Here is a 113,698-nt window from a genome sequence, read left to right as displayed (position 1 = left end):
GGGGATCACCGAGTACGTTCCGCAGCTCAAGCACGACCAGCAGGTGCTCATCGTGGTGCTGGACGCACTCGGCCTGAGAAAAGACCCTCCCACCTGACACCCCCATGCCCGCGCCCCGCGCCCGCGCCCCCGCCGATCTTGCAGTTCCGGTTGCCGGGATGCGCGGAATGCCCCCTACGTCGGTGCAGCAACTGCAAGATCGCGGCCCTTCCCGGTCGATCATGCAGTTGTGGTGCCGGGTTTGGCTCGGTGAGACGTGCTTTGGCGCCCACCACAACTCCATGATCGACCGGGTGGGGGGAGGTGGGGGACGGCGGGATACTGGCCGCAAAAAAATCGGCGGTCGCCGGGAGGCCGTCCCGCTACGGTGTGCCGATGCCCGCCACCGTGCACGTACGCGAACTCACCGCCGACGACCTCGACGCCGCCTGGGAGCTGGGCCGGTTCGCGTTCGGCTCCGACCCGCAGCACCAGGCGCCCACGTCCGCGACGGCACCGGGCCGGACCCGTTACGGCGCGTTCGACGACGCCGGCCGCCTGGTCGGTAAGGCCGTCGACCTGCACCACGACCAGTGGTGGTCCGGGCGGGCGGTGCCGGCCGCCGACGTGGCCGGGGTGGCCGTCGCCCCCGAGGCCCGGGGTCGGGGTGTGGGTCGCGCCCTGCTCACCGGGCTGCTGCGTGGTGCCCACAACCGTGGGGCGGCGATCAGCGCGCTCTACCCGACCGTCGCCGCCCCGTACCGGGCCTGCGGGTGGGAGGCTGCCGGGGTGCTGCGTACCGTCGACCTGGCCACCGCCGCGCTGCCCCGGCACCGGCCCGCGTCGCACCTCACCGTCCGGGCCGGCACGCCCGCCGACCTGCCAGCCGTCGACGCCCTGTACGAGCGGGTCACCCGGCACCGCAACGGCATGCTGACCCGCCGGGGTGAACTGTTCGACGCCGCCGACCGCGGCCTGCCCGGCGACGGGGTCACCCTCGTCGAGGCCGACGGTGAGCTGGTCGGCTACGCCACCTGGCAGCGGGGTCGGGGCTACGGGGCCGACTCGGTGCTCACCGTCGACGAGGCCCTAGCGGTCACCGCCGAGGCCGCCCGGGAACTCGTCGGGGTGCTCGGCAGTTGGGCCAGCGTCGCGCCGACAGTGCGACTGTGCCCACTCGACGGTGACGCGGTCAGCGTCCAGCTGCCGTTGGAGTCGGCCCGCGAGCACGAGCGGGACCTGTGGATGCACCGGCCGGTGGACGTGGCCCGGGCGGTAGGCGCACGGGGCTGGCCCGCCCACGCCCGGGGCGCCGTCGACTTCCACCTCACCGACCCGCTCGCCGACTGGAACACCGGCACCTGGCGGTTGGCGGTCGCCGACGGTGCCGCCGAGCTGACCCGCGTCGACGGCGAGGCGGGTCTGCGGCTGGACGTCCGGGGTTTCGCGTTGCTGTACGCCGGGGCCGCCCACGCCCGGTCGGTCGCGCAGGCCGGCCTGTTGCGCTGTGCTGGTGACGCCGACCCGGCCGCCCTGGACCTGCTGGGCGTCGGAGGTCCGGCGCAACTGCTCGACTACTTCTGACCCGACCGGGCCCGCACCCCGTCGGTATCGCACCCGGCGGGCTCATGTCCGTCAGGTCGGGGTCGCGGCCAGTTCGGCGTTGGCGCGCTGGGTGACCACTGTGAGCGCGCGGGCGGCGGCGCTGGCCTCGTCGGTGGGGATGTCCGCGTAGAGGCGGGCACTGATGTCCGCGACAGCGTCGGCGATCCGGGCCTGCACGGCGTGGCCGGCGTCGGTGAGCAGCAGCCGCGGTGTGTCGGCGTCGTGGTCGACCTGGGCGAGGTTCGCGTCGACGAGGGTGGTGAGCACCCGCTGCACCTCCCGCTCGTCAACCTTGAGGGTGCTGGTGATGCGCTGCGTCAGTTGTGCCGGTTCGGTCGGGCCATTGGCGAGAACGTTGAGGGCGAGCACCTGGTTGAACTCGACGCCGAGGGGAGCGACGGCTCGTTCGAGCAGGGCCCGGGTGGCGTAGTGGGCCTGGCCGATGACCTGACCGTTGAGGGTGGGGACTGTGGACATGACGCCTCCTTCGATACGTTGGCTTAACCAACGTTGGCCGGACCAACGTAACATCCGATCGTGGGTCGCGCCAACGATTCCTGGTAGGCTGCAACTCATGGACAACGCGGCCCCGCAGTCACCCGCCGGGCTCAGCACCACCGGGACCTGGCTGCTCAACCAGACCGCCAGCCATGCCACCCGCCTGCTCAGCGAGGGCTTCGCCGCGCACGACCTACGCGGCTACCACTACCGACTGCTCGCCAGCCTGGCCGAGGACGGGCCAGCGAGCCAGGCCGACCTCGGCCGTCGCTGCGGCATCGACCGCAGCGATGTGGTGGCCGCCATCAACGACCTGGCCGGCCGAGGGCTCGTGGTGCGTGCCCCCGACCCGGCCGATCGCCGCCGCAACGTCATCAGCGTCACCGACGCCGGCGCCGACGAGGCCCGCCGCATGGGCGCGACCCTGGATCGCGTCCAGGACGACCTGCTCGCCCCGCTGTCCACCACCGAACGCGAGCAGCTGACGCGCCTGCTCACCCGGCTGCTGCGCCACCACAGCCAGCGCTGACCCGCCTCAGCGGGCCTCGCGCAGCTCCGCCAGCCGGGCCTCGATCTCGGCCAACTCGGCGCGCAGCTTCTCGGCCTGCTGCTCCGCCTCGGCCCGCTCGGTGCCGAGGATCTGCTCCACCGCCTCCTGCACCCCCGGCACGTCGACCAGGGCCACCATCTTCAACGCCTCCGCCGGCTTCACCACGTACGGCTTCGCCAGGGCCTTGCTGCCCTGCTGCGCCGCGACGGTCCACTCACCGTCGGCGTACGCCAGGGTGACGGTGAGACCCGCGGGGCCCTTCGGCTTGACGGCCTTGACCGCCCGCCGCGCCGGCGGCTTCTCCGTCTGCTCCACCTTCGGCTCCTCCTGTCGCTGCGCGGGCACCCGCGGCGTGTCCAACACGAACTCCGGCGCGGCCACCGCGGGCGGCTCCGGCTCGGGCTCCGGCTTCGGCTCCACCACCCGACGCGTGACGCCCTTGGGTGCCACCGCCAGGTCGGCGGGGGAGAACGGCAACTCGTCGCGACCGAAACGCACCACCACGAACTCGTCGGACACCTCGGGGTCGGTCAGCTCGATCACCTGACCGACCTGACCGGCGATCTGCCCCGCCGCCGCGGTGAACACCACCCGCGGTTTGCGCCCGGCCGCCAACGCCTCCCGGATGCTCTGCACCTCGCTAGTGGACAAACCCTGGCCGGCATCCATCACAACCCTCTTCCGTACACCTGTTTGATTGCTGTCTTGATACCAGCCGGCTGCGACACCCGGCGCACGGGGCTCACACCCCGCTCAGCCTCCCAGCGCCCGCAGCGCCCGGTCCGCGTGGTCGTTCATGCTGACCTCACTGTGGATCACCTCGATGACCCGCCGGTCGGCGCCGATCACGAACGTCATGCGCTTCATGCTCAACGGCCCCAACGGCACCCGCCGCTTGACCCCGAACTGCTGCGCCACCGCGCCGTCGGCGTCCGACAGCAGCGGATAGTCGAAGCCGTGCAGCTTCGAGAACTCCGCCTGCTTCGCCACCGGGTCGCGGCTGATGCCCACCCTCGACGCGCCCAGCGCCGTGAACTCCGCAGCGAGGTCGCGGAAGTGGCAGCTCTCCGCCGTGCACCCCCGGGTCATCGCCGCCGGGTAGAAGAACAGCACCACCGGCCCGCCCGCCAGGAACTCCGACAGCCGCCGCGGCGTGCCCGTCTCATCCGGCAGCTCGAAATCCTGCACCTCGTCGCCGACACCCACACCCGCCACCGCGCACCTCCGTCGTCTGATCGACCGCGCGGTGAGCGTAAGCGATCACTCCCAGAGCGCCGCCACCTCGTCGGCCACCACGTCGGCCTGGGCCCGCCCGGCCCGCGCCGCGCCCGCCCGCCGCGCCGGGTCCAGCACGTTGCGGCCGATCGCCGTACGCGCCGCCGCGTCCGGGGTCAGCACCACGACCCGCGACCCGGCCGCCCGCAACGCGTCCACCTGCGCCGACAGCCGTGGCATCGGCCCGAACGCCGCCGACGTCGGCGCGAGCACCAGCACCCTGCGCGCATCCGCCGCCAGGTCCGCGTTCACGCTCGAGCGCATCCCACCGTCGACGAAACGGCGCCCGCCGATCGTCACCGGCGGCCACACCCCGGGCACCGCGCAACTCGCGCCCACCGCGTCCACCAGGGACACCCCGCTGTCACTGTCGAACACCACGAACTCACCGGACGACGCGTCCACCGCCGTGATCAGCAGCCGCCGCTGCGGCCACTCCCGCTCCGGCAGACGGGCCTCGATGACCGCGCGCCGCGACGCCTCCGACTGGGTACGCGCCGCCACCGCCATCGCCCCGATCCGCGCCCGCGAGCGCACCGCGTCGCGGGTCCGACCACCGGCCCAGATCAGCCGCGCCAGCGTCGCGAAGCCCAACCGTGCCGCCAGCTCACTCGACGGCGGCGCCAACTGCTCGGCGTAGAAACGCTCCACGGGCGACCCGGAGCACACCTGCGCGCCGACCAACGAACCCGCCGACGTGCCCACCACCAGGTCAGCCTCGGTGACCGGCACGCCCCGCTCGACCAACCCGGCCAGCAGCCCCAACTCCCAGGCCACCCCGGTCACCCCGCCGCCGCCGAGCACCAACGCCCGCTGCATGTGACGCTCCTCTCGACGACCGACCCGCGCCGGTCACGGTAGCGTCGGCACGACCATCGCGCAGCCGTCAGACCCGCCGGGAGGCACCGTGGCACCCGTCACCGTCATCACCGGCGGCGGCCGGGGCATCGGCGCGGCCACCGCCCGCCGGCTCGCCGGCGCCGGTCACCACATCGCCCTGTGCTACCGCCGCGACGAGGCCGCCGCCACCGCCGTCCTGGCCGACCTGCGGGCCGCCGGCGCGCAGGCCATCGCGGTACGCGCCGACACCACCGACCCCGAGCAGGTGCACGCCCTGTTCGACGCGGCCGCCCAGCTCGGCCCGCTCACCGGCCTGGTCAACAACGCCGGCGTCACCAGCCTGATTGGGCCCTTCACCGAGCTGCGCGTCGACGACCTGCGCCGGGTCGTCGACGTCAACCTCGTCGGCTACGTCCTCTGCGCCCAGCAGGCCGCCCGGCGGCTCACCGACGGCGGGGCGATCGTCAACGTCTCCTCGGCGGCCGCGACCCTCGGCAGCCCGGGGGAGTACGTGCACTACGCCGCCGTGAAGGCCGCCACCGACACCCTCACCGTCGGCCTGGCCAAGGAACTCGCCCTGAAGGGCATCCGGGTCAACGCGGTGGCCCCCGGCATCGTGCGCACCGACATCCACGCCGACTCCGGGGTGCCCGACCGCGCCGAGTCCGCCGTCGGTCGCATTCCGCTGGGCCGCGCCGGCGAACCCGACGAGATCGCCGCCGCGATCGCCTGGCTGCTCGGCCCGGACGCCTCGTACGCCACCGGGACCGTGCTGCGCGTCTCCGGCGGCCTCTGACCACCCGTCTCCGGCGGCCTCCGTCGGGCGTTCACGCCGGTCGGAGACCGCCGGATCCGGTTCAGTGGGTGAACAGCTTCGCCGCGGTCACCACGGTCTGCGCCACCCCATAGCCGAGCAGCGCCGCCACCACCAACCAGGAGATCCACAACCGGGCCTGCTGCCCGGGTCGGCTGTCCTCACTCATCGCGTACCGCTCCTCTGCGCCGTCGTGTCCTCGTCCACGTCCCGATCCTGATGTGCGTCCTGCTCCGCCGCCGGTTCGTGATAGCCCTGTGGCACCGGCCGTACCAGCAGGTTCGCCAGGAAGCCCACGGCCAGCACCCCCACCATCGTGAACAGCGCCGGGCGGTACGCCGCGGCCGTCAGCGAGCCCGGCTCACCCTGCGCGTCGAGGAACCCGTTGACGATCAGCGGACCGGCGATCCCGGCCGCCGACCAGGCGGTCAGCAACCGACCGTGGATCGCGCCAACCTGGAAGGTGCCGAACAGGTCCCGCAGGTACGCCGGCACTGTCGCGAACCCACCGCCGTAGAACGACAGGATCACGCAGGCCAGCAGCACGAACAGGGCCGTCGAGGTCTGCCCGACGAGCGCCAGCAGCGCGTACAGCACCATGCCGACACCGAGGTACACCAGGTAGATCGGTTTGCGGCCGATGACGTCCGAGGTGGACGACCACACGAACCGGCCGGCCATGTTGAACAGCGACAGCAGACCCACGAACCCGCCGGCCGCCGCGACGGTCACCGCCGAGGTGCCGTTGTCGCGGAAGAAGTCCTGGATCATCGGGCTGGCCTGTTCCAGGATGCCGATGCCGGCGGTCACGTTGCAGAACAGGACGACCCACAGCAGCCAGAAGGAGCGGGTCTTCACCGCGTTCGCCGCCGACACGTTCGCCGTGGTGACCAGCGGCTTCGCCGCCACGCTGGACGGGTCGAAGCCGGCCGGCCGCCAATCCTGCGCCGGCACCCGGACGTTCGCCACCCCGAACATCATGATCACGAAGTAGCCCAGGCCGAGCGTCACGAACAGCCACACCAGGGCGCTGCCCGACGCGGTCGACCCCGCGTTGGCCGGGTCGTAGCCGGCGTCGTAGAACGACAGCAGTTGCCGCGACAGGGGAGAGGCGACCATCGCCCCACCACCGAACCCCATGATCGCCAGCCCGGTGGCCAGGCCCGGCCGGTCCGGGAACCACTTGATCAGGGTGGAGACGGGGGAGATGTAGCCGATGCCCAGCCCGATGCCGCCGAGCAGCCCGTAGCCCAGGTACAGCAGCCACAGCTGCTTCGTGGCGATGCCCAGCGAGCCCACCAGGAAACCGGCCGCCCAGAAGCAGGCCGAGACGAACATGGCCTTGCGCGGCCCGTTCGCCTCCACCCAGGTCCCGGCGACGGCGGCGGACAATCCGAGCATCACGATCGCGATGCTGAAGATCACCCCGATCGCCGTCTGGCTGGTGTCGAAGTGGGCGATCAGCGAGTTCTTGTAGACGCTGGTCGCGTAGACCTGACCGATGCAGAGGTGGATGGCCAACGCCGCCGGGGGGATGAGCCACCGGCTGTAGCCGGGTGGCGCGACGGTGTGCCGACGATCGAGTGCGGAAAGCATGCGCTGCTTCCTCTCCGATGAGGACGAGAAACGTCGCCCCCAACGTGCCCACACCACTCGTGAGCGGCAAACCTCACCGTCGCCGGACGGTCGTTCCGCTGAGCTGAGCGGTCAGTCAGCGCCCGCCCGGCCTGGGCCGCGACTACCGCAGCTCCGGGAGGTGCCAGCCGCCGGCCAGCGCGTCGGCGTCCGCCGGACCCCAGCTGCCCTTCTCGTACGACTGCACCGCCGCCGGCAGATCCAGGATCGGCTCGACGATGCGCCACTCCTGCTCGATCGTCTCGGCACGCGCGAAGCGCAGGTGCTGCCCGTCCATCGCGTCGTCGAGCAGCCGCTCGTACGCCTCCTGCCGACGACCGAGAGCCGAACCGAAGTCGACGGACAGGTCCACCGGACGGCTCGCCACCTCGGCACCGGGGCTCTTCGCCTGGATCGACATGGTGATGCCGTCACCGCGCCCGAGGCGGAACCGCAACAGGTTCGCGGCCCTCGCCGTGCCCCGCTCGGCCGGGATCAGCGAGCGCTGGGGCTGCTTGAACTCGACCACGACCTCGGTCGCCGTGCCCGGGAGGGACTTACCGGTGCGCAGGTAGAAGGGCACGCCCGCCCAGCGGGGGGAGTCGACGGTCAACCGGGTCGCCACGAACGTCTCCGTGTTCGAGTCGGGTGCCACGCCCGGCTCGTCGAGGTAGCCGGCGTACTGCCCCCGGACGGTGGACTCCGGCGACAGCGGCGCGACCTGCCGCAGCACCGCGGCCTCCGCCTCCCGGAACGCGGTGGTGTCATCGCTGGCGGGCGCCTCCATCGCGATGAGGGCGACGACCTGGAGGATGTGGTTCTGCAGCACGTCCCGGGTCGCGCCCACCGTGTCGTAGAACCCGGCCCGGCCCTGGGTGCCGAAACCCTCGGCGAGGGTCACCTGGATGTTGTCGATGTGCTCGTTGTTCCACAGCGGCTCGAACAGCCGGTTGGCGAACCGGAAGGCGTAGAGGCCCTCGACGGCTTCCTTGCCGAGGTAGTGGTCGATGCGGAACACCCGCTCCGGGGCGAAGGCCGCGCCGAGCGTGCGGTCCAGCTCGCGGGAGGACTCCAGGTCACGCCCGAACGGCTTCTCCACGATCACCCGACCCCGGTCGGCCAGACCCACGGCCGCCAGGCCCTCGACGACGGAGCCGAACACCGCCGGAGGGATCGCCAGGTAGAACACCGGCCGCTCGGCGTCGCGCAGCCGCTCAGCCAGCCGCTGGTACGTCGTCGGGTCCGCGTAGTTGCCGGAGATCATGGAAAGGTTGTCCGCCAGCCGATCGAAGATCTCGTCGTCGGTCTCGTCATGGGCCTCGGTGACCGACTTGCGGGCCATGGTGACCAGTTGCTGATCATCCCAGGGGGAGCGGGCCACGCCGATCACCGGAACGTCGAGGCGGTCGCGCCGGGTCAGCTCGTACAGCGCCGGGAACAGCTTCTTCGAGACGAGGTCTCCCGTGACGCCGAACAGCACTACCGCGTCTGAGCGCATGTGCATGGCACTTCCATTCGATCATCCGAACCTGATCTTCCGAACGGACAACCCCACGACCCGCTCCAGGAATTCCCAGCGTGCGACGTACGTGAGGTCGGCGACAGCACCGGCTCGACGAGCCCTTATGTTAAGGAAGGTTTACAGTACAGGCGGAACGCCGGTAGCCTGCGATTCTCATCTCTCATCGACGAATGTCGATCATGACGAGGCCTGGAGGTACCGTGCGTCGCCGACACACCACCACACGGCTGCTGGCCATAGCCGCACTCGCGCTACCACTCACCCTGCCCGCCACCCCCGCGCCCGCCGCGGCGGCCCCCACACCAGCCCGACACCTCAGCGACGTCATCCCCGCACCTGTCGAAACCCGCCCCGACGCGCACAACGCGTTCCGGATCAGCCCCCTGACCGTCATCCGCACCACCCCCGGCTCAGCCGCCGCCCGGCGCATCGGCCACCAACTCGCCACCACACTGCGCCCCGCCACCGGCCACCCCCTGCCCGTCCTGCCCGTCCGCTCCACCCCGCTACCCGAGATCGCCCTGCTCATCGGAGACGCCGACACCCGCATCGGCCAGCAGGGCTACCAACTCGACGTCACCCGCCGCGGCGTGACGATCCGCGCCAACACCCCCGCCGGACTCTTCGCCGGCACCCAGACCCTGCGCCAACTGCTCCCCGCCGACATCGAGGCACCCGACCGGCAGCGGATCACCTGGACGGTCCCCGGCGGACGAATCATCGACTACCCACGCTTCGCCTACCGCGGCGCGATGCTCGACCTCGCCCGGCACTTCCACACCGTCGACGACATCACCGCCTACGTGGACCTGCTCAGCCAGTACAAAATCAACTACCTGCACCTGCACCTCACCGACGACCAGGGCTGGCGCATCCAGATCGACTCCTGGCCCCGCCTCACCACCGTCGGCGGCGGACCCGGCACCGGAGTCGACGGCGTCGGCCCCGGATACCTCACCAAAGCCGACTACCAGGCCGTCGTCGCGTACGCCGCCGCACGACACATCACGATCATCCCCGAGATCGACATGCCCGGGCACACCAACGCCGCCCAGTCGACATACCCCGAACTCAACTGCGACGGCGTCGCACCGCCCCCGCGCACCGACATCGCGGTCGGCTACAGCTCCCTCTGCATCAACGACGAACTCACCTACCGCTTCGTCGAGGACGTCATCCGCGAACTCGCCGCCATCACTCCCGGACCATTCCTGCACATCGGCGGCGACGAAGCCCACGCCACCACCGACGAGGACTACCGCACCTTCATGAACCGGGTCCTGCCCCTGGTCGCCAAGTACGGCAAGCGCGCCTCCGGATGGAACGAGATCACCCAGGCCGACCCGTCCACCGACGTCGTCGCCCAGTTCTGGGGCACCGGCACCACCAACGCCAGCCTCGCCGCGGCCGCCGCCCGCGGCAACAAGGTAATCATGTCGCCGGCGAACAAGACCTACCTGGACATGAAGTACGACGCCAACACCCGCCTCGGCCTGCGCTGGGCCGGCCTGATCGAGGTGTCCGACGCGTACGGCTGGGACCCCGCCACCCGGGTCACCGGCGTCGGCGAGAACGCCATCCTCGGCGTCGAGGCCCCGCTGTGGTCCGAGACGCTCCGCACCCTGGACGACATCGAATACATGGCCTTCCCCCGCCTACCCGCGATCGCCGAACTCGGCTGGTCCACCACCGCCAGCCACGACTGGGAATCGTTCCGGACCCGACTGGGGGAGCAGGCACCCCGCTGGCGACTGCAACAGGTCGACTTCTACCCGTCCCCGCAGGTGCCCTGGATCTGAGCCGCACCCGTTGACAGTGGGCACCGGCCGGCGCGGCCGGTGCCCACACGACGATCAGCGACCGCAGACGGTGTCCAACGCCTTCAGCGGCGGGTCGAGATCCGGCGCCTCGACCTCGGTGGCCTTCGGGCTGGCCAGGTGCTTCTCGACCCCTGCGGCCAAGGTCTCCAACGCGGTGCGAACCTGCGGATCGGCAGCGGTCGGCGCCGCCGTCCGCAGGTCCTGCAACAGCGCCGTGTAGTGGCCACGGACCTTCGCGCCCGCCTCCTTGGCGCTGACCGGCTTGTCGATGGCGGCGATCGCATCGTCGGCCATCGCCACGTAGTGCTTCTTGACAAAATCGAGACTGGCGTCGCAGACCTGCTTGCTGTTCGCCGCCACGTCGACGGTCGGGCTGGGCGCCACGGTCGGCGTCGGCGCGGCGCTCCCCGCGCTCTCCTTATCGGCAGGCTGGCAGCCCACAACGAGACCCACGGTCGCGACCAGACCAACGACAATACGGACAGGCTTACTCGTCAAGGTGTTCCCCCGTGGTGATGTGCGGCCCCGCCGTTCGCGGTGAACACGCGGCGGCCAGAACGCACCACTGTAGACATCGCCCGCCGGCGACGCACACCGCTTTCACGTCCGGTATCCCTGCTCAACCTCGCCGGGCATGAGACGTTGGAGCGCACGCCCATCTCCAGCGAGGACTCCTCCATGCACCTGGCCTACGACCAGTCAGCAGACACCGGACCAGCGGTGGTGTGCCTACCCATGTTCAGCATGAGCCGCACCGCCACGGCCACCGCCTACAGCCCCGCCCTGGCAGGCGCGGGCCTACGAGAGATCTACCTGGACCTGCCCGGCCACGGAGACACCCCCGCACACTGCCCACCCACCTCCCAGGCGGTGCGGGACACCGTCTGCGCGTGGCTCGACCACCACCTCGACACGCCAGCCCTGCTCGCCGGCGGCTCCTACGGCGCGTACCTGGCCGCCGGCATCGCACGCCAACGACCCGACCTCGTCCGCGGCCTGCTCCTCATCTGTCCCGGCGTCACCATCGCCCGCGACAGCCGGGACCTGCCCGACGAACCACCACTCGAAGCGCCCACCGGCTGGCTCGACGCCGCTCCCACCGCCCTGCACGCCCACCTCGACGCCGCCCTGGGCCACCGCACCCCAACCGTCGTCGCGACGGTGCTCGACGCACTGAACTCCGGCGGCCCCGGCGACGCGACATTCCAACAGGAGTTGCAGAGCGGCCCCGGCTACGCGCTACCCGACGAGACCGCCGAGGTCACCTTCGACGGCCCGGTCAGCGTCATCACCGGCCGACAGGACCATATCGTCGGGTACGCCGACCAATTCCGCGCCATGCGCCACTATCCCCGCGGCACCTACACCGTGATCGACGCGGCCGGGCACTACCTGCCGTACGAACAACCCACCCTGCTGCGATCGCTCACCCAGGACTGGCTGCGCCGCACGCACGCCTGACAGCCCGAACTGGGGGAGCGGGCCTTGTCCACGCCCATTCACATCGATTAATGTTCTCTGCGGTGCCAATCAATACGGGGAGCGGCACCAACCAACACGGGGAGAACTGAATGACGCGTACAAACGCGCGCCGCAGGTCCATCTCTGCGGCGGCACTGCTGGCTCTCGCGCTGGCGGCCTCCGGTCTGACCTCCATCCCGGCGAACGCCGCCGCACCGACCTCCACCGCGACACTGGGCATGGCCCTGGTCGGCTTCGACGCCGAGGTCGCCAACGCCCACGGGCACCGGATCGTGACCCTGCCCGACGGATCCCAGGCCTCGGTGCCCGCCGACAAGGCAGAGGCAGCCACCAAAGGCAGCTACGTGCCCCAACAGGGCGTTCTCAAGAAGGGCAGCTCCTTCTCGACCAACAGCTACGGCCAGGCAACGGGTGACTGCGGCACCTCCTGGGTCGGCCTCGACCCGAGAGGCGGCGGTCGTGCCGTACTGACCACCGGCATGACTCTCGTGCACGACTCCGGCGGCCCGTGGGACATTCACTGGCACGTCGAAATCGCCGACAACGGCGGTTACTCCACCCAGAACTACGACGAGTACGACGGCTACTACTCGGGCCTCGGCCTCGGCTGGGCCGCCAAGGCCCGCACCCTGAACCTGACCCGCGGCTGGGCGAACGCCACCGTCACCTGGGGCAGCTTCACGATCACCGCGAACGGCTGGCTCTGCTACTCGTACTCGCCCACCACCTCCACCACCATCACCTGAGCGGAAGAGACCCTGGTTGCTGGCCGGGCCACACCCAGCCCGGCCAGCACCTTCGCCCAACCTCGCCCGCTACCAACCGCACTGGCACCATGATGAACGGCAGCAGGGGACAGCCCGTACCGACGAGGAGGCCGGGATGAGACGCGACCCGTCGCCCGACCCGGACGAACGCTTCGTGCAACAGACCGAACGCGTCCGCCGGGAACTGCTGGACAGCGCGACACCGGTCGTTGCCCTCACCGGCCCCGACCGCCCGGCCACAGAATGCTTCGCCGGCACCGAAACCTTCAACAGCACGATCACCGTCGTCCGGATCGTGCACGGCGACCCCACCGCCGGACCGTGGGCGACCGTCGACACCGCCCGCTGGGCCGACCTCCCGGTCAACGCCGGACCGTTACGCACGCACCTCGAACACCACATGCGACTCGCCGGAGACCGGTTCTCCGACGTCGAATGGACCGAGAGCGACACGACTGTCCTGGTCGACGAGCAGCCCGTTCCCGGCCGCACGGTACGAGCCGGCCACCGGTGGTGGGCGACCCGCTGCGAACGCGATGGTGTCGAGATCACCGTGACGGCCCGCGACTGGCACCCGGCCACCGTCCACCTCGGCGCGGTCACCGACCTCACGCCACTGCTCGACGCACTGGGCAGCAGACGTCTGGCGGAGACACCGCCCACGGCACCGGTCGCCCTGCCGCCCGGCCTGGCCCGCGAACCACACCGGGCGCTCATCGACGCCGCACTGCGCACCCGTCGGGACCACAACGCCTGGATGGCCGACGGGGGAGCACCACCGCAGCTGCCCCCGTACTGGTCGACACTCTGGCAGGCCGCCGTACGCCGACAAAGGCAACTCGCCGATCAGGACGAACCCGACGCCGACCGTGCGGTCAGCGACATCGTCGCCCATGTCACCAGCCTCGCCGACGTCACCACCTGGTTCCAGGAGCACGCGACGCTGCGTGCCCGCGCCATCAACGAGATCCTGCTGTACGGCACCCGGGTGGGTGAAGGTGTGTCCAGCCAGCCGGCTCAACACGCCTGGCGCGAACGGCAACACCTCATGCCCCGACAGGGCGCGCCCATCAACGAGCGCGAGGCGGTCGACCAGCGCTGGCGTGACGCCTGGGCCAGGTGGGCCGACACCGCCGCCGAGGAGTTCTGATCGGCCGCCCACCGGCCAGCCGCGCAGATAATCCCGATTCGATAATGTACATTATGTAAAGTAGCGCGTTCCGGGGGTCCCCTGATCGGGGTCAGTCGCGGGCCAGGCCGGGTGGGCACGCGTCGTCGTCCGGCCCGACGAGACGCGCGTTCACCAGCGGGTTGCGCCGCAGGCCCGCGAGCACGGCCGCGCTGGCGCCGATGTCGGTCCAGGTGTCGTCCCACAGGGCCGAGACCAGCCAGGAGCGATCCGCCGGGAAGAACAGATCCGGCAGCGCCCCGTCGCCGCGCATGTGCCCGGTCCGCCAGCTGAGGGCCTGTTCCGGCCCGGCCTCGACGAGCACGTACGACCAGTCCCAGTAGAGGGACACCCTCGGGACGTGCGGGAAGACCACGTCGTGGGCGCCGGTGTCGAGGAAGCCCAGCCACCAGGGTTGCGCGGGCGTGCACGCCGCCAGTTCGTCGATCACCGCGTGTTCGTGCGCGTGGAGACCGACCCCGGCAGGTGGGTGGAACGTGCCGTACGCCTCGAACACCGGCGGAATCGCGGTGGTGACCGAGAAACCCTGCGTGGTGCGCCCAGCGAGCCAGGCGACGTCGGTGGCCGTGCCGATCCGCCAGCTCCGCCCATCCTTGTCGACCTGGACGGGGCCGGTCCGGGTTGTGGTGTCACTGGCGTCGCGGGGTGCGGTGACGGCGGTGGGCGTCGCCCATGGAGACCACCCGGGCCGGTCGGTCGCCCGCCACCGGTGCCCCTCGGGACAGACCCAGGCCATGGGATCGTCCGGATCTCGGTACACGGTGGGTGTGCCGGGTTGACCACATTCGGGGCAGGTGGCACCGGGCGACGTCATGTCGCGCACGATACGTGTTCCTCGATCAGGGCCACCCGTGTCCGCACCGGTCCGGCTGGCACATCGACCAGCTGGTGCCCGTGTTCCTCGTACACCTCCTGGTGCAGGCGGGCGAAGGTCAGCGCGTCGGCGTAGCTGATTCGGCGCGCCGCGGTGTGGCGGATGAAGCCCAGCGGGCTGATCAGGAACACCGGGCGTTGGTACGTGCGCTCACGCATGATGCGGTCCACCTCGGCGGTCAGCGCCGGGCCGATCGGTCTGCCCAGGTGGCGGGCCAGTGCCAGGGTGTACAGCGGCGACCGGTCGTAGAACTGGACCGGCTGACGCGCGTCGGCTCCGACCTGCCGGTGGTGTTGCAGCGCGACGACGGCGTCGACGAAGTCGCTGTCGTGCCACGGCTCGGCGTACCCCTGTGCCTGCCTCTCGGCGATGAGGTCGGTGGCGGCTTCTCGGACGGTGACGTGTCCCCTGTGGTGCAGCGCCTCGATCGTGGTTGTCTTGCCGGCGCCGGGCGCTCCCGTGAGGACGTACCGCCGTGGTTCTGGCATCTTCTCCCCCTCTCTCGGCCCCCTTCCGGGAAACCCGAAAATGCTGCATAATATCCCTTATGCATGACAAACAGGACGAATCGCTCGCAGTGCTGATCGAGGAGTTCCTGACCGCGCGGGCCACCCGCAAGCCCTCCCCGCACACCCTGGCCGCGTACCGCAGGGATCTGCACGCGGTGGCCACCCTGGTCGCGGAGGCTGCCACCCCTCCCCTCCCCCTCGACGCGCTGTTGATCACCGACCTCTCCCCCCGGGTGATGCGGGCGGCCTTCGCCCGGTTCGCCGCTCCCCGGGCGCCCGCGTCGGTGCATCGAGCCTGGTCCACCTGGAACAGTTTCTTCACGTTCCTGGTCGCTGACGGGTTCGTGGCGGGCAACCCGATGCCGGCGGTCGGGCGTCCTCGGGCGCTACTCCCCCAGCCGAAGCCGTTGCGCGGCGCGGACACCCCCGAGGTGTTGCTCGCGTCCGTCGCGCGCGACGACGGTCGGCAACGCGACCCGTGGCCGGAGCGGGACGTGGCGGTGTTGGCGGTGGCGCTCTGTGCGGGGCTGCGCCTGTCGGAGCTGTTGGCGTTGCGCGTCGACTCGCTCGGCGGTCGGCCCGGTGAGCGGCGGGTCGAGGTGGCGGGCAAGGGTGGGCGGCCTCGGGTGGTGCCGATCGAGGCGGATCTGGACCGGGTGCTGCTGGACTACCTGGACAGTCGGGCGCGGCGCTTCGGTTCGCGGTCGGTACGCCCCGACTCGGCGTTCCTGGTGGATCGGCGTGGTGAGCCGTTGCGCCGTGGTGGCCTTCAGTATCTCGTCGAGTCGTGTTACCGGCGGGCCGGCATCGGTGACCGGGTGCCGCGTGGTGCGCGGCTGCACGCGCTGCGGCACACCTTCGCGACCCGGTTGGCGGAGGACGGTGCGAGCGCGGCGGAGATCATGCGGTTGTTGGGGCACGCGTCGTTGGCGTCGTCGCAGACGTACATCGAGGTGACCGCCGGGCAGCAGCGTGACGCGGTCCGCGCCAACCGGACCAACCGCGCGCTGGCGGGTCTGGTGCCGCCCGGGTGAGGGTGGTCAGTGTGCGCGGTGGCCGGTGCCGTCGGCGGTGACCGGCAGTGGGCCGAGGACGGCGTCGATGATGTGGATGCGGGCGTTGGTGGCCTGGTAGTCGGCGCAGACCGCGTCGGCGCGGTCGCCGAGGCGGGCGGTGGGCCCGGTGTGGGTGACGGTGACGGTGACGCCGTCGAGGGTGGTGGCGGTGCCGGCGTCGACGAGGTCGGCGATCGGGTGGGTTCCGCTGATGAGGTGGGCTTTCAGCAGGGTGCGGAGCTGGTCGGTGTGGTGGGTCATGAGGTCGTCCCAGTTGTCCTCGGAGAAGGTGGCGGCGAAGGCGTCGTCGGAGGGCGCCAGGACGGTGACGCCGGTGGGCAGGTCGGTGAGGACGCCGCTGGTGCGCAGGGCCGCTTCGAACGTGGTGAGGGTGGGGATCCAGCGCAGCGCCTGGTCGACGGGTTGACCGGCGAGGAAGCTCGGGTTGCCCGGCTCGGTGCCGGTGGGCAGGGCGGCGCAGAGTGGACCGGTGACCTGCGGTCCGGCGGTCGCTGCCACGGTATCCGTGCGGGGAGCCGCGGAGGTGCCGGTGCAGGCGGCGAGCAGCAGGGTCGGTAGGAGCAGGCCGAGTGCCAGTCGGGCGTTGTCCGGGCCGCGGAGCCGTCGGGGGTGGCGTGGTGGGGTGGCGGGTTGCGACACGGCGGCCTCCACGGGTGCGGGGTGGGTGGTGAGGTGCCGGCGGCGGGGCGTTGGCCCGCGCCGCCGGCACGACGGTTGGCTAGTCGTCGGTCACAGTGCGGCGCACTGGGTGGTGCGGGGGCCGTGGACGGTGTTGGCGATGCCGAGGTTGTGCGGGGTGGGGTTGTTGCCGGTGCAGCTGAGAGGGCCGCGGATGGTGGTGCCGGCGAGCACCGGTGCGTCGGTGCCGGTGGTGTTGCTGGAGAGGTCGGTGGGGCCGGCGATGGTGGCGTCGATGATGGAGATCGTGTCGGTGGTGTTGGCGATGCGGACCGGGCCGTTGATGGTGCTGTCGGCGAGGAGGACGCCGGCGGCGCCGGTGGCGGTGAGGGGGCCGCTGATGGTCGTTGCGGTCGTGACGAGCGCCGCGCCGGCCCGGACGGTGACCGGGCCGTTGATGGTGGCGTCGTCGGCGCAGGTGAAGCCGGTGACGACCAGGGGTCCGTTGCGGCGGCCGGTGAGGGTGGGGTGGATGCGTTCGCCGTCGGTCAGCTTCTCCACGCCCTTGGGGTCGAGGAGCAGCGGGATGAGGCCGCGTTCGGGTTGGTTGAGGGGGACGTAGTGGTCGTCGCCGATGGTGATGACCTTCCAGCCGTGGGCGGCGATGCGCTGGGCGACGGTGGTGCCGACGCCGCCGGGTCCGTCGGTGCGGGCGCCGTTGTACTGCGCGTCGGTGAGTTTGTAGGCGCAGGGCGGGGTGTCGAGGATCAGGTCGGCGGGGGGCGCGTCGAGTGGTGGTGGGCTGTCGCCGGGGTGTGGTGCCGGGTGGGCGGGGATGGGGCGGGAGCCGCGGAAGACGAGTCGGCCGGTGTTGGCGGCCTGGGTTTCGATGGCCTCGGCGCGGGAGTTGAGGATGTCGGCGCGGTCGGCGCGGTGGTAGTCGAGGAACTGGTGGAACGTCCACAGGGCGGAGTAGGTCTTGCGGCGCCGGTTGTTGGCGGTGTTGCCCTCGTCGGGGCGGGTCTGGCCGCCGGAGCTGCGCAGTTCCAGCAGGGAGTTGGTGACGTTTTTGAGCCCGAGGGTGTTGCGCAGGATGGTTTCCTCGCTGAGGCCGACGTTGCCGCCGCCTTCGCAGCCGTAGGGGCAGGCCCACCAGCCGGCTTCGGCGCCCTTGGCGTACATGTGGCCTTCGATCATGTCCTGGGACTGGTCGAAGATGGGTTGGGCGACGTTCTGGTGCCGTGGGGGCAGCATCGGTAGGTCGCCGGCGCGGGAGTTGCCGAACTCGTGGCCGTCGTAGCCGGCGACGGGTCGGTAGTCGCGGACCATTGTGATGTACGCGGTGGTCTCGGGTTGGCGGATCAGGGAGTAGTCGCGGTTGAGGTCCTGGCCGGTGGAGTTGCCGCGGGTGTTGTTGGCGCGGCCGTCTCCGTTGATGGTGGGGACGATCAGGACGGTGGTGTGGCTGAGCAGGTCGGTGATGCGGGGGTCGGTGCTGAAGGCGAGTTGGCGGGCCATGATGAGGCAGGCTTCGCGGTCGCCGGGTTCGTTGCCGTGCACGTTGCAGTTGATGGCCACGGGTGCGGTGGCGGCGACGGCCGCGGGGGTGGCCGGTGGGGTGGGGTGGCCGATGACGAGCATGTTGATGGGTCGGTTCTGCACGGTGCGGCCGAGTTCGACGACGCGGACGCGGTCGCTGAGGGCGTCGATGGCGGCGGTGTAGGCGTACTCGTCGGTGTCGCTGGTGTATTGCGCGGCGTGGGTGGTTTCCCAGCCGGTGCGCAGGCCTTCGCCGGGGGTGTCGGGGTTGCCCCAGGGTGCGGTGGTGGTGGCGGTGACCGGGTCGGAGTAGGGCTGTTCGGTGGTGCCGGTGCGGGCGCGTACGCGCCATTGGAAGGTGTCGCCGGGGTTGTAGCCGGCGTCGGCGAAGGTGGGTGCCTGTTGGTTGATCTGGCGGTTGGGTCGCCAGATGCCGACGATGGTGGGTGCGCCGGTGGGGGTGCCGTTGGCGTCGACGGGGGTGCGTTCGATCTGGTAGTCGGTGGCGCCGTCGACGGGTTGCCAGGCGAGGGTGGTGTATCCGTCGGCCTGGTGGGCGGTGAGGGCGGTGACCTGGTCGGGTGGTGCGGCGGTGGCGGGGGTGGGTGCGGCGGTGGTGAGGGTGATGGCGATGAGGGTGGACACGGCGATGAGGGTGGGTCGCTGGCGTCTCATGTGGCCTCCGACGAGTTGATCGTGGCGCGTATCGACCAGCATGATCGTCGGAGTTCGTCGATGCAATGATCTTGAGGGAATCTTGCGGCTCGGCGGTCCGCTCCCCCGCCCGTGTCAGGCGTCGATGGTGGTGGGTTCGCCCGGTGGGAGCCAGTGGATGCTGTCGCGCACCGGAGGCGGTGCGGCGGTGAACACCCGTTCGATGGCCTCGCGGGGTTCCTGGAAGTGCTGCCAGCCCTCGTAGTGCACCGGGATCACGGTGTGGGGCCGAAGCTCGGCGCACAGTTTCGCGGCTCGCCGGGCCGTCATCGAGTAGCGCAACGGCCCGGTGACGGGGAATCGCACCCCACCTAGGTGCAGCAGCACCGTGCCGACCTGGATGCGGGTGGCGACTCGGCGTACCCGGCGGGTCAGCACGGTGTCGCCGGTGACCCAGAGCGCGCCGTGTTGTTGCCCGGCCCAGCGCAGGGCGAAGCCGATGACGGTGCCGACGATCGGGCCGCTCAGCGGCGGGCCGTGCCGGCACGGCGTGGCGGTCACCTCGATCGTGGGTCGCCGGGGGTGCGTGAGCCGGGTGCTCTGCCCGGCGCGCAGGCCCCGGGTGTGGGGGCCGAGCCGGCGTGCCCCGGGCACGGTGGTGAGGACCGCGCCCGCACCGCTGAGGAGCGCCCGGCCGTCGTCGTCGAGGTTGTCGCCGTGGTGGTCGTGGCTGAGCAGGACCGCGTGGACCGGCCCGAGGTCGGCGGCGGGGATCGTCGGGCCGGTGAGCTTGCGCGACGAGGTGCCCCAGCCGAACGTGTAGCGCCGCCCGGGTGGGTCGAACGTGGGGTCGGTGAGCAGCCGCCACCCGCCGACCTCGATCAGCGTGGTGGGGCCGCCGATATGGGTGATCCGCACCTGGTGTGCGGTGCTCACCGGGCGTGCCGCAGGGCCCAGTCGAGGGCGACGTCGGCGATGCGCTGCCAGCCCTGCTGGGCGGGCAGCAGGTGCGCGTACCCCTCGAAGAGCTCGACCTCGGTGATGGTGTCGCCCCGGTAGAGCGCGGCGTTCGCGCGTTGCACGCTGGGCGGCATGATGTGGTCTTCCGAGCCGGAGATGAACAGCAGCGGCGCGCGCTGCTCGTTGTGGTAGTCGACGGCGATGTCCTGGGGGCCGGGCAGCAGGTTGGCCAGGACGCTGTCCCAGAGGATGCCGCCGGCGGCGGGGATGGCGTAGCGCTCGTACAGGGCGCGGGCTTCCTGCTCGTCGAAGGTGTTGGTGAACGCGTAGTTCCACTGCTCGAAGGTGAACCCGACGGCGCGGTGCCGGTTGGCGGGGTTGCGCAGCACCGGGAAGGTGGAGCGCAGTTGCGAGAAGGGGATGTTGCGGACCCCTTCGGTGGGTGCCGAGTTGAGCACGACCGCTGAGGCGCCGTACCCCCGGTCGAGCAGCACCTGGGTGAACGCCCCGCCGGCGGAGTGGCCCATCAGGATCGGCGGCGTGGGCAGTGCGGCGACCACCTCGGACAGGTGCGCGATGACCTGCGGCGCGGTCAGTGTCTCCAGGGGGCTGGGGTCGGCGTTGATCGCCTCGACCTCGCCTTCCAGACCGGGGTAGGTGGGGGTGAGTACCCGCAAGCCCTTGTCCTGGTAGTGGGTGACCCAGTTTTCCCAGCTGCGGGGGGTCACCCAGAATCCGTGGATGAGCACGATCGTGTCCGGCGTGTCGCTCATGGTCAGCTCCGTGATCGTCGGGGGTGGCGATGGCGCAACGGCGGTGGTGTCGGTGAGCCCACCCTAGACATTGGTGAGCCGCGATGTGGCCGGTTGGGCGATGATGCTCAGCCGAGGTCGATCATCAGGGGGCGGTGGTCGGAGATGGTGGACGCCGGCGTGGTGACGGCGCGTACCGGTGGGAGGGCGGAGAGGGCGTGCCGGTCGGCGAGGATGTGGTCGAGTTGGACCCGGGGCTGCCCGGAGGGGTAGGTGGGGCGGCGGCCCAGGGGGTGCCAGCCGGAGATGAGCCGGGCCGCGCCGGCGGGCAGGTTGAGGTCGCCGAGCAGGACGCGGGGCCCGGGTAGGGCGCGCAGGGCGCGGACGGTCTGGCGTAGTTGGCGGGCGTTCCAGCCGGGCACGAACGACAGGTGGGTCGCGGCGACGGTGAGGGGGCCGTGCGGGGTGTCCAGGACGGCGGCGAGGACCACGCGGGGTTCGTCGTGCAACAGGATGAGACCGCCGCGGGGGCCGGGCACGTAGACCGGTGAGCGTACGGGCGCCGGCTTGAGTCGGGTGACCTGCCAGCTGCGGACGGGGTGTCGGCTGATCAGCCCGATGCCGTAGCAGGGTTCGCCGTGGCCGTCGTCGTCGTGGCGCAGCGGGCGGAACTGTTCGCCGGGGGTGCCGACGACGGCGGCGGCGAAGCGGTGGTGGGGGGCGTCGAGGGCGCGGGCGGCGATGGCGGTGAGGTCGAGGTTGCCGCTGCGGCGTTGGTCGCGGTCGACCTCCTGCAGGGCGAGCACGTCGGCGTCGAGGGCGCCGATGGCGGCGGCGAGCCGGTCGGAGTCGACGAGCCCGTCGGTGAGGGACCGTCCGTGCAGCAGGTTGAAGGTGGCCAGGCGCACTCCTGCACCTTACGTGCCCGTGGCATGGTTGCCGGGTGGTGAAGGTGTTGCTGTGCTCGGTGCTGGTATTCGTGGCGGTCGGGGCGTTGGGGGTGTGGTTGCGGCGTACGCGGGGTCGGTGACCCGGTGAGGCTGGCCACTCGGGTGCCGCTGCGGCGCGTCGGGTGGGCAGAATTGCCGCCCGTGGACGCCGTGACTCTGAGTACCCTGCTGGCCGCCGCCGCGATGGCCGGGTGGGTCGATGCCGTGGTCGGTGGTGGCGGGTTGTTGCTGCTGCCGGCCTTGCTGGTGGCCGCCCCGGGGTTGCCGGTGGCCACCGCGCTGGGCACGAACAAGCTGGCCGCGATCTTCGGTACGGCCACGGCGGCGGCGACGTACGCCCGCCGGACGAAGGTGGACTGGCGGGTGGCGGGCCCGGCGGCGGGGTTCGCGGTGCTCAGCGCGGGTGTCGGCGCGGCGCTGGCCGGGTCGGTGCCGGCGTCGGCGTACCGGCCGGTGGTGCTGGTGGTGCTGGTGTCGGTGGCGGTGTTCGTGCTGCTGCGTCCCCGGATGGGGGTGGTGGCGGCGCCGGCGAAGCGCACCCCGCTGCGGGTGGCGGCGGTGATCGCGGTGGCCGGGGTGGGCATCGCCCTGTACGACGGGTTGATCGGCCCGGGCACCGGCACGTTCCTGGTGTTGGCGTTCACCGCTCTGGTCGGCGCGGACTTCGTGCACGGCTCGGCGATGGCGAAGGTCGTCAACGCCGGCACGAACCTGGGCGCGCTGGTGGTGTTCGGGGTGACCGGGCACGTGTGGTGGCTGCTGGGCGCCGGCATGGCGGTGTGCAACATCGCCGGTGCGGTGCTGGGGGCGCGGATGGCGTTGCGCCGCGGCTCGGGGTTCGTGCGGGTGGTGCTGCTGGTGGTGGTCGTGGCGCTGGTCGCGAAGCTGGGCCATGACCAGTGGGTGGCCCGCTGATGCCGGTGCGGGCCGAGCACGACCGGATGGTGCTGGCGCGGTTGCTGGGGCGTGACCCGGTGCTGCACGCCTACCAGTTGGGTGATCTGGACGATTTCTTCTGGCCGTACACGTCGTGGTTCCGCCGCGATGACCAGGTCGCGTTGCTGTACCACGGGAGCGACCTGCCGACGTTGTTGGCGTTCGCCGCGCCGGCGGACACCGCGGCGTTGTCGGTGTTGCTGGCGCAGGTGGCGCCGGTGCTGCCGGCCCGGCTGTACGCGCACCTGTCCCCCGGTCTGGCCGACGCGTTTTCCGGGTCGTTCCGGTTGGCCTCCGGCGGTCGGCACCACCGGATGGCGTTGACCGACCCGGCGCGGCTGGGCACTGTCGCCCCGGCGGGCGTGGTGCTCGGCACGGCGGACCTGCCGCAGGTGCGTGCCTTGTACGCGCAGGCGTACCCGGGCAACTGGTTCGACGAGCGGATGATGCAGACCGGGCAGTACCTGGGGATACGCGACGGGGGTGCGGTGGTCGCGGTGGCCGGGGTGCACGTGTTCTCGCCGGCGTACCGGGTGGCGGCGCTGGGAAACGTCACGACGCATCCGCGCTGGCGGGGGCGAGGGCTGGGCGCGTCGGTGGTGGCGGCGTTGTGCGCGCGTCTGCGGGAGAGCGTGGAGCACGTGACGCTGAACGTGAAGGCGGACAACGTGGCAGCGGTGCGTCTGTACGAGCGGGTGGGTTTCACCCGGGTCGCCGACTACGACGAGTGGACGTTGACGGCGCTAGGGCCTGTTTCATAAGAACTGGCCGGCCTGCGGCAGGCCCGGACGACGACCGGCGGCGTTGCGGTTTCGTCCGGATACAACACCGGTATCCGAACAAAACCGCGCCTTGCCGGATCGCCGCCCGGACCCCGCCTCGGCTCGACCGCCCTTATGAAACAGGCCCTAGCCGCGGCGGCTGGGTGAGTCGAAGCGCCCGGCGCGGATCTCGCGCAGGGCGCGGCGGCGGGTGTCGCCGCGCAGGGTGTCGACGTAGAGCTTCCCGCCCAGGTGGTCGGTCTCGTGTTGCAGGGCGCGGGCCAGGAACCCGCTGCCGGCGATGGTCAACGGCTCGCCGTGCTGGTCGACGCCGTGGGCGGTGGCGTGCAGGGCCCGCACGGTCGGGAAGTACAGCCCGGGGATGGACAGGCAGCCCTCCTCGTCGTCCTGGAGCTCGTCGGACAACTCCAGGGTGGGGTTGATGAGGTGGCCGCGGTGCCCGTCGGCGTCGTAGACGAACACCTGGGCGCTGACGCCGATCTGCGGTGCGGCGACGCCGGCGCGGCCGGGGGCGCCGAGCAGGGTGTCCATCAGGTCGGTGACCAGGGCGCGCAACTCCGCGTCGAAGGTGGTGACCGGTTCGCATCCGGTGCGCAGAACAGGGTCGCCGATGATCCGGATGGGCCGCATGGTCATGGGAGACAGCGTATCGCCGTGGGGTGCCGGGGTCAGCGCCCGGCCAGGGTGGCGCGGATCGGGGTGGTCTTCGCGGCGGCCTCGGCGACCTCGGCGCGTGCGTCGCTGTCCCAGGTGATGCCGCCGCCGGCCCAGGTGTGCAGTCGCTGGCCGTCGGCGGCGGCGGTGCGGATGGTCAGGCCGAGGTCGACGTGGCCCGGGGTCACCCAGCCCAGCGCGCCCATGCTGGCGCCCCGCCCGACGGGTTCGAGGGCGCTGATCTGGGTCAGGGCGGCGAGTTTCGGGGCGCCGGTGACGGAGCCGCCGGGGCAGGTGGCGCGCAGCAGGTCGGCGAGGCCGAGGCCGTCGGCGGCGGCGGCGCGCACTGTCGACTCGGCCTGCCACAGGTCGCACCAGCGGCGGACGGCGAACAGGTCGTCGACGGTGACGGTGCCGGTGCGGGCGATGCGGGCGAGGTCGTTGCGTTCCAGGTCGACGATCATGATGTGTTCGGCGCGTTCCTTCGCGCTGGCGAGCAGTTCGGCGCGGCCGGCGGCGGTGGCCGGGCGGGTGCCCTTGATCGGTCGGGTGATCACCTGCCCGTCGGTGACCTCGACGAGGGTTTCCGGGGAGGCGCAGCCGATGGCCCAGCCGTCGCCGGTGAGCACGCCGCCGTAGCGGGCGCCGGGGAGCGCGCCGAGGCGGCTCAGGGCGGGCAACGGGTCGCCGGTGTAGGGGGCGGCGGCGTGGCCCACGAGGTTGCTCTGGTAGACGTCCCCGCGGCCGATGGCGGCGCGGACCGCGTCGACGGCGGCGGCGTGCTGGTCGGGGGTCCAGCTCTCGACCCACTCGCCGAGCCACCACTGTCGCGGCGGGCCGGGCCGGGTGACCCGGGTGGTGTCGTGCTGGTAGACGACGACGGCGAGGTCGGGCAGGGTCGGCGCGGGCTCCGGTGCCCCGGTGGGGGCGCCGGCCAGCAGCGCCCCGGCGGCGGCGGACAGGTACAGCGCCGCGCCGCAGACCCCGGTGCCGTGCGGCCCGGTGGCGGGTCGGGTCAGGTCGTGCAGGGGCAGGCCGTGCGCGGCGAGGAACTCCTCGGCGAGGGCCGCGGGGTCGCCGCCGTCGCCGCGGGACCAGTGCAGGCGGGCGCGTTCGGTGAGCGCGCCCCGGCACGCGGCCGGCGCCGCGGGTACATCGACCAACCACTGTGGGAGCGTTTCCACGCCGTACGGTCCAACCTTCCTCATCCGTTCAGTGGATTTCCCGGGCACCAGGCGGGGACCTGCTCGATGCTGGACACTTTCGCTTGGTACTGTGCGTCACTGGTCATGTGAACCATGACACAGTGCCCCCACAGTCCGGAGAACCCGATGTGCCAGCACCAACCGACCTGCCCCTCCGCTGAAGCCACCGACCGGGAAGCCGCGCGGGTCCTCGCCTGCTTCCGTGAGCAGGGCTGGAGCCTGCTCTGCAACGGTGTCATCGTCTTCGAGGACACCGGCGAGCTGCTCCCCGACGGCAGCAGCATCGCACCGCACCGCGGCCCCGCCCGCCACGCCCTCGTGGCCTGACCGACCACTCAGCGTCACCGTTTAGCCGCCGTCGACCCAGGCTAGTCCCCCGGTAGGGGACGTCCCCGCCCAGGTCGCAGCGGCTGCCGGGGCAGGCCGTACCGCCCGCCCCGGCGCGCCGTCGTCAGTCCTCGACCGGCTGCGGCGTTGTCAGTCCTCGAACGCCTCCGGCGACGGGCACGAGCAGACCAGGTTCCGGTCGCCGTACGCGCCGTCGATGCGCCGCACCGGCGGCCAGTACTTCCCGGCCCGGTCCACCCCGGCCGGGTACGCGCCCACCGACCGCGGGTACGCGTGCGACCACTCGTCACCGCTGACCATCGCCGCGGTGTGCGGCGCGTTCGCCAGGGGGTTGTCCCCCGCCGGCCACACCCCGGAACCCACCTGCTCGATCTCCGCGCGGATCGCGATCATCGCGTCGCAGAACCGGTCCAGCTCGGCCAGGTCCTCGCTCTCGGTCGGCTCCACCATCAGCGTCCCCGCCACCGGGAACGACATCGTGGGCGCGTGGAAGCCGTAGTCGATCAGCCGCTTCGCCACGTCGTCGACGCTCACACCGGTCGCCTTCGTCAACGGCCGCAGGTCGAGGATGCACTCGTGCGCCACCAGGCCCTTGTTGCCGGCGTACAGCACCGGGAAGTGCCCGCGCAGCCGCGCCGCCACGTAGTTCGCCGCGAGGACCGCCACACCGGTGGCCCGGGTCAGCCCCTCGGCGCCCATCATCCGCAGGTACGCCCACGGGATCGGCAGGATGCCCGCCGACCCGTACTTCGCCGCCGAGATCGCCGGCGTGGCGTCGGCGTGCGCGCCCAGCGGGTCACCGGGCAGGAACGGCGCCAGGTGCGCGCGGACCGCCACAGGGCCCACCCCGGGGCCACCGCCGCCGTGCGGGATGCAGAACGTCTTGTGCAGGTTGAGGTGCGACACGTCAGCGCCGAACTTGCCGGGCTTGGCGAACCCGACCAGGGCGTTGAGGTTCGCCCCGTCGACGTACACCTGCCCGCCGGCGTCGTGGACCTTCGCGCACAGCGACGCGATGCCCGTCTCGTACACGCCGTGCGTCGACGGGTACGTCACCATGATCGCGGCGAGCGCGTCGCGGTGCTTGTCGATCTTCGCGTCCAGGTCGACGAGGTCGACGTTGCCGTCGTCGTCGCAGGCCACCACCACGACCCGCATGCCGGCCATCACCGCCGACGCCGCGTTCGTGCCGTGCGCCGACGACGGGATCAGGCACACGTCGCGGTGCGTCTCGCCCCGCGACGCGTGGTACGAACGGATTGCCAGCAACCCGGCCAGTTCCCCCTGCGAACCGGCGTTGGGTTGCACGCTCACCGCGTCGTAGCCGGTCACCTCGGCCAGCCACGACTCCAGCTGACCGATCATCTCCCGGTACCCGGCGGTCTGCGCGTCCGGCGCGAACGGGTGGATGTTCGCGAACTCCGCCCAGCTGACCGGCTCCATCTCGGTGGTCGCGTTCAGCTTCATCGTGCACGACCCGAGCGGGATCATGCCCCGGTCCAGGGCGTAGTCGAAGTCCGACAGCCGCCGCAGGTAACGCAGCATCGCCGTCTCCGAGTGGTGGCTGCGGAACACCGGGTGGGTGAGGAAGTCGCTGCCGCGCGTCAGGTCGACCGGCAGGGCCGCGTCCACGGCCCCGTCGAACGCGGGCACCCCGAACGCCGCCCACACCTCCCGCAGGTGCGCGTCGGTCGTCGTCTCGTCGCAGGACACCCCCACCCGGTCGGCGTCGACCAGCCGCAGGTTCACCCCCCGCTGCGCGGCCGCCGCGACGACCTGCGCCGCCGCGCCCGGCACTGTCGCGGTGACGGTGTCGAAGAACGCGACGTCCGCGACGTCCACGCCACCGGCGCGCAACCCGGCCGCGAGCCGCGCCGCCATGCCATGGGTACGCGTCGCGATGTCCCGCAGCCCGTCCGGGCCGTGGTAGACGGCGTACATGCCGGCCATCACCGCGAGCAGCACCTGCGCGGTGCAGATGTTGCTGGTCGCCTTCTCCCGCCGGATGTGCTGCTCACGGGTCTGCAACGCCAACCGGTAGGCCGGGTTGCCGTCCGCGTCGCGGGACACCCCGACGAGACGCCCGGGCAGCATCCGCTCCAGGCCCGAGCGCACCGCCAGGTAACCGGCGTGCGGCCCACCGAAGCCCATGGGTACGCCGAAACGCTGGGTGGTACCGGCGGCGATGTCCGCGCCGATCTCCCCCGGTGCGCGCAGCAGCGTCAACGCCAGCAGGTCCGCCGCGACGGTCACCAGGGCGCCGACGGTGTGCGCCGCCTCGACCAGGCCCGCGTGGTCGCGCACCGCCCCGGACGCCCCCGGGTACTGCAGGTGCAGACCGAAGAACTCCGCCGGCAACTCGTCACGCTCGACGTCGAGGACCCGCACGTCGATGCCGAGCGGCTCGGCCCGGCTGGTGATCACCGCGATGGTCTGCGGCAACGCGTCGGCGTCGACGACGTACACGGCGCTCTTGCTCTTGGAGGCCCGCCGCGCGAGGGTCATCGCCTCCGCCGCCGCGGTGCCCTCGTCGAGCATCGAGGCGTTCGCGGTGGTCAGGCCGGTCAGGTCGGTGACCATGGTCTGGAAGTTCAGCAGCGCCTCCAGGCGGCCCTGACTGATCTCCGGCTGGTACGGCGTGTACGCCGTGTACCAGGCCGGGTCCTCCAGCACGTTGCGGCGGATCACCGCCGGGGTGTGCGTGCCGTGGTACCCCAACCCGATCATGGAGACGGCGACGGTGTTGCGGGACGCGAGGGCCCGCAGCTCGGCGATCGTCTCGGCCTCGGTGGCCGGGTCGGGCAGGTCGAGGGTGCCGTGCCAGCGGATCACCTCGGGGATCGCGGCGTCCATCAGCTCGTCGATCGAGTCGTGACCGACGACCTCCAGCATCCGACGCTCATCGTCGGGGCCGGGACCGATGTGACGGGTGGCGAACTGCTCTACGGTCATCAGGGGCACTCCCGGGGCGAGGTCGACGTGTCGGCCTCCCCCTCTGTCGCACCCACAGGGGCACTCCACAGTGCCTACCCACGAGGTCCTTTTGCCTGAGAGGTTCCGGGGAGGATTTGCCCCTTCGGCGCCGCCCTGCGTGCTGTCGGGCGGTCTCTCCCACGTGGGTGTTACCGGCGCGCTCAACGCTACCAGCGTTGGTGTTTCCGGCGGATGTCCTCCCCCCGGGGCCCCAGGGCCCTGCCGTCACACCTTGAGCGGGGCTCCAGCGGCGACCCGGGCGGCCAACTGCGGCAACACCGCGCCCAACGGGGCGTCGACGCACACGGTGGCGTGGCCGTCACCCCGGGTCGGCCCCTGGTTGACGATCGCGACCGGGATGCCCTGTTTCGCGGCCCGAATCACGAACCGGCGCCCCGACATGACCGTCAACGACGACCCGAGCACCAGCAACGACCGGGCCTGCCCCACGGCGGCGAAACACCGCGACACCCGCTGCGGCGGCACCGTCTCGCCGAAGAACACCACGTCCGGTTTCAACATGCCGGTGCCGCAGATCCCGCAGTCCACCGGCCGGAACGCCGCCACCTGCTCATCGGGGAGATCAACATCACCGTCCGGGTTCACCGCGGCGACGCGGGCCACGAAATCCGGATTGGCCTCACGCAGCCGCCGGTCAAGCTCCTCCCGGGAGGTCAGGTTGCCGCAGTCCAGGCAGGTCACCTCGTCCAGGCGGCCGTGCAACTCGATAACCGACGGGCTGCCGGCCGCCCCGTGCAGACCGTCGACGTTCTGAGTGATCACCGTGTCGACCAGACCAGCGTGTTGCAGCGCCGCCACCGCCCGGTGCCCGCCGTTGGGCGCCGCGCCCGCGATCAACCGCCACCCCAGGTGGCTACGCGCCCAGTAACGCCGCCGGGCCAGGGGGTCCCGGGTGAACGCCTGGAACGTCATCGGCGTGTGCCGTCGCGCCACCCCGCTGGGCCCCCGGTAGTCCGGAATTCCCGACTCGGTGGACAGGCCGGCGCCGCTGAGCACCACCACCCCACCACCGGCCACCAGCGAGGTCAACGCGTCGAAACTCTCCATCACCTCTCCATGCTGCCTCAACCCGTCCGCCGACGCCGAGCCCCGCGCCGGGTGGGCGACCCCACCCGACGCGGCCCGACGTCGACGACCCTCTACGCCGCGACGACGTCGGCGACGACGCAGGCGACGTTGTCCGGCGCCCCCTCGGCCCGCGCCAGGTCGATCAACGCCCGCACCGTGTCCCCGGGATCGTCCGTCGCGGTCAACGCCGACAGCAGGTCGCCCCGGGCGACGACAGCGGACAACCCGTCGGAGCACAACAGGTACCGGTCACCGGGCAACGCCGTGCGCAGCGCCAGATCCGCCTCGACCTGCCGACCGCCGCCGAGGGCGCGCACCAGCACCGCCCGCTGGGGATGCGCCGCGGCCTGGTCCCGGTCGAGCCGGCCCTGATCGACCTGGGCCTGCACCCAGGTGTGATCCTGCGTGAGCAGCGACAGCTCACCACCGCGCAACAGGTAGGCGCGGGTGTCACCGACGTGCACCAGCCCCAGCCGGGAACCGCTGAACAGCAACGCGGTCAACGTGGTGACCGGCTGGTCGACGTCGGTGGCCAACCCGTGCACGGCACCGTCGGCGTCGCTCACCGCGCCGGCCAGCATCGTCAGCAGGTCGGCGGCCGGCACGCCGCTCAGTGCCAACGGCTTCAGGGCGTCGACGGCGGCGGCGCTGGCCGCCGCGCCGCCGGGCCCCCGCATACCGTCGGCCACTGCCAGCAACCGCTCGCTGGCGTACGCGGTGTCCTCGTTGCTGTCACGCACCAGCCCGGTGTCAGCACCGGCGGCGCAGCGGACGACAACGACGGAATTCGGGTCAGACATGGTGGTGCCCCCTTCAGAGAGGTGATCCACGAGGAGGGTGGCGAGCCGGGCGCGCGCCGCGGTGTCCGCGCTGACCTGCCGCCAGTACGCGCTGATCGCCTCGGCCGCCGCCGCGGGCTCCAGGCCACACACGACCCGGACCGTCGCCAGCGGCATACCGAGCCGACGCAACTGGGCCACCAGCCGGGCCACCGGCAGCTGAGCCGGGTCGTAGAGCCGGTAACCGGACTCCGGATCGACAGCGGCCGGCACCAACAGCCCACCCCGGTCGTACAGGCGCAACGCCTTCGGCGTCAGCCTCGCCGCCCGGGCGAACGCCCCGATGGTCATCAGCCCCACGTCGACATCCTCCTCGCGCCGGTCACGGCGACCGGCACCCACCAGGCTCAGGGTTACCCGAAGGTCAAGGTCAAGCCGGCGCCGCCGCCGGCACCCGCGGCGCCGGTAGGTTGGGCGCATGCGCGTCGTCATCGCCGGAGGCCACGGCAAGATCGCCCTGCTGCTGCAACGTCACCTCGTCGGGCGCGGCGACACCGCCGTCGGCCTCATCCGCAACCCCGAGCAGACAGCGACGCTGCGCGCCGCCGGCGCCACCCCCGTCGTCTGCGACCTGGAACACACCGAGGTCGCGCAGCTCGCCGACCACCTGCACGGCGCCAACGCGGTGGTCTTCGCCGCGGGCGCCGGCCCCGGCAGCGGCGCCGCCCGCAAGGACAGCGTCGACCGGGCCGCCGCCGCGCTCCTCGCCGACGCCGCCACCCGCGCCGACGTCCACCGCTACCTGCTCGTCTCCTCCATGGGCGTGGACGACCCACCCGCCCCCGGCGGCGACGACGTGTGGGCGGCGTACCTGCGCGCCAAACGCGCCGCCGAGGACGACCTGCGCGGCCGCGACCTGGCCTGGACGGTGCTACGACCCGGCCGGCTCACCGACGACCCACCCACCGGGCGGGTCACCCTCACCCCACACGCCGGTCGGGGCGCGATCAGCCGCACCGACGTCGCCCACGTCCTCGTCGCCCTGCTCGACGAACCGCGCACCACCGGCGCGACACTGGAACTCGTCGACGGGCCCACCCCGATCGCCGAGGCCGTCCGCGCCGCCGCCAGCTGACCGACCGTCGCGCCGAGGAGAGCCATGGACCCGCAACCACTGGACTACCACTTCACCGCGCCCATCGAGAAGGACGGCGCGTTCGCCACGTACGTGACAGTGCCCGACTCCGCGAACCTGCTCGGCACCCGACGCGCCGTCAAGGTCACCGGCACCATCGACGGGCACCCGTTCAACGCCACCCTCATGCCCTCCGGCGCCGGCCCCCACTGGCTGCCCATCCGCGCCGCCCTGTGCAAGGCCATCGGCAAGAGCGCCGCCGGCACCGAGGTCACCTTCCACCTCGACCAACGGCTCAGCTGAGCCGAGTGGGGTCCGCTGACGTGCGCGGACCCCACTCGGCGACGACTCAACGCTGCTGGTGGCGCGGCAACGCCGACTGCCCCACCACACCACCCACGAACGGCGCCCCCGGCGTCTCCGCCGCGATCCGATCCATCGTGCGCGCCAACTGCTCACTGCCGTCGTCGAGATGCCGCGCCGCCGCCTGCATGTGCGACACCATCATCTCCCCGAAGATCCGCAACGCCTCCCGGGTCGCCACCGTGTCGTCGAAGCTCGGCCCCGCCGCGCTGCGGTACTCCGCCACCGCCCGCTCCGCCTCCTGCTTCGCCTCCGCCTCCGCCGCCTGCAGGTAACTCTCGTACTGCACCCGGGCGTACTCGGCGACCCGACGCGCATAGTCATGCGCCTGCGCGATGATCTGCTCGGCCTCCCGCTGCGCCGCCGACAGCAGATTCACCTCCCGCGCCGCCGGAACCTTCGCCGCCGCACCCGTACTCGGAATCACCCCGTGCCGGTGCAACTCCACCCGGTCGGTCAGCCGCTCATTCTCCGCCCGCAACGTCGCGATCTGCGTCGCCAACAGGTCCAACTCGTCAGCGACCTGCATCCGGAACCGGTCCACGTCGGCGTTGTCGTACCCACGCCGGGCGAACGACGCCGCACCGAACTCCCACCGCCGAACCCGATCGGCGGTCATCCGCACCTGCACACCGCCGGAAACCTGCACCCCGTCATACCGACTGATCGGTGTCGCGCTCACCTGTGCAGACCTCCGTTCGCGACTGCGGGGCTCGCAAGCTCACTCCTCGCGCTCACCTGTGCCCACCTCCCGAAGCGTCACCCGCAACCGACTGCTGCACCGCCGTCCGCCACGCCGCGCCGTACCACTGCGCACCCAGGCCCTCGTGGTGCACCTGACCCTCGTGGTAACCCGCCTGCACCAACGTCCGCACCGCGTGCGACACCATCTCGTCCGACCCACACACGAACACGTGCCGGGAACGCCAGTCACCGTCGGCCAACGCCCGGTCCACCGCCTGCACGAACTCACCCGGCCGGTGCACGTCGGCACCCACCACGTACGTCACCGTCAACCACGGATACGACGACGCCAACTTGTCGATCGCGTCGCTGTCGTAGAACTCGCTACGGGAACGGGCCCCCACGTAGAGGTCCACCCGCCGGCGGGAACCCTCCGCGGCCACCTGCTCCACCAACGCCTTCACCGGCGCCCAACCGGTGCCCGCGACCAACAGCAACAGGTCACTGGAGCCCGCCGACCGCAACCCCAACCGGTCCCCCACCGGCGCCGCCAGGTGGATCCGATCCCCCACCGCCGACCCGTACACCAGCCGCGACGACACCGCGCCACCCGGCGCGGCCCGCACATGCAACTCCAACGTGCCGTCCGCCCGCGGCGCGTTCGCCGGCGAGTAGTACCGCCACGACCGCACCGACGGGTGCGACACCCCGATCGACTGACCCGGAGTGAACGGCAACAGGTACTGCGGACGCACCGTCAACACCGCCACGTCGAACGCCCGCCGCTCGTGCGCCACGATCTCCGCCACCCACCACGGCGGATTGACCGCCTCAGCGGCCTGCGCGGCCTCGATCATCACCTGGGCGACCAACCCGTACGCGGCCGTCCAGTCCGCGGCCAACTCGTCGGTCCACTGCTCGGCGAGGAAATGCTGCAACGTCGCCACCAGCGCCTCACCGACCGCCGGGTAGTGCTCCGCGCGGACCGCGAACTTGCGGTGATCCGCGCCGAGGTCCTGCAGGAAACCCACCAGCCGATCCACCTGGTCCACGTTGGACACGATGTGACCCAACGCGGTCACGAGGCGGTCCCGCTGACCGGCCATGTTCGTGGGGAACATCTGCCGTGTCTCGGGATGAGCGAGGAACAACGTCGAGTAGAAGTAGAGCGGCACCTGGTCACCGTGACCGGCGACCACCGACCAGCTCTGCTTGAGGCGAGCCGCGTCCACGCTCAGACGCCCGACCTGTTCCCGGCAGCCACCACCTGGCCCTGCACCTGCCCCAGCACAGTCTGCACGTCAGCGAGGATGTCCGCCGGCACCCCCAACTCGGTCAGCGTCACCGTCAGGTGCTCGCCCACCTTCGCGTAGTGCTCCACAGTGATGTTCAACGGCTGGTGCGCCTCGGCCAACCCGCGACCCGTGTACTCGTTCGGGCCACCCAGCACGACGGTCAACATCAACGCCAGATGCCGCCGCTGAGCCGCCATGTCCACGTCAGCGAAGTAGCCCGCCAACTCCGGGTCCGCGAGCACCTTGTCGTAGAACAGCTCAACCGCCGCCTTGACCGAACTGGCACCGCCAATGCGGTCGTAGTGCGAGGCGGGAGCAGTCTCTTCCGTAACCGTCACGGTCGTTCCTTCCGGGGTGAAAAGGTCCAGAACCGTGAGGGACCATAGCGTGTCAACCGCCTCCGGTCAGCGCCCCCTTATCGGATTCCCGACAACACGGCACCACGCTACGTCACCACTACCGACGGGTATCTCCACAATCGGCCACCGAAACGACACCCACAGTATCCACAGTGGACCGCATCCGCCGAAGGACCCCGTAAACCGTCACCGACGGTCGCGAGACAACAACAGAAAAAAATCCGAAAGTTCGAACGGTCAGCCGGCGCGCCGCCGCGCTCGCCGCGCCGCCAACTCGTCACCCACCGGATCCGAACCCGACGCCACCGCCGGCTCCACCGGGCCGCTCGTCGCCGGCTCCGCCGGCAGATGCGACAACGACCCCTGGATCTCCTTGAAAGCCCCACCGATCGCGATGCCGAAGACCCCCTGGCCACCCTGCAACAGGTCGACCACCTCCTCCGGAGACCGGCACTCGTACACCGTCGTCCCATCAGAGATCAGCGTGATCCCCGCCAGATCCTCCACACCACGCGACCGCAACGCCTCGATCGCCTTACGGATGTTCTGCAGGGACACCCCCGCATCCAACAACCGCTTCACGACCTTCAACACCACCAGGTCCCGGAACGAATACAACCGCTGCGTCCCCGAACCCGAGGCATCACGAACGCTCGGCACCACCAGCGTCGTCCGCGCCCAGTAATCCAACTGCCGGTAACTGATACCCACCGCGTGGCAGGCCGTCACACCCCGGTAGCCAACCGAACCATCACCCTCAGCCGCCACACCTGGCGACGAGGCACCCGACTCGTCGAACTCTGCACCCGGATCGGAATCCCGCGGCTCGTGCATCCGGACAACCTCCCCGTCAGTGTGGCGACGCATCGTTTCCGGGACGCGCACCCCTCGACATGGAAACCCTATCGCCACCGTCAGGGGTTACCACGGAGGAACCGACGCGACACGCCGCGCAGCCACCAGGAAAGATCACCAACCGAGCCCGGGCACACCTCAGCCCGCGAAATCCTCCGGACGCACCTGCTCCAGGAACTCGCGGAACTTCTCCACCTCGTCCTCCTGCTCGTCAGGGATAACGATCCCCGCCTCGCTGAGGACCTGCTCCGCACAACGAATCGGCGCACCAACCCGCAACGCCAACGCGATCGAATCGCTCGGCCGCGCCGACACCCGCACCCCATCGCCGATCAACAGATCCGCGTAGAAGACGTTCTCCTTCAGCTCGGTGATCTCCACCGCCTGCAAGGGCGCCTTCAACGCCGCCAACACATCCCGCAGAAGATCATGGGTCAACGGCCGGGCCGGCTTGACCCCCTGCTGCTCATAAGCGATAGCCGTCGCCTCGACCGCGCCGATCCAGATCGGCAGATAGCGGTCCCCCTCGACCTCCCTGAGCAGGACGATCGGCTGGTTGCTGGGCAGCTCCACCCGAACTCCGACCACGCTCAGCTCGCGCACCGCCGCCTCCGTGTCGTTGTCACCTACGCCGCACCGCGCCCTTCCCTGCACGGTACACGGACCGCAACACGGCCGTCCCATGCGCTACAGCACCACGCCCGCGCCGAAAAGGGGTTACCCCGGCAAGCCTACGGCACGCTTCCCGGAAGAGATCTTTCCGCTCAGCCACCACCCACCGGGCACCCTCACCGACCCAACGTCGACCGCAAACCCACCCGCACCAACGCCGCGTGCAACTGCTCCGACAACGCCACCAACTCACGCGCCGTCTCCGCCGCCCGCGCCCGCGCCGCCGGATCACTCTGCCGCGCCAACGGCGCCACCAACTGCGCGAACAAACCGACCTCCCGGTCCGCCGCCGTCCGATAACCCCGCAGGTGCCGCGGCTCCAACCCGTACGCCGCCAACCCCGCCACCGCCGACGCGATGATCAGAGCATCCGCGTCATACCACCCCGGCGGATCCGACACGAGCACACCGAGCCGCTCCAACTCCACCAACGTCGACTCGTCGATCCCACTGCGCGCGACCAGATCCGCCCGGCCGAGCCGCACCTGCGACGACTCGGCCGGCTCCGCCACCTCACGACCCGGCACCGCACCATCAGGACCAACCGCCACCAACGCCGGCCGCGACCGCCCCGGCTGCTCACCGGACGAATCCCACTGGGCCAACTGCTCCCGGATCACCCGCAACGGCAGGTACTTGTCCCGCTGCGCGGTCAGCACGAACCGCAACCGCGCCACATCGTCCCAGCTGTACTTCCGGTAACCCGCCGCCGTCCGCTGCGGCTCGACCAAACCCTCGGCCTCAAGAAACCGCAACTTCGAAATCGTGGTGTCCGGAAAATCCACCCGCAACTGCCCAAGCACCTCACCGATGCTCATCAGCGGCTCAGACCGAGCCGCCCCGGGTGACATGGAGGCCGCAGGCTCGTTCACCCCCGGCCGGCCTCCTCCTCCGGGCGCGGACCGGCGATGAACACCACCCGGAACTTACCGATCTGGACCTCGTCACCATTGCTCAACGTGGCCGCCTCAACCCGCTCACGATTGACGTACGTGCCATTCAGGCTGCCCACGTCCCGCACCGTGAACGTCCCACCATCACGGTGGAACTCCGCATGCCGACGCGACACCGTCACGTCGTCCAGGAAGATGTCACTGTCCGGGTGCCGGCCACTGGTCGTCACATCGTGGTCCAACAGGAACCGGGCACCCGCATTCGGGCCTCGACGAACCACCAGCAGCGCCATACCCGGCGGCAACGAACCGGACATCCGGCTCGGCACCACATCGGTATCCGGCCCCTCCAGCACTTCGTCGAGCGAACCGAGATTGAGCGTCGAAGTGACGTCGAGTGGGGGGAACTCGTCGTCTGGCCGCGTCATGGGACCACCTCACGGATCTGTTCGGTCGGCGTCGGGTAATGGCGGGTCTGGCCGCCGGGCACTTGAACACCCGGCGGCTGGCTCCCCGTGCCCGGGAAGGCAATTCCGCAACGCTCAACTATTGGGTTCTCGGTCGACTGGGCGAGCCTAGCCAGCGCCGAAATGCAGGGCAACCGGACGCGCGCAGACATCCCACGCACCGGATCAAGCACACTCAGCCTTCGGTGATCTTCTGATACGCGGCCGCCGTCAGCAACCCATCCGTGGCAGTCGGATCATTCGGCGTGATCTCCACCAACCAACCCTCACCGTACGGATCAGTGTTGATCAGCTCAGGCGTGTCAGCCAACGCGTCGTTACGCGCCGCCACCGTACCGGCCACCGGCGCGTAGATCTCCGACACACTCTTGGTCGACTCGATCTCACCCAACGAGTCACCGGCCGCGACCACCGCACCCGCCTCGGGCAACTGCACGTACACGATGTCACCGAGCGCGTCCTGCGCGAAGTGGGTGATGCCGACCCGGACCGAAGCCGTGCCGTCACCCGCCACCCACTCATGCTCGGCGGTGTATCGCAGATCCTCGGGAATCACCAGACGCGTCCTTCATCCATCGGTGCCCCGGACCACCCGGGTCCGGCGCGGCCGCGCCGGTCAGGAGACCGGACGGGCGTGTTCCAACTTGATCGGCACGTGCAGCGCCGAAACCTCGGCAACCTCACGCTCCCCAAACGTCACGTTACCGCCGCCACCCCGGACCGACGCCACCACCCCACCAGGAATGTTCAACGCCGTACGCATCGTCGCCGGATCACCGATCACCGTGATCGTGTACGGCCCCGTCAACCGGCGCCCCTCGACCACCAACGACCCGTTGTCCCCATCTAGGAAGTACGTCGATGCGATGATCCGCACGGTCGCCCGATCCCCACCGGAGATCTGCATCGCCTCCGCGCCCGCACCACGCAGCTCCTGCACCGCGTCCAACACCCGGTTCGCCGAGATCGGCTTGACCCCGGCGTCGAACTGCACCGTCAACCCCGACCCCACCGCCGGCAACGTCCCCGCCAGGATGCCCAACTCGTCCGCCCGCCGCGTCGCCTCATCCAACGCCGCCTGCCGACCCTGCTCACCCGACTGCAACTGCCGCTGACTGTCCTCCAGGGCCCGGATGTCCTGCTGCAGGCGGTTCTCCCGCGCATCCAGATCCGACAGGATCCGGACCAGGTCCTCCTGCCGCGTCGCCCCCAACGTCGGGTCCGTCGACGTCGTCTTCAACTGCACGACCAACGTGAACCCCAGCAACGCCAACAACGCCACGATCATCACCCCGGCCGTACTCCACCGGGACCGACCAGCCACCGCCGGCGCCGTCGACTCCCCCACCGGCTCGGCCAACCCGTCGGAACTCGCCACCGGCTCCCCCGAGCGCGACATCGTGCTCAGGTCCACCGTCGCACCGTCGTCGACCGGCTCCACACCCGGCTCCGCCGCAGGCTCATCATCCGACGGCCCCGGCTGCGCGGGCGACTCCGGCGCCAACGGACTCAACTCGTCCGGGTCCGGCGCATCCGGCCGCGGATCCGGCTCACCCGCCGGCCCACCCGGCCGCACCGGACCCGCCGGCTGCGGCCACCCGGTGCCCGTGTCGGTCTGCTCGTCACTCATCGCAACCCAACCTACGCCCGGAACAGGTGCCGACGGATCGCCGCCACGTTGCCGAAGATACGCACACCCAGCACAACGACCACACCGGTGGACAACTGCCCGCCCACCCCCAACTGGTCACCCAGATACACGATCAGACCAGCGACAAGCACGTTCGAAATGAAGGACACCACGAACTGCTTGTCGTCGAAGATGCGGTCCAACCGGGCCCGCACCCCACCGAACACCGCGTCCAACGCGGCCACCACCGCGATCGGCAGGTACGGCTGCAACGCCGCCGGCACCGTGGGATCAAGCCACACGCCCAGCACCACACCGGCGAGCAACGCCAGCACCGCGATCATCGGCCACCTCCGGAGGGGCTAACAGTCGTCGCCGGACCGGACGACCCGGGACTGCCGGACCGGACACCCGACGCGGAAGGGCTCGGACTGACCGACGGCTTGGCGTAGCGTAGCTGCGGCTCCGGCGCGGCCGGCAACGTGAGGTCATCGGACTCCCGCACACCGAACGACAACCCGGTCTTCTGCGCGACCTCCCGCATCAGCGCCGCGTTACGGCTGTCCTCGAACTTGCGCCGCATCGAACCCGGCCCGATCGCCGACACCTCGTACGGCCCGGTCACCGGCCGGAAATCCACCAGCATCGCCTCACCCGCCGACCGGATCGTCGACGTCGCCGTCAACCGCTGCCCGTTGATGGCGATCGCCTCCGCGCCGGCACTCCACAACGCGTTCGCCACCCCCTGCAGGTCGCTGTAGAGCACCCGCGGCGGCCCAGCGCCGGCACCGGTCACCGCGTCCGCGTTGTCCGGCGCGTCCGCCAACCGCACCACCACACCGTCACCACGCACCCGCCCCAACCCGGTGCTCGCCTCCAGGTTGCGCAACCGGGCGGCAGCCGAGCCGCTCAACGCCGCGTCCCGCTGCCGACTGACCTCCTCGCGCAGCTGGTCCGCCCGGGTGGACAACCGATCGGTCTGGTTCTCCCGCTCCTTGATCTGCGCCACCAGCCCCGAGCGGGCCTGACTGCGACCCGGCTCGTCCGCCATCGTCTGCCGGTACGCGACAGCGAACAGGAAACCGAGCATCACCACCACGACCAGGCTCACCGACCGCGCCGGCAGGGCCCGCCACCCGCGCGCCGGGGCGGACCCCTCCGAGCGCCGACGCGCGGCAGCCGCGTCCGCGTACCCCGGATCCAGCGGGTTGCGAAACAGTTCAGTGAGGAAGTCCGGCGCGTACACCCGGTCCTGGCCGGGTTTCCCCAGCCGCGGCCCGCTCACGCCGCCGCCCCCGGGCCACGCGCCGCGCGCACCAGCCGGGACGCCTGCACGACGTACATCCCGCCGGCCACCCAGTAGAGCACCAGTCCCCACCACGCCAACGCCCAACCGATGGCGCTCGCCGCCGTCGCCACGTCGGTCGCCGCGGTGGCCAACAGCAGCACCGGGAACGCCGCGAGCAGCAGGAACGTGGCGGTCTTGCCCACGTAGTGCACCGGCGGCGGCCCGTACCCGTAGCGACGCAGCACCGCCAGCGAGGCGAGCAGGAGCACCTCACGGGCCAGCAGCGCCGCGGTGAACTGCCACGGCACCACCTCACGCGCGGTGAAGGCGACCAGGGTGGCGAGGATGTAGAGCCGGTCGGCGAGCGGGTCGAGCAGCTCGCCCAGGCGGCTCACCTGACGCAGGCGGCGGGCGATCCAACCGTCGACCCAGTCGGTGGTGCCACCGATGGCCAGTACGACGACCGCCGCCACGTCGGCCCGCTCCACCAGGAACAGGTAGAGGAAGAGCGGCACGCCCAGCAGCCGCCCGAAGCTGATCAGGTTGGGCAGGGTGAGCACCTGGTTGCCGGGAGCCTCGTCACCGGTGTCCCGCGGTTGCTCTGCCCGAGCCTGCCGACGCGACACCGATCCTCCTCCACGGCACGCGGGCCCCCGGCCGACGCCGGGCGCGGCTGAGGGTCGTACGCGCTGTCGGGCCGACCAGCGCCGGCTCTCCCCTGCGGCCCCGGGCGGGGCCCCTTCCCCTGATGCGGCCCGCGATCTCGACGATCGCGGGCCGGGTAGGTGCGCTGCCACTATATCGGGCTTCCTCTCGCTGGCCGGGTGCCGCCGCCGGGCTGTCGGTGCGGCTGTGCCGCACTGTGGCGTGGATCACCACGCGTAGAGCATCCTAGGATACTAGTGGAAGGGGGAGGCGACGCTCAGGCCGTCTGCGCGGCGGGATCGGTCTGCTGCTGCTCCGGCACCGCGGTCGCCGCGCGAGCGAACCCGACCAGCGCCAGCAACAGCTCGTGCTGCGTCCGCGCCGGCATCCGGTCCAGCACCGCCTGCACCGCGCGCTGCCGCCGCTCGGCCAACTCCCCCAACAGGGTCAGCGCCGCAGCGGTCGGCACCAACCGCACCTCCCGCCGGTCGCGGGGGTCGGCCACCCGGCGCAACAGCCCGGTCGCCTCCAACCGGTCGCACAGCCGGCTCGCCGACGAGGGCACCACGTCCAGCAGCTCCGCCAACCCGTTGACGTTGGTCTCCGGCCGACCGCTGATCAGCGTGAGCACCCTCAGCTGGGTGGGCGGCACCTGGTGCCGCGCCGCAGCCGACTCCAGCACGGCGATCAGCGTCGAGGCGGCCGCGTCGATCGCCGCGGCGAGATCCGCAGGTCGCTCCACCTGATGTCCCCTGCCGTCGTCGCGCTGGTGCCCGCCCGGCAACGCGGCGGCGAATCTCACCTCGTGCCCCGGTCGGGTGGACCGTGCCAGTCCAGACAGACCACGACGGCGTCGTCGCGCAGATCGGAATCCGCGTGGTAGGCGTGCAGTTCGCGCATCACCGTACCAACCGCCTCAGCGGGCGGCTGCAGCCGCGTGGCGCGCAACGACCGCGCCATCATCCGCTGCCCGTACGGCTCCTGACCCGGCGGCTCGGCGGCCCACACCCCGTCGCTGACCACGAAGAGCCGGTCACCGGGGGCGAGTTGCACCTCCTGAAGCTCGTAGCGGGTCTCGGCGAACATGCCCAGCGGCAGCTGCTGATCCAGCTTCATCGGCTCGACAGTGGACCCGCGCATCCGCAACAGATGGGGGGAGCCCGCGTCGACCGCCCGCACCCGGCCGAGGCGGGTGTCCACCTCGAGCAGCAGGGTGGCCACGTACCGGGCGCCCCGGTGTTGGTAGAAGACCGTGTCCGAGGCCAGCTCGGCCTGTTCCACAAGGCCGCCGCCGGAGCGACGCGCGTTGCGCATCGCGTTGACCGTGACGGCGGTCAACAGGGACGCGGCCAGCCCGTTGCCCTCGCCGTTGAGCACCGTCACCGTGAGACGGTCGCCATCGAGCGACCAGTCGAAGTGGTCGCCGCCCACCGTGTACGCCGGTTCGAGCTGACCGGCCAGATCGAACGCGTGGTGTGACACACCGCGGCCGGGCAGCAGGTCCCACTGCATCTCGGCAGCCATCGTCAGTCGCTCCCGGCGGCGCGCCCGGCGGTAACGGTCGGTCTCCCGGTCCGCCGCGCGCATCGCCACCGCCAGGGAGCCGGCGATGTCAGTGGCCCGACCGGTGACCGCCGCGTTCGGCACTGTCGGAAGCTCGATCAGCAGCACGCCGAGCCGCTCTCCCCACACCGTCAACGGCAGGTAGAGCCGGCACGGGCCCTCGCCGTCGCGTACCGGTTGCTGGCTGCTGAAGCAGCGCTGCGCGACGGTGTGGCAGGCCAGGAAGCCGCCCGACGGCAGGTCCGGGTCCAGTACCGGCCAGAGGCCGCTGATCCGGTAGTCGGCGACGAAGACGTCGGTGCGCAGCGCACCCATCGCCGACCGGATCGCCCGGTCCGCGGCCTCCGCCAACTGGTCGGGCGGGGCCTCGCGCAACGCGCGCGACACCACGTCCGGCGCGTCTACCATCGTCGTCCTCCCCAGAAGCTTGCTATAGGGCAAGCATCATACGGACGCCCCCGGACGGACGATCGGCGCGGTCAGTCCGCCGCGCGGGTCGCCAGCACACCATGGAACGCGTCGGGCACCCGCGCCGGCGGGCCGTCCGGCCGCCACTCGGCGACCGGCACGATCCCGTCCGCCGTCGGCGCCCATCGACCCAACAGCGGCGCGAACGCCGCCGGTGGGCGCATCCGGAACTGCGGGCCCATCATGGCCAGCGCCTGCGGATGACCGGCCAGCTCCTCGGTGTCGAAATCCACGGCGAGCAGGCTGCCCGGCGCGGCGGCGGCGTACAACTCGTCCAGGGTGCGGGTCAGCGTGGCGTCGTCGAGGAACGCGGCCAACCCCAGGAAGACCACTCCGACCGGCCGCCGACCCCACCCCGGCACGAAACGGTGCAGCTGCGCCGGATCGACAGTGCCGATGTCGGTCGCGTCACCGAAGCCGTAGCCCGCCCGGTCGCTGCCGGCGAGGATGCTCTGTCCCAGTCGGATGGTGACCGGGTCGACGTCGGTGTAGAGCACCGTCGCGTCCGGGGCGACCTCGTGCACGTTGCCCATCGTCGGCACCCCGGCGCCGAACACCAGGAACCCGTCCACGGCCTCGGCGGCCATGGCCCGCACCGCCCGGCCCAGGAACGCCCGCAACTCCCGGAACACCGGGGCGCACGGCCCGTACGCCTGCTCGAACGCGTTCGCGGCGGCCACGTCCACGGGAAAGTGGTGCTGCCCGCCGAGCCAGAAGTCGATCATGCGAGCGGTACTCGGCTGGTCCGGTTCACCCATCGGCGGCGCTCCCTCCCCGGTCGTCGCCAGCGTACCGACCGGGGAGCGCTCAGCGGTATCGCGGCGCGAGGGCGTCCGGGCCCGCGATACTGGCCGCGGGCGGAGGTGGGCGGTGAACTCGGCAAACAACGCGGCAGTGGTGGTCGGCGTCGACGGCTCGGAGTCGGCGCTGCGCGCCGTACGCCTCGCCGCCACCGAGGCGGCACGCCGCAACCGACCGCTGCGGGTCGTGCACGGCTTCATCTGGCCGCTGCTGCACGTACCGGTCTCCCCCGCCCCGGACGCGCCGCCCGGCGGTGGACTGCGCCACCGGGCCGAGGAACTGGTCGAGGCCGCGGTGAACGAGGCCGAGGCGACAGTGCCCGGCCTGTCGGCCTCCGGCGAGATCATCGACGGTGAGGCCGCCGCGGTGCTGGTGGGCGAGTCCCCCAGCGCCGCGCTCATCGTGCTCGGCGACCGCGGGCTGGGTGGGTTCTCCGCGCTGGTGGTCGGCTCCGTCGCGGTGCAGGTCGCCGCGTACGCCGACTGTCCGGTGCTCGTCGCGCGCGGCACGGAACGACCCGACGAGCCGGTGCTGGTCGCGGTGGACGGCTCGGACGCCTCCCGGCGGGCGGCGGACTTCGCCGCCGAGACCGCCGTGTCGCGTGGTGTGCCACTGGTGGCGGTGCACGCCTACCGACACCCGGGCAGCAGCGGGCCGGGCGACATGCAGCCCCTGGTGTACGACGAGGCGAAGCTGCGCGGCGAGCAGGAGCGGATGCTCGCCGGGTGGCTGACCGGGCTCACCGACGACCACCGGGGTCTGCGGTTGACCTGCCGGGCGGTCCACGGTCGACCCGGCAGTGTGCTCGCCGAGGCGTCCCGCTCCGCCCAACTGGCTGTCGTCGGTGGGCGCGGGCGCGGCGAGGTGACCGGGTTGCTGCTGGGGTCGGTGAGTCAGTCGATGCTGCACCACGCGCAGTGCCCGGTCGTCGTGGTCCGCGCGCCCCAGTAGCCCACCGTGGTTGGTCCGCCGCCAGACGGGTAGACGGCCGCGGTACGCCCAGCGGACGGTGGGCAGCACCAGGTGCCCAGACCGACGAAGGAGGCACAGATGCCAGGACCACGGCCGGGCAGTAACGCGTACGACAAGCAGCGGGCGCGGTTGCGCAACGCGATCGACGACTCCGGACGACGGGTGCCGGACGGTAAGGCGAACCAGGTGGCGAACCGGATCCTCCAGGAGGATCGCGGCCAACGCGGCGTGGTGCGCGGTGACCGGACGTACGGCCCGAAGAGCGAGCGCGAACCGGGCGACCCGAAGTGAGGACTGTCGACGTGGCCGACGGCGCGATCGCGGGCGCCGTCGGCAGCACCGCGCTGAACGTGGTCAGTTACCTCGACATGGCGCTACGGGGACGGCCGGAGAGCGACGTCCCCCAGGAGACCGTCGACCGGCTGGCCGGGATCGCGCATGTGGACCTGGGGAACGGGGCCCGGGCGGCCAACCGCCGCTCGGGCCTCGGCCCGCTGATCGGTTACGGGCTGGGCGTCGCCGCCGGCGTCGGGTTCGCGCTCTACGCCGGTGGCCGGCGTCAGCCGTTGCCGATGGCCACCGGGCTGCTCGGCGCGGGCGTCATGACCATGACCGACGGGTCGATCACCGTGCTCGGGATCAGCGACCCGCGTACCTGGCGGCGCTCCGACTGGATCTCCGACATCATCCCGCACCTCGCGTACGGGCTGGCGGCCGCCGCAACCTGGAACAGGTTGCGGCGGCCGCCAGGTCGCGGTCGCTGATCAGCGGGTGTCGCTGTCGTCCTCGGCCACCGGCTCGCCGGCCGGGCCGTACGGCGACACCTGCCCCTTGGGCACCGGTCGGCCGGCGTCCCCGCGCGACGATCCACTGTTGAGCGGGTGCCCGGTCGGCTGGGGCCCCTTGCTGTCCTGGCTGGTGGCGCCCTTGGCGTTGCGGCGGAACTCTTCCTGCTGCGGGTTGACCACTGGTGTCTCCCTTCCGGGTACGGGGGCAGCATCGACCGCCTCCACACCTCGGCATACCCGCCCGCCCCGGTGGCATTCCGACAGTGGTCGCCGGTGCGACGGCTAGCCGGTCCCCAACTGGGTAACGCGTCGGGGTGGGTGACGATCGAAGTGTGGTGCGGGTCCTGCTCGACCGGCGTGGCCGCACGTACGCCGAGGAGGCCGGCATCCGGCTCGCCGACCGGCCGGGGCCGCTGTACCAGCTGCTGGTGCTGACCACGCTGCTGAGCACCCGGATCCGGGCGTGCGTGGCGGTGGACGCCGCGCGGGAGTTGTTCGCCGCCGGCTACCGCACCCCGCAGGCGATGGAGGCGGCCGGTTGGCAGCAGCGCGTCGATGCGCTGGGTCGCGGCCACTACCGCCGCTACGACGAGCGCACCGCCACCATGCTCGGCACCGGCGCCCGGCAGTGCCTGGACCGCTGGCACGGTGACCTGCGGCGCCTGCACCGGGCGGCCCAGGGCGATCCCGCCGGGCTGCAGCGGCGGCTCACCGAGTTCCCCGGCATCGGCCCCACCGGTGCGGACATCTACCTGCGCGAGGCGCAGACGGTCTGGTCGGACGTGCGCCCGTACGCCGACCGGCGGGCCCTGGCCGGGGCGAAGCGGCTGGGTCTGCCGGGTTCCCCGGACCGGCTCGCCGGTCTGGTCGACGAACCGGACTTCGGCCGGCTCGCCTCAGCGCTGGTACGGGTGGCGTTGGGTGAGGAGTCCGCCGGTGAGGTCACCCGGGTCGCCGCCCGCTGAGGCGCTTCACTTGACCGTCTTGTCCCCCGGGCGGGTCAGGTGCCACACCAGCAACGCGGCGAGCAACGCCAGGACCACCACCCCGCCGGAGATGCCACGGCCCTCCTCGGGGCTGCGGCCGGCGCTGCCGAAGTAGATCACCGCGAGGCCGGCCAGCACCGTGACGAACGTACGCAACCCTCGGTCCTTCACGTCTGGCACCGTAGGCTGGCCCCGATCGCCGCCTCGCCGATTTGGGGCTTTTATCATTCTTCTGGGTGACTGGTCAGCGCTCGGCGACGAACCCGCAGAGCCGCACCCGGCGCACCGCCCGGTCGGCGACCTCCACCACCTGCAGGGTCAGCCCGGGCAGTCGCACCGTCTCACCCGGGGAGTCCGGCAGGTGCCGCAGCCGGGCCAGCACCAGACCAGCCACCGTCGTGTAGTCCCGGGACAACGGGAAGCTCAACCGCACCCCCAGGTCGGGCAGGTCGTGCAGCGGAAAGTCACCGGGCACCAGCAGGGACCCGTCCGGTTCCCGGACGACCCCGCGCACGTCACGGTCGGTCTCGTCGTACAACTCGCCGACCACCTCGGCCAGCAGATCCTCCATGGTGACCATGCCGTCGATGCCCCCGTGCTCGTCGACCACCAGAGCCAGTTGCTGGTGCTCCTGCCGCAGCTGACGCATCGCGTCGGCCACCGGCAGGGTCACCGGCAGCAGCAACGGCGCGCGGACCCGCTCGCCCACCGGGGCGGTGCCGGCGCGCACCAGGTCGCGGATGTGCACCACCCCGAGCACCTCGTCCAGCCCTCCGGGGCCGGTGACGGGAGCACGGGACCGCCCGGCGGCGGCGAGCCGCCGGACCCCCTCGTCGGCGGCCAGGCCGGCCGGCAGGGTGGTCACCTCCCGCCGGGCCACCAGGATCTCCCGCAACGTCCGGCCGGCGATGTCGAACGCGCCGGTCAGGATCTCCCGCTGCTGCGTCGACAGGCCACGCTGGCTGGCCAGCATCTCCCGCAACTCCTCCTCGGTCATCTCCTCCCGGTTGGCCCGCGGGTCACCACCGGCGAGCCGCACGACCGCGTCGGTGGCCCGGCTGAGCAGCCATACCGCCGGCCGCGACACCCGGGCCAGCAGATCCAACGGCCTCGAGCTGAGCAGCGCCCACCGCTCAGCCCGCTGCATGGCCAGCCGCTTCGGGGCCAACTCTCCGAGCACCAGCGTGACGAACGTGAGCAGCACCGTCACCAGCAGCACGGCGGCGGGACGCGCCGCCCCGCCGAGGAAACCCAGCGGACCGACCAGCGGGCCGGCCAACGACACCGCGGCCGCCGCCGAGGCGAGGAACCCCGCCAGGGTGATGCCGAGCTGAATGGTGGCCAGGTAGCGGTTCGGGTCGCGGGACAGCTGCACCAACCGGTCGCCGGCGCGGCTGCGCCGGCCCAGCCGCCGCAACTGCCCCTCGCGCAGGGTCACCAGCGCCATCTCACTGCCGGAGAGCGCCGCGTTGACCAGCACCAGCACGGCCACCAACGCCAACTGCCCGAGCTGACCGCCCATCGCGTACCCCCCGTCCGCCGCCTGAGGTCACTCAACCCCAGCGGGGCGCACCGCGGGCCCGGTTTGCGACCGCGTCCCCGCTCAGTCGACCTCCAGGTCGTCCAGCGAGATGGCGTGGGTCATCAGCCACCGGGCCAGCGCCGACATCCCGAACAGCCACAGCGGCACCGACTCGGTGGGGCCGTTGGTGGCGTAGATGGCGAAGCGCAGATCCGGTGCCCGGTACGCCTCGATCCGCCACCGGTGCTGCCGGTCCCGCCAGACCGCCGAAGGGTCCATGGCGTCACCGTAGGTGACCGTCGCCGACCTCGGGGCCGGTTGGCCCGGCACCACCGGCTCAGCCCGGCACCACGGTCGTTCCGAGCATGCCCCGAGCGACCGATACCAGCAGGGCGATCCCGAACCCGGCGAGCACCAGCCAGCCGACGCCACGCCACCCGGAGGCACGGTCGAGGACCGGCGGCGACGGCGGCCTCCACAACTCCCGGTAGGTCCAGGCCAGGACACCCACCCCGAACGGGATCAGCCCGACCCAGAACCAGAACCACCGGCTGCCCGCCAGCGGCGGCGCGCCACCGATCAACCGGCCCAGCCACAACACGGTCAGCACGCCGGCGAGCAGACCGGCGGTGCCCGCGATCCGGTGCGCGAGGTCGCCGCCGGCATGCCACGGACCGGCCACGGCGGCGAGCCGCGCGTCCTGCCCGGCGTTCGCCGACAGGTCCGGCTCGCCCGGGTACGACGCCGAGGCGGGTGGGCCGACGAAGGCGTACCGGATCTGGCCGTTCGGCACCGTCCAGGCGAGCATCCCGCCGTTGGTCGCATGCTGCGGCCGAGGTCGGCTCCCCCAGTACGCGCCGTCGTCGGCCCAGCCCTGCGCCCGTTGGAAGGTCACCACCCGGCCGGCCGCGAGATCCCGGTCGAGCTGCGCCTCGGTCGACTCGCGCGGCTCGACCCACCACGCGAGGGACGCCCACAGCACCCACAGCACCGGCAGCGCCCAGCGCAGCGCCACCGGGACGACCGCACGCCACCGGCGGCGGGAGGCCCGTGACCGGGTGGGGATCGCCTCGACCATCAGCTCACCGTCGCACCTCGGCGCACTGTTGTCAGCCCCGGATCGGACGCGACTGATGGCCGTGCGGTGGTCAACGGTCCGGTTGATCCTCGTCCGACGGCACGGTGGCTCGCCGGACGCAGTCGCGCAGCAGGGCGCGGCGTTGATCATGAACGTCGTCGGGTTCCAGGCTGCTGGCCGCGTAGACGTTGCTGACCGGCGACCAGGCCATGGACATGGCGATGACCAGAGCCATGAGGTCGAACGGGTCGCCCGCGCGCACCCGCCCGGCGGCCTGCGCCTCGGCGATGGCCGTGAGCTTGCGATCGTCGTAGTGCTGGTGGGTCTCGACGAGATGCCCGGCGGGCCGGCGCTCCAGTCGTGTCCAGGTCGCGAGGCGGATGAGATCGGGGCGGCGCAGGTATTCGTCGTAGAGGCGAACGGCCCAGTCGGCAAGATCGTCAGCGTCGATCGGCACGACGTTCGTGATGCGCTCCAGTGAGCTGAGGAAGATCGCGTCGAAGAGCCGTTCCTTGTCGCCGAAGTAGGCGTAGAGCTGCGCCTTGTTGGTGCGCGCCGCCGTCACGATGCGTTCCATCCGCGCCCCGGCAATGCCGTGCTGGGCGAACTCCTCGGTGGCGGCGTCCAGGATGCGCTGGTAGGTCGCGGCGCCTCGCGAGGTCGGTGGCTGCTCCGGCATGCCCGCACTTTAGCAAACAGAACGGTTGGTTTGCTACGCGCCGCGATGGGGTCTACGGTGAAACAGACCGAACAGTTTGTTTAAGGAGTTCACCGATGCGGACGACCACCGGATGGCAGGCGACCGGCCCCACCACGCTGCGCCGTACGTTGCTGGAGCGGCGCGACCTGCGCCCCGATGACCTCGCGGTGCGGATCGAGCACTGCGGCGTGTGCCACAGCGACCTGCACGCCCTCAACGACCACGATCAGCGCGTGGACGCGCCTCTGGTGCCCGGTCACGAGTTCACCGGCGTGGTGACCGAGACGGGCCCCGAGGTGACCGCCTTCACCGTCGGCGATCGCGTCGCGGTGGGCAACATCGTCGACTCCTGCGGCGTGTGCGCGATGTGCGCGGCCGGACAGGAGAACTTCTGCCACGCCTTCCCGACGCTCACCTACAGCGGCACCGACCGGCAGGACGGCTCGACCACATTCGGCGGCTTCTCCCGCGACTACGTCGTCCGCGACGCCTTCGCATACCTGCTGCCCGCCGGCCTCGACCCGGCCGCGGCCGCCCCGCTGCTGTGCGCCGGCGTCACCGTCTGGGAGCCGCTGCGCGCCCTCGGTGTGGGCCCTGGCAGTCGCGTCGCCGTGGCCGGGCTCGGCGGCCTGGGCCACCTCGCGGTCAAGATGGCCGTCGCACTCGGTGCCACCACGACCGTCATCAGCCGCACGCAGGACAAGCGCGACGACGCCCGCCGGCTCGGCGCACACGACCTCATCGCCTCCACCGACACCGGACGGATGGCCACGGCACGAGACACCTTCGACGTCGTCATCGACACCATCTCCGCACCACACGACCTCGCCCCCTATGTGAAGCTGGTGGCGATCGACGGCACCCTCAGCCTGCTCGGGTACCTGGGCCCGGTCACCGTGCAGGCCACCGACCTGCTTGTCGGCCGCAAGAAGCTCAGCTCCGCCGGCAGCGGAGGCCGCCGCTCGACAGCCGAGATGCTCCAGTTCTGCGCCGACCACGGCATCGCCGCCGACGTCGAGGTGCTCCCGTCGGCGCAGGTGGAGACGGCACTCGACCGCCTCCGGCGAAACGACGTCCGCTACCGCTTCGTGCTCGACATGTCCGACCTGGACTGACAGCGGTCGACCCGGTCGTGGCGCCCGCTCAGGTGACGACGATCCGAACGTCGTCGGGCAACCGACGGGTCGCGCCCCGCCGGTCCAGCAACTCCAGCAGGGGCACCGCCACCCGGCGGGTGGTGTCCAACGCCTGCCGGGCCGCGGAAAGGGTGAACGGCTGCGGCAGGCCGGCCAACACCCGGACCGCGTCGTCGAGCGCGTCCGGCAGCAGCACCACGTTGTCGGCCAGCCGCAGCAGCGCGCCGGCCCGCACCGCGGCGCCGATCTCCCGAGGGCCCAGGCCGAGGTCGACGAGGCGGTCCGCCTCGGGGGCCCGGAACGGCCGGTCGCCGTACTCGGCGCGGACCCGCTGCACGGCCCGGGCCACCGGTTCGGGCAACGCGTCCGCGCCCGCCGCCCCGACCCGACCGGCGTGGATCCGCAACGGCGGCCGGACCAGCGCCTCGACCAGCACCCGGTCGGGCAGCGCGAGGCGCTGACGCAACGCGTCCACCGGCATCCCGGGCTCCAACGGGTGCTCCCGCGCGTGCCGGGCCACCTCCTCGGTCAACTGCTCGCCGAGTCGCCGCCAGTGTGCGGGGTCGGCCAACCAGTCACCGGCCACCGGCTCGGCGTACGCCGGCCCGTTCTGCGCCGGCACACCCATCCGGAGCAACGCGCCGGACCGGACCAGCCGGCGACGGCGCAGCTCCCCCGCCAGGTCGGGTCGACCGTCCAACTCGGCGAGAACCTGGGCGCGGGCGGCGGCCGCACCCCGTCGGCCCAGCGGTGGAGGTGCCACGTCCAGCACCCGCACCCCACCGCTGACGTGGTGGCGGCCCGGGTCGCGCAGCAGCGCCCGGTCACCCACCAGCAACGGCAACGGGCGGGCCAACCGCAACCGGACGGTGTCCGGGCCGAGCGGGCGCACCCGCACCGGCACCGCCGCCGACCCGACGTGCAGGGTGAGGGTGGCCGGCAGGTCGGCGGCCGGGTCGCCGGCGAGCCGGACGTCGACCAGGTCGGTGTGGTGGAACCGGCCCGGGGTGAGCAACGCGTCGCCCCGGCCCAGCCGGTCGCGGGGCGTACCCCGCAGATTGACCGCCACCCGGGCGACCGCCGCCGCCTCCGCGCGGGCCTCGCCCAGGGAGTGCAGGCCACGGACCCGGACCGGTTCGTCGGCGCCGGCCAGCTCCAGCTCGTCGCCCACCCGCAGCCGACCGGCGCCGAGGGTGCCGGTGACGACGGTGCCGCTGCCCCGCACGGTGAAGCTGCGGTCCACCCACAGCCGGACCGGGTCGTCCACCACCGGCGTGGGCAGTTGGGCTGCGAGCCGGTCCAAGGCGGCCCGCAGCTCCGGCAGGCCAGCGCCGGTCAGGCCACTGACCGCCACCGCCGGCACCGCGCCGAGGCTGGTCGCGGCGATCTCGGCACGGGCGTGCGCCGTCGCCGGCCCCGGATCGGCCAGGTCCGCGCGGGTCACCGCCAGCAGGCCGTACGCGACACCGAGCGCGTCGAGCGCGGCCAGGTGCTCGGCGGACTGCGGCATCCAGCCCTCGTCGGCGGCCACCACGATCAGCGCCGCCGGGACCGGGCCGACGCCGGCGAGCATGTTCGGCACGAACCGCTCGTGCCCGGGTACGTCGACGAAGGCGACGGTGCCGCCGGACGGCAGCGTCGTCCAGGCGAAACCCAGGTCGATGGTCATCCCCCGGCGGCGTTCCTCGGCCCACCGGTCAGGTTCCATCCCGGTCAACGCTCGGACGAGTGTCGACTTGCCGTGGTCGACGTGCCCGGCGGTCGCGACGACGAACACGACTCAGTCGTCCCCGGGTACGCGCAGCACGGCCTCACGGACGGCCTCGTCGGCGTCGGCGGGCACACAGCGCAGGTCGAGCAGGAGCCGGCCGCGCACCACCCGACCGAGGACCGGCGGGTCTCCGGTGCGCAGCGGCGCCGCGTACCTCTCGGGCAGGCTCAACGCCCACGAGTCCAACTCCACCCCGGGGGCGCCGCCGCCGCCGACCACCGCGACGGCCGGCACCACCTCGGCCTTGCGGCCGTCCACGCCGAGCCGGTCGCGCAGCCGCTCCACCCGTTCGCGCAGGGCACCGGGGTCGGCGTGCAGCGCCACCCGGGTCGGGGTGTTCGGTTGGTGCACTGTGGCGGCCAGGGCGGCCAGGGTGAGCTTGTCCACCCGCAGCGCCCGGGCCAGTGGGTGGCGACGCAGCCGGTCGATCACCTCGACGTCACCCAGCAGCAGCCCCGCCTGCGGCCCGCCGAGCAGTTTGTCGCCGCTGGCGGTGACCAGCGCGGCGCCGGCGCGCAGGGTGCTGGCCGCGTCCGGTTCGTCGGGCAGCAGCGGGTCCGCGCCGAGCAGCCCGGAGCCGATGTCCGCGACCACCGGCACCCCGAGCGTGGCCAGTTGCCGTACCCCGGTGGCGGAGGTGAACCCGGTGACCCGGAAGTTCGACGGGTGCACCTTGAGCACGAAACCGGTCTGCGGGCCGAGTGCGGCGGCGTAGTCGGCGAGGGTGGTGCGGTTGGTGGTGCCCACCTCGCGCAGCCGCGCGCCGGTGCTTTCCAGCAGGTCGGGCAGGCGGAAGCCGTCGCCGATCTCGACCAGCTCGCCCCGGCTGACCACGATTTCCCGGCCGGCGGCCAACGCCGTGGCGGCCAGCACCAGCGCGGCGGCGCCGTTGTTGACGACGTGCACGGCGGCCGCGTCGGGCACGGCGGCGGCCAACGCGTCGAGCGCGCTTCGGCCACGGCGGGCCCGCCGGCCGGTGGCCAGGTCCAACTCGACGTCGGTGTGCCCGGCGGCCGCCACCACCGCGGCGACCGCGGCGGGCGACAGCGACGCCCGGCCCAGATTGGTGTGCAGCACGACACCGGTGGCGTTGAGCACCGCCCGGGGGCCGGGGGTGGGCAGCGCGGCGACGGCCGCGTCGCGTACCTCGTCGGGGTCGAGCTCACCGCGGCGGGCGCGGTCCTGCACGCGGTTGACGACAGCCTTGACCTGCTCCCGGCCGAGGCTGGCGGCGGCGGCGGCCAGCACCGGGTCGGCGAGCAGCGTGTCCGTACGGGGCACCCGGCGTCGCGGGTCCACCGGGCCGTCGCCCATCACGTCATCTCCTGCAAGCGGTGTGGCGGAGACGGACGGGAATCGAACCCGCCTGGCCCGGGTCCCGGACCACTCCGGTTTTGAAGACCGGGAGGGGCACCAGCCGCCTGAACGCCTCCACCGGACATTCGATCACACCGCGGGCGGGACCGCCCGATCAGATGGAAGATCCATGCCGGTTCGCCGCGCTTCGACCCGTTCGCGCTGCGGCACCACCGTGTAGCGGGGGTCGCGGGCCGAGGCGACGCCGCCGTAGAAGATGCCGAACCGGGTCAGCACCGACGCGGCCAGCAGCGCGGTGCCGGAGAGCGCCCCGACCACCCGGCTGCGCCGACCCAGCAGGGCGCCCGCCACCCCGCCGGCGGTCAACAGCCGCCCGGCGCGCAGCAACCGGCCCGGCCGGCCCAACCGGTAGGGCTCGCTGAGCAGGCCGAGGCGGGTCTCCACCCGATGCGCGCCGTACAGCTCCAGGGCCGCCCCGGCCACCGCCATCCGCCGGGCCGGCCCGGCCTGGGCCGGCGGCGCGGCGAGCAGACCCACGCCGGCGCCGCTGGCCAGCGCGCTGCCCGCGAAGATCACCGGCAACTCGGGGTACGCCTCATGCCACGACGGCACCGCCGTGTCGGCCAGCAACACCCCGGTGTACGTGGCCAGCGCCGGCGCGGTGCCGGCGGCAATCAGCCCGGCGGCGTGCCCGATCGGCGGCAACGCCCGACCGGCCAACCCGAGCAGACCGTGCCGGGGCAGCACGCCGGCCGCCTCGGCGATCGCGGCGACGCCCGCCGCCGGCCCGTACGCGGTGAGGATCCAGGTGCCCATCGACATCGGCGAGGTCGGCTTGGCCACCCGCAGCATGTGGTGGAACCGCGCCGGCCGACCGAGGTCCTTGACCAGGAAGACGGCGCTGGCGCTGACGGCGGCCAACGCGGTGACCCGACCGGCGCGCCGCAGCGCGGGCCGCCCGGTGAGCTGCCCACCGGCGGCGAGCAGCGACGAACCGGCGGCCAGCCCCCCGGTGAACAGGTACGCGGCGATGTCCCACTTCCAGACCGGCCCCTTCAGGACCGGCCGACCGTAGTAGGAGGTGAACTCGGCCTCCGGCACCCGCAGTTCCTCGCCGCCACCACCGCGCCGCCTGCGTCGGCGGCCGGATGCTTCGGTCGTTCGCCGCGTCGTCAGGTCGCCGCGGCGGCTGTTGGCGGACCCGTCGCCGCTGGCGGTGTTCCGGTCGCTCGTGGCCGCTGCACCGCTCACGGCGGTGGGTCGCTCGTCGCTCGTGTGTGGTTGGTGGCTGCCCTCGGCGGCGAGCCGCTGCCGGAAGCGACGGAACCGGTCGCCCACGGGGCCCGGTGGGGTCATGAGGATCCTCCGACGAACGCGGCGACGGTCGCCGCCGCCATGGCGAGCGCGGCGAGGCCGGCGCGTTTCCACATCTTCGGCAGGTCCCGGGTGGTCACGACCGGGTCAGGCGGCAGCCCGTACACCTCAGGCTCGTCAAGGAGCAGGAAGAACGCCCCGTCACCACCGACACCGTCGTTCGGGTCGTGCCCGTACAGGCGCGCCTCCGGGACCCCCCGGTCGTGCAGCGTCGCCACCCGGGCGGCGGCCCGTTCGCGCAGGTCGTCGAGGGGGCCGTACTGGATCGACTCGGTCGGACACGCCTGCGCACACGCCGGAGTCATGCCCGCACCCAACCGGTCGTAGCAGAGCGTGCACTTCCACGCCCGGCCGTCGTCCTTACGCTGATCGATCACCCCGTACGGACACGCCGAAATACAGTACCCACACCCGTTGCAGATGTCCTCCTGCACCACCACAGTGCCGAACTCCGTCCGGAACAACGAACCCGTCGGACACACGTCCAGGCAGGCCGCATGGGTGCAGTGCTTGCAGACGTCCGACATCATCAACCACCGGAAATCCGTGCGCTCCTCGACGCCCGTGCCCCGGCCCGGCGGCTGCGCCCCCGGCATCCCCAGGAACTGCGGTCCCGTCCCCGCATCGGCCGGCCGGTCCGGGCCGGCGTCGACCGGCGCGCCGAGAACGTCCGCCGACGGCGCGTCTTGCCCGGCCGGGCGCGGCTGCTCGATGAACGCCACGTGTCGCCACGAGTTCGCTGTCAACGCGCCGGTGTTGTCGTACGACATGCCGAGCAGGTCCAGGCCGCTCTCCGGCACGCCGTTCCACTCCTTGCAGGCCACCTCGCAGGCCTTGCAGCCGATGCAGACGCTGGTGTCGGTGAAGAAACCCATCCGGGGCGGCGCGTTCTCATAGCCTGCCTCGGGTGCCGGGTCCAGCGGACCGTACAGGCTGTTCGGGTCAGGAAGCACCGTGCTCCTTCCCCTCGTTGTCGGTGGTCACGGCCGGAGCATGCTGGCCCGGGATGATCCCGGCGCGCCGCTGGTAGTCGGCCACCAGGTCGAGCAGCGCCCGGCCGGTGGGACGCCGGCCGGGCCGCACGTCGCAGGTGCCGACCTTGCTCTCCTGGATCAGCACGTTCGGGTCCAGGCTGATGCCGAACAGGTCGTTGGCCGAGTCACCGGTGACCAGGCCCTCGAAACCGAAGTGGTACGGCAACCACACCTGGTGGATGATCCGACCGTCCACCCGCAGCGGAGTGAGCCGGTCGGTGACCAGCACCTTCGCCTCGATCACCGCGCGGCCGCTGACCAGGTGCGCCCAACCCAGATGCGTCAGCCCCACCTCGCCGGCCAGGTCCGGGGACACCTCCACGAACATCTCCGGTTGCAGCTCCGCAAGCGGCGACACCGTCCGGCTCATCCCGCCGGCCGTGTGGTGCTCGGTGAGCCGGCTGACAGTGAACACGTACGGGAACACCTGGGCGTGCTCCTGCGGCGGGCTCGGGTTCACCGAGTTCACCGGATGCGCGTACATCTTGCGGGTCGGGTTGGCCTGCTGACCGTAGAGCGGGTTACGCACCGGCGACTCCACCGGCTCGTAGTGGGTCGGCAGCGGCCCGTCCAGGACACCGCTGGGCGCGTACAGCCAGCCCTTGCCGTCGCCCTGCATGACGAACGGGTCGTCACCCGCGATGCCCTCCGGCCCGGACGCACCGGCCGTCGGCCGGTACGACGGCGGCTTGGTCTTCTCGAAGTCCGGCACGTCGTAGCCGGTCCACTCGGCCTTCTCCGCGTCCCACCACACGTAGCGCTTGCGCTCACTCCACGGGTTGCCGTCCGGGTCGGCGGACGCACGGTTGTAGAGGATGCGCCGGTTCGCCGGCCACGCCCACCCCCACTCGGCGGCCACCCAGTCCTGCTCGTGCCGTGACTTGCGCCGGGCCGCCTGGTTCACCCCGTCCGCGTACACCCCGCTGTAGATCCAACAACCGATCGCTGTGGAGCCGTCCGCGCGGGCCTCGGCGAAGCCGGACAGCGGGCGGCCGGTCGCCACGTCGTACCCGTTGATCTCGCGCAGCACCGCCTCGGCGCTCGGCTCCGCGCGCGGACCGTGCGTGGGGTAGTCCCAGGTGAGGTCGAGCAGCGCCCGGTCGCGCGGCAGCGGCGAGTCGGCCAGCTTCTCCCGCAGTTTGCGGCCCAGGTGATAGAAGAACCACAGCTCGGAACGGGCGTCACCCGGTGGCTCGACCGCCTTCTCCCGCCACTGCAACAGGCGCTGCGTCTGGGTGAACGTGCCCTCCTTCTCCACATGCGACGCGGCCGGCAGGAAGAACACCTCAGTGCGGCACTCCTCCGGCACGATCTCCCCGGTGGCGACCTCCGGACCGTTCTGCCAGAACGTCGCACTCTCGATCATGAACAGGTCCCGGACCACCAACCAGTCGAGGTTGGCCATCCCGAGCCGCTGCGCGCGGCCGTGCGCCGACCCGACCGCCGGGTTCTGCCCGAGCAGGAAGTACCCCTTGATCTTCCCGTCGATCATGTTGAGGACCTGCTGGTACGTGCCGTGATCACCGGTCAGCCGGGGCAGGTAGCCGTAGCAGAAGTCGTTCTCCGGCGACGCCGCGTCACCCCAGTACGCCTTGAGCAGGCTGGCGGCGAACGACCGCGCGTTACCCCAGAACCCCTTCTGCCCCGGATGGCGAATGCTCTCCACCCACTCGTCGAAGCTCGGGTGCTCGGCGTGGTGCGGCATCGGCAGATAACCGGGTAGCAGGTTGAACAACGTCGGGATGTCGGTGGAGCCCTGGATGCTGGCATGGCCGCGGAGCGCCATGACTCCACCACCGGGGCGGCCCATGTTGCCCAGCAACAGCTGGATGATCGCGCCGGTGCGGATGTACTGCACACCCACACTGTGCTGCGTCCACCCCACCGAGTAGATCAGCATGCCGGTGCGGTCCCGGCCGGAGTTCGCCGTCCACGCCCGCGCCAACTCCAGGAACTGCTCCTGCGAGATGCCGCAGACCCGCTCCACCATCTCCGGGGTGTAGCGGGAGAAGTGTCGCTTGAGGATCTGGTAGACGCAGCGCGGATGCTGCAACGTCTCGTCGCGCCGGGTCTGACCACCCACCGGCGCGCCGTGCGACTCGTGCGTCAACCCCGCGGCGCTGTCCCGCTCCTGGGCGGTGTGCCCACTGCCCGACGAACCCTCGTGCCCCTCGTACTGCCAGCTGTCCTGCACGTAGGTGCCGGTCTCCGGGTCGAAGCCGGAGAAGAAACCGTCACCGTCCTCGGTGTCGCTGAACTCCTCGCTGACGATCGTCGCCGCATTGGTGTACGACAGCACGTACTCCCGGAAGTCCAACTCGTTGTCCAGGATGTAGCGCACCACCCCACCGAGCAAAGCGATGTCCGTGCCCGCCCGGATCGGCAGGTACGTGTCCGCGACCGCACTCGTCCTGGTGAACCGCGGGTCGACGTGGAAAACCTTCGCGCCTTTGCGCTTGGCCTCCATCACCCACTGGAAACCCACAGGGTGCGCCTCAGCCATGTTCGAACCCTGGATGACGATCACGTCAGCGTTGGCGATGTCCTGCTGGAAATCCGTCGCACCGCCACGACCGAAGCTGGCCCCCAGACCGGGGACGGTGGCGGAGTGTCAAATACGGGCCTGGTTCTCGATCTGGAGCGCCCCCATCGCGGTGAACAACTTCTTGATGAGGTAGTTCTCCTCGTTGTCCAGCGTCGCCCCACCCAGACTGGAGATACCCAGCGTCCGGTTGAGCGGCCGACCCTGCGTGTCGACGTCCTCCCAGGTCTGCTCGCGGGCAGCGAGGATCCGGTCGGCGATCATGTCGAGCGCGGTGTCGAGCTCCAGATCCTCCCACTGCGTCGAGTACGGCTGGCGGTAGCGGACAGTGGTCTGCCGCAGCGGACTGGTCACCAGACTCTTACTCGCCGAACCCTTCGGGCAGAGCCGACCCCGCGAGATCGGGCTGTCCGGATCACCTTCGATCTGGCTGACCTGCCCGTCCTTCACGAACACCCGCTGGCCGCAACCCACGGCGCAGTACGGGCAGACGGACCGGGCCATCGAATCGGCGGTGTCGGTGCGGGCGGTGAGCGCACGGGACCCGTCGGACTTCGCCGCAGCACCCCGTCCCAGCGGGTCGGTGCCGGTGAGCTGGCGGTAGACCGGCCAACCCTCGATAAAGGTCCGTAGACCCAACCCCGACACCCCCTCCCACGCGAGCGACCCCCTGAACATAGGTCACCCGAGACAGGTTCGCGAGCGGGAGGGTCCTCCGTATCCGGAGCCGCAAGGAGCAGGTTGAGTCAGCGACCCGACAGCGGCTTTGTACACAGTGGTCGATGCTCAACCGAACCTGGGCTTCAATGGGAGGTTTGATGCCAACCGAGCTGATGCGTGTCCGCACCGAGGACGGGGAGGAAGTCGTCTTCGAAATCGACAGGCGAGAGAGCGGTTTCAGTGAGGCGGGGCTCGGTGCGGACCAGATCGTCGAGGCGCGGAAGCGATTCGAGGCGGGTCTACGAGAGATCAACGTCGCGGCGCAGAAAGCCCTCACGACCTTCCGCGAAGCCGTCCACCGACCGGACGACATCGAGATCGAGTTCGGGGTCAACTTCACCACTGAGGCCGGGGCCGTCTTCGCCAGGACGGGCGTCGACGCTCACCTCACGGTCAAGCTCAGCTGGTCGGGCGGTGCCTCGCGCACCGAGGTCGCCCAACGGTGAGTACCGCACCGCGGTGGCAGGTGCGAGTCGACGCTGCCGGCGGATCAGGCAGCGGCTTCCTGATCGATGCCCAACACATTTTGACCTGCGCGCACGTAGTGGGTGACGCGGCAGCCGTCAGGGTGTCGTTCCTGCAGCCCAGCCTCGGCGGCCTCGACGGTGACGTGGTGTTCCGGGGGCCCTGGTCAGCAGGCGAGGTCGACGAGGGCGACGTCGCGGTGATCCGCCTGACCGAGCCCGTGGAGGTGGAGCCGGCGCGGCTCGCACCACTGAACGGGGTGGAGATCTTCGCACGACAGGAACTCGGTGCGTTCGGCTTCCCCGACGGCTACCGGAAGACCGGCCAGATCGCCCACTTCCACGCCGATGCGTACCCCCGGCTGGCCGGGCAGGCGTGCCAGACCACCGCGAGCCAGACCAGAGGCACCCGTCTGGCACGCGGTTACAGCGGCTCGGCCGCCTACGTGCAGGGGACCTACGAGGTCGTCGGCATGGTGATCTCCGCCGACCGGGACCCGGACATGCGAACCGGCGTGGTGCTGCCGCTCGACGAGATCGGCCGGCACTGGCCACCCATCATCGACCGCATGCGCCTCGGCCCGTTCGATCCGATCGCGTACCGGGAGCTGCGTTCCATCCTGGACGGCCTGACGCTCCCCGACATGCGCCGGCTGCCGACGGCGGTGCTGGGGCACCCCACCCGGCTCACCCCCGACCTGCCGCAACGACCGATGAGCAGCGTGCTCGCCATGGTCGAGTGGATGGCGGTGAACACCACCTTCCCCGACGACGAGGTTGTCGACCTCGTCGTCACCCTCCTGCGGCGGATCGGCCTGAAGTCCCCCGAGCACAGCGCCGCCCTGCGCGAATGGGTGGGACGACACGGGTGGAATACGGAGGACGCGGCGCCGGTGGAGCCGGCAGTCGACGACCTCGGTCCCCGGCCAGGGTGGGTGGTGGTCCGGATCGCGCCGTCGGCGGAAGGGCGCAAGGCCCACCACGTCACCATCTGGACCGCCACGAACCCCGACGGTGGCCTGGACGAGCGGATCCTTGAGGAGACGGTCACCGAGGACAGGATCCAGGAGACCGTCGAGCAGCACCTGCCCGAGGCGTACCGGAAGATGGCGCACGCCACGTACGAGACGATCGCCGTCGAGTTCGTGCTGCCCCGTGGTCACCTCGGCTGGCCGGTCGACTCCTGGCGTGCCCTCGACGACCATGACCAGGTACCGCTCGGTTGGAGCCGGCCGGTCGTGGTGCGCGCCCTGGAATGGTTCGACACCACCGATCCGCGCATGATCGAGGAACGGACCCGACAGCTTCGCGAGCGTCCCGGCCACCTGAACGCCACGATGAGCTGGCGCGACTGCTCCCACCGCACCGGGGAACTGCGGAAGTTCAAGGCGTGGTTGCGCTCCGCGAATCGCCCGCTGGCGCTCGGGCTGGCGGGCCGCTGGACAGAGCCGGACCGGGTCGGCTCCGCGGTGGCGAGTGGCCTGCCGGTCCTGCTGTGGCAGCGGACGGCCTGCGCCTGCCCCGACACCGAGACCATCTGCGCCAGCCGGCGTTTCAGCGGCACGATGGCCAGCCGACTGGGCGACATCCGCAGCGAGGAGTTGCCCGCGCGGGTCCGCGACCTGCGGGTGGAGGCCGGCGAACTCGACGACGAGGACGAACACTGCGGCCGCGACGTCACCCTGCTGTGGGACGAACCTCGGCGTCGACCGACCGGCCTGAGCTTCGCGGAGTGAGGAGTGAGCGTGTCCGAGAAACCAGGATGGTGGATCTATGAAGGCACCGGAGTTCCTCACGACGGTGTCGATCGGCTACCCGCCCCACCGCCGTGGCGGGTCTTCGACGAAACCGCCACCCCCACCGCGCCGCAGGTGAACGAGACCGAGGCGGACATCCGTCGCGGTGCGAACTATCGGCCGGACCCGGCCACCGTCGAACTGGTGAACGCCGCCCTGTACCTGCGTCGTCCACTGCTGGTGACGGGCCACCCGGGCACCGGAAAGTCGACGCTCGCGACGGCGATCGCCCACGAGCTGAAACTCGGCCGACCCCTGCGCTGGAACATCACCAGCCGGGTGACCCTGAAGGACGGCCTGTACCAGTACGACCCGTTGGCACGGCTCTACCAGACCAGCCGACGTGCCGACGGCAGCGCCGCACCTTACGACGGTGAGGACCTGGGCCGTTTCATCCGGCTGGGTCCGCTGGGCACCGCCCTGCTGCCCTCGACCAGACCCCGGGTGCTGCTGATCGACGAGATCGACAAGGGCGACCTCGACCTTCCCAACGATCTGCTCACCATCTTCGAGGACGGCGCGTACGAAATCGGCGAGCTGGTGCGGCAGTCGGACCGTGCCGCCGACGCCCAGGTGATGACGGCGGACAGCACCCATCGTGTGCCCGTCCATCAGGGGCAGGTCAGGTGTCGCGCCTTCCCGGTCATCGTCATGACCAGCAACGACGAACGGGAGTTCCCACCCGCGTTCCTCCGGCGGTGCATCCAGGTCACCCTCCCGCAGCCTGACGAGGACAAGCTGACAAGCATCGTCGACGCGCACCTTGACGGTCTCGCCCAGGACAGCGCAGACCTGATCGACACCTTCCTCGCGCGTCGGGAGCCGGGCGACCTCGCCACGGACCAGTTGCTCAACGCGATCTACCTGACCGACCAGGCAGGCCGCTCCGGCGGTGTGGACCGGGTGCAGCTGGCCGAGAAGGTGATGACACACCTGTCCCGCCGGTCCGATGACGATTGACAGACTCCGCGACGCCATTGTCGCGGCGGGTGGTGATCCGACCGCACGGGACCTCGCGGAGACGCTCTGGCTCGGCCACCATCTGCGACCACGCGCCCCTGCCGTGCAGCCCGGACCGGCGGCGGACGCCCCGGCTGAGCCCGAGCCGGTCGACGACGCTCTCGACGACGCGCCGGCACCGCTCAGCGGGGCGGACCCAGCGCCCGCGCCGGTGCCGCCCCGTCCGCCGACACCCACCAGCCTGCACGTACCCCCGTCCCGGACCGGAACGGCGACGGCCGCCGAGGTCGCGGTACCCCGCTCGATCGCGCTCGCCGACCGACTGGGATTCCAGCGATCGTTGCGCCCGCTGATGCGAAGGGTGCCGAACCGGCGGCTCGACGTCCTCGACGAGGAGGCGACGGTACGTGCCGTCGCCGAACACATGCTGGCCGAACAACCCTGGCGTGCGGTGCTGACACCGTCGACCGAGCGGTGGCTTGACGCGGCAGTGGTGGTGGACAGCACCGCCTCCATGACGCTGTGGCGGGACCTGGCCACGAGCGTGGCCGACACCCTCGCCTCCTCCGGGGTATTCCGGCAGGTCAGCAGGTGGCGGCTGCACGGCGATGACGCCGCGGTCGATGCCGTGCTGTCGAGCTGGCGTGGGGAAGCGCGTCGTCCCGCCGAACTCATCGACCCCACCGGACGGCGCGTCGTCATCGTCATCAGCGACTGCGTCCACCGGATCTGGCACACCGGTGCGGCGGGTGCCTTCCTCCACCGCTGGGCCCGGCACGGTCCAGTGTCGATCCTGCAACCGTTGCCGGAACGCATGTGGTCCCGTACCGGCGGACGGACCGTGGTGGGGGCGCTCAGCGCTCCACGCCCGGGCGCACCCAACACCGACCTGCGGTTCGCCGCGTTCGACGGCCTACCCGCCTCCGACGGCACCGTGGTGCCGGTCCTGGAGATCTCGCCACGCTGGGTCGGCCGCTGGACCCGGCTCCTCTCCGGTACGACGGCGGTGACGGCTGCGGTGACCGTGGTCACCGGCGAACGAACCCCCAGCATGCCGGTCCGGGAACGGGTGGCGCCCAGTCCGACCGACCGGGTCCGGCACTTCCGCTCGTCGGCGTCACCCGAGGCGTTCCGTCTCGCCGGCTACGTCGCGATGAGCGAGCCGGTGCTGCCGGTGATCCGCTACATCCAACACGCTATGTTCCGCTCCGCCCCGCCGTCACAACTGGCGGAGGTGCTGCTCAGCGGCCTGCTGCGGGTCGTCGACGGGCAGGCTGGACGCTACCGGTTCGTCGAGGGAGTCCAACCCCTGCTGCTGGACACGCTGCAGCGTCCCGACCTGTTCCGTGCCGGGGAACTGCTGGACGAGCTGTCCCAGGCGGTGCAGGCCCGGGTGGGGGTGGCCCGCGACCACTTCACCGCGCTCACCCCGGGCCCCGGGCGGGCCGCGATCACGACCGACAGCCGTCCCTTCGCGGTGATCAACAACATTGGCCGGGCGCGACTGGATCGCGTCGCAGCACGGACAACCGGACCCGCCGTAGCTCCGCTCACCGATACCGCGGAACTGGCCGACACTGGCCCTGCCGACCCGGGCCTCGACCCGGTGTCGGGTGACGCGGCTGGCGAGGATCCTGCGGCGCGCGACGTGGCCGCGGCGACGGACGCACCGGCGGACCTGCTGGCTCCACACCACCGGGTGGTGCGTTTCAGCGGCCGTTCGGCCGAACTGGCCGACCTGCGACGGTGGTGCGACAGCCCCGGCTCGGCGGTGCGGGTGATCACCGGCGGCGCCGGCCAGGGCAAGACCAGACTGGTGCTCGAACTTCTCGACACCCGTGAGGGGCGCTGGCGGAACGCTCCGGTGTCCGACGCCGACACGGCAGACGGCGGGCTGGTCGTGGTGGACCACGCCGATAGGCGACCGGACGCGGTGCGCCGGGAGCTGGCCCGTGCGGCACACGGCACGAAGCCGCTTCGTCTGCTCCTGCTCGCCCGTTCCGCCGGCGACTGGTGGCAGGAACTGCGCCGCACCGATCCCCTGTCCCGGGAGGGAACCGTCCGGCAGTTGCCTGCGCCCTGGGCGGCCGGGCGCGCCCGGCAGGCCGCCCTCAGCGACGCCCTGACCGACCTGGCGGCACGGTTGGACGCCGGCTCCGGCACCGACTACTGGCGGCGGCACGCCGCCTCGATCACCCTGCCCAACGCCGACGACGACCATTACTCCGCCCCCGTCACGCTGCACCTGGCCGCGCTGCGACTCCTCGTTCGCACCGGGACGGAGCGACCTCCCATCTCCGTAACGGAGGTCGTGGCCGCGATGGTCGCCCAGGAGCGCCGGTACGGCGAGGGCACTGCCGTGGCCGCCCGGATCTCGTACGCGCGACCGGGCCAACTCGACGAGTACCTGGGGGCGGCCGCCCTCTACGGCGCGGACCGGATCACCGACGCCCATGAGGTCGTGCGGCGGATCCGCCCGGAGGACGCCAACGACCGGGCCACCGTGCACCGCCTGGCGACCTGGCTGCACGAGCTGTATCCGGGCGCCGACGGCGGATACTGGGGGCCGGTCGAGCCCGACGCGGTGCGACACGATCTCGCGGTGACCGCCGCGTTGCGCAACCCTGCCGTGGTCACGGGCATCATGGGGTTCTGTACGCCGGCGCAAGCTGGTCGAGCGATGACGGTGCTCGGCCCGGCGTGTCACCGGCACCCACACCTCGCCGAACCACTCTGGCAGGTGGTACGCGAGCAGCCGGCTCTCCTGGTGATGTTGCTGCAGGCGCTCGCTACCACTGCCCAAACCCTGCCACCGGCCCTGGCGGACCGGCTCCGCGGGTTGGTGCAGGATCCCCGCACCCCGCATCCGATGATGCGGGCCGTGGCCGAGGGCATGCCCGACCCTGGGCCTCTCTTCGCCGGCCAGCCGGCGGCCGAGTCGGCCACGCTCGTTCAGGGCGCCCGCCGACTGGGCGAGATCGACCGTTACCTGCCCTGGCTCGCGGAGGCGCTCGGTCAGCACCGTCGGCTCCTGCTGGCCAACAGATCCGACGCGGACGTGCTCGACGTGCTGGCCGACGAGGTGGACCTGTGGCAACGGATCGTCGACGCCGCCAGGCAGTCGGCTTCGCCGCGGTTGGTGCAGCGGCTGACCTCGACCCTGGATGCCTGGGCCGACCAACTGCACCGCGCCGGTCTGACCGTGCAGGCGCTCACCGCCACGAACCGGGCGGTGACGCACCATCACCAGATTCACCTCGACCAACCGGACAGCCACCTCACCCCGGTGTGCGCCAGCGAGATCCGGCAGGCATGGCTCCTCGGTGAGCTGGACCGCACCGAGGAGGGTCTCGCCGCGGCGCAGTCGGCCGTACGGCACGCGCGGCTGCTCGTCGACGCGGAACGACGCCGCAGCGACCGGACGACCGGGACGGGCGAAGGATCGGCGCACGACCAGGCAGCGGTCCTCGGTCATCTCGGTGACGCGCTCGGCACTCTGGCCGCTCTACACCGGCTTCGCCACGATGCCGCGTCCGCTCTCGCGGTGGAGGACGAGCGGGTGGACCTGCACCGCCAACTCGTCACCGGCAGCCAGGTCAGCCAGGTCCCGGCCCTGGCGAAAGCCCTGCTGAGGCAGGCCATGGACCTCGGGGAGGTCGGGTCGCCGCAGGCGGCGCTGACGGCTGCGGACGAGGCCGTAGGGCTCTACCGCACCCTCGTGGCGGGCGGGAGCACCGCCGTCCTCGCGGCACTGGCGACGGCCCATCACTGTCGAGCCGTCCTGCTGCACGACCTCGAACGGCGCGACGAAGCCACCCTGGCGTTCCGCGACGTGGTGCTCATCCACCGCCGACTTGCCACCGCCGACCCGGCCCGCTATGGGAAGGACCTGGCGGCGGTACTCGGGCAGCAGGCCGGCCTGCTGCTGGAGGCCGGCGACGTCGGAGCGGCCATCGAGGCGCTCACCGAGAGCTGCGAGATCCGGGGTCGATTGTTCCGCGACGACGCGGCGAACGTCACGCTGCGCGACCGCCTGGCGCGGGAGCACCGCCAACTCGCCGGCCTGTGGGAGCGGGTCGGCGACGAGACGCACGCCAACCGCCACCGGGTGCAGGCTCGCCTGCTCGACGAGGGACGACGCGCCCGCGGTCAGGGCTAGCTCAACGGGCTCCACACCCACCAGGAGGCCCGCAACACGTCTGCCATGGTGCGGGAGATCGCCTGCGGCAGGCCGACCCACACCGACCACGCCACCAACGCCATCGCGGCGGCGAACGTCAGGACCAGGATGGCCAGTCGGGTCGTCCGATAGGAGGTGGGCAGGTCAGCGGAGCGCACTTGTCACCTCCGAGCGGAGGGCTCGCTCGCCGCGCAGCAGCCACATCAGCGGACCGGGCGACGGCGGGTCGCTCTGGCCGTGCAGGAAGTACCGGACCTCGCCGAAGTCCCGGTTCGCCGACATCAGGAGACCGTCGAGGCCCTGCTCGACCAGCAGTCGCTCGATCTCCGTCGAACCCGCTCGAAGCGGTGCGACCCCCGGTAGCAGGCTGAGCAGGTCACCCTTGGACACCACTATGGCGAGCCGGCAGCGGCTCGTGTCGACCCCCCGATACCGCATGCCCACGACCACTGCCTCGTACGAGTCCACCAGATCGTGCTCGGCGACCCGCACGATCGGCACCAGGTGCGGCGGCAGCCCGGCCACCTGCTCACGCACCCTTGGCAGTGACAGGGGGTCGAGGACGAAGACGAAGTTCCGCGTGTTGTCCAGGTAGCCGTAGTTCGCACAGATCTCCCGGTCGACGAGGCCCCGGCCGGGCGCGTCGAACACCTGCACCCGTTGCGGGGCGCGGTGGGCCTGCAGCGTCACGCCGACGGCTCGCGGCCCACCGCGCTCGTCGCGCCATCGCACGACGGCGCAGCGGTCCGGGGGGAAACGTGCGGCAAGTGCGGCCACCATGGCGTCGACAAGCGTGGACTTCCCCGCGTCGGGTGCACCGAAGACTGCCACTCTGATCTCGGTGGCCCGCCCGGTACTGGTGGCCAACGGGGTGTCGCACTTGGGACACCGCGCCGTGAGCCGCGCGCCCGCCGACGCCTGCCGGACCGGCAACGACGTTCCACAGCCACAGCGCCGCCGCCACAGCCCCTGCATGCCGGGCCGCAGCGCCCGGTGCCGGTCAGAACCCGTCGGGGCGCTCGACGGGTGGGTCGTCGGGCAGGCGAAGACCGGCAGGTCGACCAGGTAGTAGCAGTGCGTACAGCAGGTCTGTGTGTGCCAGGAGGCCCGCCACCGCCGATCGACGACGCGCAACCCCGCCGTTACCGTGGTCCCGAAGATCCAGATCGACACGAAGACCGCCACGACGACGACACTGAGCACGGCGACGCCGGTCACCACCCCCACGGTGAGGCCGGCGAGCCCCGCGCCGGGCAGGGCGAGCACCGGCCAGGCCAGCAGCACCGTCCAGGTTCGGGTCCGGGTCGACCCGTCCGGGCCGGCGCCGTCGGAGGAATTGTGCCCATAACGCCTGTGGTAGCGGGGCAGTCGGGGCAGCGACCGCCACGTGGAGGTCCACGACCGGGTCACGTGGCGGTGGCAACGCTCGACGACGGCCCACAGGTCGTACCCCGCCTGCCAGACGGCGTAATGCGACCAGGCGTAGTCGATGTGGCGCGACGAGGACCTGCGGGGGCGCACCGCCGTGAACTGGTCCCGCGGGGTACGCGCCCGCGGCGGGTCGAGCAGCCCGCCGTACGTCCGGGTGGTCTCGACCAGGGCGAGGACCAGCCCTGCGAGGAAGCCGGCCGACAGGACATAGAGCACGTACGGCGTCAGGATGATCACGACCAAGCCGTACAGGGCCACCACGATGAGCAGCGCCAGCAGGACGAGCGGGATGGCGAGCAGCCCAGGCATCCATCACCCCCGTCTACGCTGCCGCAGGCGCCTGACCAGCCCACGCCGGTGCGAGCGCGCGAACGTCTTCCACAGTGCCGACCACATCGGCCCCAGCCCGTCGATGTGCGTCGTTATCTCCCGGAACCGCTTCTCCGAACAGCGGGACACCACAGTTCGCACCTGCCGATCAAGGTCGGCGCGTACGCCCGGCTGGATCATCGAGGCCATCACGGCCGACTGCGACCCGATGTTCAGCAGCACGAATGCCAGGGCGACGTGTGCGGGGTTGGAGTTGTTCATCAACTCCCCGCACAGCTTGCGGGAACAGGGTTCGGTGAGCTGCTGGACGTGCACGTGGGTGAGCACGGTCAAAGCCACCGCGACCACCGGCGCCCGCGTTATCGCCTCGCAGAGGTCCGGCATCTGCGCCCACGCCAGATGTGGTGACACGTCGTCCAGGGCCCTGAGCAGCGCCGACCCGTCGAACGTCGGGTCGGCCAGCTGGTCGAACACGTAGGCGAGTGCACGGTGCCCGGTGATGGCGTGGAGCGTGTCCACCTGCGGCACCCACAGGCCGTGCGCTATCACGACAAGCGCCGCGTCGATGTACTCCCGCTTTGATCGGTAGTCGATGACCTCCTGGTGCAGCAACGCGAACACCCGTGAGTCCAGTGGGGTGTCGCGGGGCAGCAGGTGCGCCAACAGGTGCGCCTCGGCACGGCTGACGGCACGGTGTGTCCAGATGACCGAGGCGGTGCGGTTCACCATCGCCACCGGGCGCGTTGCGGCCAACGCGGTGCGCAGGCACTGTTCGACCAGGTCGAGCTGCTGGCGTGCGGGCAGATGGCGCAGGGCGGCCTCCACCACCGCCGCGTCCAACGGCTCGTCGAGTCGCATGGGTTCGCGCAACAGCACGTCCCACCAACTGTCGCCGAGGTCGTACGCCCGGTCCGGCTCGTGCGCCAAGCGCTCGCCGAGTTCGTGGCGCAGGAGCCGCTGGATCTCTTCCGCGCAGGCCCACGACGCGACCTGGTATGCGTGATCCGGGTTGTCAGCCCAGTCCAGCACGAAGCGATCCAGGCCGGGTTGCAGATCGGCGAGTGGGGGACGGAGCCCGAAGCGCCCGCACAGCCGGAGCAGGGTCTCGAACATGGGCGGCTCGGCGAGGCGCATCTCCCTGATGATCGCGGCGAGTAACCGCTCGTGCTCGGCCGGAGTCCACTCACCGCTGAGCGGGGGGGCTCGCTCGGGGCGGACGACACCCGCCACCGTCGCCTCGCGCAACTCGGCCTCGATCAGAGCGAGCCGCACCTGCGCCGCTCGATGCCATGATGTGGTGGCGCGGCTGACCTCGTCGAGGCTGCGCAGCACCTCCACCGGCCACTGCGACGACGCCGCCACCAGGAGGTCGACGATGCCGCTGCCGTAACGCCTGACCAGCTGCGGCGGCCCCTGCCGCAGCCAGCCGACCAATCCGGCAGCCTTCTCCGGAGGGGGGCGGCGGCCAAGGATGGCCGCGAGAGCGACAGTGGTACCACCGTCGTCGTCGAGCCCGGACGCCGCTGCGACCTCGACGGCATCCACCACGTCCATCGGGTCCTCGGCGAGGAACAGCTCCGTCCACTGCCGCGCCGCTCGGGTGTGGGTGACCCGACTCCAGTCGTGCCGGACCAGGTCGAACACGGCGTAGCCCTGATCGTTGTCGAGCGTGGCCTCCGCCCCACCCCAGTCGGGATGCACGGCGAGGATTCGATGCGGCGCGAATGCGGGATTGAGCGTGAACACCTTGAACCCGATCCGCAGGGCCTCCCGCTGCGGTATCAACAGGGTGACCGCGGTGATCCATCGCATCACCTCGGCCGCCTCACGGGCGACGAAGAGAACCCGCCGGCCAAGCTGGCCGGAGGGAGGGCGCAGCGTCGACAACAGCGCCCCGAGCAACTCATCTCCGTCGGGTGCGCCGCGAACGAACGTTTGCGCCTCGGCCGCGCCGAAGGAACCCGGATGCCAGCCCGGGAGCAGTGCCGGGCATTGCGTGGTCCGTGCCGGCTCAGCGGTCCAGAACGGCGCACCAAACATCTGGGCCGGCCGCACGAGGCCGTACGCGGCCGGGTCGTCGGTGACGATGGCATGGGTGAGCTGGTTACCCTCCCGGCCCCCCACACTCTCACGACCCAGGTAGACGCCGGCGGCGGTGGCAAGCAACCCGTCCCAGACGTGGGCGAACGAGGCGGGGTAGTCGCTGACCGGGCGACGCTGCCCCATCCACCGCGGCGGCGGCTCGTAGAGCAGGTTCCGCTGCACGACGGCCTCCGCGTTCCGGTCCGCGCCCGCCGACCGGGCCTGGAACTGGAGACCAGGTGTCCCGCGGAGCCCCTGGCCCTCCCGGCAATCCGTCCAGATCAGCGCCTCGAACCGCCCCGTCATTCAGCGCTGCCTTGGTACGACGCCGAAACGGCGAAGGCTGAGCAGCCAGAGCAACGGCTCGTCGACCCGGTACGGGCGAACACCTCCGGGCTCGACCATGGCGTTGTCGTAATCCGGTGGGGCCCCCAGCGCGGAGACAAAGAAGTACCGGAAGGTCGTGTAGTTCATTCGCAGGTGCTGCTCGATGTCGTCGCCCTGCCAGTCCCGAAGCAGGGCGGCAACCTGCTCGTGGGTGGCCCGGCCCACCTGTTCGTCGTACGCCGGCCCACGCTTCGGCTCATGGCACAGCGGGTGGTCCCGGCCCAAGACATCAAAGAAGGCATCCATCTTGGCGAACGCGACCGCGACCGGCTTGGTGATCCGCTGACTGCCGCCCACTCCGTTGCTGGAACGCAGGCTCTGGGTGAGTCGGTCGACTACCGCGATGGTGTCCTCCTTCGACCGGATCGCCGAAGGCGGTAGTCGAAGCCGCTCCCGCGCCTCGGGCAGCATGAACGGGTCGAGCAGCAGGATCAGGCCGTCGGCGGCGCCGATGTAGGCCAAGTCGTTGGCGCCGCTGAGGGTGCCGACATCCTCGCCCGCCGTGTCGTGGAACGACAGGTAGCTGGTGCGGTACACCGGCTTGCGCCGCCACCGACGGCGCTCACCCCGCCACTCGAACACCAGCGGACTCTGCCGGCCGCCAACCGCGGGCGGGGTCGCCTCGAACAGCTTGTGCTCGGTGAACATCCGGTCGACGTTCTGCTCCAGCCACGCCCGCGGAGCTTTGAAGCCACCCTGCCCGTCGCCGGTCATCCTGATGTCCGCGCCGAACCGACGACGCAGGTCGCGGCTGCGCATCTCATGAGCGAGAACCGTGAGGTAGACGGTCTTGCCGGTGCCCTTCCCGCCGAACATGGCGATCATCGGGCTGGACGCCTCCCCAAAGTTGGGCGGCACCGGGGTGTGGCAGGAGGGGCACGCTCGGATCCCCGTGCGGCCACCGCAGTCCGGGCACCAGGCGATCCGTGCCGGCCGGAGACGCTGGTTGCGTGGGGGTGCGAAGACCGGAAGCATCGTCTCGGTGAAACCGGTCATGTTGTGGCGCGCCGTGTCGGTGCCGGGCGCGCAACCCTTGTGGTCCGCGTCGCCCTTGCCCAGGCACTGGAACCACAACGCCGAGCCGTCGATGCGCTCGTAACAGAACGGGCAGGCGACGTTTACCACTATGTCAACCTCATCGATTCGACGGGAGGACCGGTGACCACTGTCGGTACCGGACCGCGCAGGAAACACCGGACCCAGTACGGGTCTTGACGCCGGGGCAGCACCGGAACGGGGATCGTCAACTCTCGAGCCTGGTGGGCGACCAGGCTGAGGCCCTCGTGCTCGACGAGCACGGTCCCGTGATCCGCGGACGGCGGCATCGCGAGATCCGTGCCGAGCACGACGGTGAGGACGAGGTCGACGAGATCCGTCTCCGCCCGCAGCCGGACAGCGAGATCCCGCCGGCCGAACCTCCACAGCCGGTGCCGGGTCAGGGTGTACGAGACGGGTATCGACCGCGGTGGTAGCTCGACTTCGCGGGCCCGCGAACACGCCTCGTCGGCGGCGACTGCGGTGAGCACCGAGACCCGGACCACCCCCGGATCCAGGGCGGCCGGGATGCGAAAACCGTTAGACCCCGCGTAGCCGGAGCGGGTGACCTGATCCTGTCGTACGCCACCTGACGCCGTCCACTCGACAGTCGCCAGTCTCGACCCCTCCGGCCAGACCCAGGTGACGATGACGTCGTCGCCGCGGCGTTCGGCCCTCAGTCTGCGGACCGGTTCAGCCAGACCAAGCGCAACGAACCGACCAACCACAGCCTGGTCCCGCTCCACCAGGTACGGCACGTAGAGGTGGTAGCCCACCGGCACCTCGGCGAGGAGACTCACCTCGCCGTCGTGCACCTGGTGGGTGCCCGCCAGCTCGGTGCCGAACGCCGTCAGCGCCGACACGGGGAGGACGCTGCCGGACGGCCATGGCGGCGGCGTCTCCGCCCAGCGGATCCCCAACCCCTCGGCATCCGTCGCTGACCAGGACACCCGCACCTGGCACCTGTCGTCACGGGCACCGAGCGCCTGGATGGTGAGTTCGGCGGGTTGGACCGACCGCACCCACTCGTTCAGCTTTGGAGGCGCACCTGCCTGCCGCGTGGCGGCCCCCGCATCCGATGCTCCGTCCGACACCTGCGGCGCACCGTCCGGGGAGCCACCGCTCCCGGCGACCCGACCGCGTCGAACGGCAGGTCGCTGTGGTTCACGCGGGACAGCGGCGCCGGAGTCGTCGAGGCGGGCACGGATGAAGTCACGTGCCTCGGCCCGCCACCCAGGAGCGTCATCCGGGACCTCGGAGCGTGGCTCGGCAGGCCGAGGTGGCTCCGCCCGAGCCAGGCTCGGCGGGGGTATCCGCGACGGCCGCCCCGCATCGCTCCGCGTCGCCGTCGCCTGCTCCTGCCACCACGCGGGGTCGTAAATCAAGGCACCGACGTTGCGAACGAGTGCCTCGTCGGCCTGAATCAGCAATTGGCAGATCTCTGCCCGGCTGTCCGGCCCTACGGCGCGGTCCTGCCAGAACTGTCGTAGCTGCCTGAGATGTACGGCCAACTGCTCGGCGGTCCAGCCGGGCTCGACCGCGTAGCGCAGGAGAAGGTCACCGGCGGGGAGTCGTCCGTGTCGACCGCGCAGCGGCTTGATGACCTCGCGGTCGTAACGCTCGGCGTCGAACGCCATCAAGTTAGCAAACGCCGGTCTGCGGCTGAACGAAACAGTCGAAGACACTGTTCATATCCACTGTGGACCATCACCGCCTATTCATTCACGACAACGACTTGAGATCATCACAATCCTGAAGGTGTTTACAAGCATCTGTCAGTCCACGGACACTCCGACTTCGCGAGGAGACATCGCTGGCCGGCACCCCGGGTTGCGGGTGCCGGCCAGCGGTCGGTGTTCTCACGGTCCTACCGTGCTGTGGTGCTTCCGTGCGGTGGCGGGGGTCAGCTGTTCCAGTGCTGGCCGACCAGATCGGTGGCCTGCTGCTCCCACTGGGCGTACGCGTCCGGGTACGCGGAGACCTGGACGGTCTGCGCGGCGTCGGTCAGGGCCATGTCCTGCCACCCGTCGACCTGCTTCAGACCCTTCAGGAACGCGGTCGTCGAGTACTCGGGGTTGGTGATCTGTTCCGGGGTGCCCCAACCACTGGAGGGGCGCTGCTGGAACAGGCCCAGCGAGTCGTGGTCGTTGCGGTCGCCGAGGTGGCCGAGGTTCTCCAGCTTCGACTCCTGCAGGCTCGTCGCGATCGAGATCACCGCGGCCCGCTCCGGCAGACCGGCCTTCTTCGTGGCGGCGATGATCGCCTTGACGTTGGCGGTCTGCTCATCGTTGAGGCTGATGTGGGACTGGTCGCCCTGCGGCTTCGGCGCCTGCACAGCCACGGCGACGGGCTTGGCATCCACCGGGGTGGCGGCGTGGGCGGCGATCGGACCGGCGAACACACCACCGGCGAACGCGAGACCAGCAACAGACAGCATGCTCTTACGGAAGATCGTGTTCATGAGGGGTAGCTCCTTCGGGGGTAGGAACACCCCAACCACCAGGGGGCGGCGGCAGGGTGTGAGCACCTCGTCCGGCGCTGCACGTACAAAGGGGAAAAGTCTGGGGGGTCGGCGACCTCGCGAGCCGGGGGGCTCGTGGCGCCGGGACCCTGTGTAACGACCGGCGGGCCCAGGTCATTCCGGGGTTGGCCCATCCATCGGCACCCTCAACAAGGCGATGCCTGCGGTCGGTCGTGGGGACTGCAACGACCGGGCGCGGGTCGGCATTCCAACCCGCCGGACCTGCATCCCAACCCCATGCGGGGCGGGTGGCGGGTCGTGGTGCTGCGATCGTCAGGGTATGTAACGACCCCGCCCCGGCCATGATTCCAGCCCACCGGTGCACCCGGTCACAACCCACACCGCCCACCAGCGACCAAACCGCCCACACGGACACGCGACCTACGGCGCCAATCCACCCCTCACCGGCGTGATCCACTCGGGCTCACGGAAGTCGGGGCATCCCGGACGCCAGGACACCCCGACTTCATGAAACGCGACTCGATCAGCAATGCGCTGACCGCATCACCAAGCGCAAAACGGACAACCTTCGGGGCGATGACGGCCAGGCTGGCGCGGCTTGAGCAACGCGTTGGGATAGACCTGAGCGACACGGGCTCTGGTGGGCGTTACCCTGACACCATGCAGGCCGTCTCCCCCACCGCGACCGGCGTGGCTTTCCTGGCCCGCCCGGGTCGCCCTGCTGTGGTGGCGCGGACGCTCGCTGAGCTGGCCGGCCCCACGCGAGGTGTGGTGGAGCTCCCGGTACGGCTGATGTGGAACGCCGAGCGCACCTTCGACCTCGGCGACCCTGATCAACTGCTCTGGATGTACGAGAACGTGCTTCGCGAGACCACCCGGGCCGACGATCTGCGCGCTCTGATCAACGGACGGACGCTGCGTCGGGTGTGGCGGCTGCTCAACCTGCCTCGGGGCGTACGCCAGGCGTGGGAGAGCCGGCACCGCGGCCTGCGCGCGGCGTGATCCAACCTCATCTGCACGACTTCTACCGGGAGGTGGCCCGGGTGGCGCTGGCCGCCGCCGGGCCGTACCGGTTCGTGCTGGGTGGTGGGGTGGCGTGGGCGGCACACGGGCTGGTCGCCCGACCGACGGAGGACGTCGACCTTTTCGCGGACGTGGAGGGTGCCGCGGCGGCGGCGTCCGCCGGGGTGCGCGTGGCCCTGGAGCGGGCCGGGTTTCTCGTCAGCGACGCCGACCCGGACAGTGAGCTGGCCGAACTGTTCGACGGGTACGAGCAGGACATGAAGGACTTCGTGGTGAGCCGCGACGGGCGGCAGATCCGGCTCAGCCTCGCCCGGTTGGACCGCCAGCAGAGCCCGGTGGTGATGGACCTCGGCCCGGTGATGGACGTCCGTGACCTGGTAGCCAACAAGATCGCGGCGTTGGTGAACCGGCGGGAGGTCCGCGACTTCATCGACGTGGCCGCGGCGCTCGACCACTACGACGTGACCGAGTTGTTGGTGCTGGCACGGCAGGTCGACCCCGCGTTGGACCCGGACGACGTGCGCGCCGCCGGCCGTTACCTGGATCGGCTCTCCGACCAGCGCTTCGGCCGGTACGGTCTGGGCGCCGCCGACGTCGCCGAGATCCGGAAACGCTTCGCCGCCTGGCCACGCTGACCGGGTGGGCATCTCGGCGGACGCCCACCCGGCGACGGATCACTTGGTCGGTCGACCGCCCGTGACCCCCAGGATCTCGCCCGTCACGTAGCTGGATTCCTGCGAGGCGAAGAAGACGTACGCGGGCGCCAGCTCAGCCGGCTGCCCGGGACGCCCCTCCGGGGTGTCGGTGCCGAACTGCTTCACCTTCTCCTCCGGCATGGTGGACGGGATCAGCGGCGTCCAGACCGGGCCCGGCGCGACCGCGTTGACCCGGATGCCCTGCTCGGCCAGGTCTGCGGCGAGGGCCTTGGTGAAGTTGGCGATGCCCGCCTTCGTGGTGGCGTAGTCCAGCAGCTGCGGCGACGGGTCGAACGCCTGGATCGACGACGTGTTGATGATCGCCGACCCTTCGGCCAGGTGCGGGATGGCGGCCTTGCAGAGCCAGAACATTGCGTACAGGTTGGTCTTGAACACCCGGTCGAACTGCTCGGTGCTGATGCCGAGGATCCCCTTGTCCTGCGACATCTGGTACGCCGCGTTGTTGACCAGGATGTCGAGGCCGCCCAGGTCCCGCACCGCCCGATCGACCAACTCCTGGCAGTGCGCCTCGTCGGTGATGTCACCGCGTACCGCGACGCCCTTCCGGCCGGCGGCCTCGACGAGCCGGATCGTCTCGCGGGCGTCGGCGTCCTCCTCCTCGCCGAGGTAGGAGATGAGCACGTCCGCGCCCTCCCGGGCGAAGGCGATCGCGACCGCCCGGCCGATCCCCGAGTCACCGCCGGTGATCAGCGCCCGCTTGCCGTCGAGCTTGCCGCTGCCCCGGTACGACTCTTCCCCGTGGTCCGGCTTCGGGGTCATCTCCCGGGTCGAGCCGGGCGCTGACTGCTGCTGGGCGGGCTGACCGGACTGCTGGCCGTACTGGCTGGTCGGGTCCTGCTGGGTGTGCTGGTCCTCGCTCACTGAAATCTCCTCGCTGCGCGCGGGAAGCGGGGCTCTCCCGCGAATGTCGTCAGTGTCCGCCCTACCCTGCGGCGGCCTGCGGAAACCGCTGCAACAGCCGGGGCTGGCGTGGCGGGAGCGACCGGTGCTGGTTATGGTGCGCAAGGCGCTCACGAGGCGCGTCCACCCCCATGGAAAGGCACGTCATGACCTCTCCCTCCGGCCCGTCGCGCCGCCAGGTGCTCGTCGCCGCGGCGGCCGCGGCGACCGCTCCGCTGATCGCCGCCGCGCCCGCGCAGGCGGCCGGCGCGGCCCGGCCGCGCACCTGGGACCTCACCCTCCTGGGCACGTCGGACACGCACGGCAACGTCTACAACTGGGATTACTACCGCGACGCCGAGTACGACGACAGCAAGCAGAACGACATCGGCGTCGCGAAGCTGGCGACTCTGATCAACCAGATCCGCCGGGAGCGGCGCGGCAAGGCAACGCTGGTGCTCGACGCCGGCGACACGATCCAGGGCACGCCGCTGGCCACGTACTACGCCAAGCAGGAGCCGATCACCGCCACCGGGGAGAAGCACCCGATGGCCCGGGCGATGAACGTCATCGACTACGACGCGGTGACGCTGGGCAACCACGAGTTCAACTACGGTCTGCCGTTGCTGGACCTGTGGATTCGTCAGCTCGGCTTCCCGGCGCTCGCCGCGAACGCCGTCAACGCGAAGACCGGCAAGCCGGCCTTCCTGCCGTACGTCATCAAGAAGGTCTCCCTCGGTTTCGCCGCGCCGACCCTGCGGGTCGGCATCCTGGGGTTGACCAACCCCGGGGTGGCCATCTGGGACAAGGGCAACGTCGAGGGCAAGCTGCGCTTCGACGACATGATCGCGACCGCCGCGAAGTGGGTGCCGATCATGCGGGCCCGCGGCGCGGACCTCGTGCTGATCTCGGCACACGGCGGGGACAGCGGCACCTCCAGCTACGGCCCCGAGCTGCCGAACGAGAACCCGGTGGCGCTGATCGCCCAGCAGGTGCCGGGGATCGACGCGATTCTCTTCGGTCACGCGCACAACGAGGTGGTCGAGCGGTTCGTCACCAACGAGCGCACCGGCACGCAGGTGCTGCTCTCCGAGCCGTCGAAGTGGGGCCAGCGGCTCACCCGGATGGACTTCACCCTCTCCCGTGAGCGTGGCCGGTGGACGATCACCAAGAAGGCCGCCACCATGCTGAACACCAACACGGTGGTCGAGGACCCGAAGGTGCTCGCCGCCGTGCGGGCCCAGCACCAGAAGACCATCGCGTACGTGAACCAGGTGGTGGCCCAGGCCACCGTCGAGATGTCCACAGTGGAATCCAGGTACAAGGACACTCCCATCCTGGACTTCATCAACCACGTCCAGGCGGAGACCGTCACGAAGGCGCTGGCCGGCACGCAGTACGCCGACCTGCCGGTGCTGTCCCAGGCCTCGCCGTTCAGCCGTACCGCGGTCTTCCCCGCCGGGGACGTGAAGATCCGTGACATCGCAGGGCTCTACGTCTTCGACAACACGCTCGAGGCGGTCGTGCTCAGCGGCGCGGAGGTGCGCACCTACCTGGAGTACTCGGCGAAGTACTTCCGGACCCTCGCCCCGGGCGCCCCGGTCGACCCGGAGCAGATCAGCGACTCGCCGGCGGTGCCGGACTACAACTACGACGTGATCTCCGGCCTGGACTACGACATCGACATCTCCAAGCCGGTCGGGCAGCGGATCACCCGCCTGGTGCTGGCCGGCACCGACACTCCGGTGGCGGACAACGCGCAGTTCGTGATGGCGGTGAACAACTACCGGCGCAGCGGCGGTGGCAACTTCCCCGGCATCGTGAAGACCCAGGTCTACAACGCGCAGCAGGAGATCCGCCAGCTGCTCATCGACTGGGCTCAGGCCAAGGGGACGATCGACCCGGCCGACTTCTTCCAGCAGAACTGGCGACTGGTACGCGAGGGCGTGCCGGTCTTCTGATCGCACACCGTCGACGGGCCGTGGGTGGCGACACCCGCGGCCCGTCGCGCGTTCTCAGCCCTGCACGTTCCAGCGGATCGGGTCCTCGGACTCCTCCGGCCGGTCGCGCCCGGGATCGGTTTCGGTCAGGGCCACCCGCTCGTCGGGACGGACGGCGGGCGGCAACTCCCCGAACCGCGCGTGGCGCAGAAACGCGTACTCGTCGTCGGTGAACGGCTGCTCGGTCATCAGCGCCTCCTCCTGCTCCGCCCTGATTGTCCTGCGGCCGGATCGGTCGGCGCCAGTAGCCGCCCGCACACCCTGTAAGGCGTCCTAGGATCCTGGGTGAGCGGTGGTGGCCTGGAGCGATGGCTGGGACAACCGGTCGAGCACCGCGAGAGCGGCCCGGATGGGGCGACGGCGGAGCATCTCGTCGAAGCTCGCCCGCCCCTGGCAGAACTGCACGAACATCCGCCAGCCCGGCGGGGTCGCCAACAGGGCGTGGAACACGTCCGGACGGCGGGTGAACACGTCGAGCAGCCGGAACCCCGCCCGCATCTCCGGCAGCAGACGCTCTGCCACCGCCCGCTCGTACCCGGCCAGATCACCACCCGCGACCGCCGCCCCGGCCAACTCCCCGGAGCGCAACGCGAAGCTGATGCCCTCCCGGCTCCACGGCTCCAGCAGCCCCGCCGCATCGCCCACGACCAGCACCCGGCCGTTGCGCAACGGTGAATCCTCCGCGCGGCAACGGGTCAAGTGACCGGAGTCGTGCTCCGCCGGCAACCCGGTCAGACCCAACCGGTCGACGAACCGTCGCAGGTACTCGCGGGTCCCCTCCCCCGCACCCCGACCGGCGATCACGCCGACGGTCAGCCGGTCACCCTTGGGAAAGACCCAGGCGTACGAGCCCGGCATGTCGCCCCAGTCCAGCAGCAGCCGACCCCGCCACCGCTCCTGCTCGGCGGGCGGCACCGGAATCTCCAACTCCAGACCCAGATCCACCTGCCGGTACCGCACCCCGACGTGCCGGCCGGTCACCCCCGACGAACCGTCCGCCCCGATCACGGCACGAGCCGCGATCGTCGTACCGTCGGCCAGCCGCAGGCGTACCCCCTCGGGGTCCTGCTCGATCGCGCGGACCGCGACCCGCTCCCGCAGCTGCGCGCCGGCGGCGACCGCCGCCGCGCGCAGCCGGTCGTCGAACTCCTCCCGGCGCACCATCGTCACCACCGGGCTGTCGTTGCGGCGGGTGAACTCCCGACGGCCGTCGCGGGTGAACGTCACCCGGTCCACCCGGTCGTGCGCGGGCACCTCGATCCGATCCTGGACGGCCGCCAGCGAGGTGCCGATCAGACCACCGCCACAGGTCTTGTACCGCGGGTGCACGGCTCGCTCGACAACCAGGGTGGAGACGCCCGCACGGGCAGCGGCGTGCGCCGCGGACAGCCCCGCGGGGCCAGCGCCGACGACGACGAGATCCCAAACGATCACGGAAGCAGCCTAGGGCACCGCCCCGCGGCGACCGCCGGACCCGCCCGCCGCCGCGACCGCCCGATCGGGTGTGCATCTTCGGGCACCGAGGGGGTAACCGGCGCACGGCAACCGCCACCGCAGTGGCGGACGAGCAGAGGAGGAACCATGCAGCAGGTGCAACTGTCGGAGGCCGAGCAACGGGTGTACCAGGCGGTCACCACCCTTGAGGCACGCGGGCAGGTGCCCTACCCGGACCTGATCGCCGAGGAGTCCGGGCTGACCGCGGAGCAGGTGGGCAGTCCCCTGCACCTGCTCACCGAGAAGGGCCTGCTGCACCGCGAGGATTCACCGATGGCCGGCCTCGACTTCGGTCCCCGGTTCTGCGCCCGCCAAATGGCGTGACCGACGGAACCAGCCGGCACGGTTCGCCCCCCGAAGACCCGGGTAGCGGTCAACCATGGATGACCGAGGGTCGACGGGGGGCACGATGAGCGCGGCGCAGACGCCGCAGCCGGTGACCGCGGCCGAGAACCGACGCCGCTGGCAGGCCGTCGGCGTCGGGCTTGTCGCCGCGTTCATGACGCTGCTCGACGTGAGCATCGTCAACGTCGCCGTGCCGTCGATCGACCGGGCGCTGCACGCGTCGTCGAGCGACCTGCAGTGGATCCTCTCCGGGTACGCGCTCACCTTCGGCCTGGCGCTGGTGCCCGCCGGCCGCTTCGGTGACGCCCGCGGCCGGCGCAACGCGTTCGTCTTCGGCATCGCGCTGTTCACCATCACCAGCGCGCTCGCCGGCCTCGCCACCTCCCCGACCTGGCTGGTCATCGCCCGTCTGCTGCAGGGCGCTGCCGCCGGCATCGTCAACCCGCAGGTCATCGGGCTGATCCAGCAACTGTTCCGCGGGCCCGAACGGGCCCGCCCGTTCGGGCTGCTCGGCGCCACCATCGGCATCTCCACCGCCGTCGGGCCGCTGCTCGGCGGGCTGCTCATCGCCATCGGCGGCGAGGAACACGGGTGGCGCTGGGTCTTCTTCGTCAACGTGCCCGTCGGTGTCCTCGCGGTGATCCTCGGCTGGCGGCTGCTGCCCGGCCGCCCCACCGGTCAACCCGGCTGGCACCGACTCGACCCCTTCGGCGTCCTGCTGCTCGGCGTCGGAGTGGTCCTCGTCCTGCTGCCACTCGTGCAGGAGCAGCAGTGGCGGACCCCCTGGAAGTGGGCGCTCATCCCGGTCGGCCTGGCGGTGCTGGTCGCCTTCGGGCTCTGGGAGCGACGGTACGCACGTCAGCACCAGCCCCTGTTCGACCTTCGACTGTTCAGCTTCCAGTCGTACACCCTGGGCTCGATCCTGGCGCTCGTCTACTTCGGCGGCTTCACCGCGATCTTCTTCATCTTCACCCTGTTCCTGCAGATGGGCGTCGGCTACAGTGCGCTCGTCGCCGGCCTGGCCATCACCCCCTTCGCCCTGGGCTCGGCGGCCGCCGCCGTACTCGGTGGCCGCATCGTCAACCGCTTCGGCCGACCACTGGTCGCCATCGGACTGCTCACCGTGGTGATCGGGCTGGCCGCCACGGTGATCGCACTACGCCTCTTCCCGGACGCCCCGGCGCCCTGGGTCACCGCCGGCCCGCTGCTCATCGCCGGCATCGGCAGCGGGCTGGTGATCGCCCCCAACCAGACGATCACCCTCTCCGAGGTGCCGGTCGGGCAGGCGGGTAGCGGCGCGGGCATGCTCCAGACCGGTCAGCGGATCGGTGCCGCCGCCGGTATCGCCGCCGTCGGCTCGCTGTTCTTCTCGACGCTGGCCGACAGTCGCGGTGACTGGACCACCGCCTTCGAACAGTCCCTCATGCTGGCCACCGGCATCATCGCGCTCGCGCTGATCACCGCGCTGATCGATATCTGGCGGAGCCACAACCACAAAACCTGACCGGGGTACGCCGCTGGCCGGCACCCCGGGTTGCGGGTGCCGGCCAGCGGTCGGTGTGGTGCTGTGGTCTTGCCGTGCGGTGGTGTGGGTCAGCTGTTCCAGTGCTGGGCGACCAGGTCGGTGGCCTGCTGCTCCCACTGGGCGTACGCGTCCGGGTACGCGGAGACCTGGACGGTCTGCGCGGCGTCGGTCAGGGCCATGTCCTGCCACCCGTCGACCTGCTTCAGACCCTTCAGGAACGCAGTCGTCGAGTACTCGGGGTTGGTGATCTGCTCCGGGGTGCCCCAACCACTGGAGGGGCGCTGCTGGAACAGGCCCAGCGAGTCATGGTCATTCATATCGCCGAGGTGGCCGAGGTTCTCCAGCTTCGACTCCTGCAGGCTCGTCGCGATCGAGATGACCGCGGCCCGCTCCGGGAGACCGGCCTTCTTCGTGGCGGCGATGATCGCCTTGACGTTGGCGGTCTGCTCATCATTCAGGCCGATGTGGGACTGCTCGCCCTGCGGCTTCGGCGCCTGCACGGCCACGGCGACGGGCTTGGCATCCACCGGGGTGGCGGCGTGGGCGGCGATCGGACCGGCGAACACACCACCGGCGAACGCGAGACCAGCAACAGACAACATGCTCTTACGGAAAATCGTGTTCATGAGGGGTAGCTCCTTCGGGGGTAGGAACACCCGCACCACCAACAGGGGGCGGCGGCAGGGTGTGAGCACCTCGTCCGGCGCTGCAACAAACAAAGGGGAAAAGTCTGGGGGGTGACGCCCTGTCGGGCGTCAGGTCGGCGACCTCGCGAGCCGGAGGGCTCGTGGCGCCGGGACCCTGTGTAACGACCGGGGGGCCGGGGTCATTCCGGGGTGGCCCATCCATCGGCGCACCCTTGTGGTGGCGGCGCCTGCGGCCGTTCGTGGGGACTGCAACGACCCGGGGGCCGGGGTGATTCCGGGGTGGCCCACCTGCCGGCACCCTCATCGTGGCGGTGCCCGCGGTCGTTCGTGGGGACTCTAACGACCGGGCGGAGGCCGGCATTCCAACCTGCGCCACCAGCCCCGTCGGGCGGGGCGGCGGGCCGGGTGGTGCTGCGATCGTCAGGGTATGCAACGACCCCGACCCGGCCATGATTCCAGCCCACCGGTACACCCGGTCACAACCCACAAGCACCCACCATCGGACAGACCGCCCACACAGTGCCGGACGTACGGCGTCGAATCGCCCCTCACCGGGTGATCCACTCGGGTTCACGGAAGTCGGGGTGTCCCGGACTCCCCGACACCCCGACGTCATGAAACGCGAGTCGATCACCATTGGGCTGACCGCATAAAACCTGCAAAACGGACAGGCTGGCGCCCGTCGGAGTGTTCCGACGGGCGCCAGCTTCAGTGCGATCCGGGCACAGCCCGATGGTGTGGATTAGAGCGCCGCACCACCGAAGCGCTGGCGGCGACGCCAGGCCAGGGTCAGCAGCAGCATGACCGCTCCGGCGCCGACCAGGCCGCCGCCGAGCTTCATGGGCGTGCCGAGGCTGTCACCCGTGACGGGCAGCGGCTGCTTCTTGTGCAGCACCCGCAGCTCGGTGGAGGCGGTACGGCCGGACTCCCGGCCCGTGGCGGTGAAGGTCAGCAGACCCGTCACCGACGGCTTGTAGTGCTTGGTGAAGCGGCCCTGGCCGTCGGTGTAGGCCGTGAAGTGCAAGGGCGCGCTCGCCTGGTAGGCCACCGGAGCCATGGCCACGGTGCTGCCGTCGCTGCGGCGAGCCGGAGCCGCACCGCCAGCCGGGGCGGCGAACGGGGTGACCGTCACGGTGATGTCGACGGTCTCGTTCGGGCCGAAGTTGGTACCGGTCAGCACGACCGTCTCGCCGAGGTAGATCGTCGGACGGTTGACGGTCAACGACGCGGTGGTCGGCGGGTACGGCGGCGGTTGCGGCGGGTCGGTGGTCGCGCTGGGCGTCGGCTGCGGCTGTGCCGCCCCCGCTGCCGTCGGCACGGCCACCACGGCCAGGCCGACCGTGAGCGCCATGATGATGCGGGATAGCCGCATGATTGGTTCCCTCCTACTGATCACAGCTTGGTGCGGAATGAACTTGGGTGGTCCAGGGGCTAGCGGTGGGGGTCAGCCACAGCTCGGCCTGCCCGACGCCGGTCTTGGCCGTCAGCACCGTGACTTCCAGCGCCTTCTCGGCACCGGGGCCGATGTCGACGCTGGCCGTCGCCACCTGGCGGCGGCGTTCGGTGCCGCTGCCGAGCGCCGTTTCGGCCCCGTCCAGTCGGGCCTCGAGCACCGCTCCACCTGCCGGGCTGAAGATCGACACCAACGTGCGGGCGGTGTACGGATCGCCAGCCAGACCGAGGCCGAGAACGGATTCGCTAAGTCCGGACTTCGGTGCAGTTGAGCGCAGGGTCACCCGCAGCCGGAGCTCACGGCGGCCGTCCGACCGGCATTCGCCGACCGTCAGGTTCGCCGTCGGCCGCAGGTAGTAGCCGAGCTTCGCGCCGCTGCCGTCGTTGAGGAACACGCCGACAGTCGGCACGGTGTCCTGTTCCGGAAGCGTCCCGGCCATCCGGCTCTCGCCGAATGTCCGCTGTTCCTCAGGTCGGGCACTCCAGAACAATATCCGGCGTTCGGTGATAGCACGGTCAAATGCGGACAACAACACCCGTGGGTTGACATTCTTCTTGAAGAAGGTGTCGAACACCGAGGCGGCCGACGCCGCGAAGAAGTCGTCCTGCTGTTTGACGTCGAGGCGCTGGTAGCTGTCGTTGAGCAGGGTCTGCACGACCTTCTCGCTGGCGAGCGGGACACCGCCGGGCACCAGCACCGGACCGGTCGCCTTGAGCAGGTAGGACAGCACCACCGGGTCGACGGCGAGCACCCCGTCGACTGTGGTGCCGGTCTTGCGGCGGAACATCTCGCGGTACAGCGTCGCGGCGGTCGGGAAGTGCGGGGAGAGGTTGACGTCGGCGGGATAGATGCCGGGCAGGTCCGTCCAGAGGGCTCGGGTTTCGGCGGGCACCTTCACCGCCGGGGTGAACCGGCCGAGCGAGGCACTGCTGCCCTGCTTACCCATCTTCACCTTGCCGTTCTCCGCCTCGATCATCGCGTACGCGCCGAACATGCCGCCGGTGGCGCGCAGCTCGGCGAGGTTCTGCGAGACGAGTAGGTAGCGGCGTGGGCCGTTCGCGCCGAGCAGCGGCGGGAGCAGGCGGGCTCCCTGGTCGGCGGCCGTGGTGAGGCTGGCCAATCGGTCGATCTCGTCGCGCAGGTCGGTCAGCGCCTGCCGGATCTGGCTGACCAGGCTGTCGGCTGGCACCGCCGCCAGGTTCTGGCGGGTACGTTGCACCGACTCGTGGACCCCGGTCAGCTGCGTGGAGACGGCGGCGAGTCGGGCGAGGTCCACCCGGCCGCCGGACGGCACCAGGCTGGCCAGGTCCGTCCGGAGCAGGGTCGGGAACGCATGTCGGGCCAGTTCGTCGATGGCCACGGCGATCTGCGCGACGGCGTCGAGGTCGTCGCCGGCGAGCGGCGTACGTCGTCCGAGTTGCCAACTCGGGTCGGCCGTCGCCGTGCGGGCAGCGCCGGCCTGCTCCTGGAGGGCGGCGAGCGTCCGCAGGGCACGGTCGGTGTCCCCACCGACGATCTGGGCGCTCAGCTCTCGGGCCAGGCCAGCGGCATTGAGCAGGTGGTTGCGCGCCTGCCAGCCGCGGAAGCCGATCCACCCGCCGGTCGTCAGCAGCAGCGAGCCGACCACCAGGGCGCCAAGGAGGGCCCGTCGCAGTCGGGCCCGCCGACGACGCCGGGACCGGCTCCGCCGCCGGATCGGTCGTTCACTCACCGTCACACCACACTCCCGTTCGCGGAATCGGACAGAAGGTCGATTTCCCTGACGTTCTTAGCACGCCTCAGGGAAGTTCGTACCGTTATTGCGATTGTCGTCCTTTTAGCGAGTTTTCTTCGTGGTTCCGTGACGGCTGCGCGACACGCCCGGCCGCCTCGTGCAACAGCCGTTCGATCTGGTCCACGCCGGCCGGCAGCGACATCTCCCGCAGGTACGCGGCCCGCCCCCGCCGACCCATCTCGGTGCGGGTCGGCGGCGGGATGGTGGCGGCCAACCAGAACCGGTCGGCCAGCGCCGCCCAGTCCTCCGGTGGGCAGGACAACCCGGCCCGAGCCCGTTCGACCAGCTCGGCCGTGTCGCCGCCGGCCGACGCGATCACCGGTGCGGCGCAGGAGAGCGCGGCCTGGAGCTTGCCGGGCACCGTGCCGCGCAGCTCCGGAAGGTCACGCACCATGACCAGCTGGTAGTCGGCGGCGGCGTACAGCTCGGGCATGTCCACCGGCGAGCGCCGCTCCAGGAAGCGGACGTTTTCCGCGCCCAACTCGGCGGCGAGCCCCCGCACCCGCCGCTCCGCCGCGCCCGAACCGACCAGGACCAGATCCATCGTCCGGTCCAGCGCCGCCGCCGCCCGGACCGCCGTCTCCAGCCCCTGCCGCGCGCCGATGGTCCCGGCGTGCATCACCACGCACCGACCGTCCCGACGGACCAGCTGGCGGGCCGCCGCGCCGGGCGTCGCCGGGTGGAAGATCCGCTCGTCGGTCCAGTTCAGCACCAGTCGGACCCGGGTCGGGTCGGCGCCGGCGGCGACCACCAGGTCCCGCATCGAGGGCGCGGCGACCGCGATGCGCGCCGCGGTGCGGTAGATCCGCGACATCGCGCTGCCCATCCGCGCCGCCCAGCGCCCCTCGCCGCCCTCATCCGCGCCGTCCCGGGCCCAGACGTCCTGCACGTGCAGCACCGCCGGCACCCGCCCGAGCAACCGGAGCACAGCGGCGGCGGCGAACGTCGTCGCCGGCAGTTGGAAGACGTAGAGCGCGTCCACGTCGCCGAGGAACCGGCGTGCGACCAGCCCCGCGCTGCCGGCGAAGGAGAGGTAGCTGGCCATCCGGCCGCCGACGGAGGCGGCGCCCCCGGGATACCGGGGCACCCGCCGGACGCTCAGGCGTTGGCTGTGCGTCTCGTGGTACCACCGCTGCCGCCAACCGGGATAGACGTGCCCGCCGGGGTAGTCCGGAAAGCCGGTGAGGACCCGTACCTCGTGCCCCCGCGCGGCCAACTCCTCGGCGAGGCTCCCCGGGATGAACGCCGGCTCGGGCGGGAAGTGGTACGAGAGAATGCCGATCTTCACCGGTACGCCCCCGTCCCGGAGGGATCGCCGGCGGCCGGCGCGGCACCACGACCGACGCGTGCCCGGCCCGCGTACGATGCCGACAACCCCTCACCGCACGGCCACCGGCGTCGACGCACCGCCCCCACGGTGCGAGCGCCCGTGTCCGTACCGATGAGAGGGGCACCGATGGCTGATCGCGTGTTGTTCGTCTGCCACGCCAACCTGTGCCGGTCGCCGATGGCCGAGTACCTGGCCCGCCGGCTGCTGGCCGACCGACCCGTCGAGGTGGCCAGCGCCGGCACCGACGCGATCGACGGCCTGGCCATGCACCCGTACGCCATGGAGGTCGCTACCGAGAGCGGCGCGGACCCGGCGGCGTTCCGGACCCGGGGCTTGCGCCCCGAGTACCTGGTCGACGCGACGCTCGTGCTGACCGCGACCCGACGCCAACGCTCGGTCTGCACCGCGTTGGCGCCGGGAGCGCTGCACCGGACATTCACGCTGCGCCAGTTCGGCCGGCTGGCCGCCGCGGCTGAGCCGCCCGCCGACTCGGCCGACGACCCGTTGCGGGCGGCGATCGCCGCCGCCGCCCAGGCCCGGGGACGGCTGCAACCCGCCGCCCCGGACGAGGACGACCTTCGGGACCCGATCGGCGGTACTCCCGCCGACTTCCGACGCTGCGCCGAGGAGATCGAACGGTCGCTGCGACCCCTCGCCGCGCTCATCGGGGCAGCCGGGTGAGTTCCTGGGTGTGGTCGGGGACACCGTTGACCCCGCCGGCGGTCGCGCTGTGCCGGCCGGACGCGGCCCGGTCGGCCGGCACCGACGTCTCGGCGGTCGAGGCGACCACCCGGTAGGCCTCGTACTGGTACGCCTCGGCCTTGGCCACCTTGGCCATGTTCAGCACGCAGCCGAGCAGCCGGACCGAGACCGAGTGCAGCGACCGGGCCGCCGCGGCGACCTGGGTCCGTGAGGTACGGCCCTGCTGGGTCACCAGCAGTGCGCCGTCGGCCTGCACGGCCACCACCACACCGTCGGTCACCGCGAGCAGCGGCGCGGTGTCGATGATCACGATGTCCGCCGACTCCCGCAGCGCCAGCAGCAGGTCCGACATGGCCTTGGAACCGAGCAGCTCGCTCGGGTTCGGCGGGGCCGACCCGCTGGGCAGCACCAGCAACGACTTGTCTCCCCAGCGCTGTACGACGTCGCCCACCTTCACGTCGCCGACGAGCACGTCGGTGAGGCCGACGCCGGCGTCCAGGCCCAGGTAGTCGTCGACCTTCGGGCGGCGCAGGTCGGCGTCGACCAGCAGCACCCTCCAACCCGCCTCGGCCAGCGCGATGGCCAGGTTGCAGGAGAGGGTGGTCTTGCCCTCGCCCTGCAGGGCGCTGGTCACCGCGATGACCCGGGCCGGCTCGTGGACGTCCACGAAGCGCAGGTTGGTCCGCAGCTTGCGGACCGCCTCGGCGCGCGCCGAGGTCGCCGCGTCGCCCACGATCAGCGGGGCGCTGCGGGCGTTGGCCTCGAACGGAATCTCACCGAGCAGCGGGCTGCCAGTGGCGCGTTGCAGGCCGGCCGCGTCGCGCAGTCGGACGTCGGCGACGCCGCGCAGGATCGCCAGACCGATGCCGAGGATCAGGCCGACCAGGCCACCGAGGGTGAGATTGCGGACCGGCTGTGGCGAGACGGGGTCGGCGCTGACCCGCGGACCACTGACCATTTCAATCTTGATGGGCGTCTTGCCCTCCGGCGTCGTCTCCACCTTCTGTACGAGTTCGACGAACTTGTTGGCGAGGCTTTCCGTCACGCGCAACGCGCGGGTCTGGTCGGTGTCGGTGACCGACGCCCGCAGCAGAACGGTGCCCGTCTCGGTGGAGGTGCTCACCCGGCGCTGCACCTCGTCCGCGGTGAGGCCGACCGGGGTCTCGGCCACCACGCTCTGCGCCAGCCGGTCGCTGCTGAGCAGGTCGGCGTACGACTTGACGCGCTGCTGGAGGAAGAGGCCACCCTGATAGGCGTCGGTGACGCCGGTGCTGGGGGTGGTGACGAAGAAGGTCACCGAGGCGACGTAGCGAGGTTGGGCCCGTACGGTCAGGAACGCCGAGACGCCGAGAGCCACCATGACCGTGACCAGCGCGACCCACCAGTGCCGACGCACGTGGCGCAATTGGCGGAGCAGGTCCATCAGGAGCGCCCCCGTGCCGGTCCGGTTACGGCAAAGAACTTCACGAAAACCCCCAAGGTCGTCTCTAAACTCGTGAAACCATTAAAGCGGCTCATACGGCTTATGTCCGGAGTTATCTATTTTCCGGTAGCGAGATCTGCTCCCGCATGACCAACCCGACAAACGTCCATTCGGCTGCGGCGACACCCGGGAAAAGTCCAGGGCCGACCGGATGGCGTCCGATCGGCCCAGCGGTCGCCGACGACCCCGCCGGCGGATAGGGTCGACAACGGTGTGCCGGGAAGTCTGGTCGGCGAGTGGATCCCTGCCGTCCCGACCCCTATAGGTGAGCCCGTAGATGACCTCCCGCACCCCACCCTCAAAGCCGCGTCCCCCGAAGATCCGGCTCTTCTCCCGCTCGTCCTGGCCGGAGGCCCGGCACCTGGCCGACGTGCTGCGTACCGAGACCGTCGGCGGCGCGCTGCTGCTGTCGGGCGCCGTGATCGCGCTCGTCTGGGCCAACTCGCCGTGGTCCGACTCGTACACGCGGCTCGGCGACGTCGTGCCCTGGCCCGGCGCGCCCTGGCACCTCGACCTGGATCTGGCCACCTGGGCGGCTGACGGCCTGCTGGCCATCTTCTTCTTCGTGGTGGGCCTGGAGCTCAAACGGGAGTTCGTCGCCGGTGACCTCCGCGACCCGCGCCGGGCCGCCCTGCCGATCGCGGCCGCGCTCGGCGGGATGCTGCTGCCGGCGCTGATCTACGTGGGGGTGGTGCTGAGCGCGGGCGGGGAGGGCCTACGCGGGTGGGCAATTCCGACCGCCACCGACATCGCCTTCGCGCTCGCCGTGCTCGCGGTGGTCAGCTCACATCTGCCCCAGGGCCTGCGCGCATTCCTGCTCACCCTCGCGGTGGTCGACGACCTGTTCGCGATCACCATCATCGCGATCTTCTACACCGCGGAATTCCATCCCGTTCCGCTGCTCGCCGCCCTGGCGGCGATCGGCCTCTTCGCGGCGCTGGTGCAGCGCGGGCGTACCTGGTGGTGGGCGCTGATCCCCCTCGCGATCGCCGCCTGGACACTGATGCACGCCTCGGGGGTGCACGCCACGGTGGCCGGTGTCCTGCTCGGGTTCACGGTCCCGGTGCTCGCACGTCGACCGAAGGGGGGCGGCCAGCCAGCCACCGCCAGTGCCGAGGCGGGCGAGGGTGGGCTCGCCGCCCGCCTGGAGCATCGCTGGCGACCGGTGTCGGCCGGCGTCGCAGTGCCGATCTTCGCCCTGTTCGCCGCCGGGGTCACCCTGCGCGGCACCGACCTGGGCGCCCTGCTGCGCGACCCGATCGTGATCGCCATCGTCGCCGGCCTGGTGTTCGGCAAGAGCATCGGCATCTTCGGCTCGACGTACCTGCTGGCCCGGTTCACCCGCGCCGAACTGGACGAGGACATCACCTGGGCCGACCTGCTCGGCATCGCCCTGCTGGCCGGCGTCGGGTTCACCGTCTCGCTGCTCATCGGCGACCTGGCCTTCGGGGCGGGCAGCACGGCCGACGACCGGGTCAAGGCGGCAGTGCTGCTCGGCTCGGTGATCTCCGCCGGGCTGGCCGCCATGGTGCTCGCCCGCCGCAACGCGGCGTACCGGCTGGTGGCCGAACGGGAGCGGCTGGACGCCGACGGGGACGGCGTACCCGACGTCTACCAGCACCCCGACGCCCGCTGACCGCCCCGGCGGCGCGGGCTCGGCACGCACCGGACGCCGAGGCGGCCGCCCGGCCGGCGAGTGCGGTCTCGCCGGCGGGCCGCGCCGGGCACCAACCGCGCGGGTCTGCGCTCAGCGGCGACGGTCGGCGGGCGGCAGGTCCTCGGTCTCCTCGGCCAACGCATCGGCCGTCGGCCCGGTCAGGTCGTCGCCCGGCACCGCCACCGCCTCGGCGCGATCCTGCTCATCGGCCTTCCCGCCGGGCGGCGGCTCCGGAGCGGTGCCATCGCCGGCGAAGCCGTACTCGTTGGGTTCGTCGTGCCGGCCCATGTGGTCATCCTCCCGCTTTCCCGGTTTCACCTGTCGACGCCAACGGTAGGTGGTGATCGTCCTCGGCGCAGCGCGCCGGGGATTGTCGGCCGGACCATGGCGGTGCGCCGCTCAACGCCGCCCCGAGCAGCTGACGCAGGGCGATGATCGCGACAGCGCCGGCCAGGCCGTTCCAACCCGGATCGCCGGCGAGCCGGAGCAGGCCGGCCGCTGTGAGCAGGTCCAGCAGTACCCGGACGCCGACGCGCAGCGCCCCGGTGCTGAGCGTGGTGATCACCCCGGTGACCAACGCCAGGGCGGTCACCGCCGTGACCAGGACGGCCGTCACGGCCGGCGCTCCCCCTCGGCCACCTGACGCTGCTCCTGGCGGATCTCGCGACCCAGGAAGTAGTTCAACGCCGTTCGGATCGTCGCGATCGCGGCCAGTTGGCCGATCTGCGTGAACGACGGAGACACCGCCGTGCGCAGCACGTCGGCCGCCAACTGGAACTCCAGGCCGAGGGTCAGAAAGCGACCCAGCGAGAGCCGGATCGGCGTGAAGCGGGCGGCGCTGCGGTGTCGCACCCCCTCGACCACGAACCGCACCGCCGCCCACACCGCGCCAACGAAGATCACCAGCGCGCCGGCCACCTCCACCACGGCCACCAGCACCTGGTCGCCCTGGCGCAACAACTCGGCCGGCTCCACCCCGGGCCGTTACCCGCCCACGGGGCAGCTAGTCGGCGCTCAGGTCAGCTCATTCACCGCCTCCAGGATCAGCCAGAGACCGGAGATGGCGAAGAGGATCGCGGCACCGTACTTGATGGTCTTCTCCGGCAAACGCCGACCGAGCATCCGGCCAACCAGAATGGCCAGCGCGTCCGCGGCCACCATGCCGATGGTGGAGCCGAGCCAGGTGCCGAACCAGCCGTACTTGGTGGCGAGCGTGATCGTGGCGAGCATCGTCTTGTCGCCCAACTCGGCGAGGAAGAACGCCACCGACACCGCCACGATCGCGGTCTTGCTGGTCTTCTCCGCCTTGCGCTTCTCCTCCTCGGTGAGCTTGTCGCCGCGCAGCGTCCACGCGCCGAAACCGAGGAACGCCACGCCGGCCACCAGAGAGATCCAGTCGGTCGGCAGCACCGCCCCGAGACCCACGCCGATCGCGACCGACGCCAGGTGCACCACCGCCGTGGCGACAGTGATGCCGATCAGCACCGGGATCGGTTTGAACCGCGTGGCGAAGGTCAGCGCCATCAGCTGGGACTTGTCCCCCAGCTCGGCGACGAAGATGACGCCGAAGCTGACGACCAGCGCGGCGAAAAATCCCTCCATGACGTCCTTCCCGTTCACGCCGGGAGGAGGTACAGGGGCGCCCTCGACCCGGCTGCAACAGCCTGAGTCGAAGGTCTCGCCCGCCCCGAGAGAACCGGGGCCGCGTGGCCGGATGCGGAACGCACCAGTATGTCGACCACGACATTGGGGGCTACTCCCCTTCGCGTGATCAGCCTATCGGATCACCGTCCGGCCCGGCCGCGCCGGGTGAACAGGCTCACCGCGCCCGGGCCAACGTCACGCCGAAGAGCCCGTCCGGGTCGGTCCAGAACTCCTCCGTGGTGAAGCCGGCCGAAGCCAGCTCCGCGGCGATCCCCTCCGGGTGGAACTTCGCCGAAACCTCCGTACGCAGCTCCTCCCCCGCCGCGAAGTCGACGGTCAGCCCCAGCACCCGCACGCTCATCGGCCGGGTCGCCCGCAACCGCATCTCGATCCACTCGTGGTCCGGATCCCAGACGGCGACGTGCTCGAAGGCGGCCGGGTCGAAGTCGGCACCCAACTCCCGATTGATCACGTGCAGCACGTTGCGGTTGAACTCGGCGGTGACCCCGGCGGCGTCGTCGTACGCGGGCACGATCACCGACGGGTCCTTCACCAGGTCCGTGCCGAGCAACAGCCAGTCGCCGACCTCCAGCGCTGCGCGCATCGCCGCCAGGAACGCGGCCCGCTCCGCGGGCAACAGGTTGCCAATGGTGCCGCCGAGGAACACCACCAACCGCCGGCCGCCGGTGGGCAGCCGGTCCAGTTGCCGGGTGAAGTCCCCCACGATGCCCCGGACCCGCAGGCGGGGATAGTCGGCGGCGATCTGGGCGGTGGACCCGCGCAGCGCGCTGACCGACACGTCGAGAGGGACGAACGTGCCCAGCCCGCCCCGGCGGGTGAAGGCGTCCAGCAACAGCCGGGTCTTCTCCGACGAGCCGGAGCCCAACTCGATGAGCGTCTTGGCCCCCGTCAACGCCGCGATGTCGGAAGCGTGCCCGGCCAGCACCGCCCGCTCCGCGCGGGTCGGGTAGTACTCGGGCAGTCGGGTGATCTCCTCGAACAGCTCGCTGCCCCGGGCGTCGTAGAACCACTTCGGCGGCAGCCACTTCTGCCCGGCGCTCAGCCCGGCCCGGACGTCGTCGCGCAGGCCGCGCTCCAGGTCACCCTCTTCGAGGTAGATCTCCAGGGGTTCCGCTGTCATCGGTTCGCTCCTCTTTTCGATCAACCGTTGCCGGCCTGCCCGGCATGACGCACCGGGGTCGGCAGTGGACGTACCCGCACCTCGCCCGCGGCGGCGACGACCAGGTGCCCCTCCGGCACCGACCGCCACCCGGGACCGTCGTCGTGTGGCTCGGAGGCGAGCAGCACCGAATCCGGCGTCTCGCGGACCGACAACGCGTGCCCCGCCACGCTGGCCACCACCCGGTGCCCGTCGGTGAGCAGCAGGTTGAGCCGCGACCCGGGTGCGGCGGCGGCGACGTCGGTCACCGTCCGCCCGACCGCCTCGACCGGGTCGACGCCGGCGCGCAGCCGATGCCGCACCAGCGCCCAGAGCAGCGCCGAGTCGGTGGCGGCATCCAGGGTGAGCAGGTCACGCACCGGCAGACCGGCGGCCAGCGGCACCACGGCGTCCGGCCAGCCGCGCACCACACCGTTGTGGCTGAACAGCCAGCGCCCCTCGGCGAAAGGCGCCGCCGCGCCGTCGAGCACCGCCATCCCGACCGTGGCCGAGCGCACCGCCGCCACCACCGCCGCGCTGCGGGTCACCGCCGCGAGCTGGGCGATGGTCGGGTCGCTCCAGATCGGCTGCGCCCGCCGGTACCGCACAGGCTCACCCGCGCCCGGGTACCAGCCCACGCCGAACCCGTCGGCGTTGATGGTGCCGCCGCCTCGCATGTCCCGAGGCGCCCAGGACTGCCGCACCAGCGAGTGCGGTGGGTCGAACAACAACTCGGCGAGGGTGACCGGCGGCCCCAGGTAGGCCAGGTGGCGACACATCAGCGCCCCCGGCCCGCCGCCGGGCCGCCGGTCGTGCGGCGACTCACCGGTACGACTCGTCCGGTCGCACGTCCCGGGCGCAGCGGAAACCGCTGAAGATCTGCCGGCGGATCGGATAGTCCCAGTTACGGAAGGTGCCCCGGCAGGCAGAACGGTCGGTGCCGAACGAACCACCGCGCAGCACCCGGTAGTCGCCGCCGAAGAACACCTCCGAGTACTCGCGGTACGGGAACGCGGCGAACCCCGGATGCCCGTCGAACGCCGTCGAGGTCCACTCCCAGACGTCGCCGATGAGCTGGTGCACACCCAACGGCGAGGCACCGGCCGGGTACGCGCCCACCGGCGCCGGCCGCAGATGGCGCTGATCGAGGTTGGCGTGCGCCTCGGTCGGGTCGTCGTCACCCCAGGGGTACCGGCGCGACCGGCCGGTCGCCGGATCCCACCGGGCCGCCTTCTCCCACTCCGCCTCGGTCGGCAGCCGCTTGCCGGCCCACGCCGCGTACGCCTGCGCCTCGTACCAGCACACGTGCACCACCGGCTCGTCGGCGCGGACTCGCGCCCACTGACCGAAACGCCGATACGACCAGTCGTCGCCGTCGGAACGCCAGTGCATCGGCGCGCTGAGCTGCTCCCGAACCCGATGCTCCCAGCCCGCGGGGCTCCACCAGCGCTGCTCGGTGTAACCGCCGTCGGCGATGAAGGCCGCGTACTGGCCGTTGGTCACCGGGGCGGCGTCGATGACGTACGCCGGCAGGTCGACCCGGCGCGCCGGACGTTCGTTGTCCAACGCCCACGGATCCGTGTCGGTGCCCATGGTGAATTCACCGGCCGGCACCAGCACCTCCGCGCCGACCCGGGCCGACGGCTCGGGCGGCGCCGGGGCGTGCAGCACAGCCGGCCCCGAGCGCAGCTGGTGGGTGGCGAGCATGGTCTCGTCGTGCTGCTGCTCGTGCTGCACGATCATGCCGAAGGCGAACCCGTCGGCGACCAACGGGCGCTCGGTGAAGGCCACCGCGTCGAGCAGATCGTGCACCTTGTCCCGAACCGTGGCCAGGTAGGCACGCGCCTCCCCGGGCGGCAACAGGGGCAGCGCCGGGCGGTCCCGACGCGGCTGCTTGAACGCGTCGTACAACTCGTCGATGTCACACCGGACCGGCTCCCGGCCCCCGACGTCCCGGACCAACCACAGCTCCTCCTGATTACCGACGTGGGCGAGATCCCAGACCAGCGGCGACATCAGCGGCGAATGCTGGCGCATCAGGTCGGCGTCGTCGACCACCTCGGTCAACAACGTGGTGCGGGCGCGGGCCCGCGCCAACTCCACAGCGATGCGGTCGCGCAACTGCTCCCCGTCGACCCGACCAGACTGCGGGGCTCGCAACCCCGGCTCACTCCTCGCGCTCACTGGTCTCTCCTCTCTGCGGCGGCCAGCCGCCGTCGTACACCTCGCTGAACCTCGTCGTGGGTGCCGGCCGGCAGCTCCAGCCGGGGCAGGGCGGTCAGGGCCAGGTCGAGCAGGGCCGCCGCGACGGCGGCCAACGCCGGGTCGGCCAGGCCGTGCCGGGCGGCGGCCGACCAGCGGTCGGCCACGGGCATGGCGATCGTGTACGCCTCGCGCACGGTGCCCGGGTCGCTGAACAGAGCGGTCAGCACCGCCAACGGCAGCCGCCAGTCCCGGTCGGGTTGGGCGTCCAGGTAGCGCAGCTCCAGGTAGCCGCGCGGCCGCACCGGCGGAAAGAGCGTGCTGACGTGGTAGTCGAGGTCATCGGTGGTGGGCGGTTGTGGCAGCGCGCCGTCGAGCCAGTTGGCGAAGGTCACGCCGGGTGGTGCTGCCCAGTCGGCGTGGTGCCGGCGCAGACAGAGCAGCGGCGCGGCGAGCACGTAACTGATCCAGGTGTCGGTCGGATCGTCCCCGGCGCGGGCGGGCGACCAGACCGGGCGGGTCCGGGTCGGGTCGATGGCCAGCCAGGCGGCCATCCGGGCGGAAGCCCAACCCGTGCGCCGTCCGGCATGTCGAGCGGCAGAGGCGAACGTCGCGAGCAGTGCGGGCCCGACCGCGTGGGCAGCGGACCAGCGGTCGGCGACCTGGTCCGGCTCGCCGGCGTCGAGGCAGATCTGCAGGCCGGCGGTGCTGTACATCATCGTGCGGCCGGCCGGGCCACGGCGGTCGAAGGCCCCGCGCATCGCGCGGTAGCGGGGGGTTTCCACCACCGGGCGGGGCCGTCGGTGGGGGTCGATGCCGCTGCGGCCCAGAATCAGCCCGGCGGTGGCCAGCAGGTCGGTGACCTGGGCGATGTCGGCCTCGGTGGCGCGGATCAACGCGGCGACCGAGGGGCGGGGCGGGGTGGAGATCTCCAACTGGCCACCCGGCTCCAGGGTGACCATGCCGCCGTGTCGAAGCGGCTCGGCCGGGCTGGTGGCATCCAACGTTGCGGGGCTGTGCCGCCCCAGCGCCGCCCGCAGCCGCGTCGCGTCGACAGGGCGGGCGGGATCGGCGGCGTCGTGCACGGTCCATTCCAGTTCGACGCCGGTGTGGGTGGGTGGGCCGGTCTTGAAGCAGATCCGGGCGAGGTGTCGGACTGCGGCTGCGGACTCGTGCAGAATGGCGCTGCGGTCCAGGTCGGGTGACGTCACCAAGGGTCGAGCCCCCTCTCCGTGCGCCGGGTCCGGCACACTGTGCCACCGTAAACCCACCCACCGACACTGCCGGGGGCGAGCACCGTGCCACCAACCTCTGTCTAGCAGACGAATTTCCGGTGCAGGGCGGAACCAAACCGCTGCGGCCGGGCCGCGCTCAGCCGCCGACGGGGTGGCCCGGTCGCGGCGGTGACGGTGGCGCCTTCGCCGATGGGGACGGCTTGATCTTCGCCGACCCGGAGGGCGTGACCTCTACCGATTCGGTCGGCTCCGGTTCGGGCACCAGCCGCTGGCAGTACGCCTCCACGTCGGCAGGGCCGCCGGCGGCGGTCACCAGCCGCTGGAAGGCCGGTGTGCGCAGTGCCCCCTCCCGCTGGTCGGGTTTCTTGGCCCGCCACGCGCGGCACAGTCCGTGCAGCTGGTCGGCGGGGGCGGTGCTGGCCGGTGGTGTGGCGGTGACCGGCGGCGGCGCACCCGGCGACGGGAAGCCGGGTCCCACCGACCGACCGGGCCCGGCGGAGCGGGGTTCGCTCTGGTGCGCCGAGGGTGACGGGTGCGACGGGGCCGGGACGACCGGATCCGGCGCTCGGTCCCGGGTGACCGCGGCGAAGGCGGCCCCGGCGGTGGCGGTGGCCGCCACCGCCCCGATCCAGGCCACCGCGCCGGTGGTCACCCGGCGACGGCGTGGTGGCTGCGGCCCGGCCGGCGCCGGGTTGGCCCGGGCGGCTCGGAACGCGGCCAACGCGGCCTCCTCGCCGGCCAGCTCGCCCGGACGGACGGGGCCAGCCGCCGCGGCGAGCAGCGCGGCCACCGGCTCGGCCGGGGGCACGTTCGGGGCGCTCAGATGCGCCTCAGGGGAGTTCGCGTCGACGTCCGTGGGCGTGACGGAGTGGCCCAGATCGGGCGTGGTGTCCACCCGGGCGTGGGCCGAGTCGAGCAGCCGCTCGGTGTCGGCGTGGTCGGCCCGCCGGAACGGGTTCATCGGGAGTCCCCTCACGTCAGCCGTCCGCCGGTTCCGTGTGCGGTGCCCGCAGGGCGGGGCCGCTCCCGGTGCGCGGCGGCGGCACCCCCTCGACCCCGACCGGCGACCCGGCCGGGTGTTGCCGCTCCAGCAGGACCGCGAGCCGGCGTAGGCCTCGGTGGGCGGCGGTCCGCACGGCGCCGGCACGGCGACCCAGCACCCGGCCGGCTGATCCCGCGTCCAGCCCGATCACGGCCCGCAGCAGAACCGCTTCGGCCTCCCGGGGCGGCAGGGTGGCGATCAGCGCGAGGGCGGTCTCGGTGCCGATCGTCTCGTTGGCTCGCTCGGCGGTGTCCGCGTCGCTGGCCAGCTCGACGAGCGCCTGCACCGGGACCGGGAGCGAGGGGCGGCGGCGCATCCGGCGCAGGTGGTCCATCGCGCGGTTACGGGCGATGGTGACGGCCCAGGCGCGGAACTCGCCCCCGGTGAAGCCGGGCAGGTCACGGGAGATCTGGAGCCAGGTCTCGGAGGCGACGTCCTCGGCGTCGGCCCCGACGAGCGTGGTCAGATACCGCAGCAGCCCGGGCTGGAGGCTGCGGTAGAGGAAGCGGAACGCCTCCTCGTCTCCGGCCTGCGCGGCGCTCACCACCTCCGACAGGTCGGCGGTCATTCGCGGCCCACGCATCGTCCGGGGCGTGCCGGCCCGACGCGCCGCACCGGAGCAGGCCACGCGGTACGAGCCGTCCGTCCGATCAGCATTCGCACCCACACCGCCCTCCGCCGCTCTGATCGTGCCCTCGACCATGATTGTCGGGGCGGCGTGTCCGGGGCCAACGCCAGGGGGTCGATCGGCGCGCTGCCCGCCGAGGTAGCCGGGCGGGGCCGAGCCGGGCTAACGCTAGGAGCGGGCTCACGGCGCGACAAGTCGGCGTCGCGTCACGGAAGAGTGACAATTATCAACCCGACGGGACGGCGCGTCGTCGTAACGTCTTGTGAGCAGCGGACGCCAATGGCGCCCGAAGGCGGTTTCTTGCCACCATCGAGGACCCGGACGACGAAAATTGTCGCTTTTCGTGACACCGCAGATTCGCAGCGTCACCGACAGCGAGCGTCCACACAGGTCAGGCCGGATCAGCCAGGCTGAACCAGCCACCCGGCGGCCCGGCCGCAGCGCGCCGGCCCGCGCCACTCTGGGTACGGTAATGCCGTGTTGTCATCGGAGGTCGTGCTCAGCGGTCGCTACCGCTTGGACGAACGTGTCGCCACGGGCGGCATGGGCGACGTTTGGCGTGCCTCCGACCTGATCCTCGGCCGGCAGGTCGCGGTCAAGGTTCTGCTGCCGGCGTTGGTCTCCGATCCCGATTTCATCGCCCGGTTCCGCGCCGAGGCTCGGATCATGGCGGCGCTGCGGCACCCCGGCATCGTGCAGGTCTTCGACTGCGGCGAGGACGACCTCCCCGACGGCGGCCGGGCGGACTACCTCGTCATGGAGTTCGTCGCCGGTGAGCCGTTGTCCAAGCGGATCGAGGCGGCCGGGCGGCTCGACGTGGCCGAGACGATGTCGATCGTGGCGCAGGCGGCGGCAGCGCTCAACGCGGCGCATCGCGGCGGCATCGTGCACCGCGACGTCAAGCCCAGCAACCTGCTGGTGCAGGAGGACGGCACTGTCGTCCTGGTCGACTTCGGCGTGGCCCGCTCCACCGACATCACCAGCATCACCAGCACCAACGCGGTGCCGGGCACCGCCCTCTACATGGCTCCCGAGCAGGCCGCCGGCCGGCCGGTCAGCGGTGCCACCGACATCTACGCCCTGGGCGCGGTCACCTACTGCTGCCTCACCGGCAGTCCACCGTTCACTGGGGACAACCCGCTCCAGGTCGCCGTGCGGCACCTGGACGACGAGCCGCCGGAGCTGCCGCACGACATTCCGGAGGCGGTCCGCGCCCTGGTGTCGCGGGCCCTGGCCAAGGATCCGCTGGAGCGGTTCACCAGCGGAGCGGCGATGGCCGAGGCCGCCCGGACGGCGGTCACCGGCGGTGAGCCGCCGACGGCGATGGCCACGCCGGTCGCGCTGCGCGACGCTGGTCCGGGCACTCGCACGGACGTTCCGGCGGGCGCGGCGGTGGCGAGCGGGTCGCGGGCCCAGCGACGCCGGGGTCCGCTGGTCGGCGCGGCTGCGGCAGTGCTGGTCGCGCTGGTCGGGCTCGGCGCGGCTCTGGCCGCGGCGCGCAACGCCGGCGAGCCGGCGGTCCATCTGCCGACCACCTCGCCGACGGTGGCGCCGAGCGGCCCCGTCGACCTGCCCGCGGCGAACGAGCAGATCACCAGCGTCGAGCCGGGCCGGCCCGACCGGCCACGCCTCCCCGGCAACGCCCCGTCGGCCTCGGTCTCCGCCACGCCGAGTCTGCAGCCGAGCCAGACGGTCGGTCCGCCGACGCCGACGACGGGCGTCACCACGGCGCCGCCGACCAGCGCGGCGCCCACGACGGGCGCGCCGCCGACGACCGGCGCGCCGCCGTCCGATCCAGCCCCCACGTCGAGCGCGCCGGTTGATCCAGAGGTGCCGGCGGGCGGCTGAGCCGCCCGCTGTCGCCGACCCCGGCGGTCCCACCAGCACCGATATCCCCAAAACGGACTTACGTCGCCGAAGACGCCTCTACGCTCTCAGCAGGCCATTTACACCATCTGCTGCGGGAGCCTGGGTGAGCGCTGAAAAGCTGGTCGTCATCGGTCAGGGGTATGTCGGGCTGCCACTGGCCATGCGGGCTGTCGAGGCGGGGCTCGACGTGGTCGGTCTCGACGTGGACGCCGACCGGGTGAAGCGTCTCGCCTCCGGCGAGTCGTTCGTCGAGGACATCCCGGCCGATCGGCTGGGCCGGGCGTTGGGCAGCGGCCGCTACCACCCCAGCACGGAGTACACCGACGCCGACGGGTTCGACATCTGCGTCATCACGGTGCCGACCCCGCTGCGTGACGGCACCCCGGACCTGAGCTTCGTCGAGCAGGCCGGCATCGGTATCGGCCCGTACGTCCGTCCGGGCTGCACGGTGATCCTGGAATCGACCACCTACCCGGGCACCACCGAGGAGCTGCTGCGCCCGCTGTTGGAGTCGGCCAGCGGGCTGACCAGCCCCGGCGACTTCCACCTCGGCTACAGCCCGGAGCGGATCGACCCGGGCAACCCGACCTGGCGACTGGAGAACACCCCGAAGGTGGTCTCCGGTGTGGACCCGGCGTCGCTGGCCCGGGTGGACGAGTTCTACCAGCGCCTCGTGGAACGCACCGTACCGGTGGACTCCACCCGCGTCGCCGAGCTGACCAAGCTGATCGAGAACACCTTCCGCCAGGTCAACATCGCGCTGATCAACGAGCTGACCATGCTCTCGCACCACCTCGACATCGACGTCTGGCAGGCGATCGACGCCGCCTCGACCAAACCGTTCGGCTTCCTGCCGTTCCGGCCGGGCCCCGGCGTCGGCGGGCACTGCCTGCCGATCGACCCGTGCTACCTGTCGTGGCAGGTCAAGCGCCGCCTCGGACGGCAGTTCCGGTTCATCGAGCTGGCCAACGACGTCAACCACGAGATGCCCGAACACGTCGCGCAGCGGATCATGGCGGGGCTGAACCGGGACAGTCGGGCCGTCAGCGGCGCCCGACTCCTGCTGCTCGGTCTGGCGTACAAGAAAAACACCGGCGACATGCGCGACTCCCCCGCTGTCGACGTGGCGCGCCGGCTGCAGGCCCTCGGCGCCGAGGTGCACGCCGTCGAGCCGTACGCGGAGGCGCACCATATCCCCGCCGGGGTCACGGTGGTCGGGCTCACCGAGCGGGAGGTGCGGGCTGCCGACGCGGTGGTGGTGGTCACCGACCACGACGCCTTCGACTACGATCTCGTGGTCAAGCACGCCCGCTACGTCTTCGACACCCGTAACCGGTGCGTCGGCCCGATGGTCGAGCGCCTGTAGACCCGGCGCCGCTGGCCGGTCCCGCCGCCGGGGAAGATGGCGGGACCGGCCGGCGGATGTCCGTCCGGTGGCCGGGGCGAGACCCGTCCGGTCCGGACCGCGACCGGGTCACTGGTCGGCGAGCGCCTCGACGACCGGGCGGGACAGCGCCCGGCGGGCCGGCAGCACCGAGGCGAGCAGGGCGGCCAGCACCGCGACGCCGAGGATCAGCCCGAGCTGGCCGAGTGGCAGCACCACGTGGAAGTCGCCGCCGAGGCGGTCCAGCAGGGCCATCGTGGACGCGCTGACTCCGGTGCCGAGCCCGATGCCGAGCACCGCGCCGACGAGCGCCATCAGCACCGCCTCGACGGCGAGCACCGCCCGCATCCGTGCTCGGGTGAGCCCGACCGCTCGCAGCACGGCGTTCTCCCTGGTGCGTTCGACCACCGACAGGCTCAGCGTGTTCGCCACGCCGACCAGGGCGATCACCACGGCCAGGCCGAGCAGCGCGGTGACGAAGGCGAGCAGCATGTCCACAGTGCCGGTGAGCATCTTCTTGTACGCGCCCTGGTCCATCAGGTTCACCGTCGGGTAGCGGCCGAGCACCGCGGTGATCGCGTCGCGGGCCCGCTCGGGGCTCACCCCGGCGGCGGGGTCGATCTCGGCCAGGTAGCCGCGCTGGGCGGGGAAGAGCGCGGCGAAGTCCTGGTCGGACAGGTCGATGACGTGACCCGCTGGCACCTCACGGCCGGGAGTGTCGTCGGTGACCACGGCGGCCACCCGGAACGGCTTCCCCCGGATGGTCACCGGCGAGCCCACCTGCCAGCCGCGGACCCGCGCCAACTCGCTGTGCACCAGCACCTGCCCCGGCCCGACCCGCTCGGCGTCGCCGGCCAGCACCCCGCTCAGCGTCCGGCCCACCAGAGCCGGGTGGGCCGCGCGGATCTCGACGTCGTCGACAACGGCGCTGCGCTGCTCGTGCACCACACCCAACTCGGGGCGGGAGGCGAGTTCACCGACGAGCGCGGCCGGTAGGTCCTGACCGATTCCGCTGACCACGAAGTCGGTCCCGATCTGAGCGTCCACGCTGCGTTCGATGCCGTCCTTGGTGCTGCGCGCACCGACCATGAAGGCTGAGACCAGTCCGATCCCGATCACCAGTGCGGTGGCTGTCGCGGCGACCCGGCGTGGGTTGCGCACCGTGTTGGCGACAGCCAGCTCACCGGTGGCGCCGAGCACGCGTCGTACCGGCCAGCCGAACACGCGGGCCAGCGCCGGGACGAGCACCGGCCCGAACAGCACGATCCCGAAGAAGGTGAGCACCCCACCGACCGCCACCAGCAGCAGCTGGCCGGCGCTGGCGGCGCCGACCAGCGCGGCGACACCGACGGCGAGCACCACCGCGCCGATGCTCAGCCGCACCCGACCAGCACCCCGGCTGGGTTGCACCGCGGCGTCGGTGAGCGCGGCCACCGGGGCGATCCGGGTCCCCCGCCAGGCCGGCAGCAGGGCGGCGCACACGGTGAGCCCGGTGCCCAGCAGCAGGCCGGTCAGCACTGTCGAACCGGCCACGGTCAGGTCCCCGGTGACCGGCACGTCCAGTCGGGACAGCAGCAGCCGCATCCCGCCGGCGAGGCCCACCCCGAGCAGGACCCCGAGCGCGGAGGCGACCAGCCCCAGCACGGCCGACTCCAGAACTGTGGACCGGAAGACCTGGCCCCGGGTGGCGCCGATCAGGCGCAGCAGCGCGGTGCGTCGGGTGCGCTGGGCCAGCACGATCGCGAAGGTGTTGGCGATCACGAAGCCGGCCACCACGATCGCGACCCCCACGAAGATCAACAGCAGCATACGGAACTGGTCCACGTTGCGGACCGCGTCCTCCACGGCCTCGTCGAGGATCTGCTGGCGACTCTTCACTGTGGCTTCGGCGCCGGCCACGGCGCGTACCCGCTCGGTCAGCGCCGCGACGTCGGTGCCCGGTCGGGCCGCCACCATGATGCGGCCGTAGCCCCGCTCGCCGGTGAGGGCCAACGCGTCCGGCCCGACCATGCCCACGAACGGACCGCCGACGTCGCGGGCGGTGCCGGCCACGTCGACGGTGCCGACCACTGTGTACGGGCGGGCCGCGCCGCCGGTGGCGCCGATCCGGACCGCCGCGCCGAGCCCGAAGCCCTGCTCGGCCGCCGTCGGCGCGTCGAGCACCACCTCCCCGGCCCGGTCGGGCAACCGGCCGGCCACCACGTCGTACGAGCGCAGCGCGTCCTCGGTGGGGATGGCGACGAGCACGGTGAACCCGAGCACCGGCCGACCGTCGGCGCCGACGATCCCGGCGGTGTTTGTCAGCTCACCGCCGGCGGCGGCCACCCCGTCGACCGTCCGCACCCGGTCGACCAGGGCCGGGGGTAGCACCTCCCGGCCGGCCGAGTAGACCCCCAGGTCGGTGTGGCGGTCGAAGGTGCCGGCCCGCTCGTACGCCCCGCTCCGCATCCCGTCGACGAAGATCATCGTGCCGGCGACGAACGCGACGCCGAGCACGACGGCGAGCGCCGAGAGCAGCATGCGCAGCGCCTCGGCGCGCAGCGAACGCAGGGTCAGGCGGATCATGCGGGGCTCCCGGTGCAGGTGACGGATCGGACCCCTCCGACGCTATGGCCGGCACCGGTCTGTCGATCTCCACCTGCGCGCTCGACCTGCGTGCGCCCCGGGTCGCGGTGCACCCGCCGGCCGCTACGACCCAGGTCGTACCCGGTGTCATCCGCCGGGCGTGACCAGCCCGCTCTCGTACGCCAGGACCACCGCCTGGACCCGGTCGCGCAGCTGCAGCTTCGCCAGGATCCGCCCGACGTGGGTCTTCACCGTCGCCTCAGCCACGTGCACCCGGGCGGCGATCTCCGCGTTGGACAGCCCCTGGGCGACCAGCAGCAGCACCTCCCGTTCCCGGTCGGTGAGCTGCGCGAGTCGAGGGTCGGCGCTCGGCGCGGCACCGAGCTGCCCGGCGAACCGGTCCAGCAGGCGCCGGGTGATCGACGGCGCCACCACCGAGTCACCCTGGGCCACCACCCGGATCGCGGCCAGCAGCTCCTCCGGCGGGACGTTCTTGAGCAGGAAGCCACTCGCCCCGGCCTGCAGCGCCGCGAACGCGTCCGCCTCGGTGTCGAAGGTGGTCAGCACCAGCACCCGGGGGCCGCCGGCGGGCCGCTCGGCGCAGAGCCGACGGGTCGCCTCCACCCCGTCCATGGTGGGCATCCGAATGTCCATCACGACCACGTCGGCCTCGGTGCGGGCGAGCACCCGCAGGGCGTCCGCGCCGTCGATCGCCTCCCCGACGACCTCCAGGTCGGGCTGGGAGTCCAGCACCATCCGGAACCCGGCGCGGACCAGCGCCTGGTCGTCCACGATCACTACCCGGACCGTCATGCCGCGATCACCTCCGTTGCCGGCTCTGACCGTAGCGGCAGCCGGACCTCGACCTGCCACCCCCCGGTCAGCCGGGGGCCGGCGGTGAGGCTGCCGTCGTACACCGTCACCCGCTCCCGCATGCCGAGCAGACCGTGACCGCCGGGCGGCGCCGGGCTGACCAGCGGACGGCCGCGACCGTCGTCGACCACCCGGACCACGACGGCCTCGGCGGTGTACGACAGGACGACCTCGACGCCGGCGCCGACGCCGGCGTGCTTGAGCGCGTTGGTCAGCGCCTCCTGCACCACCCGGTAGACGGTCAGCTCCAGACCCGGCGGCAGGGCCGGTGGCGTACCGGTGACGGTGCTGCGGACGTGCAGCCCGGCGTCGTCGAACCGGGCCAGCAGCTCGGGCAGCTCGGCCAGGGCGAGGCGGCGGTGCTCGGGGTCGGCCGCCACCGCCAACCCGTCGGCCCCGTCCGGGCCGGCCGGACCGGCGTCACGCAGGACGCCGACGAGCCGGCGCATCTCCTCCAGCGCCTGCCGGCCGGTGTCCGCGACCACCTTCACGGCGGTACGCGCCTGGGCGGGGTCACGGTCGAGCATGAACCGGGCCCCGTCCGCCTGGACGATCATCACGGCCATGCTGTGGGCGACCACGTCGTGCAGTTCACGGGCGATCCGGGTGCGCTCCTCGGCGACCGCCGCCCGGGACTCGGCCTCCCGCTCGCGTTCCAGGGTGGTGGCCCGCTCCTCCAGGCTGAGCACGTAGAGCCGGCGGGTCCGCACGTTCAGCGCGACCAACCACACCGCCCCGGTGACCAGCGCGTACCACAGCGCGGTCACCCACCACTGGATGACGTTGGGGGTCTGCGCGGCGGCCAGCAGCACGCCAACGGCCGCGACCGCGCCGGCCAGGACGCCGTCGCGCAGCCGCCGGCCGTACTTCACCACGCTGTAGAGGGCGATCAGGACGGCCACGTCGTAGATGAGCGGACCCCAGCGGGCGATCACCTGGACCAGGGCGAGCACCGCGATCGCGACCGTCACCGCGCTCGGGTGGGTGCGGCGGAACAGCAGCGCCACTGCCATCGCCACGCCGACCGCCGTGGCCGCCCAACCGCCCGGCTGGTTCACCGCCGCGGCCAGGGAGACGAGCACCACCAGGGCGGCGACGGCCACGTCGAAGGCGACGCCGCGCAGCGGGCGGCCGAACACTGTGCGTCTCACGGTCACCCAGCGTACGTGCCGGGACGCTGAACCTTCGCGCCCGCAGCCGTGCTCAGCGGGCGAGGATCTCGCGCATGCGTTCGATCTCGACGGTCTGCTCGGTGGCGACGGAGTTGGCGAACTCGTTGAGCGTCAGGTCGGAGCCGACAGTGAGAAGGTCGGTCGCCATCTGGATGGCGCCCTGGTGGTGCTCGGTCATCATCCGGACGAAGAGCCGGTCGAAGTCCGCGCCTCGGACCGCGGCGAGCTGCCGCATCGCCTCGGGCGACTGCATGCCGCGCATGGTGCCGTGGTCGTGCCCCTGGATCTCCGCCGGGAGGCCACGGGTCTGCAGCCAGCCGCGCATCATGCCCATCTCCGGCCCCTGGCTGGCCCGGATGCGGTCGGCGATGGCCCGGACGTCGGGGTCGGCGGCCCGGTCGGGGGCGAGCTCCGCCATCGCCAGGGCCTGTGCGTGGTGCGGGATCATCATCCGGACGAACCAGACGTCCAGCGAGTTGTGCGGGGCGGGGCCGGCGTCGCGGACCTCGTGCGCGGGGCGGGTGGCCGCCGTCTCGCCCGGGCGGCCGGGCGCGATGACGGTCAGGTCGGTGGGGACGGGGCTGGCCGTCGGCGACGCGGCGGAGGTGGCGGGCGCGGAGACCGGCTGTGGTGCGCTCGTACCGGTGTCGCCGTCGAGGCGGATCACCATGAACACCACCAGCGGCAACGCGAGAGCCAGTGTGACGACCGCCAGGGTGCGTGCGCGCCGGTTGGTCATGGGCCACTCCCTGCAGTCGAGGTCATCGCGATGCTATCCATTGAAGAACTCACTTTCATGTGATCCGGCTCACATCGACGTTCTTCGTCGGACGGTAACGTGTCAACCATCGTCTCCCCCTTGCGAAGGGCCCCGCCGATGATCAGACTCCACAAGCCACGGTTACGACAACTGCGTGTCGTGGCGCTCGCCACGACCGGCCTCCTCGTCGCCAGCGCCCTCGTCGCCCCGGCGAGCAACGCCCAGACGGTGTCGCAGGCGGCCCCGGCCCCCGCGCTCACCAACACGATCCCCGGCGTCGACCAGATCGTGAGCAGCCCCAACCTGCGCCAGATCGCCAACCTGCCCAAGGTCGCTCCACTGGACGCGACAAACAGCGACATCGCCTTCCAGGGCAAGTACGCCTTCGCCGGCAACTACAACGGCTTCGTCATCTACGACATCTCGCGGCCCAGCGCTCCGACGGTCAAGGCCCGGGTGCTCTGCCCGGGGTCGCAGAACGACATCTCCGTCCACGGTGACCTGCTGTTCCTCTCCACCGACTCGTCCCGCAGCGACGACTCCTGCAACAGCACCACGCAGGGAGCGGACGTGAAGGGCTCGTGGGAGGGCATCAAGGTCTTCGACATCAAGGACAAGGCCAACCCGCGCTACATCAAGTCCGTCGAGACCGCCTGCGGCTCACACACCCACACCCTGGTGCCGGGCAAGGACCGCAAGGCGGTCTACCTGTACGTCTCGTCGTACAGCCCGCGGGCCGAATTCCCGGACTGCCAGCCGCCGCACGACTCCATCTCCATCATCAAGGTGCCGGTGAAGAAGCCGACCGACGCGGCAGTGGTCGCGACGCCGAACCTCTTCCCGGACGGTGGCTTCCCCGGCAGCCAGACCGGCTCGGCGACCACCGGTTGCCACGACATCACCGCCTACCCGTCGAAGGACCTGGCCGCCGGCGCCTGCATGGGTGACGGCATCCTGCTCGACATCAAGAACCGCGAGGCGCCCCGGGTCATCAACCGGGTCCGGGACGAGGTCAACTTCGCGTTCTGGCACTCGGCCACCTTCAACAACGCCGGCACCAAGGTGATCTTCACCGACGAGCTGGGTGGTGGCGGGGCGGCGACCTGCAACGAGACCGTCGGCCCGAACCGGGGCGCGGACGCCATCTACGACATCGCCGGCCGCGGCAACGCTCGGACGATGACCTTCCGCAGCTACTACAAGATCCCCCGGGCGAACGCCGACACCGAGAACTGCGTGGCGCACAACGGCTCGCTGATCCCGGTGCTCGGCAAGGACATCATGGTCCAGGCGTGGTACCAGGGTGGCATCTCGGTGTTCGACTTCACCGACTCGGCCAACCCGAAGGAGATCGCCTTCTGGGAGCGCGGCCCGCTCTCGGCCGACACGTTCGTCGGCGGCGGCACCTGGTCCGCGTACTACTACAACGGCCACATCTACTCCAACGACATGGTGAAGGGCCTGGACGTCCTGGAGCTGAACGACTGGCGTACCTGGTCGGCCAAGCTGACCCGCTACTCCGAGCTCAACGTGCAGACCCAGCCCAGCTACCTCGGCTGGTAGGCACCGCGCACCACACCGGGCCCGGTCCCCGATCGTCGGGGGCCGGGCCCGGCCACGTCCGGGAGAGCCGACCCGTCAGCTCATCGGCAGTCGGTAGCGCCGCCCGCCCGCACCGGTCGCGGTGACCAGCCGGACCTCGCCGCTGCGCAGGCCGTACGTGACGGACCAGCGGGTGTGCCCCTGACGGACGGCAGCGAGCAGCCGGTGCGCCGCGGCGGCGTCCAGCACCCCGCCGGCGTCGGTCAGCGCGGCGGCGATCTGCCCGTACCGGCGGTCCGCACGCCGCCGCTGCTCGGGCACCCCGACGACCGGCACGTTCGTCAGCGCCTGCCAGCCGCCCGCGCCCCGTTCCACCCGCAGCTCACCATCGACGAACTCGATCACCGCTGACGCTCCGGTCGCGTCGGCCAGCAGGTAGTGCAGTGGCGGCCCGCCGTCGAAGTCGAGGTTGTGCCCGGTGAAGACGGCGATCGCCTCGTCGACGGTGGCGGCCCGGTCCAGCACCAGCCGCAGGATCCGGACCGAGCCGACGGTGGGCTTGCCCGGCACGGGGCGGGCCGTGGCCGCGTCGTCGGCGGCCAGCCCCACCGCGAGGCCCCGCTCGTTCATCCCGTCGAAGGGCAACAGCGGCGCGTTGAGCAGCCGACGGTCACCGGCCGGGTCCGCACCGACCCCGAGGTAGGAGATGTCGACAAGCGAGAGGGACGCGTACCCGTCCGGCGGGTCGGTCCGCAGCACCAGCGCCGGGTTGGCGTCCCAGTCGAAGTTGCGGGCGAACACCGGCCGGTTGGGGCCGCCCGCGGCGACGAACAGCGAGCACCCGAACGGGCTGGGTGGCGGCGCGTCGGTGCCCACCGTCGGGTCGTACGCCCCGACGTAGGTCATCTCGTACAGCGGCAGGTCGTCCACCCGGCGCAGGCTGGCCATGGTCCGCTCGGCCTGCTCCGGGTCCTGGCGGGAGGCGGCCGGGGTGGCCGGCGGCGGGCCGACGCGCGACGGCTCCGGCGGCCCCGGCGGCTCTGACGGGGCACAGGAGGTCAGGGCAAGCAGGAGGGCCGTCGCGGCGGCCGGCAGGGTCTTGCGCATATCCATAGGACGCGATGGGGCCGGTCGACGGTTGCTCGCCTACGCCGCCCGGTGCGGCTGGTGGCGTCAGCTGTCGGCCCGCTCCACGGCGAACATGAAGCAGCGTCGCGGCCGGTTCGGTGGATGGTGTCGACAGTTGCGGTCGGCAGGGCGAGCACGCGGAAGTTGGTGCTGGTCGTCATCGGGCCAGCCTGGCCCGCCGCCAATGGGATTGCTGGCGGGGATCGGACCTGGCGTTGCCGGACGTGACGGGCCCGGACCGGGTGTGACACCGGGTTCTCGGGCGGGCACGGTGGGGCCCGTCACCAGGACGGGGGTTGCGAACCGGCTGGCCAGACGCTGTGCCAACGTGAACAGATGTGACAGTTGCCGCCCCGCCCGAACCGACCACGCGCTGGCGGCCCCACCCGCTGGACCTGGTGGCGGCCGTCCTCGCCGTGGTCGGGGCGGCCTGCGCGCTGAGCGGGCTGCTCCCCCGCGCGGAGACCACCGCCACCCTGCACCGGATCCTGCCGCTGCTGCTGTTCCTCGGCACTGTAATCGTGCTCGCCGAGCTGACCGCCGTGGCCGGTGTCTTCGACGTGCTGGCCAGCCGACTGGCCATCGCCTCCCGGGGCAGGTGGGCAGTGCTGTTCCTGCTCTGCGGTGGCCTCGCCACGCTGACCACCCTCGTGCTCAACCTCGACACCACCGCCGTGCTGCTCACCCCGGTGCTGCTCGCGCTGGCCCGGAACCTGCGGATCCCCGCCGCCCCGCTCGCCGTCACCACGGTCTGGCTGGCGAACACCGCCAGCCTGCTGCTGCCGGTGTCGAACCTGACCAACCTGCTCGCCGCCGACCGGGTCGGGCTGGCACCCCTGGCGTACGCGGCTCGGATGGCGTTGCCGCAGCTCGCCGCCGTGGCGGTCACCATGGCCCTGCTCTGGTTCGGGTGGTGGCGGAGGGAGCAGCCCCTCGGTGGGCGTTTCGTCACGCCGACCCGGCACGTGCCGGCCGACCCGGTGCTGCACCGTACGGCGCTCGCCGGTTGCCTGATCTTCGTCGCCGGCATCCTCGCCGGCGTGGAGATCGAGATCGCCTCCACCGTCGGGCTCGCGCTGGTACTGGTCGGTTTCCTGGTCCGCTCCCCCGCCACGCTGCGCCCGGGGCTGGTCCCGGTGCGCCTGCTGTTCTTCGTCACCGGCCTGTTCCTGGTGGTGCAGACCCTTGGCCGGCACGGGCTGGACGACCTGGTCGGCAGCCTGGTCGGCGCCGACGGTGGCGCGTTGGGCGCCCTGCGCGCCGGTGGCACCGGAGCACTGCTCGCCAACGCGGTGAACAACCTGCCCGCCTACCTGGCCGGCGAGTCGGTGCTGCCCTCCGGTGACCACACCCGCCTGTTGGCTCTGCTGATCGGCACCAACGTGGGCCCGCTGGCCGCCCCCTGGGCGTCACTGGCCACCCTGCTCTGGTTCGAGCGCTGCCGGGCGGCCGGGGTGGCGGTGCCGGTGACCCGGTTCGTGGTGACCAGCACCGTGCTCGCGGTCACCGCGACGCTCGCCGCGGTCGGCGCGCTGCTGCTGGTGACCTGAGCACCCGACCGCCGGCGCAGGCCCGCTGCGCGGTGGGCGGGCTCAGTCCCGATACACGGCTACCTGGAGTTCGGTGACGCCCTTCTCCGGGGTGTCCGCGCAGTACTCGAGGTAGACCTCCCGGGCGAAGCCGTCGGTGCGGTAGCCGTTCTCCTCGATCCACCGGGCGAGCGCCTGCATGCTCGGCTCGACGTCGTCCATCGCACCGTGATGGATGATCGTCGCCGCGTTGCGCAGCCCCGGCAGGTCCACCACCGCCACGTCGGACGCCGCGCTCGCGCCGACGCCGACCGTCACCGCGGCGTGCACGACCACGGCGTCGCCGTCGTCACCGGGAGCCGGCTCGTACCAGGCGATGCCCGGCCCCGTGGGGGTGATCCCGGCGGCGTCCAGCCGACGGAACAGCTCCGGATAGAGCGGCTGGATCACCGGGCCGATGTCCTCACTCTGGTAGCTGGGCGCGACGGCGGTCAGCTCCGCGACGCGAACCGGTGCGATCTCCTTGAGTACGACGTCCTGGGTGGTCATCCGACCCTCCGACTCGATCATTCGGAGCCTCGCCTCGACGGCGGTGAGCCGGGCCGTGTCGGCGGCCAACTGCTCCGCCAGTTGGCTCCGGCGAAGCCGCAGCATGCCGCGCAGCTCGGCCACGTCGACGGCGTCGTCGACGATCGCGCGCACCTGTTCGAGGGTGAGGCCCAGTTCCTTGAGGGCGATCACCCGGTTGAGCCGGCGCAACTGGTCGGCGCGGTAGGAGCGGTAGCCGGTGTGCGGGTCGACGCTGGCGGGGCGCAGCAGGCCGATGCTGTCGTAGTGACGCAGCATCCGCACCGACACCCTGCCGAGTCGGGCGAAGTCTCCGATGGTGAACATGGTCCCCTCACGCTCGTCCCTGACACCGTGTCAGAGTCAAGCGTGGCGTGCGGGGCGGCCGTCAGTGCCGGGCCGGGCGCGGGCCGACCAGCCGGCGGACCATCGGCGCCGCGTTCCACTTGGCCGCGCCGACCAGGTCGCGGGCGTGCTCCAGCACCGTGTAGTCGGGTCGGGTCAGCCCGTCGG

Annotated in this window: 111 protein-coding genes, 1 tRNA gene and 1 riboswitch (2 of these 113 only partly in view); of the genes, 34 read left to right on the top strand and 78 right to left on the bottom strand. The window is 71.6% G+C overall.

Annotated features, from left to right (window positions below; genetic code table 11):
• On the top strand, nt 1-97 hold the 3' portion of the coding sequence (locus tag IW249_RS25755; protein WP_196923109.1) for an arginase family protein. Its footprint begins 737 nt before the window's first position; the window shows 97 of its 834 coding nt (coding positions 738-834); the start codon falls outside the window, past its left edge; it ends in the stop codon at nt 95-97.
• Nucleotides 98-375: 278 nt separating this feature from the next.
• Nucleotides 376-1,563 (top strand): GNAT family N-acetyltransferase, encoded by a 1,188-nt coding sequence (locus IW249_RS25750; protein WP_196923108.1) that lies wholly within the window; start codon nt 376-378, stop codon nt 1,561-1,563.
• A gap of 51 nt (nt 1,564-1,614) precedes the next feature.
• On the opposite strand, the gene IW249_RS25745 is transcribed toward IW249_RS25750, so the two are convergent.
• Complete coding sequence (locus tag IW249_RS25745) at nt 1,615-2,061, bottom strand: winged helix DNA-binding protein (RefSeq protein ID WP_196923107.1); 447 nt, start codon at nt 2,059-2,061, stop codon at nt 1,615-1,617.
• Nucleotides 2,062-2,158: 97 nt separating this feature from the next.
• Here IW249_RS25745 and IW249_RS25740 point away from each other — a divergent pair, with 97 nt between their 5' ends.
• Complete coding sequence (locus IW249_RS25740; RefSeq protein ID WP_196923106.1) at nt 2,159-2,611, top strand: MarR family winged helix-turn-helix transcriptional regulator; 453 nt, start codon at nt 2,159-2,161, stop codon at nt 2,609-2,611.
• Nucleotides 2,612-2,617: 6 nt separating this feature from the next.
• Here IW249_RS25740 and IW249_RS25735 read toward each other — a convergent pair whose 3' ends face one another.
• From IW249_RS25735 to IW249_RS25725, 3 genes are all read right to left on the bottom strand, one after another.
• Nucleotides 2,618-3,301: a hypothetical protein gene (locus IW249_RS25735; RefSeq protein ID WP_196923105.1), complete on the bottom strand. Its 684-nt coding sequence runs from the start codon at nt 3,299-3,301 to the stop codon at nt 2,618-2,620.
• An 84-nt stretch (nt 3,302-3,385) separates the two neighbouring features.
• On the bottom strand, nt 3,386-3,847 hold the full coding sequence (locus IW249_RS25730; RefSeq protein WP_307788707.1) for a peroxiredoxin: 462 nt from the start codon (nt 3,845-3,847) through the stop codon (nt 3,386-3,388).
• A 45-nt stretch (nt 3,848-3,892) separates the two neighbouring features.
• Nucleotides 3,893-4,726, bottom strand: coding sequence for a patatin-like phospholipase family protein (locus tag IW249_RS25725; RefSeq protein ID WP_196923104.1), 834 nt, complete (start codon nt 4,724-4,726; stop codon nt 3,893-3,895).
• A gap of 88 nt (nt 4,727-4,814) precedes the next feature.
• Between IW249_RS25725 and IW249_RS25720 the strand changes: the two genes are divergently transcribed.
• Nucleotides 4,815-5,543, top strand: coding sequence for an SDR family NAD(P)-dependent oxidoreductase (locus IW249_RS25720; RefSeq protein WP_196923103.1), 729 nt, complete (start codon nt 4,815-4,817; stop codon nt 5,541-5,543).
• Between the two features lie 61 nt (nt 5,544-5,604).
• Here IW249_RS25720 and IW249_RS34830 read toward each other — a convergent pair whose 3' ends face one another.
• The 3 genes from IW249_RS34830 to zwf all read right to left on the bottom strand — a co-directional run bounded on the left by IW249_RS34830 (nt 5,605) and on the right by zwf (nt 8,679).
• Nucleotides 5,605-5,730 (bottom strand): MFS transporter small subunit, encoded by a 126-nt coding sequence (locus IW249_RS34830; protein WP_256442137.1) that lies wholly within the window; start codon nt 5,728-5,730, stop codon nt 5,605-5,607.
• Entirely contained in the window at nt 5,727-7,157 is a 1,431-nt protein-coding gene (locus IW249_RS25715) for an OFA family MFS transporter (protein WP_196923102.1), read from the bottom strand. The genes IW249_RS34830 and IW249_RS25715 overlap by 4 nt, the downstream gene beginning before the upstream one ends.
• A gap of 142 nt (nt 7,158-7,299) precedes the next feature.
• Nucleotides 7,300-8,679 (bottom strand): glucose-6-phosphate dehydrogenase, encoded by a 1,380-nt coding sequence (zwf, locus tag IW249_RS25710; protein ID WP_196923101.1) that lies wholly within the window; start codon nt 8,677-8,679, stop codon nt 7,300-7,302.
• A gap of 218 nt (nt 8,680-8,897) precedes the next feature.
• Here zwf and IW249_RS25705 point away from each other — a divergent pair, with 218 nt between their 5' ends.
• Nucleotides 8,898-10,496 (top strand): beta-N-acetylhexosaminidase, encoded by a 1,599-nt coding sequence (locus IW249_RS25705; protein WP_307788706.1) that lies wholly within the window; start codon nt 8,898-8,900, stop codon nt 10,494-10,496.
• A gap of 54 nt (nt 10,497-10,550) precedes the next feature.
• Here the strand turns inward: IW249_RS25705 and IW249_RS25700 are convergent, their stop codons facing one another.
• A complete protein-coding gene (locus tag IW249_RS25700) occupies nt 10,551-10,970 on the bottom strand; it encodes a hypothetical protein (protein ID WP_196923099.1) in 420 nt (139 codons plus the stop codon).
• 291 nt (nt 10,971-11,261) lie between these two features.
• On the opposite strand from IW249_RS25700, the gene IW249_RS25695 reads away from it, so the two are divergent.
• From IW249_RS25695 to IW249_RS25685, 3 genes are all read left to right on the top strand, one after another.
• A complete protein-coding gene (locus IW249_RS25695; protein WP_231392651.1) occupies nt 11,262-11,978 on the top strand; it encodes an alpha/beta hydrolase in 717 nt (238 codons plus the stop codon).
• Between the two features lie 110 nt (nt 11,979-12,088).
• Nucleotides 12,089-12,745, top strand: a complete 657-nt coding sequence (locus IW249_RS25690) for a hypothetical protein (protein WP_196923098.1) — start codon at nt 12,089-12,091, stop codon at nt 12,743-12,745.
• A 136-nt stretch (nt 12,746-12,881) separates the two neighbouring features.
• Nucleotides 12,882-13,916 carry a flagellar biosynthesis protein FlhF gene (locus IW249_RS25685; protein WP_196923097.1) on the top strand — a complete coding sequence of 345 codons (1,035 nt, stop codon included), beginning with the start codon at nt 12,882-12,884 and terminating at the stop codon, nt 13,914-13,916.
• 91 nt (nt 13,917-14,007) lie between these two features.
• Here IW249_RS25685 and IW249_RS34450 read toward each other — a convergent pair whose 3' ends face one another.
• On the bottom strand, nt 14,008-14,691 hold the full coding sequence (locus IW249_RS34450; protein WP_231392650.1) for a hypothetical protein: 684 nt from the start codon (nt 14,689-14,691) through the stop codon (nt 14,008-14,010).
• A gap of 74 nt (nt 14,692-14,765) precedes the next feature.
• Nucleotides 14,766-15,317, bottom strand: a complete 552-nt coding sequence (locus IW249_RS25675; protein ID WP_196923096.1) for an AAA family ATPase — start codon at nt 15,315-15,317, stop codon at nt 14,766-14,768.
• 59 nt (nt 15,318-15,376) lie between these two features.
• On the opposite strand from IW249_RS25675, the gene IW249_RS25670 reads away from it, so the two are divergent.
• The gene (locus IW249_RS25670; protein ID WP_196923095.1) at nt 15,377-16,372 is read left to right on the top strand and encodes a tyrosine-type recombinase/integrase; all 996 of its coding nucleotides are present in this window, start codon (nt 15,377-15,379) and stop codon (nt 16,370-16,372) included.
• Between the two features lie 6 nt (nt 16,373-16,378).
• On the opposite strand, the gene IW249_RS35070 is transcribed toward IW249_RS25670, so the two are convergent.
• The 5 genes from IW249_RS35070 to IW249_RS25645 form a co-directional block, all read right to left on the bottom strand.
• Nucleotides 16,379-17,053 carry a fasciclin domain-containing protein gene (locus tag IW249_RS35070; RefSeq protein ID WP_196923094.1) on the bottom strand — a complete coding sequence of 225 codons (675 nt, stop codon included), beginning with the start codon at nt 17,051-17,053 and terminating at the stop codon, nt 16,379-16,381.
• Between the two features lie 90 nt (nt 17,054-17,143).
• On the bottom strand, nt 17,144-19,246 hold the full coding sequence (locus IW249_RS25660) for a M14 family zinc carboxypeptidase (protein WP_196923093.1): 2,103 nt from the start codon (nt 19,244-19,246) through the stop codon (nt 17,144-17,146).
• 114 nt (nt 19,247-19,360) lie between these two features.
• A complete protein-coding gene (locus tag IW249_RS25655; protein WP_307788705.1) occupies nt 19,361-20,161 on the bottom strand; it encodes an MBL fold metallo-hydrolase in 801 nt (266 codons plus the stop codon).
• Complete coding sequence (locus IW249_RS25650; protein ID WP_196923092.1) at nt 20,158-20,958, bottom strand: alpha/beta hydrolase; 801 nt, start codon at nt 20,956-20,958, stop codon at nt 20,158-20,160. Before IW249_RS25650 ends, IW249_RS25655 begins: the two co-directional genes overlap by 4 nt.
• A 107-nt stretch (nt 20,959-21,065) precedes the next feature.
• Nucleotides 21,066-21,845 (bottom strand): endonuclease/exonuclease/phosphatase family protein, encoded by a 780-nt coding sequence (locus IW249_RS25645; RefSeq protein WP_196923091.1) that lies wholly within the window; start codon nt 21,843-21,845, stop codon nt 21,066-21,068.
• Nucleotides 21,846-22,028: 183 nt separating this feature from the next.
• Here IW249_RS25645 and IW249_RS25640 point away from each other — a divergent pair, with 183 nt between their 5' ends.
• Complete coding sequence (locus IW249_RS25640; RefSeq protein ID WP_307788704.1) at nt 22,029-22,802, top strand: sulfite exporter TauE/SafE family protein; 774 nt, start codon at nt 22,029-22,031, stop codon at nt 22,800-22,802.
• Nucleotides 22,802-23,584, top strand: a complete 783-nt coding sequence (locus IW249_RS25635) for a GNAT family N-acetyltransferase (protein WP_196923090.1) — start codon at nt 22,802-22,804, stop codon at nt 23,582-23,584. Before IW249_RS25640 ends, IW249_RS25635 begins: the two co-directional genes overlap by 1 nt.
• A gap of 147 nt (nt 23,585-23,731) precedes the next feature.
• On the opposite strand, the gene IW249_RS25630 is transcribed toward IW249_RS25635, so the two are convergent.
• Both IW249_RS25630 and IW249_RS25625 read right to left on the bottom strand, forming a co-directional pair.
• Complete coding sequence (locus IW249_RS25630) at nt 23,732-24,241, bottom strand: peptide deformylase (RefSeq protein ID WP_091398002.1); 510 nt, start codon at nt 24,239-24,241, stop codon at nt 23,732-23,734.
• Between the two features lie 32 nt (nt 24,242-24,273).
• A complete protein-coding gene (locus IW249_RS25625; RefSeq protein WP_372433000.1) occupies nt 24,274-25,467 on the bottom strand; it encodes a chorismate-binding protein in 1,194 nt (397 codons plus the stop codon).
• Nucleotides 25,468-25,590: 123 nt separating this feature from the next.
• Between IW249_RS25625 and IW249_RS25620 the strand changes: the two genes are divergently transcribed.
• Entirely contained in the window at nt 25,591-25,791 is a 201-nt protein-coding gene (locus IW249_RS25620; RefSeq protein ID WP_007460326.1) for a DUF5999 family protein, read from the top strand.
• A 150-nt stretch (nt 25,792-25,941) separates the two neighbouring features.
• On the opposite strand, the gene gcvP is transcribed toward IW249_RS25620, so the two are convergent.
• From gcvP to IW249_RS25605, 3 genes are all read right to left on the bottom strand, one after another.
• Nucleotides 25,942-28,764 carry an aminomethyl-transferring glycine dehydrogenase gene (gene gcvP, locus IW249_RS25615; RefSeq protein ID WP_196923089.1) on the bottom strand — a complete coding sequence of 941 codons (2,823 nt, stop codon included), beginning with the start codon at nt 28,762-28,764 and terminating at the stop codon, nt 25,942-25,944.
• 73 nt (nt 28,765-28,837) lie between these two features.
• Nucleotides 28,838-28,936: riboswitch (glycine riboswitch) on the bottom strand.
• Nucleotides 28,937-29,010: 74 nt separating this feature from the next.
• Complete coding sequence (locus tag IW249_RS25610) at nt 29,011-29,853, bottom strand: NAD-dependent protein deacetylase (protein ID WP_196923088.1); 843 nt, start codon at nt 29,851-29,853, stop codon at nt 29,011-29,013.
• Between the two features lie 92 nt (nt 29,854-29,945).
• Complete coding sequence (locus tag IW249_RS25605; RefSeq protein ID WP_196924954.1) at nt 29,946-31,013, bottom strand: MerR family transcriptional regulator; 1,068 nt, start codon at nt 31,011-31,013, stop codon at nt 29,946-29,948.
• 118 nt (nt 31,014-31,131) lie between these two features.
• On the opposite strand from IW249_RS25605, the gene IW249_RS25600 reads away from it, so the two are divergent.
• Together IW249_RS25600 and IW249_RS25595 are read left to right on the top strand one after the other, a co-directional pair.
• Entirely contained in the window at nt 31,132-31,788 is a 657-nt protein-coding gene (locus tag IW249_RS25600) for an NAD(P)H-binding protein (protein WP_196923087.1), read from the top strand.
• 24 nt (nt 31,789-31,812) lie between these two features.
• Nucleotides 31,813-32,091: a DUF1905 domain-containing protein gene (locus IW249_RS25595; RefSeq protein WP_196923086.1), complete on the top strand. Its 279-nt coding sequence runs from the start codon at nt 31,813-31,815 to the stop codon at nt 32,089-32,091.
• Nucleotides 32,092-32,137: 46 nt separating this feature from the next.
• On the opposite strand, the gene IW249_RS34825 is transcribed toward IW249_RS25595, so the two are convergent.
• The 15 genes from IW249_RS34825 to IW249_RS25520 all read right to left on the bottom strand — a co-directional run bounded on the left by IW249_RS34825 (nt 32,138) and on the right by IW249_RS25520 (nt 43,728).
• Entirely contained in the window at nt 32,138-32,833 is a 696-nt protein-coding gene (locus IW249_RS34825) for a DivIVA domain-containing protein (protein ID WP_269215337.1), read from the bottom strand.
• A gap of 52 nt (nt 32,834-32,885) precedes the next feature.
• Nucleotides 32,886-34,067 (bottom strand): globin domain-containing protein, encoded by a 1,182-nt coding sequence (locus IW249_RS34820; protein WP_196923085.1) that lies wholly within the window; start codon nt 34,065-34,067, stop codon nt 32,886-32,888.
• 2 nt (nt 34,068-34,069) lie between these two features.
• Nucleotides 34,070-34,468, bottom strand: coding sequence for a group I truncated hemoglobin (locus IW249_RS25580; protein WP_196923084.1), 399 nt, complete (start codon nt 34,466-34,468; stop codon nt 34,070-34,072).
• Between the two features lie 258 nt (nt 34,469-34,726).
• Nucleotides 34,727-35,323, bottom strand: coding sequence for a MerR family transcriptional regulator (locus tag IW249_RS25575; RefSeq protein WP_196923083.1), 597 nt, complete (start codon nt 35,321-35,323; stop codon nt 34,727-34,729).
• 159 nt (nt 35,324-35,482) lie between these two features.
• On the bottom strand, nt 35,483-35,947 hold the full coding sequence (locus IW249_RS25570) for a bifunctional nuclease family protein (RefSeq protein WP_030327706.1): 465 nt from the start codon (nt 35,945-35,947) through the stop codon (nt 35,483-35,485).
• 185 nt (nt 35,948-36,132) lie between these two features.
• On the bottom strand, nt 36,133-36,834 hold the full coding sequence (gene ftsR / locus IW249_RS25565; RefSeq protein ID WP_196923082.1) for a transcriptional regulator FtsR: 702 nt from the start codon (nt 36,832-36,834) through the stop codon (nt 36,133-36,135).
• A gap of 50 nt (nt 36,835-36,884) precedes the next feature.
• Complete coding sequence (gene odhI, locus IW249_RS25560; protein ID WP_007071101.1) at nt 36,885-37,337, bottom strand: oxoglutarate dehydrogenase inhibitor Odhl; 453 nt, start codon at nt 37,335-37,337, stop codon at nt 36,885-36,887.
• 214 nt (nt 37,338-37,551) lie between these two features.
• Complete coding sequence (gcvH, locus tag IW249_RS25555) at nt 37,552-37,932, bottom strand: glycine cleavage system protein GcvH (RefSeq protein WP_091397961.1); 381 nt, start codon at nt 37,930-37,932, stop codon at nt 37,552-37,554.
• A gap of 60 nt (nt 37,933-37,992) precedes the next feature.
• Complete coding sequence (locus IW249_RS25550) at nt 37,993-39,006, bottom strand: DUF881 domain-containing protein (protein ID WP_196923081.1); 1,014 nt, start codon at nt 39,004-39,006, stop codon at nt 37,993-37,995.
• An 11-nt stretch (nt 39,007-39,017) separates the two neighbouring features.
• Complete coding sequence (locus IW249_RS25545) at nt 39,018-39,350, bottom strand: small basic family protein (protein ID WP_030327710.1); 333 nt, start codon at nt 39,348-39,350, stop codon at nt 39,018-39,020.
• Nucleotides 39,347-40,291, bottom strand: coding sequence for a DUF881 domain-containing protein (locus tag IW249_RS25540; RefSeq protein ID WP_196923080.1), 945 nt, complete (start codon nt 40,289-40,291; stop codon nt 39,347-39,349). Before IW249_RS25540 ends, IW249_RS25545 begins: the two co-directional genes overlap by 4 nt.
• Entirely contained in the window at nt 40,288-40,920 is a 633-nt protein-coding gene (clsA, locus tag IW249_RS25535) for a cardiolipin synthase ClsA (protein ID WP_196923079.1), read from the bottom strand. The genes IW249_RS25540 and clsA overlap by 4 nt, the downstream gene beginning before the upstream one ends.
• A gap of 296 nt (nt 40,921-41,216) precedes the next feature.
• Nucleotides 41,217-41,681: a MarR family winged helix-turn-helix transcriptional regulator gene (locus IW249_RS25530; protein WP_196923078.1), complete on the bottom strand. Its 465-nt coding sequence runs from the start codon at nt 41,679-41,681 to the stop codon at nt 41,217-41,219.
• Nucleotides 41,682-41,737: 56 nt separating this feature from the next.
• Entirely contained in the window at nt 41,738-42,910 is a 1,173-nt protein-coding gene (locus tag IW249_RS25525) for a PP2C family protein-serine/threonine phosphatase (RefSeq protein WP_196923077.1), read from the bottom strand.
• Nucleotides 42,911-42,981: 71 nt separating this feature from the next.
• Nucleotides 42,982-43,728: an SAM-dependent methyltransferase gene (locus tag IW249_RS25520; RefSeq protein WP_196923076.1), complete on the bottom strand. Its 747-nt coding sequence runs from the start codon at nt 43,726-43,728 to the stop codon at nt 42,982-42,984.
• A 112-nt stretch (nt 43,729-43,840) separates the two neighbouring features.
• Between IW249_RS25520 and IW249_RS25515 the strand changes: the two genes are divergently transcribed.
• The 3 genes from IW249_RS25515 to IW249_RS25505 all read left to right on the top strand — a co-directional run bounded on the left by IW249_RS25515 (nt 43,841) and on the right by IW249_RS25505 (nt 45,507).
• Complete coding sequence (locus tag IW249_RS25515) at nt 43,841-44,722, top strand: universal stress protein (protein WP_196923075.1); 882 nt, start codon at nt 43,841-43,843, stop codon at nt 44,720-44,722.
• A gap of 99 nt (nt 44,723-44,821) precedes the next feature.
• The gene (locus IW249_RS25510) at nt 44,822-45,034 is read left to right on the top strand and encodes a phosphatidylethanolamine-binding protein (RefSeq protein WP_088989541.1); all 213 of its coding nucleotides are present in this window, start codon (nt 44,822-44,824) and stop codon (nt 45,032-45,034) included.
• A complete protein-coding gene (locus IW249_RS25505; RefSeq protein ID WP_196923074.1) occupies nt 45,031-45,507 on the top strand; it encodes a hypothetical protein in 477 nt (158 codons plus the stop codon). The genes IW249_RS25510 and IW249_RS25505 overlap by 4 nt, the downstream gene beginning before the upstream one ends.
• Here IW249_RS25505 and IW249_RS25500 read toward each other — a convergent pair whose 3' ends face one another.
• Nucleotides 45,508-45,711, bottom strand: a complete 204-nt coding sequence (locus IW249_RS25500; RefSeq protein WP_196923073.1) for a hypothetical protein — start codon at nt 45,709-45,711, stop codon at nt 45,508-45,510.
• 134 nt (nt 45,712-45,845) lie between these two features.
• Between IW249_RS25500 and IW249_RS25495 the strand changes: the two genes are divergently transcribed.
• Nucleotides 45,846-46,496, top strand: coding sequence for a hypothetical protein (locus IW249_RS25495; RefSeq protein WP_196923072.1), 651 nt, complete (start codon nt 45,846-45,848; stop codon nt 46,494-46,496).
• Between the two features lie 6 nt (nt 46,497-46,502).
• Here the strand turns inward: IW249_RS25495 and IW249_RS25490 are convergent, their stop codons facing one another.
• The 5 genes from IW249_RS25490 to IW249_RS25470 all read right to left on the bottom strand — a co-directional run bounded on the left by IW249_RS25490 (nt 46,503) and on the right by IW249_RS25470 (nt 49,796).
• The gene (locus IW249_RS25490) at nt 46,503-46,688 is read right to left on the bottom strand and encodes a hypothetical protein (RefSeq protein ID WP_036410487.1); all 186 of its coding nucleotides are present in this window, start codon (nt 46,686-46,688) and stop codon (nt 46,503-46,505) included.
• Between the two features lie 73 nt (nt 46,689-46,761).
• A complete protein-coding gene (locus tag IW249_RS25485) occupies nt 46,762-48,039 on the bottom strand; it encodes a hemolysin family protein (RefSeq protein WP_196923071.1) in 1,278 nt (425 codons plus the stop codon).
• A gap of 81 nt (nt 48,040-48,120) precedes the next feature.
• Nucleotides 48,121-48,318, bottom strand: coding sequence for a hypothetical protein (locus tag IW249_RS25480; protein WP_030327722.1), 198 nt, complete (start codon nt 48,316-48,318; stop codon nt 48,121-48,123).
• A 58-nt stretch (nt 48,319-48,376) separates the two neighbouring features.
• Nucleotides 48,377-49,117 carry a hypothetical protein gene (locus IW249_RS25475; RefSeq protein WP_196923070.1) on the bottom strand — a complete coding sequence of 247 codons (741 nt, stop codon included), beginning with the start codon at nt 49,115-49,117 and terminating at the stop codon, nt 48,377-48,379.
• A 70-nt stretch (nt 49,118-49,187) separates the two neighbouring features.
• Nucleotides 49,188-49,796 (bottom strand): TetR/AcrR family transcriptional regulator, encoded by a 609-nt coding sequence (locus IW249_RS25470; RefSeq protein WP_196923069.1) that lies wholly within the window; start codon nt 49,794-49,796, stop codon nt 49,188-49,190.
• Between the two features lie 95 nt (nt 49,797-49,891).
• Here IW249_RS25470 and IW249_RS25465 point away from each other — a divergent pair, with 95 nt between their 5' ends.
• Nucleotides 49,892-50,932, top strand: coding sequence for an NAD(P)-dependent alcohol dehydrogenase (locus IW249_RS25465; RefSeq protein WP_196923068.1), 1,041 nt, complete (start codon nt 49,892-49,894; stop codon nt 50,930-50,932).
• A gap of 28 nt (nt 50,933-50,960) precedes the next feature.
• On the opposite strand, the gene selB is transcribed toward IW249_RS25465, so the two are convergent.
• The 6 genes from selB to fdh all read right to left on the bottom strand — a co-directional run bounded on the left by selB (nt 50,961) and on the right by fdh (nt 59,630).
• A complete protein-coding gene (gene selB / locus IW249_RS25460) occupies nt 50,961-52,730 on the bottom strand; it encodes a selenocysteine-specific translation elongation factor (protein ID WP_196923067.1) in 1,770 nt (589 codons plus the stop codon).
• Between the two features lie 3 nt (nt 52,731-52,733).
• Complete coding sequence (gene selA, locus IW249_RS25455; RefSeq protein ID WP_196923066.1) at nt 52,734-54,038, bottom strand: L-seryl-tRNA(Sec) selenium transferase; 1,305 nt, start codon at nt 54,036-54,038, stop codon at nt 52,734-52,736.
• Between the two features lie 23 nt (nt 54,039-54,061).
• Nucleotides 54,062-54,157, bottom strand: a tRNA-Sec gene (locus IW249_RS25450).
• 13 nt (nt 54,158-54,170) lie between these two features.
• Complete coding sequence (gene nrfD, locus IW249_RS25445; RefSeq protein WP_196923065.1) at nt 54,171-55,397, bottom strand: NrfD/PsrC family molybdoenzyme membrane anchor subunit; 1,227 nt, start codon at nt 55,395-55,397, stop codon at nt 54,171-54,173.
• Entirely contained in the window at nt 55,394-56,368 is a 975-nt protein-coding gene (locus IW249_RS25440; RefSeq protein WP_196923064.1) for a 4Fe-4S dicluster domain-containing protein, read from the bottom strand. The genes nrfD and IW249_RS25440 overlap by 4 nt, the downstream gene beginning before the upstream one ends.
• Entirely contained in the window at nt 56,358-59,630 is a 3,273-nt protein-coding gene (gene fdh, locus IW249_RS25435; RefSeq protein ID WP_269215336.1) for a formate dehydrogenase, read from the bottom strand. The genes IW249_RS25440 and fdh overlap by 11 nt, the downstream gene beginning before the upstream one ends.
• Nucleotides 59,631-59,809: 179 nt before the next feature.
• Here fdh and IW249_RS25425 point away from each other — a divergent pair, with 179 nt between their 5' ends.
• From IW249_RS25425 to IW249_RS25410, 4 genes are read left to right on the top strand one after another with little or no spacing between them, the layout of a single operon-like run.
• Nucleotides 59,810-60,157, top strand: coding sequence for a CU044_2847 family protein (locus IW249_RS25425; protein ID WP_196923061.1), 348 nt, complete (start codon nt 59,810-59,812; stop codon nt 60,155-60,157).
• A complete protein-coding gene (locus IW249_RS25420; protein WP_196923060.1) occupies nt 60,154-61,911 on the top strand; it encodes a VMAP-C domain-containing protein in 1,758 nt (585 codons plus the stop codon). Before IW249_RS25425 ends, IW249_RS25420 begins: the two co-directional genes overlap by 4 nt.
• Before the next feature lie 9 nt (nt 61,912-61,920).
• The gene (locus IW249_RS25415; RefSeq protein WP_307788703.1) at nt 61,921-62,931 is read left to right on the top strand and encodes an AAA family ATPase; all 1,011 of its coding nucleotides are present in this window, start codon (nt 61,921-61,923) and stop codon (nt 62,929-62,931) included.
• On the top strand, nt 62,921-67,090 hold the full coding sequence (locus tag IW249_RS25410; RefSeq protein WP_196923059.1) for an SAV_2336 N-terminal domain-related protein: 4,170 nt from the start codon (nt 62,921-62,923) through the stop codon (nt 67,088-67,090). Before IW249_RS25415 ends, IW249_RS25410 begins: the two co-directional genes overlap by 11 nt.
• Here IW249_RS25410 and IW249_RS25405 read toward each other — a convergent pair.
• From IW249_RS25405 to IW249_RS25380, 6 genes are all read right to left on the bottom strand, one after another.
• Nucleotides 67,087-67,269 (bottom strand): hypothetical protein, encoded by a 183-nt coding sequence (locus IW249_RS25405; RefSeq protein ID WP_196923058.1) that lies wholly within the window; start codon nt 67,267-67,269, stop codon nt 67,087-67,089. The genes IW249_RS25410 and IW249_RS25405 overlap by 4 nt on opposite strands.
• Nucleotides 67,256-68,851, bottom strand: coding sequence for a hypothetical protein (locus IW249_RS25400; protein ID WP_196923057.1), 1,596 nt, complete (start codon nt 68,849-68,851; stop codon nt 67,256-67,258). Before IW249_RS25400 ends, IW249_RS25405 begins: the two co-directional genes overlap by 14 nt.
• 3 nt (nt 68,852-68,854) lie before the next feature.
• On the bottom strand, nt 68,855-71,260 hold the full coding sequence (locus tag IW249_RS25395) for a GTPase-associated protein 1-related protein (RefSeq protein ID WP_196923056.1): 2,406 nt from the start codon (nt 71,258-71,260) through the stop codon (nt 68,855-68,857).
• On the bottom strand, nt 71,261-72,466 hold the full coding sequence (locus IW249_RS25390; RefSeq protein ID WP_196923055.1) for a zinc ribbon domain-containing protein: 1,206 nt from the start codon (nt 72,464-72,466) through the stop codon (nt 71,261-71,263).
• Nucleotides 72,466-73,398, bottom strand: a complete 933-nt coding sequence (locus tag IW249_RS25385) for a hypothetical protein (protein ID WP_196923054.1) — start codon at nt 73,396-73,398, stop codon at nt 72,466-72,468. The genes IW249_RS25390 and IW249_RS25385 overlap by 1 nt, the downstream gene beginning before the upstream one ends.
• A gap of 881 nt (nt 73,399-74,279) precedes the next feature.
• Nucleotides 74,280-74,837, bottom strand: a complete 558-nt coding sequence (locus tag IW249_RS25380) for a hypothetical protein (protein ID WP_196923053.1) — start codon at nt 74,835-74,837, stop codon at nt 74,280-74,282.
• Nucleotides 74,838-75,518: 681 nt separating this feature from the next.
• Here IW249_RS25380 and IW249_RS25375 point away from each other — a divergent pair.
• Both IW249_RS25375 and IW249_RS25370 read left to right on the top strand, forming a co-directional pair.
• Nucleotides 75,519-75,860: a hypothetical protein gene (locus IW249_RS25375; RefSeq protein ID WP_091400038.1), complete on the top strand. Its 342-nt coding sequence runs from the start codon at nt 75,519-75,521 to the stop codon at nt 75,858-75,860.
• Nucleotides 75,857-76,516: a nucleotidyl transferase AbiEii/AbiGii toxin family protein gene (locus IW249_RS25370; RefSeq protein WP_307788702.1), complete on the top strand. Its 660-nt coding sequence runs from the start codon at nt 75,857-75,859 to the stop codon at nt 76,514-76,516. The genes IW249_RS25375 and IW249_RS25370 overlap by 4 nt, the downstream gene beginning before the upstream one ends.
• A gap of 39 nt (nt 76,517-76,555) precedes the next feature.
• On the opposite strand, the gene IW249_RS25365 is transcribed toward IW249_RS25370, so the two are convergent.
• Nucleotides 76,556-77,458 carry an SDR family oxidoreductase gene (locus IW249_RS25365; protein ID WP_196923052.1) on the bottom strand — a complete coding sequence of 301 codons (903 nt, stop codon included), beginning with the start codon at nt 77,456-77,458 and terminating at the stop codon, nt 76,556-76,558.
• A gap of 185 nt (nt 77,459-77,643) precedes the next feature.
• Between IW249_RS25365 and IW249_RS25360 the strand changes: the two genes are divergently transcribed.
• A complete protein-coding gene (locus IW249_RS25360; protein ID WP_196923051.1) occupies nt 77,644-79,437 on the top strand; it encodes a bifunctional metallophosphatase/5'-nucleotidase in 1,794 nt (597 codons plus the stop codon).
• Nucleotides 79,438-79,491: 54 nt separating this feature from the next.
• Here the strand turns inward: IW249_RS25360 and IW249_RS25355 are convergent, their stop codons facing one another.
• Together IW249_RS25355 and IW249_RS25350 are read right to left on the bottom strand one after the other, a co-directional pair.
• Complete coding sequence (locus IW249_RS25355; RefSeq protein ID WP_167362358.1) at nt 79,492-79,665, bottom strand: hypothetical protein; 174 nt, start codon at nt 79,663-79,665, stop codon at nt 79,492-79,494.
• A gap of 84 nt (nt 79,666-79,749) precedes the next feature.
• Nucleotides 79,750-80,910, bottom strand: coding sequence for a geranylgeranyl reductase family protein (locus tag IW249_RS25350; RefSeq protein ID WP_196923050.1), 1,161 nt, complete (start codon nt 80,908-80,910; stop codon nt 79,750-79,752).
• A 147-nt stretch (nt 80,911-81,057) separates the two neighbouring features.
• Here IW249_RS25350 and IW249_RS25345 point away from each other — a divergent pair, with 147 nt between their 5' ends.
• Nucleotides 81,058-81,294, top strand: a complete 237-nt coding sequence (locus tag IW249_RS25345) for a hypothetical protein (protein WP_091397890.1) — start codon at nt 81,058-81,060, stop codon at nt 81,292-81,294.
• Nucleotides 81,295-81,379: 85 nt separating this feature from the next.
• The gene (locus IW249_RS25340) at nt 81,380-82,819 is read left to right on the top strand and encodes an MFS transporter (protein WP_196923049.1); all 1,440 of its coding nucleotides are present in this window, start codon (nt 81,380-81,382) and stop codon (nt 82,817-82,819) included.
• 89 nt (nt 82,820-82,908) lie between these two features.
• On the opposite strand, the gene IW249_RS25335 is transcribed toward IW249_RS25340, so the two are convergent.
• The 4 genes from IW249_RS25335 to IW249_RS25320 all read right to left on the bottom strand — a co-directional run bounded on the left by IW249_RS25335 (nt 82,909) and on the right by IW249_RS25320 (nt 88,002).
• Complete coding sequence (locus IW249_RS25335; RefSeq protein WP_196923048.1) at nt 82,909-83,466, bottom strand: hypothetical protein; 558 nt, start codon at nt 83,464-83,466, stop codon at nt 82,909-82,911.
• 763 nt (nt 83,467-84,229) lie between these two features.
• Nucleotides 84,230-84,859: a hypothetical protein gene (locus tag IW249_RS25330; protein WP_196923047.1), complete on the bottom strand. Its 630-nt coding sequence runs from the start codon at nt 84,857-84,859 to the stop codon at nt 84,230-84,232.
• A 13-nt stretch (nt 84,860-84,872) separates the two neighbouring features.
• Entirely contained in the window at nt 84,873-86,651 is a 1,779-nt protein-coding gene (locus IW249_RS25325) for a DUF4012 domain-containing protein (RefSeq protein WP_307788701.1), read from the bottom strand.
• A gap of 85 nt (nt 86,652-86,736) precedes the next feature.
• Nucleotides 86,737-88,002 carry a glycosyltransferase family 4 protein gene (locus tag IW249_RS25320; protein WP_196923045.1) on the bottom strand — a complete coding sequence of 422 codons (1,266 nt, stop codon included), beginning with the start codon at nt 88,000-88,002 and terminating at the stop codon, nt 86,737-86,739.
• Nucleotides 88,003-88,170: 168 nt separating this feature from the next.
• Here IW249_RS25320 and IW249_RS25315 point away from each other — a divergent pair, with 168 nt between their 5' ends.
• Nucleotides 88,171-88,725: an arsenate reductase/protein-tyrosine-phosphatase family protein gene (locus IW249_RS25315; RefSeq protein ID WP_196923044.1), complete on the top strand. Its 555-nt coding sequence runs from the start codon at nt 88,171-88,173 to the stop codon at nt 88,723-88,725.
• Here IW249_RS25315 and IW249_RS25310 read toward each other — a convergent pair.
• Nucleotides 88,706-90,169, bottom strand: coding sequence for a tyrosine-protein kinase domain-containing protein (locus IW249_RS25310; RefSeq protein ID WP_196923043.1), 1,464 nt, complete (start codon nt 90,167-90,169; stop codon nt 88,706-88,708). The genes IW249_RS25315 and IW249_RS25310 overlap by 20 nt on opposite strands.
• Nucleotides 90,170-90,506: 337 nt before the next feature.
• Here IW249_RS25310 and nhaA point away from each other — a divergent pair, with 337 nt between their 5' ends.
• Entirely contained in the window at nt 90,507-91,865 is a 1,359-nt protein-coding gene (nhaA, locus tag IW249_RS25305) for a Na+/H+ antiporter NhaA (protein WP_196923042.1), read from the top strand.
• A gap of 111 nt (nt 91,866-91,976) precedes the next feature.
• Here nhaA and IW249_RS25300 read toward each other — a convergent pair whose 3' ends face one another.
• The 10 genes from IW249_RS25300 to IW249_RS25255 all read right to left on the bottom strand — a co-directional run bounded on the left by IW249_RS25300 (nt 91,977) and on the right by IW249_RS25255 (nt 99,736).
• Nucleotides 91,977-92,174: a hypothetical protein gene (locus tag IW249_RS25300; protein ID WP_196923041.1), complete on the bottom strand. Its 198-nt coding sequence runs from the start codon at nt 92,172-92,174 to the stop codon at nt 91,977-91,979.
• 4 nt (nt 92,175-92,178) lie between these two features.
• A complete protein-coding gene (locus IW249_RS25295; protein WP_196923040.1) occupies nt 92,179-92,502 on the bottom strand; it encodes a hypothetical protein in 324 nt (107 codons plus the stop codon).
• Nucleotides 92,499-92,861: a DUF1622 domain-containing protein gene (locus IW249_RS25290; protein WP_196923039.1), complete on the bottom strand. Its 363-nt coding sequence runs from the start codon at nt 92,859-92,861 to the stop codon at nt 92,499-92,501. Before IW249_RS25290 ends, IW249_RS25295 begins: the two co-directional genes overlap by 4 nt.
• Before the next feature lie 39 nt (nt 92,862-92,900).
• Nucleotides 92,901-93,488 (bottom strand): TMEM165/GDT1 family protein, encoded by a 588-nt coding sequence (locus IW249_RS25285; RefSeq protein ID WP_196923038.1) that lies wholly within the window; start codon nt 93,486-93,488, stop codon nt 92,901-92,903.
• 217 nt (nt 93,489-93,705) lie between these two features.
• A complete protein-coding gene (egtD, locus tag IW249_RS25280) occupies nt 93,706-94,671 on the bottom strand; it encodes an L-histidine N(alpha)-methyltransferase (RefSeq protein WP_196923037.1) in 966 nt (321 codons plus the stop codon).
• Between the two features lie 20 nt (nt 94,672-94,691).
• Nucleotides 94,692-95,468, bottom strand: a complete 777-nt coding sequence (gene egtC, locus IW249_RS25275) for an ergothioneine biosynthesis protein EgtC (RefSeq protein ID WP_196923036.1) — start codon at nt 95,466-95,468, stop codon at nt 94,692-94,694.
• Nucleotides 95,469-95,511: 43 nt separating this feature from the next.
• Entirely contained in the window at nt 95,512-96,849 is a 1,338-nt protein-coding gene (egtB, locus tag IW249_RS25270) for an ergothioneine biosynthesis protein EgtB (protein ID WP_196924951.1), read from the bottom strand.
• A gap of 20 nt (nt 96,850-96,869) precedes the next feature.
• On the bottom strand, nt 96,870-98,105 hold the full coding sequence (gene egtA / locus IW249_RS25265) for an ergothioneine biosynthesis glutamate--cysteine ligase EgtA (RefSeq protein WP_196923035.1): 1,236 nt from the start codon (nt 98,103-98,105) through the stop codon (nt 96,870-96,872).
• Nucleotides 98,106-98,262: 157 nt separating this feature from the next.
• On the bottom strand, nt 98,263-99,087 hold the full coding sequence (locus IW249_RS25260) for a hypothetical protein (protein ID WP_196923034.1): 825 nt from the start codon (nt 99,085-99,087) through the stop codon (nt 98,263-98,265).
• A gap of 16 nt (nt 99,088-99,103) precedes the next feature.
• Nucleotides 99,104-99,736: an RNA polymerase sigma factor gene (locus IW249_RS25255; RefSeq protein ID WP_196923033.1), complete on the bottom strand. Its 633-nt coding sequence runs from the start codon at nt 99,734-99,736 to the stop codon at nt 99,104-99,106.
• A gap of 537 nt (nt 99,737-100,273) precedes the next feature.
• Here IW249_RS25255 and IW249_RS25250 point away from each other — a divergent pair.
• Entirely contained in the window at nt 100,274-101,644 is a 1,371-nt protein-coding gene (locus IW249_RS25250; protein WP_196923032.1) for a serine/threonine-protein kinase, read from the top strand.
• A gap of 124 nt (nt 101,645-101,768) precedes the next feature.
• Nucleotides 101,769-103,031, top strand: coding sequence for a nucleotide sugar dehydrogenase (locus tag IW249_RS25245; RefSeq protein WP_196923031.1), 1,263 nt, complete (start codon nt 101,769-101,771; stop codon nt 103,029-103,031).
• 108 nt (nt 103,032-103,139) lie between these two features.
• Here the strand turns inward: IW249_RS25245 and IW249_RS25240 are convergent, their stop codons facing one another.
• The 4 genes from IW249_RS25240 to IW249_RS25225 all read right to left on the bottom strand — a co-directional run bounded on the left by IW249_RS25240 (nt 103,140) and on the right by IW249_RS25225 (nt 108,398).
• Complete coding sequence (locus IW249_RS25240) at nt 103,140-105,614, bottom strand: ABC transporter permease (RefSeq protein ID WP_196923030.1); 2,475 nt, start codon at nt 105,612-105,614, stop codon at nt 103,140-103,142.
• A 147-nt stretch (nt 105,615-105,761) separates the two neighbouring features.
• Complete coding sequence (locus tag IW249_RS25235) at nt 105,762-106,427, bottom strand: response regulator (protein WP_196923029.1); 666 nt, start codon at nt 106,425-106,427, stop codon at nt 105,762-105,764.
• Complete coding sequence (locus IW249_RS25230; protein WP_196923028.1) at nt 106,424-107,644, bottom strand: sensor histidine kinase; 1,221 nt, start codon at nt 107,642-107,644, stop codon at nt 106,424-106,426. The genes IW249_RS25235 and IW249_RS25230 overlap by 4 nt, the downstream gene beginning before the upstream one ends.
• Before the next feature lie 46 nt (nt 107,645-107,690).
• On the bottom strand, nt 107,691-108,398 hold the full coding sequence (locus IW249_RS25225; RefSeq protein ID WP_196923027.1) for a DUF305 domain-containing protein: 708 nt from the start codon (nt 108,396-108,398) through the stop codon (nt 107,691-107,693).
• Between the two features lie 138 nt (nt 108,399-108,536).
• Between IW249_RS25225 and IW249_RS25220 the strand changes: the two genes are divergently transcribed.
• A complete protein-coding gene (locus IW249_RS25220; RefSeq protein WP_196923026.1) occupies nt 108,537-109,982 on the top strand; it encodes an LVIVD repeat-containing protein in 1,446 nt (481 codons plus the stop codon).
• 75 nt (nt 109,983-110,057) lie between these two features.
• On the opposite strand, the gene IW249_RS25215 is transcribed toward IW249_RS25220, so the two are convergent.
• Nucleotides 110,058-111,068, bottom strand: a complete 1,011-nt coding sequence (locus IW249_RS25215; RefSeq protein WP_196923025.1) for a linear amide C-N hydrolase — start codon at nt 111,066-111,068, stop codon at nt 110,058-110,060.
• Between the two features lie 359 nt (nt 111,069-111,427).
• Here IW249_RS25215 and IW249_RS25210 point away from each other — a divergent pair, with 359 nt between their 5' ends.
• Nucleotides 111,428-112,639, top strand: a complete 1,212-nt coding sequence (locus tag IW249_RS25210) for an ArsB/NhaD family transporter (protein WP_196923024.1) — start codon at nt 111,428-111,430, stop codon at nt 112,637-112,639.
• Between the two features lie 42 nt (nt 112,640-112,681).
• Here IW249_RS25210 and IW249_RS25205 read toward each other — a convergent pair whose 3' ends face one another.
• Nucleotides 112,682-113,512, bottom strand: coding sequence for a MerR family transcriptional regulator (locus IW249_RS25205; RefSeq protein ID WP_196923023.1), 831 nt, complete (start codon nt 113,510-113,512; stop codon nt 112,682-112,684).
• Nucleotides 113,513-113,573: 61 nt separating this feature from the next.
• Nucleotides 113,574-113,698, bottom strand: partial view of an asparagine synthetase B family protein gene (locus IW249_RS25200; protein WP_196923022.1) — the 3' end only. 1,465 nt of this gene lie beyond the right edge of the window; the window shows 125 of its 1,590 coding nt (coding positions 1,466-1,590); its start codon lies off the right edge, out of view; it ends in the stop codon at nt 113,574-113,576.

Origin of the sequence: Micromonospora vinacea (assembly GCF_015751785.1) — a bacterium.
Lineage (GTDB): Bacteria > Actinomycetota > Actinomycetes > Mycobacteriales > Micromonosporaceae > Micromonospora > Micromonospora vinacea.
Note: the sequence above shows the minus strand (reverse complement) of the source record. Positions and strands in the feature narration are given on the sequence as shown.

Bases quoted from the DNA above. Each gene is read 5' to 3' on its own strand.
- IW249_RS25595 (WP_196923086.1), top strand. From the start codon at position 31,813: ATGGACCCGCAACCACTGGACTACCACTTCACCGCGCCCATCGAGAAG.
- IW249_RS25375 (WP_091400038.1), top strand. From the start codon at position 75,519: ATGCAGGCCGTCTCCCCCACCGCGACCGGCGTGGCTTTCCTGGCCCGC.
- IW249_RS25225 (WP_196923027.1), bottom strand. From the start codon at position 108,398: ATGACCAACCGGCGCGCACGCACCCTGGCGGTCGTCACACTGGCTCTC.
- IW249_RS25300 (WP_196923041.1), bottom strand. From the start codon at position 92,174: ATGGGCCGGCACGACGAACCCAACGAGTACGGCTTCGCCGGCGATGGC.
- IW249_RS25600 (WP_196923087.1), top strand. From the start codon at position 31,132: ATGCGCGTCGTCATCGCCGGAGGCCACGGCAAGATCGCCCTGCTGCTG.
- IW249_RS25685 (WP_196923097.1), top strand. From the start codon at position 12,882: ATGAGACGCGACCCGTCGCCCGACCCGGACGAACGCTTCGTGCAACAG.
- IW249_RS25750 (WP_196923108.1), top strand. From the start codon at position 376: ATGCCCGCCACCGTGCACGTACGCGAACTCACCGCCGACGACCTCGAC.
- IW249_RS25205 (WP_196923023.1), bottom strand. From the start codon at position 113,512: ATGTTCACCATCGGAGACTTCGCCCGACTCGGCAGGGTGTCGGTGCGG.
- IW249_RS25625 (WP_372433000.1), bottom strand. From the start codon at position 25,467: ATGAGGAAGGTTGGACCGTACGGCGTGGAAACGCTCCCACAGTGGTTG.
- IW249_RS25660 (WP_196923093.1), bottom strand. From the start codon at position 19,246: ATGAGACGCCAGCGACCCACCCTCATCGCCGTGTCCACCCTCATCGCC.
- IW249_RS25360 (WP_196923051.1), top strand. From the start codon at position 77,644: ATGACCTCTCCCTCCGGCCCGTCGCGCCGCCAGGTGCTCGTCGCCGCG.
- IW249_RS25355 (WP_167362358.1), bottom strand. From the start codon at position 79,665: ATGACCGAGCAGCCGTTCACCGACGACGAGTACGCGTTTCTGCGCCAC.
- IW249_RS25715 (WP_196923102.1), bottom strand. From the start codon at position 7,157: ATGCTTTCCGCACTCGATCGTCGGCACACCGTCGCGCCACCCGGCTAC.
- IW249_RS25735 (WP_196923105.1), bottom strand. From the start codon at position 3,301: ATGGATGCCGGCCAGGGTTTGTCCACTAGCGAGGTGCAGAGCATCCGG.
- IW249_RS25475 (WP_196923070.1), bottom strand. From the start codon at position 49,117: ATGGTCGAGGCGATCCCCACCCGGTCACGGGCCTCCCGCCGCCGGTGG.
- IW249_RS25575 (WP_196923083.1), bottom strand. From the start codon at position 35,323: ATGCACGAGCCGCGGGATTCCGATCCGGGTGCAGAGTTCGACGAGTCG.
- IW249_RS25425 (WP_196923061.1), top strand. From the start codon at position 59,810: ATGCCAACCGAGCTGATGCGTGTCCGCACCGAGGACGGGGAGGAAGTC.
- nhaA (WP_196923042.1), top strand. From the start codon at position 90,507: ATGACCTCCCGCACCCCACCCTCAAAGCCGCGTCCCCCGAAGATCCGG.
- IW249_RS25650 (WP_196923092.1), bottom strand. From the start codon at position 20,958: ATGAGCGACACGCCGGACACGATCGTGCTCATCCACGGATTCTGGGTG.
- ftsR (WP_196923082.1), bottom strand. From the start codon at position 36,834: ATGAGCATCGGTGAGGTGCTTGGGCAGTTGCGGGTGGATTTTCCGGAC.
- IW249_RS25630 (WP_091398002.1), bottom strand. From the start codon at position 24,241: ATGACCATGCGGCCCATCCGGATCATCGGCGACCCTGTTCTGCGCACC.
- IW249_RS25525 (WP_196923077.1), bottom strand. From the start codon at position 42,910: ATGGTAGACGCGCCGGACGTGGTGTCGCGCGCGTTGCGCGAGGCCCCG.
- egtC (WP_196923036.1), bottom strand. From the start codon at position 95,468: ATGTGTCGCCACCTGGCCTACCTGGGGCCGCCGGTCACCCTCGCCGAG.
- IW249_RS25695 (WP_231392651.1), top strand. From the start codon at position 11,262: ATGAGCCGCACCGCCACGGCCACCGCCTACAGCCCCGCCCTGGCAGGC.
- zwf (WP_196923101.1), bottom strand. From the start codon at position 8,679: ATGCACATGCGCTCAGACGCGGTAGTGCTGTTCGGCGTCACGGGAGAC.
- IW249_RS25235 (WP_196923029.1), bottom strand. From the start codon at position 106,427: ATGACGGTCCGGGTAGTGATCGTGGACGACCAGGCGCTGGTCCGCGCC.
- IW249_RS25740 (WP_196923106.1), top strand. From the start codon at position 2,159: ATGGACAACGCGGCCCCGCAGTCACCCGCCGGGCTCAGCACCACCGGG.
- IW249_RS25340 (WP_196923049.1), top strand. From the start codon at position 81,380: ATGAGCGCGGCGCAGACGCCGCAGCCGGTGACCGCGGCCGAGAACCGA.
- gcvP (WP_196923089.1), bottom strand. From the start codon at position 28,764: ATGACCGTAGAGCAGTTCGCCACCCGTCACATCGGTCCCGGCCCCGAC.
- IW249_RS25520 (WP_196923076.1), bottom strand. From the start codon at position 43,728: ATGGGTGAACCGGACCAGCCGAGTACCGCTCGCATGATCGACTTCTGG.
- IW249_RS25220 (WP_196923026.1), top strand. From the start codon at position 108,537: ATGATCAGACTCCACAAGCCACGGTTACGACAACTGCGTGTCGTGGCG.
- IW249_RS25725 (WP_196923104.1), bottom strand. From the start codon at position 4,726: ATGCAGCGGGCGTTGGTGCTCGGCGGCGGCGGGGTGACCGGGGTGGCC.
- IW249_RS25240 (WP_196923030.1), bottom strand. From the start codon at position 105,614: ATGATCCGCCTGACCCTGCGTTCGCTGCGCGCCGAGGCGCTGCGCATG.
- IW249_RS25260 (WP_196923034.1), bottom strand. From the start codon at position 99,087: ATGAACCCGTTCCGGCGGGCCGACCACGCCGACACCGAGCGGCTGCTC.
- IW249_RS25690 (WP_196923098.1), top strand. From the start codon at position 12,089: ATGACGCGTACAAACGCGCGCCGCAGGTCCATCTCTGCGGCGGCACTG.
- IW249_RS25610 (WP_196923088.1), bottom strand. From the start codon at position 29,853: ATGGAGAGTTTCGACGCGTTGACCTCGCTGGTGGCCGGTGGTGGGGTG.
- egtD (WP_196923037.1), bottom strand. From the start codon at position 94,671: ATGACAGCGGAACCCCTGGAGATCTACCTCGAAGAGGGTGACCTGGAG.
- IW249_RS25485 (WP_196923071.1), bottom strand. From the start codon at position 48,039: ATGGGCGGTCAGCTCGGGCAGTTGGCGTTGGTGGCCGTGCTGGTGCTG.
- IW249_RS25510 (WP_088989541.1), top strand. From the start codon at position 44,822: ATGCCAGGACCACGGCCGGGCAGTAACGCGTACGACAAGCAGCGGGCG.
- IW249_RS25745 (WP_196923107.1), bottom strand. From the start codon at position 2,061: ATGTCCACAGTCCCCACCCTCAACGGTCAGGTCATCGGCCAGGCCCAC.
- nrfD (WP_196923065.1), bottom strand. From the start codon at position 55,397: ATGACCCCACCGGGCCCCGTGGGCGACCGGTTCCGTCGCTTCCGGCAG.
- IW249_RS25255 (WP_196923033.1), bottom strand. From the start codon at position 99,736: ATGACCGCCGACCTGTCGGAGGTGGTGAGCGCCGCGCAGGCCGGAGAC.
- IW249_RS25545 (WP_030327710.1), bottom strand. From the start codon at position 39,350: ATGATCGCGGTGCTGGCGTTGCTCGCCGGTGTGGTGCTGGGCGTGTGG.
- IW249_RS25285 (WP_196923038.1), bottom strand. From the start codon at position 93,488: ATGGAGGGATTTTTCGCCGCGCTGGTCGTCAGCTTCGGCGTCATCTTC.
- IW249_RS25410 (WP_196923059.1), top strand. From the start codon at position 62,921: ATGACGATTGACAGACTCCGCGACGCCATTGTCGCGGCGGGTGGTGAT.
- IW249_RS25470 (WP_196923069.1), bottom strand. From the start codon at position 49,796: ATGCCGGAGCAGCCACCGACCTCGCGAGGCGCCGCGACCTACCAGCGC.
- IW249_RS34830 (WP_256442137.1), bottom strand. From the start codon at position 5,730: ATGAGTGAGGACAGCCGACCCGGGCAGCAGGCCCGGTTGTGGATCTCC.
- IW249_RS34450 (WP_231392650.1), bottom strand. From the start codon at position 14,691: ATGGCCTGGGTCTGTCCCGAGGGGCACCGGTGGCGGGCGACCGACCGG.
- IW249_RS25315 (WP_196923044.1), top strand. From the start codon at position 88,171: ATGGCTGATCGCGTGTTGTTCGTCTGCCACGCCAACCTGTGCCGGTCG.
- odhI (WP_007071101.1), bottom strand. From the start codon at position 37,337: ATGACGCGGCCAGACGACGAGTTCCCCCCACTCGACGTCACTTCGACG.
- IW249_RS25310 (WP_196923043.1), bottom strand. From the start codon at position 90,169: ATGGACCTGCTCCGCCAATTGCGCCACGTGCGTCGGCACTGGTGGGTC.
- IW249_RS25480 (WP_030327722.1), bottom strand. From the start codon at position 48,318: ATGGACCCTTCGGCGGTCTGGCGGGACCGGCAGCACCGGTGGCGGATC.
- IW249_RS25635 (WP_196923090.1), top strand. From the start codon at position 22,802: ATGCCGGTGCGGGCCGAGCACGACCGGATGGTGCTGGCGCGGTTGCTG.
- IW249_RS25620 (WP_007460326.1), top strand. From the start codon at position 25,591: ATGTGCCAGCACCAACCGACCTGCCCCTCCGCTGAAGCCACCGACCGG.
- IW249_RS25400 (WP_196923057.1), bottom strand. From the start codon at position 68,851: ATGCCTGGGCTGCTCGCCATCCCGCTCGTCCTGCTGGCGCTGCTCATC.
- IW249_RS25335 (WP_196923048.1), bottom strand. From the start codon at position 83,466: ATGAACACGATTTTCCGTAAGAGCATGTTGTCTGTTGCTGGTCTCGCG.
- IW249_RS25550 (WP_196923081.1), bottom strand. From the start codon at position 39,006: ATGAGTGACGAGCAGACCGACACGGGCACCGGGTGGCCGCAGCCGGCG.
- IW249_RS25345 (WP_091397890.1), top strand. From the start codon at position 81,058: ATGCAGCAGGTGCAACTGTCGGAGGCCGAGCAACGGGTGTACCAGGCG.
- IW249_RS25215 (WP_196923025.1), bottom strand. From the start codon at position 111,068: ATGCGCAAGACCCTGCCGGCCGCCGCGACGGCCCTCCTGCTTGCCCTG.
- IW249_RS25675 (WP_196923096.1), bottom strand. From the start codon at position 15,317: ATGCCAGAACCACGGCGGTACGTCCTCACGGGAGCGCCCGGCGCCGGC.
- IW249_RS25670 (WP_196923095.1), top strand. From the start codon at position 15,377: ATGCATGACAAACAGGACGAATCGCTCGCAGTGCTGATCGAGGAGTTC.
- IW249_RS25465 (WP_196923068.1), top strand. From the start codon at position 49,892: ATGCGGACGACCACCGGATGGCAGGCGACCGGCCCCACCACGCTGCGC.
- selA (WP_196923066.1), bottom strand. From the start codon at position 54,038: ATGGGCGACGGCCCGGTGGACCCGCGACGCCGGGTGCCCCGTACGGAC.
- IW249_RS25380 (WP_196923053.1), bottom strand. From the start codon at position 74,837: ATGAACACGATCTTCCGTAAGAGCATGCTGTCTGTTGCTGGTCTCGCG.
- IW249_RS25330 (WP_196923047.1), bottom strand. From the start codon at position 84,859: ATGCGGCTATCCCGCATCATCATGGCGCTCACGGTCGGCCTGGCCGTG.
- IW249_RS25395 (WP_196923056.1), bottom strand. From the start codon at position 71,260: ATGACGGGGCGGTTCGAGGCGCTGATCTGGACGGATTGCCGGGAGGGC.